This is a genomic window from Yersinia sp. 2466 StPb PI (assembly GCF_041538325.1).
GTDB lineage: Bacteria > Pseudomonadota > Gammaproteobacteria > Enterobacterales > Enterobacteriaceae > Yersinia > Yersinia enterocolitica_E.
Map to the genome: position 1 here is coordinate 2479326 of NZ_JAULSL010000001.1, position 115343 is coordinate 2594668.

Sequence of the window (115343 nt, forward strand, 5' to 3'; positions counted from 1 at the left end):
AAGGCGCTGTGCCACATAAACCAGATTGGCTTGCAAATAACTGCGTAGCTCATCCAACCATGGTTGCGCCTGCTGGTAAGCCGCAATGTGCGCCACAATGGCCAGTACCGCCGGAGAGGATAGTCCATCACGGCCTTTCAACATTTGAGTGTAGATATCACGGGTTTCACTGTCACTGATAAAACCGTATGCACCGGTTAAGGCGGGGATATTGAATGTTTTGGAACCCGAGGTCAGCAGCGCCCACGGAGTCTGACCTACCTCACTCCAAGGGGTATGCACCTGATTGCCCCAGGTCATATCCATATGGATCTCATCGCTGATAACGCGGACCTGATGGCGTTCACACAGTTCGGCCATTTGCGCCAGCTCCTGTGGTGTCCAGACTTTCCCTGTTGGATTATGCGGACTACACAACAGCAGCACTTTCGTCTGTGGCCGCGCCAACAGTGCCTCCAGATGTGCCATATCACATTGCCACTGGTTATCTACTTTGTGCAGCGGGCAGCTAAGTAGCTGGCGCTGATTACCGAGAATGACTTTATAGAAGGCGTCATAGGCAGGGGTGTGGGTAACGACGAAATCACCGGGCGCAGACCAACAGCGGATTAGCTGAGCGACCATATAGATAACTGACGGGCCGTAGACCGCCATTGAGGTATCGATATGGCAATGAAACCGTTGCAGATACCAATGACGAATTGCACCAAGGAAATCTTCATGCTGCCAGCGGCTATAGCCCAACACACCGTGGGCTATCCGCTGATTCAGCGCTTGCAGAATCACCGGTGCGGTAGGGAAGTCCATATCAGAAATGGTAAAAGGCAACAGGTCAGCAGCACCAAAACGGTCGGCAATATAATCCCATTGGGTACACCAAGTGCCGTGACGATCGACAGGCGTGGAGAAATCAAACATCAGCATCTCGCTTATCAAATATACCCTTGGTCCTTGAAGTTGCGGGGAGTTTCGGCACCTGTTACTCGGCCCATCCCTGGACCTCAGGCGAGGCCGCTGCAAATCACGCTCAAATCGATTCCCGACCGATTTTTCATTTGCTGTGGCCTACCTGCAACGCCAATAACCTTGGGTATAATTTTTCATGTAACTGGTATTTAGGTAACGGCGCTTAGCGAATTACCGTCCTAAGGCGTCGCAAACTGAGTACTGCTTATCAGTGAGTCTAATTCATCTTTCACCGATTGCACTTGTGGACCAATAACAACTTGCAGATTATGGTCATTCAGTTGAATAACGCCAATGGCGCGGTTGGCTTTTAACGCCTCTTTATCCACCAAACTCATATCTTTAACTGACATCCGCAAACGGGTAATACAGTTATCCAGCGAGACAATGTTATCTGCACCACCCAGCGCATGAAGAATAGCAGGGGAGTTATAACCGGATTTACCGGTTGCAGCGCCATAAGTGGCTTTTTCTGCATTGCTGCTAGCGGTGGTTTCGCTTTCGCGGCCTGGTGTTTTGATATTGAAGTGCTGAATAGCAAAACGGAAAATCATGTAGTACGCCACGAACCAGATCCCGGCAACCACTGGCACCCAATACCATTTAGTCGCAGTGCCATGCAGAATACCAAATACCACGAAATCAATGATATTACCGTCGGTATTACCAATGGTGACACCCAGCAACGCCATCACAGTAAAGCCCAAACCGGTCAGGATCGCATGGATCAAATACAGGAACGGTGCTACAAACAGGAACAGGAATTCAATCGGTTCGGTGGTACCGCCAATCACACAAGCCACAACACCGGAAATCAACAACCCTTTAATTTTATGTCGGTTTTCAGGCTTGGCACAGTGATACATGGCTAGCGCAGCACCCGGCAGGCCACCGAGGAAGGCGGGCATTTTGCCTTGAGACAGGAAGCGAGTCGCACTTTCTGAGAAGCCGGTGGTGGTTGGACAAGATAACTGAGCCTGGAATATTGTCAGTGCACCACTCACGCTGTGACCACAAACATCCATGGTTCCGCCCGCTTCAGTAAAGCGGATCAATGCCACCAAAATATGGTGCAGGCCAAACGGCAGCAATAGACGTTCGCCACTGCCGAAAATCATCGGCCCGAACATGCCGGCACCGTTAATCAGGCGACCCAGACCGGTGATGCCGGCGGCGAAAAATGGCCAGATCAGCGGGATCAACAACCCCACCAGCCCGAGCACTACCGTCGTCACTATCGGCACAAAGCGAGTACCGCCAAAGAAGGCTAATGCATCAGGTAAGCGAATGGTGTTGAAGCGTTCATGCAGTAAATAAACAATGACCCCGACAATCACCGCCCCCAGAATCCCGGTGTCGATCGACTGAATACCTAAAATATTTTGAATATTATGGGTTTTCAGGACTAATGGATCGGTGGTTGGCAACACACCGCTGGTGGTGAGGTAAAAGTTGGTCGCCAGATTCAGCACGGCAAAGCCGACGAAACCAGAGAAGGCGGCTACACCCTTATTTTCGCGCGCCATACCCAGCGGGATAGCAATGGCAAACATTACGGGCAGGAAACTAAAGGCAAATGAACCCACCTTGCTCATCCAGGTAAATAGTAGCTGGAAGGCAGGATGACCAATTACCGGTAATAGGGTGATGACATCTTTACTGCTGAGTGAACTGCCGATACCCAGCATGATCCCACAGAAGGAGAGCAAGGCGACCGGCAGCATGAAGGTTTTCCCTAAACTCTGGAAAAACTCCCACAGCGTAATTTTTTGTTTTTTTACCGCTGACATAGTGACTCCTGTTTTTCAAAACGCCTGATGTTAAAAATGTCTGCTCTAACCACCGCGCTTCTTAATACGGTGTGTTTATCGATAAATGGCGACTATTTCGCCTCCCTGTCTGGAGGTTAAACAAGATAAAACGTTTAACCCAGATAATATGAGTGATATGTCACAATTACTGATCCTACTTCTGTATTAGAGTAAATCATTAGATTAAACGTTTAACTTGGCTTGTTTATCCGCGGGTATGACCATTAAAAAAATCACAATTACCGATGTGGCTAAGTTTGCCAGCGTCTCAGTGGCGACAGTTTCATTAGCTATAAGTGGCAAAGGGCGTATCTCTGGGGCAACCGCTGACCGGGTCAATCAGGCAATCGAACAGTTAGGTTATGTGCGTAACCGCCAGGCGGCACAATTACGCGGTGGTGAGTCCGGCGTGATTGGCTTGATTGTGCGCGATATCGGCGATCCGTTTTATGCCGCAATGACAGCGGGTTTGAGTGAGGCGATTGAGGCAGAGGGCAAATTGCTGTTTCTGACGCAAAGTGGTCGCGAGGGCAAAGGTCTATTGCGCTGCTTCGATACCCTTATCGCTCAGGGTGTTGACGGCTTGGTCCTCGGCGGGGGAGCCAAACGTGAGATGGGATTGCAGGAGAAGGCGGCAGAGCATGATATCCCATTGATTTGCGCGGCACGGTCGAATGTGTTGGAAGGTGTGGATGTCGTGCGCCCTGATAATATGCAGGCGGCTAAAATGGCCACTGAGTTTTTGATTGGCCGTGGTCACCGGCAAATTGCCTACCTTGGCGGGCACTCGCATTCATTGACGCGGGCAGAGCGCTTGGGAGGCTTCTGCGCCACGTTGGTTCAATATGGCCTGCCATTCCGTTCTGAATGGGTGGTTGAATGTGACGGGCAACAGCAGGCGGCGGCAGATGCGGCAGAAGAGCTGCTACGTTATCACCCCAATGTCAGTGCCATCATTTGTCATCAGGCATCAGTGGCATTGGGGGCTTACTTTGGTATCTTACGCACCGGTCGGACTATTGGTAGTGCTGGTGTAGACACCTATCTAGATCAACAAGTGGCACTGATTGGTTTTGGTGACGTGCCGGCAGCCGAATTAACCGAACCACCACTCACCTTTATCACCAGTTCCGCCAGAGAAATTGGTTACAGTGCCGGGCAGCGGTTACTCCAGCGTATTGCCGGTGTTGACCTGCAACTGCAAAATGTCATATTACCGCCGGTGTTGATCCGCCGAGGGTCTGCTTGATCATGCCTGATCTTGGGGGTTATTCATTAACGCCAAAGCATCGACATCGCCCGCGGTAATCAGATGCAGGTTGCGGCTGATATCTTCTATCGGCCAGTCCCACCAAGCAATAGCCTCGAGTTTAGCTATCGTTACTGGTGGGAAGCGGCTCTTAATCACGGTTGCCGGGTTGCCCCCCACAATGCTATAAGCCGGTACATCACGCGTCACTACCGCTCGTGATGAAATGATGGCACCATTGCCGATGGTCACACCTGGCATGATAAGTACGTCATAACCAATCCAAACATCATTTCCAACGCAGGTATCGCCTTTATAGGGCAGTTCATCCATTGATGGCGTGACGCGCTCCCAACCATTGCCAAAAATATTGAAAGGATAAGTCGAAATACCTGAAATTTTATGATTGGCGCCATTCATGATGAATTGAACCCCGCGTGCCAGCGCGCAGAATTTGCCAATAATCAGTTTGTCACCAATAAACGGGTAGTGATAGAGCACGTTGCGCTCGAAGTTTTCCGAATCTTGTGGATCGTCGTAATAGGTATAATCCCCGATAATAATATTCGGGTTGTTCGTTGTATTTTTGATAAAGCAAACCTGCGGAAAGCCTAGCATAGGGTGCTTGCCGTCGGGGTTGGGGCCGGTCATAAGTTTATCTGTCATTGCAACCTCCTGCGTACTGTTTGGATCCAGAGATAAAAAAACGGAGCCATCAGGCTCCGTTCTATGTGTTATTACTGCGACTTATTGCAACAACTATTGTGCCGGAACCGCAGGTTCTGCTGGGGTTGCTGGCATCTCTTCTGGTGCGCTGCCGGTGTCTTCTTCAGCAGGTGCCCCGCCAAACATACCAAACAGGCCAACAAACTCTTGCAGTGACATTTTCTGGCCATTCAAATTGACCTGATTATCAGCAAAATGGAAGCTGCTGCTGATAACATCATCTTTGGTGGTGGTCAGTTTAAACATCTGGCCCATAGCGGCAATGCCTTGAACCTGTTGTTGTGCCAGCTTCTGAGCTTCTTCCGGGCTGTAGCCTTGCAGGCGTGCGGCCTGGGTCGTCAACTCAGTTGCCATTGGCATCGGGATAGTCAGGGTTGCGTCAACTTTCTTCACTGACTGTGCTAACAGGGGTTCAGCACTTGCTTTAGTCTGCGCCGGATCAACCAAGTCGATATTCAGGGTAAAGGTACTTTCCCCTTTAGCGTTTTTCCAGCTCAGTGGCGCAATGCTCACGGTTGGATTGCCTTTTAACAGCCCTGGAAGATTGGCAATTAACATCTCAGTCATTTGCTCTTGATAGGCAACAGGATCGAGATTTTCACCAGCCTGAACGGCTTTCAGCACTTGTTGATTATACGCGCTGGTGAACTGCTTCAGGTTTTGGCCATCAAGCTTGTCAAAGGCAAAGGCTAATTTACCGGAACCGAAATCATTACCCTGAATTTTTAATGCATCGAGGGTGTAGCTCAGTTTGCCGTTCAGGTCTTTATCCGTTTCACCCAATTGGGTATTAAGGTTAAAGCCAACCAGTGTTGCCATCTCTTTGCCATCAAGACTGAAACCAATTTGCTTGATAGCGACTTGCTGATCACCAATGCTGAGATCAAATTTACCCATTTTGCTGTCACTTTTCAGCGTCAGGCCCTGCACGCTGAATTGTTCCAGTTGGTCCCACTGATTTTTGCTGGTGAAGACGATATTCTCGCTGCTACCACTCATCTTCACATTACGCATATCGCGCGAAACATCGGCATCAATGGTAGCACCAGAGAATTTCATGCTGGTGGTATTTTGCTGATAGTCGATAGGAATAAAGGTAATGGCGGAAGAGGTATCACCGCTGTATGAAATGCGTGAATCCGCAGTAAACGGTGATTGGCCCTTGGTAACATCAAATAGCTTTTTCAATGCAGGGGTATTGGCAAGTTCGGTATGTACCGATGCCATGCTCGGGATCAAATTGAATTTCTTCAACTGCGCGAACGGGAATGGGCCGTGATCGATAGTTTCGATAAAAGCGATTTCATCACCGTCTTTTAACGCTTTTTCACCCACGACACTGCTATCTGCTTGCAGCACATAGCGAACCTGGCTACGGAACAAACCACGTTGGTAATCTGTATAGGCGAGTTTGACACCGGCTTTAGGCAGCAATGTTCTGATCTGCCCGTTTGCGGTGTTAACCAGCTCGCCCATCCGTTGTTCAATCAGTTTGCCGGTATACCATGAGGCTCCAGTCCATGCTGCGCCAAGTACGACAATGACGCTGACAGCCACTAACGATTTTTTCATTGTTCTGTTCATCCTTTTCTAATACACCAAATTCACTATGTTGAACGCGGTAATGAGTTGCTGGTGAAAAACCACCCAAGAGAATGCCTGAAAAACAGTATTCACCAAATTAATATAGGCATAGATTAACCGGACACAAATATTATTGCGACGATAACTATCCTGAAACGGCAAGTGCGAGTTCTGCGTAATAACAAAACCCCGTCATTGCGACTATGGAATCTATCTATCACGACAGCAAAAAGCCAGTTATTGACAACAAAATGAGTGACTTCGTTCAGTCTGCGTTGTAAACACGCGCAATAGAGCCAATTCCTTGCACTGTAACCGGTGATTCATTCGCCGGGATAAAACAGGATTCGCCTGGTTGTAGTGTTATTTCCTGCTGCTGTTTTTTCAATACCGCCTGACCCTGAATACAAAACACAATTGCCGCACTAGGTTGTGCCAACACTTGAGTCTCGGCCGTTACTGTATGCAGTGAAAAAGCAAAATCCTCAACAGGGATAGGGAAGGCCAGTTCATTGCCTTGCTGTTTTGGCGTGGTCAGCAGAGTATCAGCCGGTTTGGGGATAAATTGCAGATTGGCCATCAGTTCGGGAATATCGATAAACTTGGGTGTCAGGCCCGCGCGTAATACGTTATCGGAGTTTGCCATCACCTCTAGTGCCACGCCGTTGAGGTAGGCGTGCGGTGTTTCAGCATACAGGAACATGGCTTCACCCGGTTGCAGGGTCACGACATTTAGCAATAAGGGGGAGAACAAGCCGCTGTCATCAGGGTAAAAACGCGAGATACTGCGGATGGTATCCCAAGGTTCACCTAACTGGTTATTTAAGGCTGCTTTCAAAATTCCCAGCGCGAGCGTTTTTGGGTCACCAGCCAAACTCAGCAAACTGGCAAACAGAGCCGCTAAGTGTTCAGTATCCGGTTCGCGCAGGAATGCGGCGATATCGGGATGCGCTGCCGCCAAGGGGTGGAGTAATGCCTGAATATCTTCCAGTGTACGGAAACCATTCATAGCCTGAAAGGGTGTTAGCGCATAGACCAGCTCCGGCTTATGGTTGGCATCTTTATAATTTCTTTCGCCGGCATCCAGTGGGATACCCGCCTGATTCTCTTTGGCAAAACCAATTTCGGCGGCGGTTTTACTGGGATGAACCTGAATCGATAACGGTTGTGCCGCACAAAGTACTTTGAACAGGAATGGTAGCTCACCAAAACGGTTGAAAACATCATGGCCCAGATTAGCATCGGGATCTTGTTCGATCACATCACGCAATGAATGCCACTGGCCGTTAGCATCTGCCACCTGTGAGCTGCTCTTCGGATGCGCGCCCATCCACAGTTCAGCCATCGGTTTCCCCTGTGGATTTGCTATGCCATAAAGCTGAGTGAGGGCGTCAGTACTGCCCCAAGCGTAGTTTTGCACTGCATTCTTCATCTTTTGCATATTTACATTCTGCCGTTTGTTAAGGGCCAAATTAAGGGTTACACACAAATCAGTTATTTTATATGACTAATCGCGCCTGGCCCTGCCGCCCAATAAAATTGTCCCTTAGTAAACAATGGCGCTACGGGGGTTGCAAGTAGTAATCGGAGGGTGGGGGGCCAATTGAACGAAAACGGGCACTACTGCCGTTTAATGTCGCGAAGAGGGCGTAACATCGACGCCCCTATTTAGGAAAGTGAGAAAACCGCTAAGGTAAATACGGCGAAAATCACCGAGCAAAAGATAGCGCTTGCCCTTGCCATCCAGTGGTACGCAGGAATTGTTCCCAGGTTAAACTGGCCGGATTTACTTGTCGGCTCCAAAGCAGATCTCGCTCTTTACGGAAGTAACCGTACTCTACCGTATACTCAGCCATACCGATTACCTCATCCACTAATCCCCCAATGCTGGAAAATGTGGGGAAGTGTTGACATAGCTCCTCACGTGTAAACGCCGAGCTGTAGCGGGCTTTTTTCCCCGTGACACGGCTAAACGTTTCAACCATCTCTTTGGGTGAAATGATCTCCCCGATAACAGGCAAAGATTGGCCCGCGTACAGGTCCTTATCATCAAAAATCGCTAACACCGCTGGGCCGGTCGCTGTCAATGGGTCGACAAAAGGTGCGCAAAAATCTTCAGGTAGATAGAGAGGAAAGACTAAAGTATCTCCTTCCATTCGTGGCTGATAGAACTCAAGTAGATTAGTGTAAAAAAACGCCATGTAGATAAATGAACTGGTGACGGGCAGTGTACGAATGTAGCTCTCAACCCGGCTCTTATCGGTAAAGTGTGGCACCCACTTTTTCCCTTCGGTAATCTTTTCTACGTTTTCCAGACTAGAGAATACAATATGTTTTACCCCCGCTTCGACGGCGGCATCTGCTATTTGTTTACCTAACGCTGTTTCGTGTGTTTCCGCGTGGCTTGCCTGCGGCGTGATAGCGGGCGTCATCAGAAACGCGCCATATGCCCCTTTAAATGCTTGAACAAACGTCTCTTTATGGCCCAACTCTAGCGGCACTGCCATGAGTTCTGCACCCTGAAGCGCCAGCTCTTGCGCTTCAGGGGAATCTACCCGCCGCGTTAACGCGCGTACTCGGTAGCGCTGACTCTCTAGTAGCGTGCGCACCACACTACGCCCTTGTTTACTCAATGCTCCCACCACTGTGATGAGTGGTTTGCTATTCGATAACATCAACTGTCTCCTGATCATCCCTACAACATGAACTTGCATTATGATGACGGCTGAGGGATAAGAGAAATCGATTGTTTTATATTAAGGAATCCACCAAATGGATACCACACGGATAGACCTAAACCTGTTGGTCACCCTGGAAGCTTTGCTTGCTGAACAGAATGTAACGAAGGCCGCAGCGCGACTTAATCTCAGCCAGCCCGCAGTTAGTGCGCAACTGAATCGCTTGAGAGAGGTATTTGACGACCCTTTGCTGGTTCCTGCGCGACGGGGGATGACGCCGACTGCAAAAGCGCTGGAGTTACTTACTCCGCTGCGTGCGTCTTTGGACCAACTGCGCCGCACGCTGCAATCGCACAAGGATTTTTATCCCGAGCGGGCTCAACTGACGGTCACCATTGCTGGTACTGACTACATACAGGCTGCGGTCGTCATGCCGCTGGTTTTGGCCTTACGGCAAAGATCTCCGGGGGTCCGCATTGCCGTTCGTCACTATAATCCGAGCCAGTTGGAACAACAGTTGGCCAGTGGCGAGGTTGATATAGCGGTTATTACACAAGGTGCCTATCATGCGCGTCTAAGAGCACGCCATTTGTTCGATGAAACTTATGTACTCATCGGGCGGAAGGACCACCCAGGGCTTAGAGACAAGTTAACAATGGCAGATTTTAGCCAACTAGAGCATGTCATTGTTTCACCTTCTGGGGGCAGCTTCACCACACCAATAGACGATGCTCTGGCGGCATTCGGATTTCAACGTAATGTTGTTATGTCGGCAGCGTCATTCCTTTTTGTTCCAGAGATAGTCGCCACTAGCGACCTTGTTGCTTTAATTCCACGGCGATTGTGGCAAGTGCAGGGGCAGTCGGATCGATTCACGATGGTTGAGGTTGGCTGGCTTGCGGAGCAATTTGATGTCAGCTTAGTTTGGCATGAGCGCAGTCATAGTCATGCTGGCCATGGTTGGATCCGAGATTTGATGGTTGAACTGAGTGGTCACAAGGATGAGTGTGCTAATTAGCGGTGTGTTTTAGCCGCCGGCTCGTTATGAGAATATTGATCACAAAATGATATAAATGCGAATCAATCGCATAAAGGTGACAGCAAATGTGCCATGATAGTTGTCATGTCGCCAGTGAGACTGGTATGACAATACCTCAACCGTTCAGTTCTACATGCTAAGGAGACCGTGATGGCGACCACCCGCAGTGAAAAAGACTCTATGGGGCCTATCGATGTACCAGCAAATCAATTATGGGGCGCACAAACCCAGCGTTCACTGGAACATTTCCGTATCTCGCAAGAAAAAATGCCGACGGCACTGATCCATGCTCTGGCACTGACCAAACGGGCAGCGGCGCAGGTCAACATGGATTTAGGGCTACTACCAGCCGAACGGGCAAAGGCCATCATGCGCGCCGCAGATGAAGTTCTGGAAGAGTGTCATCCGAGTGAGTTTCCACTGTCTATCTGGCAAACCGGGTCTGGTACCCAGACCAACATGAATATGAATGAGGTTTTGGCGAACCGTGCCAGTGAGTTGTTAGGTGGCGAGCGCGGAAACAATCGGTTAGTGCATCCTAATGATGATGTGAATAAAAGCCAAAGTTCAAATGATGTCTTCCCAACGGCGATGCATGTTGCTGCGGTTATCGGGTTGCGGCAACATCTGTTACCGGAACTCAAAACATTGCAGGAGACACTGGCACACAAAGCGGACGCCTTTCGCGATATCGTGAAGATTGGACGGACGCATTTGCAAGATGCTACGCCATTGACCTTAGGGCAGGAGATATCAGGCTGGGTGGCGATGCTATCCCACAGCGTGCAGCATATTGAAGCGACTATTCCTCATCTGTGTGAGTTGGCGTTAGGGGGGACGGCGGTAGGAACCGGGCTGAATACCCATCCAGAATATGCCGTGCGAGTAGCCAAAGAGATTGCGGCGCTTACCCATCAACCATTTATCACTGCGCCTAATAAGTTTGAGTCATTAGCGGCTTGTGATGCATTAGTTCATGGTCATGGGGCTTTAAAAGGACTTGCGGCTTCATTGATGAAAATTGCCAACGATGTGCGCTGGTTGTCCTCCGGCCCTCGCTGTGGCATTGGTGAAATCGCGATTCCTGAGAATGAACCGGGCAGTTCAATCATGCCTGGCAAAGTGAATCCGACACAGTGTGAAGCCATGACGATGTTATGCGCACAGGTTATGGGTAACGACGTGGCCATCAATATTGGTGGAGCATCCGGTAATTTTGAGTTGAACGTCTTCCGCCCGTTGGTGATTCATAACTTCCTGCAATCAATTCGTTTGCTGGCCGATGGTATGCGCGGTTTTAATGAACATTGCGCGGTGGGTATTGAGCCAAATCGTGACCGTATAACGCAGTTACTGAATGAGTCTTTGATGTTAGTTACCGCGTTGAATACCCATATTGGTTATGACAAAGCTGCCGAGATTGCCAAAAAGGCCCATAAAGAAGGGCTTACACTCAAAGCTGCCGCCTTGAAATTAGGCTATCTGACCGGAGAACAGTTTGATGAATGGGTCAAGCCGGAAGATATGGTTGGCAGTATGAAATAACGGCCAGCCAAACAAACGATTAACGCCGGTCCTTATGACTGGCGTTTTTTACGGATAAAAAACCGGTGTTATCAACCGTCAAACTCAGATCTCCGTTTTCTATACGGCAGCTACTATCAGCAATACAACTTGTCTAAAGGAAACATCGATGGATGAGAACCATAAAGAATTCAGCAGGGAAAGTTTTATCGTTACGACAGACAAATCTCGCTTCGATATTCATGCTATGCACGCATTTTTAACATGCTCTTCCTGGGCTCCAGGAATTGATCTGGAAACGGTCAGACTTTCCGTTAAAAATAGCCTTTGTTTTGGACTGTTTGATGAAAAAAGACAGATTGGGTTTGCCCGTCTGGTCACTGATTATGCCACTTTTGGCTATTTATGTGATGTGTATGTGCTTGAAGAGTACCAGGGATTAGGTTTAGCAAAGTGGCTGGTCGAATGCAGTCAGGCTCATCCGGTTACAACCAGCCTTAGACGGATTATGCTCGTTACGGACACTGCCGCTTTCCTTTATAAAAAGACTGGTTTTCAGGCGATCAATCGTCACGACTTTGTATGGCAGATAAACCGTCCAGATATCTATCTTAAAAAATGTATATGAATTCGTTATGGTTATTGCCCGTACTGGAATTGATCTTGGCAACGCATTATTTATTCAACGTCGATATACAGATGCAGTCTTGCCACCAGTAACCGCAGAGGTTTGGCATCCGGCTTATATTTATGCTTAATTTGGTTGATATCATAGTCTATTAACTCACCTAACTTAGGCAATTCCGCCGCTGATTGTGCCTGGCAAAAAGCAATTAACGGCATAGGGCAGGGGTGTTGCACTTGCTTTTGCTGTTCCTGATACCAGACTCGCGCGATAGGCTGCACTTTTACTGGCCGCTTAATCTTCAGGCGGGTATTTTCAGGTAAACGTTTTACATCATTAATTTCCAAGCTAATTAATTCCATCCACTGTTCGCGGCTAAAAGGCGGCACCGCGCGCCCGGCATTAAGGCTTTTATTCAGTTGAACTAAGATCTCTTCACGGGTGACATTCTTAATTATATGTTTGTTGGCCCAGCCGAAACGCACAGAACTAGGATTGATGAGTGGAGTAATGGTGCGGTAAGTATTTAAGGTAATCAGACCATGCAAATGGGTATGCACAAACTCGAAACGTTGCTCACTCGGTAAGCCAGACTCGACGGTTATGATATGTTCCAACTCATTTTTCAACTGATTAATCTGAGCAATAGTATTTTCACATTCCCCCTGTTGCCTATCACTCACGCTGAAACACAGTACCCCGGGTAAGCGCAGGGCCGCTTTACTGCTCGCATTTTGCCCCTGATGATGAATAAACAACCGCTGGTAATGTTGTAACCCCAGTTCTTTTGCTTCATTACCGACTTTTGCGGTAACGCTGATTTTCTCAATAGGTTGATGTTCGGTACCTTTTTCAATTTCAGGCAGCGAAAATACACGGGCTGCGAGTAGGGGGAGCGCATTAAGTTGCTGGTGGAGATGATCTAATGCAATTTCCAGTGCAGCAAAACTGCCATTCATTCGCTCAATCAAATCATACTTAGCCATTATCTTTTCCAATTAAGCTGATTTTAGTTACAACATACATTGTGTCATATCAGTAAAAACAGCACCATGAAAGCCTGTTGTTAACTTTAATAAAGGGGATATCTATACGTAATGGTAAAAGATTCGCTAGATAGTGGGGCATTAATTAATATAATGCCCATACTGATAATCAGGTTAAGTGCGCCAAGACAATTTTAGTGGCCGATGCTAATACATCCCGGCGTGGTTCTGCTTCTTTCTTAAGCTGCGTAAAGTAAACCACTAATACCAGTGGCGCGCCTTTCGCGGGCCATAACACCGCGACGTCATTTGTCGTACCATAATCACCACTGCCAGTTTTATCCCCGACAATCCAATCGGTAGGGACGCCCGCACGAATACTGGCCCCGCCGGTAGTATTGCCCTTAAGCCATTGTGTGAGTTGTTCCCGCTGTGGGGTTGCAAGCGCATCACCTAATACCAGTTTGTTTACACTGGCTGCCATAGCCGCAGGTGTTGTGGTATCTCGAGGATCATTTGGCAAAGCAGTATTTAACTCAGGTTCCCAACGATCCAGTCTGAATGTCTGATCACCAATACTACGGGCAAACTGGTTAACCGCCTCGAGTCCCCCCAACTGTTTGATTAACAAATTGGCTGCCGTGTTATCACTATACTGAATAGTCGCTGCGCACAGTTCTGCAACCGTCATCCCTTGTGCTAAATGTTTGCGCGTAATCGGTGCATAATCGAGTAAGTCACTTTCACGATAAATAATGTGTTTACTGAGTAGATTTGGCTGAGATTGGCTATGACCCAACACTGCGGCGGCCAACATTAATTTGAAGGTACTACAGAATGGAAAGCGCTGGCCGCCACGATAGTGAACTTTGGTGCCCTTGTCGGTATTGATTAACGCCAATCCTAAACGGCCATTTGACGATTTTTCAAGTTCAGCGAGTTGATTATCTAATGACATTTTAGCCCCAGCCGCCCAGGATGGTAGTGTAAAATTGAGCAATGGCACGGTGAGACCAGCTAATAATAGCGAACGCCGCAACGGTGAATGTTTCATTCCTGAATCTCGCAAGTGGGAAGAAAAATTTGCCTCTAAACACATGGCGCAGATAGGCAAATTGTTAAGAATTTTCATCAGGCAGTTTACAGTAAGTTATATCAAATAAGGGAAGGGAAAAATTTAAACAATGCCGCATATCGAGGAAATTGATGCCGTGTTACATGCCGCAGGCCGCGATAAACAAGGCTAAATGCCATTCAAAGTGACATATTAGCCTTGTTGGGGGCAGGTAGCTCAAATATTAAGCCAATGCTTTAGCTTTCAATTGCTGGTATTCGCTTTCAGTTATCGTGCCTTCATCCAATAATTTCTTGGCATCAGAAATCTGTTCTGCTGGTGATTTCCCCGCAACCTGGCGGATATAATCATTGGTATCAGATACCGACTTCTGTACCGTAGCGCGATAACGCTGCGCCATGCCTTTCCCTCGGGTAATGAGATACAAAAGAGACGTGAGGAGCGGGATGAAAAGCAGAAATACAATCCAGATTGCTTTATAAAAGCCGCCTAACTCATGATCACGGAAGAGGTCAGAAATGACTTGAAATAGAATCAGTAAGTAAGCAATAAAGAAGAAAATTGAAAACGTTGTTACCAGTATGTCCCAAAGCGTAAGAAAGTGACTTGCCATATGTTCTCCTGAAAAAATAAATTAAGGAAATATTTTTCGTAAAATCCCTAAATACGTTAGATACTTAATTTACACGCTAACTAGCAGTAATCCTGTATTAAGTTTCATATTAATAATAGATACATAGGCGACAGGACGTCAAATTATAGTTTGGCGCCCAATAGATCTTATCTCGATAATTAAAGATTAAATTCGTGCGGCTTCTGGCAATTTACGTAATCGCTGCCCGACATACAGTGCTAGCAGTAGCAGCGTCGCAATAAACCCCACCACCCCAGTCCAGCCTAAATTAAGCCAGAAAATGCCCCCCAATGTTCCCGCTACGCTAGAACCGGCATAATAGCAAAATAGGTAGAGTGATGAGGCTTGAGCTTTAGCGCGACGAGCGCGGCGCCCAATCCAACTACTGGCAACCGAGTGAGCAGCAAAGAAACCGGCTGTAAATATCATCATGCCGAAAAGAATCGTAATCACCGGGTGGAAACTGGTAATAATAACACCGGCCAGCATCATACTTATTGCGGCTAATAATACCGGCCCACGACCATATCGGCTGGTGAGCGAACCTGCTTTCGGTGAACTATAAGAACCCGTCAGATACACTATCGATAATAATCCCACCACTGCTTGACTCATATAATAAGGCTGAGCCAACAAGCGGTATCCAATGTAATTAAATAAGGTGACAAAGCTGCCCATTATCAGAAAACCTTCGGCAAACAGCAGTGGTAAGCCTGGGTCACGCCAGTGCAGCTTGAAATTAATCACCAGTGTTCTAGGGCGTAACGACGTTGGGCGGAAATGTTTAGACGGCGGGAGAATTCGCCAAAACATGCAAGCGGCAGCTAAAGCAAACAACCCAATAACCGCCAGTGCAATACGCCAGGAAAAGAAGTCACTCAACACCCCCGTCACCAGGCGGCCACTCATCCCTCCAATGGAATTGCCGCTGATATACAAGCCCATGGAGAGTGCGACAAAACTTGGATGAATCTCCTCACTGAGGTAGGTCATGGCCACAGCAGCAACGCCGCTTAAGGACAGACCAATCAATGCCCGCATCAACAAAATCCCTTGCCAACTGGTCATAAAGGCACAAATTAAAGTACAGATAGCCGCCAGCATTAGCGCAACGACCATGACCGACTTACGTCCAATGGCATCGGAAAGTGGGCCGGTAAACATCAGGCCAAACGCTAACATGCCGGTGGCGGCTGAAAGCGATAAGCTGCTGCCCGCAGGTGAGATATTAAAGTCTTGAGATAACAGTGGCAGGATGGGTTGTACACAATAGAGCAGGGCGAATGTAGCTAATCCTGCTGAAAAGAAAGCCAGTGTCACACGGATAAATTCTGGTGTACCACGTTGAATATATGGCCGTTTAGTTAAACGTGTAACCTCGGGGAGCGGAACTAACGAAGTTGCACCATCGTGTGCTGCGGATGTCGGCGCTACGGTGGTCGTAGTGCGCAAAGAGGTGGTCACGGTATTTCCTTATCAATAACCCAATTAAAGACTGTCTGTTTCGATTTAGCCACTATTTAGCTTAATGAGAAGAGCATAGAAATAGCTGAGTTTTTTGTCTAATATATTAATTATTATAAATGAGACTTTAAACATATCAATGGAGCACAATGAGTATTGAACTCAGACATTTACGTTATTTCATTGCCGTAGCAGAAGAATTGCACTTTGGTAGGGCGGCAGAGCGCTTGCGCATTTCTCAGCCACCACTCAGCCAGCAAATTCAGAGTTTGGAAGAGCAAATTGGTGCCCGACTCTTGGCGCGTAACAACCGTAATGTCAGCCTGACCCAAGCCGGCTCCTTGTTTTTAAAGGAGTCTTACCAAATTTTAGCCCAAGTGCATTCGGCAGCGGAAAAAGCGGGGCGTTTGCATCGCGGAGAATCCGGCGAACTGACTATCGGTTTTACTTCATCGGCACCTTTTATTAGCACGGTATCTAAAAATTTACAGGCATTCCGGCAACTGCATCCTCAAGTGCATATCAAAATGCGGGAAGTTAACAGTAGACAGCAAATTGAACCCTTACTGGATGGGCGGCTTGATCTTGGCGTAATGCGCAATACACGATTGCCGGAGGCACTGCAATATCGTCTGTTGTTACGTGAACCTTTGGTTGCCGTTGTCCACGAAAAAAGCCCCTTAGCGGCTTTACCTTCGGGGAGTGTTAAATTTAGCTCACTGGCAGAACAACCCTTTGTTTTCTTTTCGCGTGAAGTGGGTACTGCCCTGTATGATGAAATCCTCGCACTATTAACCCGCGCGGGTATCACGCCTTATATTACGCAAGAAGTAGGAGAGGCGATGACCATCGTCGGTTTGGTGTCCTCTGGTTTGGGCGTGTCGATACTGCCGGCCTCATTTACCCGAGTAAAAGTGGATGGGGTGAAATATTTACCTTTGGCTGAACCTGAAGCCACCACCGAAGTGTGGTTGGTTAATCATAAACATCGGCCAGTAACCGCCCCAGCAGAAGCGTTGATTCGCTTGATGGTTAAGGATACTCAAGCGACGCCCGCCAACTGACTCCGTATAAATAACCAGCAGTAAAGCCAGGAAAACCGGTGATTATGTGCAGTAAATCACATAACTAATCAAATAGTTGACGGCATATACTAAAAGCCCCAACATAGCCGATAATCTTTATTTAGAAGCGCGAAAAATACTCGGTTGGCAGAGAAGGAGCCGGTTCAGTGATAACGGATGGACAGCCTGGGCACATTGATCAAATCAAGCAGACCAATGCAGGAGCCGTTTATCGGCTGATTGATTTGTTCGGCCCAATATCCCGTATTGAACTGTCTAAACGGGCGCAACTGGCCCCGGCCAGTATCACGAAGATTGTGCGGGAACTGGTTGAGGCTCATCTGGTCAAAGAGACCGAATATCAAGATATTGGCAGCCGTGGGCGGCCTGCCATTGGTTTAGTTCTTGATACCGAAGCTTGGCATTATGTCTCTGGGCGTATCAGTCGCGGTTCTATTACTCTCGCCTTGCGTGATCTCAGCAGTAAACTGGTGGTTGAGGATCAAATTCCGTTACCGGATAGTCATCCTGAACCGCTACTTAATCGTATTCTCAATGAAGTTGATCAATTCTTTATTCGGCATCAAGACAAGCTTGAGCGGTTAACTGCGATTGCAATTACTATGCCTGGCATCATTGATGCCCCGGCGGGTATTGTGCATAAAATGCCGTTTTATGATGTTGATGAGATGCTGCTTGGCCCAGCACTGGAACAGCGCACGGGATTACCTGTCTATCTACAACACGATATTTGTGCCTGGACGATGGCCGAAGCACTGTATGGTGCTTCACGTGGCTGTCAGAATGTCATCCAGGTGGTGATTGATCATAACGTCGGTGCTGGTGTTATCACTGCCGGAAGGGTATTGCACGCAGGTAGTCGTAGCGTAGTGGAGATTGGTCATACTCAGGTGGATCCCTACGGCAAGCGCTGTTATTGCGGTAATCATGGCTGCCTTGAGACAGTTGCCAGTATCGAGAATATGTTGGAAATTGCCCAGCAACGATTAAATGGTTCAATGAGTTCGCTATTACACAGTTCTCCACTGAATGTTGAATCTTTATGTGATGCGGCGCTGGCGGGCGATCAGTTAGCTAAAGATATTATTCTGGGCGTTGGCCACAGTGTTGGCCGAATTATTGCCATTATGGTCAATTTATTTAACCCGGAAAAAATTCTGGTCGGTTCCCCATTAAATAAAGCCGCATCTATTCTACATCCGGCAATTGCGTCATGTATTCGTCAACAAGCACTACCTGCTTACAGTGAGAATATTCTGGTTGAACCTACAGCATTTTTTAATCAGGGCACAATGCCAGGAGCTGCATTAGTAAAAGAAGCGTTATATAACGGTTCATTATTGGTGAAGTTGCTGCAAGGGTAAGGTATTAACACTAATAATTATGGGTTAATTATTAGTGGGTATGTACGATGTATTCCTCCTATTATTTGGTGTTATCCGTTAAAAACCTCTCTCAGTTCGGCAAAACCTTGCGCTAACGCAAGCTGTCTGTTGTCGGCATCGCCTAGACTTTTATCCATGTTGCCAATTTCGCTAATGTTAGGCGGAAAGACTTGAGTCTAAGTGGCCAGATTGCGGAGTATTGTTATGTTAACGCGTGTATTTGTGACGGGTACCGACACTGCTGTCGGTAAAACCGTGGTGTCACGGGCCTTACTTCAGGCCTTAAGCCAAAATGGCAGAACAGCGGTAGGCTATAAGCCGGTAGCGACAGAAAGTAAAGAGACACCTGAAGGGTTGCGTAATCAGGATGCACTTATTTTGCAGGCTTCATCCTCTATAAAGTTGGATTATCAGGAAGTTAATCCATTCCCGCTGCAAGGGGATGTTATCCATGCCTGCACGGATACGCTGATTAATTACGGTGCAATGACCGAAGGATTACAACGTTTATCCGCCAAAGCCGATACGGTTGTGGTCGAAGGTTGTGGTGGCTGGAAAGTTATGATGAATGACCAGCGTTTCTATTCTGATTGGGTGATACAGGAACAATTGCCGGTTATTTTAGTCGTCGGAATTAAATTAGGTTGCATCAATCATGCATTATTAACAGCACAAGCCATTATCAACGATGGATTACCCTTATTGGGATGGGTCGCAAATCGAATTAATCCCGGATTAGCTCATTACGCCGAAACAATTGCTATGCTACGCGAACGGTTACCTGCGCCACAATTAGGGCAATTACCTTATCTTCCTCATCCAGAAGAGAAGCCGCTGGCGAAATATTTAGATTTGACGGCGATCGGCTGATCATCTATTTATCCCTTTGGGCTGATTAAATTAATAGTGGCTATCCACTATTGCATTAGTTGCCTATTTTAGCGTGAATGATATACCGAAATCGGACGCAACCATCGGGCTATTGTTGTTGAAATAACACAGGATAATAGTAATCCTGGGAGTAGGGTGTATTCGCCCGTCATTTCGCAAACCATTAATGCCGCCATGATAGGGGCATGAGTAGTCGCAGCCAATAGAGTCGCCATACCGGTCAGTGCCATCAACAACGCAATATTGTCACCAAGAGCTGGCCACCAGGCAAACATCTGCCCACATAACATGCCTAACGCGGCCCCAACAAACAAGGTCGGGGTGAATACCCCGCCCGGAGCACCTGAACCGCTACTGGCTAATACAGCCAACAATTTGCATATCAATATACCTGCAATCAATAAAACCCCTGGCGGAGCTGTCAACAGTGACTGCACCACACTGTAGCCATTGCCCCAGACCTCAGGGAAAATCAGCGATAATAGCCCGACAATTATCCCCCCCAGCGCAAGCTGTAATGGGGGAGAAAGATTCAGCGAGCGGAAAGCATCGCCACTGGCGGCCATCCCTTTTAAAAACAAGGGACCACAGAAGCCAGCCAGCAAGCCTAATAGTGCCATCAGTAAATATTGTATTGGCCACGGTGATGGTAGCGCTTGCACTTGATAAAGGGTTTCCTGGCCACCGTGCAGCAGGTTGGTGGTGAGCAATGCACTGACGGCAGCGATCACTACTGGCCCAAGTGAGGCCAGCATCAACGTACCAAACAGAATTTCCGCAATAAATAGACTGCCCGCCAGCGGCGCATGATAGGCGCTGGCCATCCCGGCGGCGGCACCACAGGCAACCCAAAGCTTCCATTCGTTAGGTTTGGCATAGCGCTGAGCAAAAACGGACGCAAACAAAGCGGCCAACAGCACCATTGCCCCTTCGCGACCAATCGCACTGCCGCTGGAGACCACGAGTAATGAAGCGAGAGACTTGACCAGACTGGCGGAAACATCTAACCGGCCATCACCGATCTCGATGGCCTCCATATAATCAGTTGGCGCACTGGGCTTTTGTTTTCGGTAACGCTGGTATCCCCATAAAAGAGCACCGGCGGCCAAACCACCTAATGCGGGGGTTAATGCGCGTCGCCAGCCAGTAATAGAAGAGGCAGCGGCTACCAGACTGCCATCAGTTCGGGCAAATAACAGCCACTCCAAGCCCAACATTGCTTGATGGAATAACCAAACAATCAAGGCTGCCATCATACCCAGCATGATCGAAATCAGTAGTCGACGCAGCATGGCGCGATAGTAATACAGGTGGGCAGGCCGTTTCATGCAACGCTACTGACTGACATAGTGAGGTAAACCCCATACTTTGGTGATTGATAGGTAAGTTGACGGAGAGTGTGTTACTTGTCATCGATTGTTACTTGCCATCAAATGAATGACCAGTAAAAATTGAGAAATGCAGAAATAAATTATTGATAAAACAAAAGGGTGCACCGAAAGGCACACCCAGACCGGTGACGGCGAAATTACTCGCTGTCGGTTATGCGGGTATAAACAATTTTCTGGCTATCATTTTCGCAATGTCCAACCACCTGACCGCCAGCTTGCTGAACTTGATCATTAGGAACGATATCCAGTTTAAAGCCGGACTCAGGCACCCCATTATTGATAATCTTCTGCGTGATATCTGCTTTCACACTTTCACAAGATGCCAGAGCAGCCAAAGGGGCCAGCGATAACAACAATGTACTGATAATAAGCGTTTTTTTCATCATAAAATCCTTATGTGGATGAATAGCTTGCCTAACATATTGATTCTTAAACCGTGCCTAAAGGATAGTCCAGATTCTCATAACCTCAAGTAAATCTGAGCCATAGCCACCCATTACGGATTAATCTGGCGACCTGATAGCCGATCCAGACAGCGCTGCGTGTTAGGCTCCCAATAGGCGTTCAAATTTTCACTGCGGTCGCAGTTGTCTTTCGCATCTTCAGCCCGATCAAACTTATCAAAGTTCTTTTCAACCCGGGTATTAACTTTATTGCGCAGGCGATGAGTATCATCCCATTGCTGTTGGCTTTGGCGAGCCTGTTCTTTGGACATCGAATCATTACTACCACCAACAGAAACACAAGTGCTGCCTTGGGTGCAATTGGTCGCCTGTGCCAGGGCCGGTGTTTGCCAGGCAAGCATAACCAAAGCTAGCGGTAGAAACGCACGCGTCAGGCGTGGCAGGCTAGTTATTTTCATCGTCTTAAGTCCTTTATTAGTCGGTGATGTTAAATCATCATGTGGTTTACTGGCACGCTATCAGCGGATAAAAAATTATATCATTGCTTTCGGTATATAAACCAGTCAGCGACAGGTTTGTCGGGAATATGTAGAGTAACCTAATGTTAATTTTAAACATTTGCCTCAGAGGTAAGATGTTGCTGGCAATATCAAGAGATCAGAACATGTTAAAGACGTCGTTACTGTTTTTTGTTACCGCACTGGCTGAGATAATTGGCTGTTTCTTGCCCTATTTGTGGTTACGTAAAGGAGGCCCTCTCTGGTTATTACTGCCCGCGGCGGCCAGTCTGGCAATGTTTGTCTGGTTATTGACACTGCATCCCGCTGCCAGTGGGCGTGTTTATGCGGCATACGGTGGGGTTTATGTCGCGACAGCGCTAATTTGGTTACGGGTAGTGGATGGCGTGAAACTTTCACTGTTCGATTGGGTCGGCGCAGGGGTCGCTCTGATTGGGATGCTGATTATTGTTGCGGGCTGGCGAGTAAATTAAGGGTGGGGCGGTGATAGCCCCCTCGTTTTCTTTATTGTACTAAATGTGATTATGATGATATTAATTAAAACTGACAAGCAGCCATTGAGATTATATATAATAAATTTTCGACTATATTTTTAGTTGATTTGTCTTTTGGTATGCATATGGATAAAATGCCTAAACGGAAAAATTTTTATTACAGTGATTTCGTTAAAACCATCACTTCAATATGATAGCATCCATCAAGCTTCATGCGGCAATGAATATTTAAATTTATTATAATGGGTTTATTTATAATTATTTTCCTAAATAACATTAGGGCAGGATTAATTCACTTAAGATTAATGAATAGTAGATAACTAAAGTGCCTTCGAGACCATCTTGATATCGCGGATTCTGTTGAGTATACTTTATAGGGTTGCACTCAATGGTCACATTCTTTTTTATTAAAAATAACTTGAGAGGCTGAACTGATCATGGATGAAAAAAATAAGCCATCGGATTCAAAAAATTTAGTCGTAAAATCCTTAAATTCACTGCCGCTGATTTCCATTATGGAACACAGCCATGAACCGTGGGTTGTGAGAGATTGCCAATCGCGTTACGTGTACGTAAATCAAGCCGGTCTGGATTTTTTAAATTTACCTGCTGGTTTTGATATCGAGGGACGGTTAGATAACGAATGTCCGGCTGATTGGGCGGAGTTTGCTGAACAATATCAAGCGAATGATAGAAAAGCGGAAAAAAGTGGAAAACGTGTGGCTATTATTTCAACCAATTTTTATGGCCGAGATAGAATACTAGAACCCTACTATTTACCCAGGTTTCCTATTTACAATAAAATCGGTGAATGTATAGGAACATTAACAAATGCCAGCAAATTAAATTTTATTTCTCTTTCTCAATATATAGACCGCCGTACACCTTCAGTATTAACACTTACCCCGCCAACAGATCTGTTTAGTGAAAAAGAACTTGAGATAATCTTTTTCATATTACAACCTATGACTACTAAGATGGTAGCGAAAAGGCTTTCTTTATCACACAGAACAATAGAAAATAGATTAGGTATAATGTACGAAAAATGCGGTGTTGGTTCTATAAATATGTTTAGAGAGTATTGTGGGAACTTAGGTTTTGATTTATATATCCCCCCTAAGTTTGTAAGACCCAATGTTCAAAATCAGAGTTAATTTTATATTAAAAACACCCAACGCCAAGCATGCTGATAATTGTTGCGGACTGGCGGATAAATTAAGGGTGGGGCGGTGATAGCCCCAGCCCAATTTTACCCAATAACGCCTGATATTAACCTTCGCGATGAATACTCAACCCAGCAAAAGATTGACTGACCGGCATCATCTCCAGTGAGTTAATATTGACCCGTGCTGGCAGCGTAGCAACCCAATAGACGGCTTCAGCGATATCCTCAGGTATCAGTGGATTAGCGCCATCGTAGGTTTTATTGACTTTATCGCCATCGCCTTTAAAGCGAACTGCTGAGAATTCAGTGCCACCGACCATACCAGGCTCAATATCCGTCACACGAATATGTGTACCGTGCAAGTCAGCACGCAGACCCAGACTAAATTGTTTCACAAACGCTTTCGTGGCTCCGTAAACATTACCACCGGCATACGGCCAGTTGGCGGCAGTAGAGCCGATGTTAATCACGTGACCAACATTACGTGCCACCATTGCGGGCAATAATGCTCGAGTCATATTCACCAAACCTTTGGTGTTGGTGTCAATCATCGTATCCCAGTCTTCAACATTAGCTTTATGTGCAGGTTCCAACCCCAATGCCAAACCGGCATTGTTAACTAACAGATCGATATCTTTTAGTTCGGTAGGTAGCTCATCGATAACTTGCTGAATAGCCGCCCGATTCCGTACATCTAAACGTACGATATGTAACTGCTCACCCAATTCGTCCTTCAATTCTTCCAAACGCTCCTGACGACGACCTGTCGCGATAACCTGATGACCGTGGCTAATAAACTTTCGAGCGATTGCCTCACCAAACCCTGAGGTTGCACCAGTGACGAAAACGATCATACACATTCCTTATTTTTAGTTGCTAAAAATATAATTGATATGATTAACATACTCTTAACTACAGAAGGAAGCTATTCCGGCATAGTCCACTACACATTTTAGCGTCGTGATGGTTTCTTACGTACTTCATCGCCCGCATCACCGCTAAGGGTTAATGTATCTACTAACGATAGTAATGCGACCAGCGCGATAACCACAAATGCTATCTGGAAATTCTCCAATGGGATCACACCTGCGCGATGGGGGTGAAACCACTCAGCTATCCGCAGCGCCAAGGCTCCGATGGCGATGCCGAGGCCAATTGCCATCTGTTGCGCCATATTAGATAGCGTATTGGCACCGGCCATTTTCGGACCAGGCACTTCAGAAAAAGCCAGCGTATTGAACGCAGTAAACTGCATTGAACGCGTCAATCCGCTGATAAATAACAACACAATAATCAGCGTTGTTGGTGTTTCTGGCGTGATAAACGCACAGGCAAAGATAGTCGCGGCATTGAGTAAACCATTAACCAATAGTGTAGGGCGGAAATGAAAGCGATAGAGGATAGCAGAGGTAAAAGGTTTCATTACCAGGTTACCAGCAAACACCGCCAACACTAACAAACCGGCATTAAAAGCGCTCAGGCCAAAACCTATCTGAAATAGCAACGGCAGCAAGAAGGGAACAGCACCAATAGCCATTCGGAATAAACCGCCACCCCAGATAGTGACGCTGTAACTTTTTATTTGCAAAGCCCACAAATCAACCAATGGGAATGCCTGATGTTTTGCATGATACACCGCCAGTGAACCTAGTATCAGGCTGCCTGCAATACAGAATAGTGGGATTAAACGTGACAAGTTTTGATGATTAAATAATTCCAGACCAAACATCAGGCTAAAACAAGCAGCGCCGGTTAACAGAAAACCAAGGGTATCAAAAGGCGTTTCTTTCTGTGGCGACTCCTGCGGTATTAACCGCCATGCAAGCCATAACCCAATGATCCCCAATGGAACATTTAATATAAATATCCAGTACCAAGAAGCATAGGTAGTAATAAAGCCCCCCACAGGAGGTCCGAGTATCGGGGCTACCAATCCGGGCCAGGTAATGGTGGCGATGGCTTTGATCAGATCAGGTTTGGCCGTATTACGTAATACAATGAGCCTACCGACCGGGACCATCATCGCACCGCCAAAACCCTGCAAAATTCTTGCGGCAGTAAATGTCATCAAATCAGTGCTTAATGCACACAGCACTGATGCTAATGTGAAAATAATCATTGCGGCAGCAAAGATATTACGAGCGCCACAGCGATTGGCAATCCAACCACTGGCAGGAATAAAAACCGTCAGTGTCAGAATGTAAGCAGAAATACCAATATTCATATCAATGGGATGTACTGCAAATGCCGTCGCCATCTGCGGCATGGCGGTGACAATAACTGTCCCATCGAGATTTTCCATAAAGAAAGCGCCAGCAACCAATAATGGCAGAGCGGAATTGCGCACTATCGATTGGCTCATCATTCGCACCAGTGGGATTTGTGGTAATTTACTGATTTATATTGGAATAGATAATTTAAGTTGGCTACTGGAATCACGTTTCAGATCCACAAGATTTTCTGACATATTTCGAGCATACCGGATCTAGATAGGATTAAAAAGGGGGGTTATTGGTGACGGTGTAACAAAAAAATAGGCAATCAGGGAGATTTGCCATCTAATAAAATGGGCTGTCACTTCACAGCCCATTCTGATATTACCGAGCAAACTATCATGGTTATTTTTTCTTATAAACATCAGCAGTAGCATGAATTTTTGTGTTGGTATTTGCTGATGTTACAACAAAATAATCCCCACCAAGCTCATCAGCCTTTTTAGACAATTCTTCCTTAGCATCACTCGGCGCTAACTCGCCAGCAGTAACAATATTGCCGATTTTTTCGTATTGACCTGGGCTTTTACTCAGTTCATCTTTAGTTAACAATTCGGCGGCGATGGCACCGGAAGAGAATGCCCCTAAAAGAACTAATGTTGTCATTGCTTTAAATAATTTCATAGTATCCTCTCATCAATAATATTTACGGTTATGTGAAGCCTTATTCCAGTGGAAAGGTAAGTATTGTTCTCATTGCGGGTTTTATCCAGTGGATCGGCTGCTTTTAGGATTTTTGCACATTCGGGCAAGGATCATCGCCCGATTGAACATATAAGATAATTTGCTTAAAATAGATAAAAAGGTGATCGTGATGAATATGAATTTTTACCTCTGTCCGCTGTTGCTCCATCCCCGAATAACTGAATGCAGTGATTATTTGAACGTGTAGTCACTGCCACGAAATTAAAATGTTCCGTGGCTTTCTTTTTGAAAGGGAAAAGTCATGAAAGAGAAACATTGGTCAAGAGTGGAATATCTCCATCTCACTGTTAAAAATCCAAATATTGAAATCAAAGGCCAACATAGCTACTACAGCGATAGCTGGGATCAGGGATTTGAAAGATCTGTCGTTCGATACCTGCATGGGGATACCATCAGTCAGGAATGGGAGCCGCTTGGGCATACAGACAGGCTTATCATCGGAGATTATGTCTGTATTGCGGCTGAAACAGTTATCTTGATGGGAGGTAATAACAATCATTGTACTGATTTTATTAGCCTTTATCCATTTATGAGCATGATAAAAAACTCATATCAGCACCGGGGGGACACAGTGCTGAACGATGGCTGTTGGCTCGGTATGCGTTGCATGATTATGCCTGGAATTACGGTCGGTGAGGGTGCCGTTATCGCGGCTGGGAGTGTTGTTACAAAAGACATTCCGCCATACGCTATTGTTGGTGGCAATCCGGCACGCGTTATTAAATTTCGTTTTACACAAGATGTCGTAACACGCATTCTAAATTTAAGTATTTACGACAAATCTGAAGACGAATTAGCCCGGTTAATTCCCATACTCAGCTCTGATGATATTTCCGCATTGGAAGTCGCGTTAGCAAAGTGAAGTGCCTTAATATCGTATTTGAACAATGATCCAACCACAGCACTGGAAGACGATTCCAGTGCTGTTTTTAGTAGAACGTAGATAACTCAAAAGGCCCAGCCAAGGATAGTTGAGTAATTAATGACGGACCGTAAAATATGAAGCGTGAACTACGCCAGCGCAATGGTACAAGATGTTCGTGAGTACGGAACAACTGCCAGGAGCTTGGCAAGTACACTGGATTGAAGATTGAATAGTACAACCTGAGCAGGCAAGTTTCCCCTGAGCTGGCGTACCAACGAAGAGATTTAAATAATCAACAACCACATACATGATAAAGCCTAAACCCTCAGATTCTACCTAACACCACCTTGGTGCGCATAATGTATATTATGTTAAATTGATTGGAGCAACCCATAACTTCATGGTTATCTGTGCCACCATCACAAATCCGTCAGTTACCTTTGATGATGCCCCTCTCTATTTTGTTATGATCTTCATTGTTCATTGCAGATTTTGATGAATGTTCGTTATGTTGTCAGGAGTGATTTCTCATGTATTCACTCCCCAACCTCTGTCGACATTATCAGTTTCAGGAAATAATTCTTTACTGCCTCATCACCATCTTTAATGGTTTGCGAACCTAAAATTATTTATGTCATTATCCCAAGGTTATTATTTATTAACTAACTCGCCATAATGCACCGCTAACCAGATAGTCGGTCCATTCGGATCGGTCCATGCAACCCGATGCCGGCACTGGGCTGGAATATTAACAAAATCCCCGGCGTGTAGTTCACGAACGCTCGATTCATCTGCAAAATGCAAACATGCGGATCCCTGAACAACCATCACCCACTCACTTTGTGGCTGACAATACCAGAAATCTGGCGGACTCGATTGCCCGGTTGATATTATGCGTTCAATACGGACATTTGGTTGAGATATCAACTCTTCAAAAGTTTCTGATGCCGCCTGTCTCGCCGCGTCTGGGAAGTTAGTAAATATATTTTCCGTCATATAAAATAATTCCTCTATTCGTTAGCTGAAGATCCGCGCAGGTCTGTGTGACTATGGGAACGATGTGCGAGTATCCACGCAATGAGTAAAATCAAATTTCATGTATTTGGATACAAGAATCGGATGATTTGAATATAATTCTGCTCGAAGGAATAATAAATAAGGCACCATTGAATACTGACTCAGATATTAAGTACAATCCCTGTTAGCGTTAGTTAAGGCTCAACTGGTCTGTTTAGCTCCGGTTTATGCCTTTTAACACCATTAACAGTAAGATAAAGAAGAAGTTATCAATAGAAGAATTAAATAAAACAATTGAAAACTTAAACAAACAGAGGACAAAAATGTCCGTATTGTCTATTTTTGCCACTGATGACCATAGCTGCTGCTTGCACTTTAGCAGAGGATAGTCGGTTTCTTTGCCAGGCAATTATCAAAAACTGGAGAGTATTATCGCCTGTTCTCATCGCTTTCACTCTGTAACTAAAGTTACACCGCGGGGTGCACTTCTCGCTTGTACTCTTTTACTTGCCAGTTGCTCCTCCGAACCGCCGAGGTCGCTCGTCACCCCGCTACCTTCGGTGGCTAAAGTTCAGCAGAGTCAGGAGCCGGTGCGCGGTGTCTGGCTGGCGACTGTTTCCCGCCTCGACTGGCCACCGGTAGCGTCAGTCAATGCCAGCAGCTCTGCTATCCGCATCAGCCAGCAGCAGCAAGCACTGACCGATAAGTTAGATAAGCTAAAAACTCTCGGTATCAACACCGTGTTCTTCCAGATTAAGCCTGATGGAACTGCACTGTGGGCATCAAAAATTTTGCCATGGTCAGATATGCTGACGGGCAATATTGGTGAGGATCCTGGATACGATCCCCTGCAGTTTATGCTGGATGAGGCGCACAAACGTGGCATGAAAGTCCATGCTTGGTTCAATCCCTATCGAGTATCTGTCAATACCAAGCCGGCTACTGTTACAGAACTGAACCGTACATTGTCGCTACATCCGGCCAGCGTATTTGTGCTACATCGCGACTGGGTCCGCACCGCAAACGAGCGTTTTGTCCTCGACCCAGGTATCCCTGAGGTACGGGACTGGATCACCAGTATCGTGGCCGAAGTCGTTGCACGTTATCCTATTGACGGTGTGCAATTTGATGATTATTTTTATGCCGAGTCAGCAGATTCAGCCCTGAACGACAGCCAGACATTCAAAAAGTATGGTCAATTATTTGAATCAAAAGCGGACTGGAGACGGCACAACACTCTGCAACTTATTCAACAAGTTTCACGCACTATCAAGCAATTGAAACCCAACGTTGAATTCGGCGTCAGCCCTTCTGGTGTCTGGCGTAACCGTTCACACGACCCAGCAGGTTCCGACACGCGAGGAGCGGCGGCATATGATGAAGCTTATGCAGATACCCGCCTCTGGGTACAACTGGGATTACTGGATTACATTGCTCCGCAGCTTTATTGGCCCTTCTCACGCCAAGTAGCCCGTTATGATGTGCTAGCCAAATGGTGGGTTAGCGTGGTGAAACCCACAAAAACACGGCTCTATATTGGTATTGCCCTGTACAAAGTGGGTGAACCTTCAAAAAATGAGCCTGAATGGTCGAATAATGGGGGCGTGCCAGAGCTGAAAAAGCAGCTCGATTGGAACGAGTCAGTACCACAAATCACCGGAACGATTCTGTTTAGAGAGAATAACCTCAACCAACCACAGACCCAAGAAGCAGTCAGTTACCTTCGAAGCCGCTGGGGTGGTTAACTAAACTCTTTAGGCAATTATTTGGCTCAGCCGCTGTATCCCTGCTACGATTTCCGCAGGTGAATGAGCGGCAAAACCTAATAAAATAGCCTGTTCTGGCGAATTTGTTTGGCAATAACGAGAAAGTGGTTGTGCCCCTAGCCCAATTTTACGACATTTATCGATAATATCTTGCTCTTTTAGATTGTCTAATAACCAGCAGACAATATGAATACCTGAATCAGCAGGTTCAATCTTAAAACTATTTGGCAGATATCGTTGTATGGCGTCTATTATTACTTTTTTACGTTCGTAGCAGGCTTTTCTGACCCGTCTCACGTGGCGGGCGTAATGACCATCAGAAATAAAAGTGGCCAGTGTAGCTTGTTCTAAATAAGATGTACGCGTATCTGCATAGTATTTAGCGAGCTTAAATGACTCAATGAGATTATTCGGTATCACCAGGAAACCTAAGCGAAATTCGGGGAACATCATTTTTGAAAAGGTTCCGGCATAAATTACTCGTTGTTGTTTATCCAACCCCTGAAGAGCTTGTATCGGCGGAGCGGTATAGCGGAATTCACTATTATAGTCATCCTCAAAAATCCACGTTTTATTTTCAGCCGCCCAGTCAAGTAAAGCCATCCTCCTCGATAAACTCAATGTTCCTCCCAGCGGAAATTGATGTGAAGGAGAAGTGAAAATCATTTTGGCATTTGGCCAGCCCCTGATGCCATAGGAAATATCCATACCGTCTTTATCACTGATTACAGGGCAAATTTTGGCACCCATGGCAGTAAATGCACCTAAAGCACCATCATATCCTGGCTCATCCAGCCAAACTTCATCGCCCCTTTGCAACAGAACTTGTGCCGCCAAATTCATCGCCTGTTGAGTCCCATTAACAATGAGTATTTGGTCTTCATTACAATTTAAACCACGTGTGGTTCGAACATAATCAGATATTGCCATCCTTAATGGCTGAAATCCTAAAGGTTCATTTAATTGCCCAATCTGTTGGCGAAACTGCCGCCACGCTCGCCCTAATAACCGCCCCCAAAGTTCATGGGGAAATAAATCTGTACACCCTATTCCAATACTAAAAATTCGATTTTGTCCGGTATAAGGTGAGGATTTATCCCAAATTGAGGACATTATTTTCATTTGCGGATTAATATTGAGTTCGATGTTTTTATCATCAGCACATTGGTGTTGGGAAGTAGCTTGTATATGAATCATTTCATCAGGAATAATGGATGAAACATAAGTACCCGCGCCCTTCTTGGTAATTAGATAACCTTCATCAATCAAGCGTTCGAAACCCGAAATAACCGAATTCCTGGAAATTGACATCATTTCAGAAAGCGTTCTGCTGGAAGGAAGTTTAGTTCCCGACCTTAATTGCCCATTGAGGATCAATTCTTTTAGCGCATGATGAAACTGCTCTTTAATTACGCCTTTCTTAAGCAATAAACTGGGGAAGTTGGCATCGTTCTTTTTCATTGTAAAGTGGATCCGTTAAAAATGAAGAAAGTGTACCTTATGTAAGACCACTATAAAAACTATGATTCAATCTCTAAAGGATTATATTTCTATTTATGAATACAAGAGGTTGATATGATTGATAATACGCATACTATTTCAGTGAGCCCAGTACAAGCAGATGATTACGCTAAATGGCTGCCCTATTGGTTGGACTACCAGCAATTTTATAACGTTGAGTTGCCGGAAGAGACAACGCTTGTAACATGGAAGCGTTTCTTTGACGCAGAGATCCCGATGTATTGTGCGGTTGCGCGAGAAGGTTCGAAAATTCTTGGCTTCGTTCACTATGTTTTTCACGGTTCAACTTGGGCTATCAATGATTTTTGTTACTTAGAAGACCTGTTTGTTGCTTCTGCGTCTCGAGGGAAACATATTGGTAAGCAGCTTATTGAATATGTGAAACAGCAAGCCGAGGGACGCCAATGTGCCCGATTATACTGGCATACTCAGGAGCGTAATTTGACGGCTCAAAAACTGTATAACTGGATTGCTGAGAAACCCGGCGTCATTGAATATAGAATGCCCGTTTAAATAGCGAATGCTGAACATTTCAACCTTATATAATTGATGCAATAACAGATAGTCAGGCGGAGTTTAAAGCATCGAGCAGGTTAATCGTCGATGCTTTTCTTTCTAATCGATAGGCTTTCGACCCCACTCACTCGGATGGTAATAGTAAAGAGTCATATGGCACAAATGAGCGAACATTATTTCATTTATTAAAAATGTGACTATATGGCTTAATTTATTTAACTTTTTTATTGTATTTAACTAGCGTCAGTGATTAATGGTTTTTTTATGGTGGTGCTGGACCCTCTCTATATGCCCTAAAGCATAATATGCCCGTAGAAGACCATGGTAGCAGTGACCTATAAACACTTTTCTAAACGGTACTATAGGGCGCGGTAAATCCTCAAATTAATAAATATACCAACCGTTTAACTTTCATTTATATTTAAAATGTTAAATATCGTAGTGACATTATCATTTAAAGTTCCGTGATATTTTGTCGTTTACTTCTTCATCTGAAGATCCTTATTGTTTACTTATAGCGTAAAGAAAATCATGTTTTCTAAAGAAGAAAGTATTAAGTTACGTAAGAGATTACACGGGATTAGCGGAGGGAGTGATATCATTCTCGCGAAGTTAGAGAGTATGGGTTACCACTCATTAAAACAGCTCTCCGACGTTAGTGTTACTGATATTGTCTCTATCGAATACATGCGTTCTGGAGCGCCAAATTGGACAGAAAAACCAGGATTCAGGACATTACTTCGCTCAATATTAGATATTGCAAAACAATCGAAATATCCTATATAAGCTATTTAGAAGGTCTGTTTGTTGCACAGAATCCCAAGATAAACAGCTTATTGAATATGTGAAGTAACAGGCTAATTTGCTCGATTATATTGGCATACTTAATCGAGCGAATTGACAGTTCAGACGCAATTAACGCGATTGCTGAGAAACCCAGCGTCATTCAATAGAGAATGCCCGCTGAATGCCTGATTATTCAGCTACACGTCTGCCCTGCTCATCTACCAACCGTTCACCATCTTCCTTGGTGAACGAACCACGTTGCGCATCGGGCAAAATCTCCAACACCACCTCAGAAGGTCGACACAGCCGGGTACCCAGTGGCGTGACAACAATCGGGCGGTTGATCAGGATGGGATGCTGCAGCATAAAATCAACCAGTTGGTCATCGCTGAAGGTGTTTTCTGCCAGATCTAATTGCTCATAAGGCTCGACGTTTTTACGTAATAACGCCCGAACCGTGATCCCCATATCGGCGATCAATTTTACCAACACCTCACGACTTGGTGGTGTCTCCAGATACCGAATAAGCGTGGGCTCAGTGCCACTGTTGCGAATTAACTCCAGCGTGTTACGCGATGTGCCGCAGGCCGGATTATGATAAATAGTCACATTGCTCATTTGGGTGATCTCTCATTGAAACCCCAGCCGGCATTGCCTTCTGGAGGGTAAATAATAGTTATTGCATCATTGATAATCGCAGCGCCAATGCTGCCAGCGTGACCAACAGCACCGGGATCGTCATGACAATGCCCACCCGGAAATAATAGCCCCAGGTAATGGTCATATTCTTTTGTGACAGTACATGCAGCCACAATAAGGTCGCCAGGCTACCTATCGGGGTGATTTTTGGCCCCAGATCACTGCCGATAACGTTGGCATAAATCATCGCTTCCTTGATCACGCCGGTGGCAGAGCTGCCATCAATCGATAGCGCCCCCACTAACACGGTCGGCATATTATTCATGATGGAAGACAGGAACGCCGTCAGGAACCCGGTACCGAGCGTAGCTACCCATAATCCCTGCTCCCCCAGTTGATTCAACAAGGCGGAAAGGTAATGAGTCAGTCCCGCATTCCGCAGGCCATAGACTACCAGGTACATACCCAGTGAGAATATAACGATTTGCCATGGCGCACCACGTAGCACCTTGCCGGTGTTGATGGCATGTCCTTTCTTCGCTACGGCAAACAATATCAGCGCCCCCACGGCGGCGACCAAACTGACGGGCACACCAAGTGGCTCCAGGCCAAAGAAACCCAACAGCAGCAGCACCAGCACCAACCACCCGGTTTTAAAGGTGTTGATATCGCGGATGGCCTCTTTTGGTGCCTTCAACAGCGACAGGTCGTAAACGGCAGGAATATCTTGGCGAAAAAACAGATGCAGCATGACCAGCGTCGCCGCAATGGCGGCCAGGTTAACCGGCACCATCACTGCCGCGTATTCAGTGAATCCAAGATTAAAGAAATCAGCTGAGACAATATTGACCAAATTCGAGACGATAAGTGGCAAGCTGGCTGTATCGGCAATGAATCCGGCTGCCATCACAAAAGCCAACGTAGCACCACGGCTGAAGCCCAGCGCCAACAGCATCGCAATCACAATCGGTGTCAGGATCAGCGCGGCACCATCATTAGCGAACAGTGCTGCCACTGCTGCACCTAATAAGATGATGTAAGTAAACAGCAAACGGCCACGGCCATTGCCCCAGCGGGCCACATGCAGTGCGGCCCATTCAAAGAAACCGGATTCATCCAACAGCAGACTGATGATGATCACGGCAATAAAAGTCGCGGTCGCATTCCAGACAATCTGCCACACCACAGCAATATCACCCATGTGAACCACACCGGTCAGTAACGCCAGTCCCGCACCGAGCAGCGCACTCCAGCCAATTCCCAACCCTCTGGGTTGCCAGATAACCAGCACAATAGTCAGGACAAAAATAGCACCTGCCAACAACATACCGCCCCCGAAAGGCAAGAGTTCTCTCCTGCCCGGTAAATTTTAATGGATTAAACATCAACGGCCAGATAAGCTAGACCATCCTTCCTGCTATCTGCTTTCTCTTCCAATCAAATATGTAAATTCATATATGATTAGGCAAATTTTTACTGTATTAGCGGCAAATTGCCTTACCGCCCGAGGCTACATTACCGCTCGCCAGCAAAACGATTTTATCTCGTTGGCTAAGATAGGCCTGCTCAATCACCGTGGCCGCCCAAGCTGGGATATGTGGTGACAGACGATAGTGAATCCACTTCCCTGCACGGCGATCGAGTAAAAGTCCAGATTCTCTCAGCATTGCTAAGTGTCTGGAGATCTTGGGTTGAGACTCATCCAATGTGTCACAAAGCTCGCAAACACATAGCTCGCCCGACTCTCGCAACAGCAGGATGATATTCAGACGTGTTTCGTCGGACAGATTTTTGAAAAGCTGTAATGGCGTGAGTGTAATCATGGGATCTCCAAGTCTGAATACTGAGGTTATCTTAGAAGTCTTGGCGTTAAAGTCAATTATATATTCGTTTTACCATATCTGTCTTCATCGTCACCGATTACAATTTTTGTGTTGAAAGTCATGTCCCCTGGCCGCTCATTGGGTCTGGATGATAAGAAAGTCACTTTTATGGCATGAAACGGGCCATTCTAATGAGAAAATTCTTATTAATCTGGAACAATTTGCACCTGTTGTTTAGTATGTCGCTATCCTGTCTACGCTATCAGCAAATCCAATATTTATGAAAAAACTCATTAAACGGCTGGAGATCATTAAAAGTGCTATTGAGCTTGAAGATGAGGATATTATCCGACAACAACTGCCTTATCTTAAAAGCGAATCCCAGGACGCGGTGCTGGCTTTTATTGCCATGGAAATTGAACAAGGGAAATTTACGCATGCGCTAGACGCAATTGCAGCCTGGCTGGCGAGTAAACAAGCGGTTACCCAGTGGCAAGACCTTGAATTGGCCGCCTGTAAAATGGAGCTAAAAGCACTGGAGGAACAGTTACGCGAGTTAATCGATAAACGTAACGAGCGGGTTCAGTTGCTGGATGACTTTAATGATCTCTATCTGGTGCGCCTTGGCCCATTGATGAATAAAATCCTCCAGTTACGTAAACAGTTGGCGGAATGTACTCTGCGTAAAGCAGAGGCCGAAGCCCGGCGCAGGGAACGCGATTATCGCAACTGCCAGCAGTATATATCTCAAGCCATTGATGAACTTGCCGCGTTAAAACAGCGCTGGTTAGCGCTCTCTGCTATGTCGAGTGAAACCATTGAGATACGACAACAGATTCAGCAGCAAACGGATTTAATCGCCGCACTGCTGGCGGAAATTAAAGAGCTGGAAAAGGGTTTTTGTACCCGCAATACTGAGTCAACCCGTAAAGCTCGGGAAGAAGCGAAAGAGAAGTACGAGAGCTATCAGGAGCAGCAAAAAGATGCCGAACAGCGGCAGAGTAATGAACAAAAACTCTCAGTTGATCAGCGCCAAGAGCTAAAACGCCTGTGGCGGCAAGCCAGTCGACTCTGCCATCCAGATTTAGTCGCCGATGAGTTTAAAGAGAAAGCACATCAACTGATGGTCCAGCTCAATCAAGCCCGCCAACGGGGAGATTTCCCCGCAATTAACGCGTTACTCGAGAGTTTAAAACGTGGGTTTGAACCGCTAATGGCAAGTGATTGTATTGACGATCTTGAACGGCTGCGCAGAAAAATTAAGCAGGTCAGAGATCAAATTGACGTGATGTTGCGTGAACTGGAAGCATTAGAGGATGAAGACTCTTGGCAGCTTGTCACCTCTTTGTCCGATAAAGATAACTGGTTCAAAGAACAAGAAAACGTATTATCAAAAACGCTAAAACTGCTGGAGCGGCAAGTTGAAGAAGCATCAAAGGTACTGTATGAAATTTGAGTGACCTCATGCTTACTGGTAATGCTCTTTTGGCCTACTGCCAACTGTGCCCGGTCCATGCCTGCCGCTTAACAACAAATATTATCCCTGTTATCTTTTATTATTGATGCATAATCACTATGCGTATTATTAAGTTCGTATTCATTCTGAAATAAGGTAATCAATGATGAAAGATAACGAATACCAGCCTCCAAAGGTCTGGACGGAAAATAACGAGAGTGGCGGTGTATGGTCCAAAATCAACCGCCCAACGGCAGGTGCACGTCATGAAGCGCTCCTGCCTGTTGGCAAACATCCGTTACAGCTTTACTCCATGGCGACACCCAACGGCCAGAAGGTCACTATTCTGCTGGAGGAGTTATTGGCGCTGGGCGAGAAAGGCGCAGAGTACGATGCCCACTTGATTCGAATAAGTGAAGGCGACCAGTTCTCAAGTGGTTTTGTCGCAGTGAATCCTAATTCAAAAATCCCCGCGCTGATGGATCACTCAACGCCGACTCCGGTGAGAGTTTTTGAGTCCGGTGCTATTTTGCTTTATCTGGCGGATAAGTTCGGCCATTTCCTGCCAAAAGATCACGCACAGAGAACGGAAGCACTGAACTGGTTATTCTGGCTACAGGGCGCGGCACCTTATTTAGGCGGGGGTTTTGGTCATTTTTATCATTACGCACCGGTAAAAATCGAATACGCAATTGACCGTTTTACCATGGAAGCTAAACGCCAGCTTGATTTGCTCAATACTCAGCTCAAAACACATGAGTATATTGCAGGGGATGAATATTCGATTGCCGATATCGCCATCTGGCCGTGGTATGGCAATTTGGTTTTAGGCTTGCAATATGAAGCCGGGGAATTCCTGGATGTTAAATCCTATACCCACTTGATACGTTGGACGGAGAATATTGCGAAACGACCAGCCGTGCAACGGGGGCGTATCGTCAATCGGACCTGGGGAGAACCAAATGAGCAGTTGCCTGAGCGCCACGACGCATCAGATTTCGTTCACTTATAGCTCATAAGCGATCAAGTCAATTCGACTAGAAAAAGGCGATAAACTCTGTTTACGCCTTTTTCTAACTCGAGTGACTACAGCTACTGTACCCCATCAAAATGGAGAAACAATAGAGCCAATACGCTGGCAGAAATCATCGTAAGCATCGCCCAGTTTTTCAAACAATTTACTGATGTCATTTAAGTGTTTCATTGGCTGTTCCTCTGAGAGCGTTGAGATTTATTTACGTGATCTACATCACTAAATAAAGCTTACCGTTTTTAAAACAGCATTTCAATATTTTTGTGATGTGCATCACAAAAACAGTAACTCTGCATAATGCTTATGATTATTGAGCGACACCTTCCCCGCCCGCAAGCCACAGAAACTCTTCTAGCGAGATTCAGATATAGATATTTATTCATAAAAAATGCGTTTTTTTTCATACAACCCACCAGATCGTGATCGTGATCTCATTTTAAACACAGCAAGAGGATTATAAAGAAACGCAAGATCGATAAATATGAAACATTGTTTCATTTAAATGAAGGGATGCAAATGGAAAAGAAAATAACCATCAGGCACACGGTTGCATACGGCAGTGCAAACCTGTTGGGCAGTGGTGCATTGGCGATCAGTGGCGCGTGGCTTATGTATTTCTATACCACGTTTTGTGGGCTTTCTGTCGTTGAGGCTGCCGCCATATTCTCTCTAGCCAGCATTCTTGATGCCATCAGTAACCCTATCATGGGCTACATCACCGATAATTTTTATAACACCCGCCTTGGCCGCATGTTTGGACGTCGTCGCTTCTTTATCCTCATCGGTATTCCGCTGGTCTTGTTCTATCCCCTACTTTGGGTGAGTGGTTTTGGCTTTTGGTACTACTTGATAACCTATGCCATGTTTGAATTGATCTACACCTCGATCATGGTGCCATACGAAACGCTAGCCACAGAGATGACAACCGATTTTGCTAAGCGCTCCAAGTTGACGGGATCAAAAGCGATATTCGGAAAAGTTGCCAACTTTATGGCGGCCTTTATTCCAGGGCAATTTATTGCGCTCTATGGCAAGGATTCTCCGGCCCCCTTCCTTTATACCGGCATCGCATATGGAGCTATCATGTGTTGTGCCATGATCTTCCTGTACGTTTCTTCTTGGGAGCGCCCGGCCAGTGAAGTGGTCAAAGAGACCACCAGTAGTTTGTTTCAGGCGCTGAAAAAAATGTGTATTGATATGGCGTCAACATTTCGGCTCCGTATTTTCCGTAAACATTTAGGGATGTATCTATTTGGATTTGGTGCCGAGTGGTTATTCGCTTCCTCATTCACCTACTTTATCATTTTCGGTTTACGCCAAAGTGCTGTTCTGGTGTCGCAACTCAATAGCTTCAGTTCGATTATGCAACTGATCTCGACCGCATTCTTTATCGGCATCTGTGTGAAAATGGGCTTTGCCCGTCCTTTCCGTATTGCATTGCAGGTGGTGATTGTCAGTGTTTTTGCCTATGCCGCGCTCTATTTTACCGGTTGGTCTGACACGACCACTGTCATTGTATTATTCGCAATCACCGTTGTTTTTGGTCTGAGTACCGGTGGTATTTATTATATTCCCTGGACCGTTTATACCTTCCTCGCTGATGTAGATGAAGTTCTCACGGGGCGTCGGCGTGAGGGTCTATATGCGGGTGCAATGACATTCGCTGGCAAAATGGTTCGTTCGGTTATTGTGTTTGCGATGGGCTGGACACTCAGCAGATTTGGCTTTGTCTCTGGTCAGTCGGTGCAGCCAGAAACCGCGGTTCAGGCGATTGTTGGCGTCTTTGCCATCGGCGTAACCGCGCTGGCATTAGTGGCAATTTTTTATACCACACAGATGAAACTCGACAGAAAGAGTCATATGGTTCTGTTGGCAGAGATTGCCCGGATTAAGGCCGGTGGTACGATAGCTGACATTGCTGCTGGCCCCCGCGCAACGATTGAAGAACTGACGGGTTGGAAATATGAACAATGTTGGGGTAATAACCCGCTTGGTCAAAAGAAACCGACAGAAAAATTGACTGAACTGACATCAGAGGACTGATGGCTACTGTAGATTCAGGGACCGTATCATGAAAACGCTCGTGGGGAAGTGGCAGGTATCGCTTCTGAGGAAGAGGGAATTGTCATATTTGAAGATGCATAATCACAAAAGGGGAAAAATCGTATTCTGGATATTCCACCAGAGTAATTACATCAACGAGTCCCCTTCTTTGTCGGCACCTATTCGATGGTTGAGGATGCCGAACGTTTCATTGCCGAAAATCCTGATTCCTTATCCGGTTAATGCTCATTTACCCAGGCACGTCACTAACCGTTGGATAAAATGGACTGTTGGTGACGGCGGCCTCCTATCGTTTTATGCCGAGCCGTTTGGCAAGACGATGGAGGTTGCCTGCGTCAAGGTTTAGCGCACGAGCAGATGCCGACCAATTCATCCCATGCTCCTGAAGAACCTGCATGATAACCTGCCGCTGAAAATCACGGGTCGCCGCTTGCAGGTCTACAGGCGCGCTACCTTGGTCCTCACTGACTGATATCGGTGAAATACCCGGTATAGTGGTGACTGTAATATTAAATAAGTCAGCATGCAGTTGCGCAGATTCTGTCGCCGGTTGTGAGGCACGCGCTAATACCGCAGCACGATAAATAGCATGTTCCAATTCACGCACATTTCCGGGCCAACTGTAATTCTCTAGCAAGGTTAGTGTGGTTGCCGGGATGCCCAACTGCTGAAGCCCCAGTTTCTTTCTTATCCGCTCCACAAAAAATCCTGCTAACAGGACAATATCCCCTTTCCGTTCCCGTAACGGTGGAACATGTAACGGGAATACACTCAAACGGTGAAACAGATCAACGCGAAAGTGCCCTTCGATAACTGCTTGTTTAAGATCACAATTGGTAGCAGCAATAATACGCACATTCACCCGCTTGGTACTGTCGTCACCGACGCGCTGTAAGTCGCCGTACTGAATAACACGGAGTAATTTGGCCTGAAGTACCAAAGAAAGCTCGCCTATCTCATCAAGAAATAGTGTGCCATTGTCGGCAATTTCGAACTTACCGGTTCGGTCATGTATTGCACCGGTGAAAGCCCCCTTCACATGGCCAAATAATTCGCTCTCCGCCACATTCTCGGGCAAGGCGGCACAGTTTAAATAGATTAATGCCTTCGCAGCTCTGGGTGATAAATGATGAATTGCCTGAGCAACCAACTCTTTACCTACCCCCGTCTCTCCGGTGATTAGCACATTCAGTTCTGAACCTGCTACCACCCCTATCTCATGTTTTAGTTGCAGTATCAACGGTGACAGGCCAATCATCTCGTCTTCCGAGCTTGGTGTGGCTTGTTTTTGGATGCTTAATGAACTAACCGTAGGGAGCGCTTGCTTCTCCAACACATCGACTAAAAGTGCATTATTCAATGCCGAGGCCGCTAATACGCCAATCAGTTTAAGCTCTTCATCACTGAATCCATCAAATTGCAGCGGGTTCATACTGTCGAAAGTTAATGCACCAATAAGTGTTTGATCAGCAAACAAGGGCAGACCAATACAGGCATGGACTTTTAGCTCATCATGGCCCGGGATCAGGCCGTCATAGGGATCAGGCAGATGGCTGTCAGTCGGGAAACGGACCACATTCCCTGCCCGGGCAATGGCCTCTAATCGCGGATGGGATGACAACGAAAAACGCCGCCCCAACACATCAGGCGATAAACCATCAATGGCCAAGGGGCGGAACAATTGATGTTCATAACGTAAAAGTGCCGAGGCATCGCATTGCAGTAATTGCCGCAAGCTACTGACTAACGTCTGAAAACGATCTTGCCCTGATAAGCCGCCCTGTAGCTCAATGGCTATTTTGGCCAGTGACTGAATGGATAAACTCATATTTTGTCATTCCGACATAGTGTTAGTCATTATGACAATGACACATCAATGTCATAATGACTAACTTTAATTTTTATATGATTAAAATCAATACTATAAATCATGGCACGCTATTTGCTCTCTAAGGTGAGGTAAATCATTTATTTTAGTTGAGGAACGGTTCATGGCGATTCAAGTTAAGAATAATATCAAATGGGTTGGGCAACGTGATTGGGAAGTGCGTGATTTCCATGGTACTGAGTACAAAACCCTGAAAGGGACCAGTTACAACAGCTATTTAATCTGCGAAGAAAAGAACATTCTGATCGATACAGTTGATCAGAAATTTGATCGAGATTTTGTTGCCAATTTAGCACGGGAGATCGACTTAAATGCGCTCGACTATATTGTTATCAATCATGCAGAAGAAGACCATGCCGGCGCATTAACCGAGTTAATGGCGCGTATCCCCAACACTCCGATTTATTGCACCGCCAATGCTATCGACTCAATCAACGGACATCATCATCATCCTGAATGGAATTTCATTACAGTTAAAACAGGCGATACCTTAGATATCGGCAACGGTAAGCAATTGATCTTTGTTGAAACGCCGATGCTGCACTGGCCTGACAGCATGATGACTTACATCACGGGTGATGCCGTGTTGTTCAGTAATGATGCTTTCGGTCAGCACTACTGTGATGAGCATCTGTTTAATGACGAGGTCGATCAGACCGAACTTTATGAACAGTGCGCTCGCTATTATGCCAACATTTTGACCCCTTTCAGCCGCTTGGTAACACCAAAAATCAATGAAATTCTTGGTTTCAATCTGCCAGTATCAATGATTGCCACCTCCCATGGCGTGGTATGGCGCGATAATCCAACCCAAATTGTCACGCAATATCTGGCTTGGGCGGCAGATTATCAGGAAGACCGGATAACCATTTTCTATGACACCATGTCAAATAATACCCGCATGATGGCCGATGCTATTGCTCAGGGTATTCACGATACCGACCCCGGTGTGGCAGTGAAGATCTACAACATTGCCCGCCATGACAAAAATGAAATCCTCACCCAGGTCTTCCGTTCTAAAGGCGTTTTAGTGGGTTCTTCCACCATGAACAACGTCATGATGCCAAAAATCGCCGGGATGCTCGAAGAACTGGCCGGATTACGTTTCCGTAACAAAAAAGCTGCGGCATTTGGCAGCTTTGGCTGGACTGGCGGTGCGGTTGACCGCATTCAAACTCGCCTGATGGATGCCGGGTTTGATATCTCCCTCTCCTTAAAAATGAAATGGCGGCCTGATACTGATGCTTTAGCAGAGTGCCGTGAACATGGGCGTAAAATTGCCCGTGAATGGGCACTTCATCCATTGGAGACCCCCCATTTATCTGAGGTTGACGACGTTATCGCCCTCACTCAAGAAAAGGTCCGCGCCGAGAAACAGAATCTGGGTATTTCAATGCAATGCAGTGTTTGCCAGTGGATATATGACCCAGCACTGGGTGAGCCTCTTCAAGAGGTTAAGCCAGGAACCTGTTGGGAAAATGTCCCCGATTTCTTCCTCTGCCCAGAGTGTGGCTTGGGCAAATCTGTGTTCGATCCACTGTAATGGAGCATGTTATGACAGATAACATTATTATTGTGGGTTCAGGTTTTGCCGCCCGCCAAGTGGTTAAAAACATCCGTAAACTTAACCCACAAGTGCCAATCCAGATGATCGCCGCTGACAGTGGCGTGGATTATAATAAACCTGATTTAAGTCATGTATTTAGTCTTCAGCAGAGCGCTGACGATCTCACCCGGTTGTCGGCCGAGAAGTTTGCAGAAGAAAATAATCTTACTTTGCATACAGCGATGTTGGTCACCGCCATTGAGCGGCACACTAAACGCGTTTTTTGTGGTGATCGGGGATTTAATTACCATAAATTAGTGCTGGCTACCGGGGCGTCTGCACTGGTTCCGACCGTGCCCGGTAGCGAGATGATCGTTACATTTAATAGCCAAAATGAATACCGGCAACATCAAGATAGGTTGCAAAAAGCATCGCGTGTTTTAGTGCTGGGCGGCGGGTTAATCGGGACGGAGTTGGCAATGGACCTACAGCGTTCTGGTAAGCAGGTGATTCTGGTGGATAAGGCACACAGTTTGCTAGCCTCTGTGATACCAGTGGAGATCAGTAGCCGCTTACAACAGCGCCTCAGCCAAAGTGGTGTTACTTTGGTGTTTAATAATGAATTGCTCAGTGTGACAAAAGTCACCAACGGCTTGCGAGTAGAACTTCGCGCGGGTCAAACGTATACCGTTGATGCTGTTATTGCCGCGATTGGTTTAATGCCGGAAACTGCCCTCGCCGCTGCCGCAGGTCTCGATATTGGGCGTGGTATTAAGGTCAATAATCAGTTGCAAACGGTTGATCCAGATATCTTTGCCGTGGGTGATTGTGCCGAGGTCGAGGGGAAAGTACTGCCATTTTTGCAGCCCATATTAGTGGGAGCCATGACACTGGCAAAAAATATTCTAGGAGGAGCCGCGTGTCTCACCCTGCCGCCGATGTTAGTTAAAGTCAAAACACCTGATCTACCGCTCTATTTCGCTGGCGAAACCAACCGCGAGGATCTCCACTGGGAAATATGCCTGACAGCGCAGGGGATAGTGGCGCGTGGCACTGATAACTCACAGCAATTACGCGCGTTCGTCGTCAGCGAACAACAGACCCAACAGGCTTTCCCCCTGTTACGTGAACTGAGTGTGTAACATTAATCGTGCTGCGCTATAACATCACAACGCTAACCCCCCGCCACCTGCGTAGGGGGTTTTGCCTGCAATTTTCATCACTTCTGCCCCCAACGTGACAAAAGGTGCCCGCCGACTGGCGTAGATAATGCCGCCAGCCTGAGCGCGAACCGCTTTTACCGTATCGGTGAGCGGATCAATAATTTCAGCTACCACTTCATCTTTCCCAACCCATTCACCCGGCTGGCGTAATAACAGCAGAATGCCACTGGCAGGTGCTGTCACTATCTCACCCGCCGTAAACGGCAACAGGGTGACTTCCCGCTGCGGAATAACCAAAGGTTGCCCTTTGACTGCGCCACGGTACTGCAAATAGTGATAAAGACGCTCGGCATCAGCACTGGCCAACGCGTGGCTAACATCCTGTTGACCCCGTAATTCTAGCGTCACCGCCATGCAGCCCGGTTCAAGCTTTAACGCCGGATAGTGCGCCGCTAACCGGTGCCATGGCAAGCCGCAAGCCTCATCAAAGGATCCACCACCGCTATCTTGCGACAGTAATACGGTGCCAATATCTAAGAACCGTGCCAAGGTTTCGGCGGGTTCACGCCAGGCAGGATCAGCGTACATGTGCAAAATAGCGTGATCATCACAATGCAGATCCAGCACCAGGTCCGCATCACAAGCCAGTCTTAATAAGTGTTGGCGCAGCGCTGCAACTTCACTGCTGGCAGGCAAATCCTGCAATGCCTCAACCATGGCAACTCGCACTTGTTGCTGTATACCAACACTATCAGTGAGCGGCCGCGATGCCAGCCGCGTTTGTACCCCTTGCGCCAGATCAGGGAAGTCACGGTTGAAATTGCGGCCACTGCCCAGATCAAAACGGCCGATACCACTATTAAGGAGCACTTGCGCAATACCTACCGGGTTGGCAAGCGGCACAATAATTATTTCGCTCTGAATTTCACCGCGCCGTTCCGCCTGACTCAGTAATCTTTTAAGATAATGTAATACCAGCATGCCGGGCAGTTCATCAGCATGCAGGCCAGCTTGTAGATAGATTTTCTCACCAAAACCTTGCTGGCCGAAATGAAAGCTGGTTAATTGACGCTGCCCACCCAGGGCATGTTCAGGTAACTTATGATTATTGATTTTCATTGGACGTCCTATCTGTGGAAAAGAAAGCCCGGCTTGACCGAATTGACAAAAAAATCCTTGAAATACTGAGCCAGGATGGTCGCATCTCTTATCAAAAGCTCTCTGAACAGGTAAACCTTACCGCTCGCCCTTGTCTGGAGCGCGTACGGCTACTGGAGCGTGCCGGTATTATCCGCGGTTACAGCGCGATTATTGAGTTGCCGGAACCTGCGCATGCTTTTGTTATACAAGCACAAATTGCACTGGCCGACCATGGGCACTCGCAGGCGGCATTCGAACAGGAAGTATGCAAAACGCCGGAGGTGCTGGACTGTTGGTTGGTCGGTGGCAGCTTCGACTTCCTGGTGCGCATTGGCTGTCGTAACATGGAACACTACCGGTTACTGGCTGATAGTTGGCTGACCAGTAAAAAATTCCGGGTCGATAAAATTGTCACCCTGACGGAATTACAAACCATCAAACGCACTTAAATCCGCAGTGCCCGCACGGAATACTTAATCGTGACGGGCAAAAGCCAGCCAGCGCCGTTCTGCACGTGAAAATAGGTAAATCAGCATAAAAGTGCATAACAGATAGAGCGCCGCCGCCATCAGGAACGGGATGAACGGGGAATAGGTTGCCGCATAGAACGAGCGCGCCACGCCGGTAATATCCAATAGCGTTACGGTACTGGCAAGTGAGGTGGCGTGTAGCAGGAATACCATCTCGTTATTCAGCGCTGGGATACCGCGCCGCAATGTTGCGGGCAGTACCAACCGGCGAATAATCTGCCACTGGCTCATGCCAAAAGCTTCGCCAGCCACCCACTCCTGACGTGGAAACGTCACCATCATTCCCGCCAATAATTCTGCCACATAAGCACTGGTATTCAGCACCAGCGCGAGCGTGGCACAGAAAGTGGCATCACGGAACAGCAGCCAGAACGGTTGGTCGTCCTGCCAACCCAACTGCACGATGTCAAACTGTGACAAACCGTAGTAGATCAGCATTAATTGCAGATAGAGCGGCGTGCTACGGAAAAAATAAGTTACGCTGCGGATGAACCAAGAGAGCGGCCGTGGGCCAAAAGCTTGCCCAACTGCCATCAGTAGTGCCAACAATAAACCCGGCACCACGGACAGTAAAAACAGCTTAGCGGTCATGGCCAACCCGGTAACATCCGACCCGTCGCTATACAAAAATGTCGGTGCAGCCTCCAGCATGGTTTGCAGATTCATCCTTGCCTCGCTGCACTAGAGGTTGACAGCGCATAGCGCCGTGAAAGCAGACTGAATCCCCAACTAGAAAGCGCGGTGATGACCATGTAAATCATCGCCACCAGAAAGTAAAACAAGAACGGTTTTTGTGTCGCCCGCCCTGCCTGTTCAGCCAGCCACACCATATCTTCCAACCCCAGAATGGATATCAACGCCGACGCTTTCATTAAACCAAGCCAGTTGTTATTGATCCCCGGAATGGCAAAACTGAGCATCTGTGGCAACATAATGCGCCGGAATACCTGAGCAGGACTCATACCGTAAGCTATTGCGGCCTCCAACTGACCACGATCAACGGTTTGAAATGCGCCCCGGAAGGTTTCAGTGTAGTAAGCGCCGAATACAATACCAATGGCCAACACGCCAGAGATAAAAGTGTTGAAGCGAACCGGCCCCACGCCCAATAAACTGAGGAACCCATTCACCAGCATTTCGCCACCGAAAAATAGCAGCAACATAATCACCAGTTCAGGAATACCTCGCACCAGCGTGGTGTATCCGGTTGATATCCAGCGCAACCAGCGCGGACCAAACAGTTTGATAACCGCATTGATCAACCCAAGTACCAGTGCCACCGCGAGTGACAGCAGCATCACACACAGTGACAACCCCGCCCCCTGTGCCAGTAAAGGCAAATATTCGGCTACCATTATTGGCCCCCTGTCGCTGAAAAACCGGTGCCGGGCGCGTTAGTCATCGGCCCGGCGGGTTTACATCACAAAAAATGGTGAAGCACTCAGTTGCCGTAAATATCGAAACTGAAATATTTTTTCTGAATGGCGTCATAAGTACCGTCAGCACGGATCGCCTTAATTGCTCCATTCAATGCATCGCGTAACGCTGGATTATCTTTACCGACGGCGATACCCACATCAGATGAGATAGTTTCGTCTTGGATAACTGGCCCGGCAAAAGCAAATTTCTGCCCACGCGGGGTATCAATAAAGCTACTGGCAGCCTGAATGTTATCTTGTAGCGAGGCGTTGATGCGCCCAGACAGCAGATCCAGATAGACATTGTCCTGATTAGCATAAGAGACGATTTTCACCCCTTGTCCACCCCAGTGTTTTTTCGCATAGGTCTCATGGATTGAGCCGGTTTGCACACCCACGGTTTTGCCTTTCAAGCTGGCGGTGTCCGGTAACAGCGGGCTGCCTTTGCGCGCCACCAATTGTGCGGCACTGCGATAGTATCGATCCGTGAAATCCACTTCTTTTTTGCGCTCTTCAGTAATGGTCAGCGACGCAATAATTGCATCGAACTTACGGGCATTAAGTGCCGCGATCATGCTTTCAAACGGTTGTTTAACGAATACACACTTCGCATGCAGGTTTTCACACAAGGCATTCGCGATATCGATATCAAAGCCGGTGATCTCGCCACTGGGAGAAAGAACATCAAAAGGTGGATAACCCCCGTCTACACCAAAGCTAATAGTGTCAATGGTCTGAGCCGCCACGGGCGCGGAAAGTATCAGGCCGGTCAATATTGCAGCTAATGTCTTTTTCATGGTTAAGATCCCAATGTTGGCAAGTAATAGAAACCGCAAAGATTAGAAACGAAGCGAGAGGCAGGTCAAGCCGCCATCCATTTTTTTAAATTCACTGGTATCAAGTTGAATAATTGGCATACCCAGCTTTTCAATTTGCGCCAACGTGTAAGGATACCCTTGCGGTGTAATCAACGTATCATTGATCCACAAAGTATTACCGGCGTAAGACTCATCTTCAGGAATAACAATGGTATTAAACCGAGAAAACGCAGGATGGTGCTGATAATCCTCGGTCAGCAACAAGGTGTTACGCCCAACATAGTTAACAATCGACTTCAGGTGTAACCCCGCACTCACTGCTATTGGCGTTACCCGATAGCCATAGCGCGCGACCGCGGCGGTAAACTCGCTGATCCCGACTTCATCAGTGCGTGAAGTCAGGCCGATAAAAAATTGTTTATCCACCAACAGCACATCACCCCCATCAAGATGGCCTTGCTCGCTCATTCGAAAGACCGGGCGGTCGGTAAATAGCGGCTCGATAGTCGCCACTTCGCCTTGGCGGCTGGGTGCCCCAGGGTGGGTTATCACCGCCAGTTCCGGCATGACGACGGCAGTATCCTCAACAAAGTGCGCATCAGGGAATGCCGGTGCTGCCGGTAAAATAGTCACTTTCAGGCCAAGACGGAGCAAGGTATCAACGTAGGCCAAAAATTGGTGACCCGTCACAGCAATATCTGGGGCGCCCAATTGGGACGTGGTCTGGCCGCTACCACAGGTAGCCGCCGGCAGTCTGGCAATGGCTTGAGTAAAGTGCATAGGCGAGTCTCTTGATTGAGTGTTGCAAAAGTGTTGATCTGATTATTAAACAGATACTGTTACCAATCAGGTTGAATCAGCTATCACTGCCATACATTTACGCTGTATATGACTCTCTCTGCGACCTATTCAGTTGTCAGATGAAAACCATAGACAACCCGCTTTAGCTATATACTATTTGATATAACTTATCGGGCAGTATCCGAGACAGGCAAGCTACCCTTCCTGTCTCTGCGCGCGTAGCGTGCTAGCGAACCTAAGGAAACCGAATGAAAAAGTTAATCATGGTGATGATTACACTATTGCTGATTGCCTGTGCAAATACCGGTCATGTCGGCGTGAGTGGGGGTTCGGGCGGAGTATCGAGTATCAGCATTGGCACCGGCATTCGCCGGTAATACAGGCAGGTGTTTTCAGTCCCTGCCTTACCAGTATTGACTGTAAAATTGGCTGTCAGCTATCTGTTTTTCAGGACTGGAGCATCCTCGGAAAAACGTGCTGAAATAGCATCCCGTTCATAACCTTGCCGCTCAGTCAAAATGGTATATAACTCAGGGCGACGACCATAGATCCAGCGCCGTCCAGTACTGAGTGGGATCAAGGAGAGATCCAGCTCAGCGCACACCATCATGTCGGCGGCCTCCCAGGTTTCATTGATGATGCGACCATACGGGTCCAGTATCATCGCATTACCGGTGCGCACTTCATCATCATCGGCCCCAATACCATTACTGAACAGAATAAATAAACCATTATCATGTGCCCGGGCTGGTAACCAGCGCATCAGCCATTCCCGGCCATTGATGCCACGAATTGCCGCGGTTATTTCTTCTTTTCGTTCAACACGTTGTTGCCACAGTTCGAGTGGAATGGGCTTCATGCCATAAGGGCTACGGGAGTGAGTTCCACCGGTTTGGTGTGGTGCCAATAATATATCCGCGCCCAGTAAGGTGGTAGCGCGAACATTCTCCACCAAATTGTTATCCCAGCAGATAAGTATGCCCACTTTGACCCCCCAAGGGGTGTCAAACACGGTGTAAGAATCGCCGCTGCTAATGGTTGGATGCTCAAAAGCATGCAATTTGCGATGAGTGTGCCAGGTGCCATCAGGCATGCAAGCAACATAGGCGTTATAGAGTCGCCCGTCATCTGCCCGCTCAATCAGACCCACACCAATAAGCATTTGATATTTAACTGCTAACGCAAGAACCAAGGCGATTGATGGACTGTTTCCTATCGATTCCGCCAGTGCATTGACTTGCACCGCAGTCAACTTAGGGACATGCCAGTATCCAGTGATACACATCTCTGGAAAGGCTAATATTTTGATGTTTTGCAGGGCTGCCTGCTCGATAAACTTCTCAATAACCAACAGATTATATTGTTTGTTATTGGCCTGATGCTGGAACTGCACTGTTGCTGCTGTTATCAATGGTAATTCAGTCACATTATCCTCCTAGGGCATCTACCGCTGATTTTTATCATTGGCATTACAGCAGCCGTATTGATAACTTTATAATGAATTATTTTCCTTTATCGATTACCAATTGGAATGAAACAGTGAATATTAAGTTGCTAAAAGCCTTTGTTATGCTGGCACAGAAAAGCAATTACAATGAAGCTGCACAGGCGCTTTGTATCACGCAACCGGCCCTGTCTAAGCAGATTAACTTATTGGAATCGATGCTAAATCTTCATCTGTTCTCACGCGGGCGTCATGGTGCGCTACTGACCCCTGGCGGCCAACAGTTGCTGGCAGAGGCGGAGAAAGTGATTAATCAGTCTAATTTTTTTCTACAACATGCCGCCAGAGTGGCCAAGGGCATTGAAGGGTTTATATCGATAGGTTTTGGATTGTCGACTTTCTATACTGCTCCGCACTGTATCGCCAAATTCAGAGAGCAGTTCCCTGGCATTGCCATTACGTTGGAGGATATCCCCTCGGCACAGCAATATGCATTATTAACTCACGGTGAACTGCAAATAGGATTTGTTCGAGTGCCGCCCAAGGCGCCGTTACATTATCATCCCTTATTTGACGATCGCCTGGTGCTGGTAACCCCGCAAGATAAGGCACTAACACTCGACGAATGGTTAAAACATCTGCCGTTACTGCGTTTATATACCGAGCGTGGGCGCGGGCTAAATGCACAAATTGACCTGTTCTTACAGTCAAATCAACTCTACGTGCCAGCGATGCAAGAAGTTGAGGATATTCAAACCATACTCGCACTGGTGATTGCCGGTCTCGGCGTGGCATTACTGCCGCAGAGTGTGGTGCATATCGCGCCCCCGACGATGAATATTATTGCGCTCAGCGGAGACACCCTCAGTTGGCAAGTGGGTATCGCTTGGAATAATACTATTCCTGATTTGGTGCGGGACAATTTTATTAAGATGGTCATCGAGCATAACCGGCAAAACATCGATTGATACTTTGCCGGTTTATGGCGTGATGAGATTAGCGGAACGGCGGTTCGTTAAAGGTGCGCAGTTTGCGTGAATGCAGTTGATCACCCTCCGCGCGCAATAAATCTATTGCCCGAATACCAATCTGCAAATGCTCAGAAATAGCACCTTCATAGAAATGGTTAGCTTGCCCCGGCAACTTGATTTCGCCATGTAACGGTTTATCTGAAACACAGAGCAATGTGCCATAAGGCACTCGGAAGCGATAACCTTGAGCTGCAATGGTGGCACTTTCCATATCGACGGCAACTGCGCGGCTTAAGCTAAAACGCAGTGCTGACGCAGAAAAACGCAACTCCCAGTTACGGTCATCAGAAGTGACTACCGTCCCGGTGCGCAACCGCTGTTTGACTTCAACGCCTGGCATGCCACTCACCGCTTTGGTGGCGTCGTACAATGCCCGCTGTACCTCAGCAATACTTGGGATCGGGATATCTGGCGGCAACACCGCATCCAACACATGATCATCACGCAGATAGGCATGAGCCAGCACATAATCGCCGATGGCCTGACTTTCACGCAATCCACCACAGTGCCCAATCATCAACCATGCATGAGGCCGCAGTACCGCCAGATGATCACAAATAGTTTTGGCATTGGATGGGCCGACGCCAATATTCACCAAAGTAATGCCATGACCCCCTTCTGCAATTAAGTGATAGGCCGGCATCTGATGTTTTTTCCATGCCAGATCAGAGGTGGTCTTTTCAGGATCAGCATTTTCAGCCGTTATGTAGCTGCCACCGGCACAGGATAAGGCTTTATAAGGGCTGGCGGGGTCGAGAATCTGCTCACAAGCCCAACTGACAAACTCATCAACATAGCGGCTGTAGTTAGTGAAAAGGATATAAGGCTGAATATGTTCTGCGGGGGTGCCGGTGTAATGTTTTAGCCGCGCCAGTGAAAAATCAGTCCGCAAGGCATCGAAATGCGATAAGGGAAAATCAGCGGTGGCAGTATCAATACCGTCCGTAATGCCATCACCGATTTTTGCCAAATCCGTGGTTGGGAAGTGCTGAGCAAGGCCCGCCGTCATCGACCGGTCGAGAATGAGGTCAGAACCGTCGATCACAAAAGGATATGGCATTTCCTGTTGTGACGGTGTCACTTCAAACACCGCGCCGTACTCACTTTCAAGCAAGGTGAGTTGCTCTGCCAGATAGTCCCGAAACAATGTCGGCCGAGTAACAGTAGTACTGTATTGCCCGGTCCGGGAGAAACGCCCATAAGCACGGGTACGCTGGTGGTCGCGGAATCTTCCGTCCCAACTGACGCTGAGCTGCGGATATGAAAACAAGCCCTTAGCCCTTTCACCAACATCCGGCAGAGCGCCATCGCGAATAAAAGCGCTAATGGCATCACGCAATGCCGCAAGTGCTGACTCGTATAGCGTCTCAAGCCTATCAATCGCTTCGCTGGCTGATAGGTGAATGGTATTTTGTGATTGATTCAAGATATCTCCTTTCAATACGCGTAAAGGCGGTGCTTAGCTTACTCAATTAACCGACGCAGAAACATAGTAAAAAACACGGTTTTACTGTCCATCGACGTAATGTGCCCTGTAATGAACATTTTGCCGTTACAGGTCAAATATCCAAACACGCGTTACACCAAAAACCTCCATTCATTGAAAACAAGAGGACATTTTGCCACTTATTCCGTCGTTTGATTCCCCTTCACCAACACTAAAGTATAGGTTGTCGCAGATAACACATTATTTTCTGCCTTGGGCAACACTATAAAGGTCTCTTTTGCGTGGCAAAATCATTTTTACGCAGTGGTAGTTTGGACGACATTCTGGCGTTAGGCGAAAACGGGCAACCGGTTTATGCCTCTGCACGGCAGATAAGAGAGGCATTACGCCTTAAAAAACAGCAACATATTGCTGACTGTCTGGCCATACCTCAACTTAATGAACGCGGCGACCGCATAGATTGGTATGCCCCCATTGAAGGCAAAGTGACCTCATGGCTGGCAGCCAGCAGTGTTGAGCGCAAGGCAGCGGTTAAGCAGTTGTCAGCCTGTCTGGCAAGTGCCAATGACTTGTGTCAGCGGGCGCAAAAATCAGATAACGCCGCACAGCAGCTATTTGGCGTACTGTTGGCCAAAACAATGCAATTCCCCGATCAAAATCACGTTTATTTAGTGGCAGGCAAGCCAGTACTGACCTTTTGGGGATTTGTCAGCCCGGATAAAAAAACACGCACTGACCCACTCGATTGTCTGCGCCAGACCACCGAAGTTTACGAGTCGATTGAACCTATTATCGCTACCATTACGGCCCCAATGCCCACGCCGCCTGCCGCTGCTGTCATTGAGTTAGCACCTCAGGCCGAAACTACGTTGCTGCCCCCCCTGCCGGAGCCTGTCGCAGAGGTCACCCCGCTATCAAAAGCAGTAAAAAAACCAACACGTTGGCTACGATTTAGCTGGATGTTACCGGTGTTGGCGCTAATCATCGCCTTGATAGTGCAATTCAGTGGTGGAATGCCGGAAAATGCCGCTGCCGCCCCGGATGTTAAGCCCACTGCCCTCGAAGATAAATCAGCCACTGAAGATAGAACCCTGTCAGTTAAAGACCTTGCACCGGTAACCACTGCACCTGTTGCTCAAATTATCCAGCCCACAATTGCATCACAACTGCCGTTGAATAATGCCACCGTCGTGCCTGCATCAGCTATCGCGGAACCAACCGCCGTCGCATTGCCGACCACCGTTGAGAGCAAAAGTGCGCTGATACTCCCTTCAGATGCCGTCAAAGTGGGATCGACTACATTCCTTAATGGAAACTGGCGTGTCAGCCCGGATATTAAAACCACCCAAACCGGTAAAGCACCCAGCCTGAAGTATCAAATTAAAAACGGTAAAGGTACGGTGAAAATCACCCACGGGGATAACGTGACTTGCCGCGCAAATATCACTGCTGGTGTAATGAAGTCAGGCAATTTGGTAATCAATAGCCGCTATAGGGCGCAGTGCAGTGATGGTTCAAAATATCAAATGCCTGAGATCGTCTGCAAACAAGGCGTGAGCGGGATTGCAGATTGCAAAGGCCGTTACGATGCCAATACGACCCTTCCAATGACGATGAAGCGTGAGACTAAATAATATTATGCTGGCAACGATCACGGATTTAAAACAGAAAATTACGCTTATTCAGGACAGCGGCATTCAGTTTCTGGACTTCGCTTTAAAGCCCCAATTAGATACTGAGCTGCCAAATAAATTCGTCCGCAAAAGCGCTAATGGCCCACTATTACGCCTGAATTACCATCCACATAACGGTAAATATTCGCTAATGGTACCCGGCTCAGCCCCAGAGATTGTTAAACCTGAATTTAGTATTCCATTGGAACAATCGCTAAAACTGCTGAACAATATTTGGTTGCCGCTGCCCTTCTTGCGTTTTAATCCGCCGCGCACCTTCGTTAATGGGCCTGATAACTGGGCCAGAGTACAGATTTTAGTGCTAGATTCGCCAGATCAAGATGGCAATACTTTACGTGTCACCATGGCATTTGATACCAAAGTCTATCCTGAAGGTGATGCTAATGAGTATTTGGCACCTAATGAAAATGATGTCAAAACCGGATTAAGTTTCGCCCTGGCCTACCACAATGAAGAATTGGCAGAATTCCTTGATTTAACCTGGGTTGACGGTTGGTTGCGGGAAGTTTTTGTTCAACAGGCATCAGAGCAGGAAGAACGCACCGAAAGGCATATCAGTGTGTCGCTGCGCGAATTCGAATATCAGGCGCACTATCTTAATTTGCTGGAGTTACTTGGCAGCCAAATTGGTGTGCCAGAAATAAAAATCAATACCAGCACCCTACAAGAACCTACCGTTAATGTTGATTTGATCCTCGATGTCGGCAACTCGCATACCTGCGGCATTTTGGTGGAAGACCATGCCGATGAAAGTAATGGCCTGAAACAGACTTACGAATTACAAATTCGTGATTTAAGCGAGCCACACTATCTGTATAACGAACTGTTTGAAAGCCGGATTGAATTTGCGCAAGCGAAGTTCGGCAAACAGAATTTTTCGGTGGAAAGTGGCCGTGACGATGCCTTTATCTGGCCTGCGATTACCCGTGTTGGTCGTGAAGCCAGCCGTATGGCACAGCACCGTTTAGGCACCGAAGGGTCTACCGGCATTTCCAGCCCCCGCCGCTATCTGTGGGATGAAGAGACCTATACTGCGGGCTGGCGCTTCAACGAGACCCAAACCACGCTAATACATGAACCGCTGGCGACGGCGTTGCCGCTGACCAATCTGGTCAATGATGACGGCCAACCGCTCTATACGATGCCAGTAGATGAACGGCTCCCGGTATTTTCACCACATTATAGCCGTAGTTCATTGATGACATTTATGTTGTCGGAACTATTGGCGCAAGCGCTGATGCAAATCAACAGCGCGGCACAACGTTTGAAAATGACCCATGCCAATGCGCCACGGCAATTACGCGCCATTATCTTAACGCTGCCGTCCGCCATGCCAAAACCGGAGCGCGAGATATTCCGCCGCCGGATGAATGAAGCCATTGCCTTAGTTTGGAAATCTATGGGTTGGCATCCGGCAGATGATAACTTTGCATCCACCCAAGGCCGCGCCAAAAGCCAGGTTCCAGTACCAGATGTACAGATGGAATGGGATGAAGCGACCTGCGGTCAGATGGTTTATCTGTATAACGAAACTCAAGTTAATTTCGGTGGCCGTACCGCAGCCTTTTTTGCCAGTATGGCACGACCCGATAAACAGCCGGAAGCTGGGGATGTTGCCGGGAAAACCTTACGTATCGCCTCTATCGATATTGGCGGTGGCACCACCGACCTGGCAATTACGCAATATTGGCTGGATGATGGTATTGGCAATAATGTCAAAATCAGCCCGCGCCTGTTATTCCGTGAAGGGTTTAAAGTGGCCGGTGATGATATTTTGCTGGATGTTATTCAGCTCTATCTTCTACCTGCCCTCCAAGCTCGCCTTAAGAAAGCTGGCGTCACCAATACTGATGCCTTGCTGGATAAATTATTCGGCAATGATGGCCGCATGGATGGGCAATCAGCCCTGCGTCAGCAAGCCACATTGCAGATATTTATGCCCGCAGGCCGGGCTATTCTGGAAGCCTACGAGAACTTTGATCCCCTGGATGCCAGTGCAGAAATAGACGCTAATTTTGGCGAGCTATTGCCCCAATTACCGACGCAGAAAGTCCTTGATTACATTAACAGCGAAGTTCAGCGTGAACTAGCAACAGATGCTGGCGGGTTTGATATTTTGCAGGTTCCGTTAGTATTAAAGCTAAGCAAGTTGCACGGTGAGTTTTTATCTAACCGAATGAGTATTACGCAAAACCTGCGTTCACTGTCTGAAGTGGTATCACTCTATTCTTGTGATGTGCTGTTATTGACTGGCCGCCCTTCACGCTTCCCCGGCATTCAGGCACTATTTCGCCATCTGCAACCTCTGCCCAACAATCGTATTCTCTCGCTTGATGGATATCACACCAGCGATTGGTATCCGTTTAACAAGCATGGTCGCATTGATAACCCAAAATCAACTGCCGCAGTAGGGGCAATGCTATGTTTACTGGCACTGGACTTACGGCTGGCCGGTTTTTACTTTAAAGCCGGTGATTTCCAACCTTATTCGACCATACGCTACCTCGGGATGTTAGACAGCAGCGACGCACTGACAGAAGAGAATGTCTACTATCGCGATATCGATCTGGATAGCAGCAATTTTGCCTTGCCATCCGACGCTCATTTTCAGGTTAGAGGGTCGTTGTGTCTTGGCTTTCGCCAGCTCGATAATGACCGTTGGCCTGCCTCGCCGCTTTATACCTTATCCATTGTTGATCAGGAACTGGCGCGCAAAGTTGCGGGTGACAGCGTATTGCATGTCAGACTGAGATTAGCAAAGGGCGACAAGCAGAATGACGATGGTCAGGAGCGCTTTGAGATAGCGGATGCCGTATTGCAAGATGGGAGCCGTGTGCCATCCCACCACCTGCGCCTCAAGCTCAACACATTAGCCAGCAACGGTTCAGGATCAACCCATTATTGGATTGATAGTGGGAGTGTATTTAGAAAATGAAATCATTAATCACCCAACAGCTCAATAACCAGCTTGAGCAAGTCACACAAGGTATTGATCAAACAATTAATTGGATTAACAATGTGCGCCAACACGCCATTCGATTGGATATTGAAGCCGATCTTCTCACCATCAAACTGCGTCGCCATCGCAATAAAGCACGTCAACTAACGGAAACATCCTTAACCGGCATGAGCATTGGCTTTTTTGGTCAGTCATCTGCCGGGAAACAGCACCTTATTTCAGCGCTGGCGGCGGATGAAAATGGCCGCTTGGAAACCACCCTTGGCGGGAAAACTCTCGACTTTTGGCAACAAATAAAACCGGGCTATCAGGCCAGCGGGCTGGCAACACGTTTTAGCCAGCAAGCCGTTAGTCATTCCGAAAGCCATCCGGTACGGCTTTCTCTTCTCAGTGAAGTGGATATTGCTAAAATAGTTGTGGGTGCTTTTCTACTGGATAACCCTCAAGGCCCCCGTCATCAGGATGGACGAGAGCATTCGCTGGATGAACAGCATATTACTGACCATCTGCAACAGCTCGTTATGCGCAGACAACCGATCGCCAACGCAGGTATCAGCAGTGATGATGTCATTGGGCTGTGGGATTATCTGGTTCGTCATGACGCCCCGCGCCAGAGAAAACTGGAAACTCATTTCTGGCCGGTGGCCATTGAACTGGCTCCTTATCTGAGCATTGATGATCGTGCCCTTTTGTTCTCATTACTGTGGACAGAATTACAGCCATTGACCGATGCTTACCGCCATTTTGCCTATACTTTGCAACATCTGGGCGGCGCGACTCAAGTACTGTCACCACTAAGCGTATTAGTGGACGATACCCTACTGCCCGCCAATGGCGTTATGAATGTTGCGACACTCTATTCTCTGAACACACCCGCGGATAGCCACATTCAAGTTATACCCTTAGTTGATGACAATGCGACTGATTTAGTGACGTTGTCACTTGCTGAGCTAACTTTTTTAGCTGCCGAGTTACATATCCCGCTGACCACATCTACCCGTAAAAATGTATTTGAATCCATTGACTTGCTAGATTTCCCTGATTTTACTGAGCCATTCGATACACCAGAATACCTTGAACATCCTCCTTATCCGCAGGCCGTTTTGCTATCTCAAGCTAAAAATGCCTATTTGCTTGACCGCTACACGGATAAACAGCAGATAAACCTGCTATTAGTCTGTAATGCGGCGGGTAAACGCTCAGAAGTCAAAACTGTCAGTAAGGCACTGGATTATTGGGTTAAGCAAACACAGGGGGAAAACGTGCAGGTGCATTCCCGTCGCAATCCTGGGTTAATCTGGGCATTAACACCTTTTGATCAACGGGTTACCGCGGACCCACAGTTGGCTGGTGCGAAAAATTATGACGAAGCGGTACAACGTCATGTGGGTAATCCTGGTGATAGCTGGGGCTCCATGCTGGCATTGGACACTCGTGGTGTTGAACGAATGGTCACTTATCTGACCCAAGAGATCCGTCGTGATATCAAAACAGAACGGATAACCGAACAACTTCATGAGTTACAACGAGAATTGACCGATAATCTGCTTGCAGGCTGGTATCAGCCAGCAAACAGCGAATTGCAACAGAAACAACGTATTGCTGAAACCTTACTCAAAGCCTTACAAACGCGAACCGGCTTACACGGCGAGTTATTAGAGCGACTGCTGCCCTCTCGTGATGAGTTACGCGATTTATATCTACAACAGCAAAACCGTGCGGCTGAATTGATCACCCCAGCGACCCATAGCGAACCTTTTAGTATCGGTATCGATATCGACTTATTCAGTGATCAGCCCGAATCCGCGGCATTTCAAACCACGGTAACACCTGCGATAAGCCATGATTATGAAACAGCCTATGCCGCAAGTGTGCAGCGTTATTGGATAAATCACCTGCGACAACTGCCCGATAACGGCCCATTGATTGAACTGCTCGGTATTGCCAAACCCACCATTGAATTGCTGGTTGCAGAACTGATTACCGCCAGTATCCGACTGGATATCGCCGGGCAGTTAATCACGATACTGGCAGACAGTGAGCAAGTTGGTCTGCACCGTGAAACCAAAGCCGATCGTCAGGTATCGCGTGCGTTGACGGTATTGGGCGATTTTGTTGCCTGGCTTGGTTTCTTACAAATAGAGGAAAACCAGCGCCCTGATAGCCGTATTAATCGGGGAAATAAGATTTTTGCCCAACCACCTAAATCAGTATCGCCGTTGGGGGCATCACAGCGATTGACCAAATTGGCATTGACCCCAACCAATAATACTGCATTTTATATTTATGATTGGCTGGTTGGCTTAGGTGAAATGATTATTCACAACCAGGGTTATTCTGCCAGCAGCGAAATAAACTTGCAGAATCGTGAACAATTAGCGGCAATATTCTTGCTGATTAATCCGCAATTCAGGCCGTAAACCATCAGTAATATATCCGTTATTCCCCGTTGAATCGGGGGAATAACGGATACCACCATACTGAACTCAACCCATTGGTTCTAAATCACTATCTCCGACCGGCAATGCCCTAAGTACCACAATACCTGGGGTTTTCTTCACATATTCCAAGAAAGGTGAGTCGACAACTTTATTGTTCCCTTTCATTGATGATGCATTACGGAACATCGCGCCTTTTGCTGTCCTGATAAATATTCCTGTATGGGTGACATCCAGACCTAAAATAGGGGTGTAAATGCCGATATAATCCCCATTTTTTAACTCCGCGACTACCGCATCATTAATAAACTCAGCCGGAATATAAACAATATTACGCTCAATAGCACTCAGCCCGGGGATAAACTCGCCACCCTCTTTTTTCTGATTCAGATTTTTGAGAACAGTGTGGGTATGAGTACTTATTTGTGCAGTAACATCTTGTGCGTTTAAAGGGGATCGCTGTGACCAGTCAGTAAAGAAATGTTTTCGGTGCAAGTAGCTGACATCAGCATCAACATATCTTGTTCTGATAACTTGCTGCACAAACTCCACCTTGCTTCCTGATTTTCGCAAGGCTTCAACATAATCCAGGTAGGTGAAGCAGTCCAATCCACGGAAATCGACCACTAACTGTTCCGGTTGCGTTAGCGAACCAATGAGTACATTTGCCTCATAAGGTGTACCTAAAAACTCAGCAGATATATTCGCAATAGCATCACCCTTATTGCTATAAGGTGCTGTTTCTAATTTAGCTTCTATAATACTGGTGATACGATTTGCGGTGTAATTATCAATGCTGACCGTTTCGGGAGGGGGTTGTTTCGCACCACATCCTGCGATAACAGCAATGAGAACCAAAGATAACGATTTATGCATAAGTCCCTTCTATGCCTTATCAAGCGGCTATTCCATACACTCCAAGAGTTTTACTTTAATGTTTAAATTTTAAACAAGGTATCAACAAGAGCAGATTAGCCTGTGTTGATAGGCTATCTGAGTGCTGACACCTCATGCTATATGATAAAAAACCTTATCTTGCTAAATCGCTAACCAAACATCTATTAATTACTTTAATTTTCAAATAATTAAACAAAAAAATATTTAACTACCGCGTCCAGCCACACCAGTAACGTTGTGATCCGCCTCAGATTTTTGCATTGTTATCATTCTGATTGCTTGTGCCTTTTGGCGAATCGTGTTTATCTTTTAAGGCTTATTACACTTATTGATGAGATACCTCGTGAACTATTCCACTGCCACCTTCAGTCTACAAAATACTGCGTATGTTAACGCAGTGGTAGTCGTACGCGTGCTAGTGGTGGTGGTCGGCAGCGCGCCGTAACGGGTACCGAATCCAGAAAGATTCCCAAACCCCGCCGGCGCCAGCCGAGCGGGGTTTCTTTTTAGCCCCACTCTGTTAACCGCCGGCCCTGATGAAGGATATAACCATGCGTTATACAGGCGCCCAATTAATAGTTCGCTTGCTCGAGCAGCAAGGTATTACCACGGTCGCAGGCATTCCCGGCGGCGCAGCGTTACCGTTGTATGATGCTCTAGGGCAAAGCCGTATTATTCGCCATGTGCTGGCACGACACGAACAAGGTGCTGGCTTTATGGCTCAAGGCATGGCCCGCGCCACCGGCCAAACCGCAGTCTGCTTAGCCTCCAGCGGCCCTGGGGCAACCAATCTGGTCACGGCAATTGCCGATGCCAAACTCGACTCTATTCCACTCGTGTGTATTACAGGTCAGGTTTCCTCCTCAATGATTGGCACCGATGCTTTTCAAGAGGTTGATACCTATGGCATATCGATACCTATCACCAAACATAATTATTTGGTTCGCGATATCAGCGAATTGCCCCGGGTGATCCCGGCGGCATTTCGCATTGCCCAGTCTGGGCGGCCCGGTCCAGTATGGATTGATATTCCCAAAGATGTGCAAACAGCAGAAATTGAGCTTGAGAGTTTGCCGCTACCAGGAGTTGCCGATGAACCTTGCCCAATAGACCCACAAGCTATCGCGCACGCCGCTCAAATGATCAACCGTGCGGCACGGCCTGTGCTCTATCTGGGGGGAGGAATCGTTAGTTCGCAGGCACACCAACAAGCAATACAACTGGCTGAACAGGCTGGACTGCCAACTACCATGACATTAATGGCACTGGGTACCATGCCCGTTGACCACCCATTATCCTTGGGAATGTTGGGAATGCATGCAGCACGCTCAACCAATCTGATCATGCAACAAGCTGATTTATTGATCGTACTTGGGGCGAGATTTGATGATCGTGCTATCGGAAAAGCAGAACAATTCTGCCCTGATGCCAGCATCATTCATATTGATATTGACCCAGCTGAATTAGGCAAAATCCGCCGACCACACCTGGCGATGAATGCCGACATTAAGCAGGTATTAACCCACCTGTTGCCTTTAGTTGAAACTCGTTCACGCAGCGAATGGCGCTCAACCGTCAGTGATATGCAGCGCGAATTTCCGTTCAATCAACCCAACAGCACCAACCCACTGTGCCACTATGGTTTGATTCGCGCGGCGGCCGAAGCGCTGGATGATGACACCATCATTACCACTGATGTGGGACAACACCAGATGTGGGTAGCGCAGGCTTATCCGTTGCATCGCCCGCGACAGTGGTTAACGTCTGGCGGACTGGGCACCATGGGATTTGGTCTGCCCGCTGCCATTGGTGCAGCACTGGCGAAACCAGAGGCAAAAGTAGTGTGTTTTTCTGGTGATGGTAGCCTGATGATGAATATTCAGGAAATGGCGACCGCCGCTGAAGAGCAGCTGAACGTTAAGATTATTTTGATGAATAACCAATCATTGGGTTTAGTCCATCAGCAACAGGAACTGTTCTTTGGTAAACGTATTTTTGCAGCCGATTACCCGTATCGCACAAACTTCATCCATATCGCAGAAGGGTTTGGTTTCTCCACATGTGACCTCAACACAGCCAGCGACCCTTATGCTGCCTTGCATGAAGCCTTAAACCGCCCAGGCCCAGTATTGATCCACGCACTGATTGATGTAGATGAAAAAGTGTATCCGATGGTGCCACCGGGTGCTGCAAATATCGATATGATTGGAGGGGAGTAATATGACGACTCAACAAATGGCAGGACAACCAGCACCAAACCTATCGACATCTGCGCAGGTGACACTGTTACTCACAGTACGCAACCACCCCGGGGTGATGTCTCATATTTGTGGGCTATTTGCCCGGCGCGCATTTAACGTCGAGGGAATTTTGTGTATGCCGTTGGCTGGCGGTGACGAAAGTCGCATTTGGCTGCAAGTCTTGGATGATCAGCGATTACTGCAAATGATAAGCCAGTTGGAGAAACTGGAAGATGTGCTCCAGGTGCGCCGCTTCGGGCCTGAAATGCCTATTTTTGACCAAGTAGAAGACTTAATTGCCAATCAACGGTGACGTTGTCACTAGCATTGAATTACGTTAGATGGCAGACCTTAGTTGTAAACCCGCACTTCCGCTTACTGGCGGCTGTGCGGGCTAGCTCAATTTTAGGCTGGATTAATAGCAAATAGCGTTTCTATCTCAATATTTATCTCAGGTGAGAATAAACCTTTAACTTCAACCAAAGAACTGGCTGGCAAGTTTGCACCATAAAATTTATACATAACATCACGCAAGGTACTTAGCTGCGAAATGTCCGTCACAAAAATCGTTATCTTAATAAGATCAGCAAAACTGCTATTTTCAGCCTGCACAATGCTAGCGATTTGATGAAAAATCTCTGTAGCTTGTTCGGCCATACTTCTCCCTTGTGCAATGGTACCGAACGCTGTCATACCTGAAATATAAAGCAATCCATTGTGCTTCACGCTATGAACGTAAGCCCCCGCAGGGTTAGCAAGATGAGGATAGTTTTTACGAAGTAACGTCATATTTAAAATTCCTCTTTAAATCTATTGAAAATAAAATCTTGCACTCACCCCGTGGCTACGGGCCTTCCTTCAGAATTAATATAGTCAAGCTTTGCAACTAATATACGAGCATAGATAACCGGCTGTTATCGATAATATACCGTTAACAGCCTTTTAAAATTAGATAGGAGGTTAATTAGGCCAAGAGTAATTTCTGTAACTCTGCCAGCGAACTGACTTGGTAACGAGGCGCAATATTATCATCCGGTACACTGCCGTGCATATTAAGCCAGCAAGTATCTATCCCTGCATTAATACCACCCTGAATATCAGAATGCAGATTATCGCCCACCATTAGAATATGCTCTTTGGCCGGATTATTCATTAAATTGAAAGCATGCTCAAATATAGCCACATCCGGTTTGGCCACCCCGACTTGTTCAGAAATGATCAGCGGAGAAAAGACATTTTTCAGACCAGTACGTTCCAAACGTATCGTTTGTAGCTCGGTAAAACCATTGGTAATAATACCCATATTCACTTTACCACTCAAGGCATCAACCAACTCACGGGCACCCGGTAGGAGTGAACAGATATCCGCCATGGCGACTAAAAACTCACTGTTCAACCGGGTAGCTGCCACCCCCAGTTTCTCTGCCCACATCTCAAAACGGGTGTTTTGTAATTCGCTGGCGGATATTTTCCCATCTTGATAATCAACCCACAGCGGTTTATTAACCAATTGATAATAATCGAAATCCTGCACGGAAAAATCCACATTAAAGCGAGAAAACATCAGCTTTAACCCTTGATATGCATCAAAGTGAAATAGTGTCTCATCCGCATCGAACAGTATCCATTGGTATTTCATCACGACTATCTCTCTGACATTATTAGGCGCGCTATGGTAGCGATTATTAGCATTCAGCTCAAGTTACACCGCGGCGATACCTGGCTAATCATATTAATAGTGCTGCCGATATATCACGGTTTATTGCGATAACTTCTTCACCGGTTACCAAGGGGGCATCAAACGCCGATAATACTTTGCGGTTGATTTCAATCAGCGCGTCGTCAATTTTGATTTCCATATCTAACGCGATATCTGCTAATTTTTCTCTTTCCCAAGAGTCGCGGGAAATCAATAATTTCAAGAAAGTCACGATGCTATCGGGCAAATTAGCACTAATTGCTGCTATTGATTGTGGATTAATATCTTCCTGAGTCGATACCTCAGTATTTTCAGTAACAAACAGACTCTCCAGCAACACCACTAATTCCTGGCTTTCATTTTTTAACAGATTAATACGGTCTGTATCATTAATAACTTCAGCGGCTTGAGACGGCAGACTCAGTGTCATCGGGGTTGCACGGCTATCAAGATCGCTATAAACCAATTTGCTGTCTAAGGCAAAACGCTTATATACCCGCTCAAGAAATTTCACTTCTGGTGGCGTAATGGTTCCCTCTACCTGAATCAAATGTGCCAAAAAGCGAGCAATGGCCCGACGGTTCTCCAGTGAGAGCGGCTCAAGATTATTTTTCAGGGCCAGCAGGGTATTATTTTTCCTGATACCGGGTTGGAGATAAGCTTTCAACCGCATACGCTGACCGGGGCTAAGATAACCCCAGGCATCAATATGTCGGGTCAATATCATAGATTCTGGCTCACCGATACGCCCATCGATCATCACCGCTGCGCAAGCCAACTCCACCGCAAGCATGGTCACGCGGTATGCGGCAAAGGTGGCAGATTCAGCCACCATTGACTCAATAGGGAACAGTGCCACAGTATCTTGCAAAACAGGTGTGCGGTTATCTGCTCTGACATCAGGTTCAATACCCACTTGCAGTGATGCTAATGCAAAGGTTAATGCCATAACCTGACTGCGGGATAAACGCTCTAATGGCTTGGTGTCGCACGCCGTACTGAGCCGAAGAAAAAGCTCATCCAGCGTTACCATCAACAAGCCATAACCCACTCTCGCTTTGATACTTTCTAACTCTGTTTTTAATGCTGCTGACCACAACGGCATCGGTAATAATAGTTGCCCTTCCAGTGACATTTTTTTCTTTGGATTAACACTGGCAAAACGGTTATAGATATCCAGGTCATGCTGGCAAGATTCAAATATTGGCCTCAGTTTATCCCTATGCGCTTTACACACAGCCACATTCGGCAGTTCCCCCATCTGCTGAAAGAACTCTTGCCCCATTAATCCCGCAGATGCAGGGCGATAAAATATCAGTAACTTGGTTTTATTTATGGGTAATAAAAATCCGTCTCCATACTGCTCACGATAACGCTGCTGAAAAAGTGAGGAGAAAATATCAGCACAATGTGCCATTGAGATATTCTGATTTATCGCCGGATCAGCCTCGCCCCAGGCGAGCGCCCAGGCGGCAGGCAAAGGTTGCTGGTCGACAGCCAACTGCCCTAAACCAACCAGTAGCGCCAACGGAAGTTCTGTTGATGCCTCGCGGGTTAATGGGGGTGGAGAGAGATAGAGTTTCTCTTCTATATTCACTCGAGATATATAAACCAACAAGTTCTGCGCATAATGATTAAATGCGTTATTTTTCCCATAAATATTTAGCAGGCGATTAATTTCTTCTTCAAGAACAGGAAGTTCTTTTTTCGCTACCGGATCAATCGCAGCATCGATTAAAATCCGATGTTCCAAACCATAGAAGAATAGGAAGACGTAACCAATATGCGCAGTAGGTGATTTACGCCCATCTGCAAGCCATTGTAAATAAGCTCTTCTCGCTTGCGGCGAACATGTCGAGTAATCAGGCGCATTATCAATCAGCGGCAAGGAGATATCTATTTCTTGTTCTGCCACATCCATCGATGGGTTAATAAATGCAGGTTCCGCACCAGTGCGATTACTTTTGTATTTATTACCAATGTAAATCATGCCATCGGGTAAATTTATTCCAGCCACAACCGCCAACTCTCCAGGACGTAACCAGGAAGCGCGGGCTAAAGATCCTCGCGAGGTCTCGGGTTTTTTAGTCGCTGGTTTCTTGATTTCATCAACTGATGGGGTCTGATTTGCGCTGCTACCTTCAATGCTATTTTCGGGTTCAAGCTGTGAAGGGGTAATAGGATAATCGCCAAGATCAGGTATCGCTGCAGTTTTCTGCATGTCCGCGCTAATAGATGAGGCGACAGACCGCTTAGTCCCTTTAAGATTTTGCCAGACAAAATACATGCATAAGATAGCCGCACTCAGTGCAATCCACACTTCTCTTGGGATACCTGTAATCAGCCCTAAAACGACTATTAGTAGGATAACCCAGCCGGTACCGGTAGATTTTCTCTTCGCCACGATGGTTTATATGCCCCTATCTTAAAATAGTAATTTTTATTCTGCCTTTAATGGCGATTTTTAATAAATAACTCTTTTCACACACGGTTTTTACACAAATAAACCACGGCAAAAAGCCGTAGAGAAAACCTGTAAATTTAACTTAAGTGCAATTTACAGGTTAAATAATAAATCAGTGTTTTAATTTAATGCATCTGCCCACCATAACAACAGGCCAGAATGCACAATAAATCAATTATGCCAGTTGATTATGCATTCAGCTAGCAAAGACTATGCAACCATTGGATAAACTCCACCGCTCTTGGTTTGTCCAGGGTTCGCTTGGGGTAAATTAGATAATAAGGTTTTGTAACGGGTAATTTATGTTCAGACAACTGAATTAAACACCCTTCATCTAATTCTTTTTTAATCAAATGTTGTTGGCCCAGTAAAATACCGTTCCCCGCCACGGCCGAATCAATTGCCATGGAGGTTAAGTTGTAGATTGGCCCTCGGTTGGGAACACACTCATCTAGTTTTGCTGACAGCAGCCATTCATGCCAATCAGGTAAGAACTGCCCTTCTTTGCCCCAATCAACATGTATCATCGGGTAGATAATGTTGTGTTTGCCATCAAGCCAAGGGGTAGTTAATAGCAGTGGGCTTGCAACCGGAAAAACCCAATCCTGAAATAGCATTTCTTTCTCTTGTTGGGGATAATGTTCATCACCAAAAGCCAGGTAAAAATCTGCCGCAGTACGGTTGAAATCAACCACCCCGTGAGTAGCATGAATCCGAATATCCACATCGGGATATTGGGCTAACCACTGTTTGAGATGCGGATTAAGCCATCGACTCGCCAGGGCGGGCAGTGCTGAGATATTTAATGATATATTGCCTTTATCCCGCGCCATACTCTGTTGGGCCATCCGTAATGTTTCAAATGCCTGCTGTACATAAGCTAAATAGGCACTGCCCTGCGAGGTCAGTTCAACGCCTGATTTCGAACGGGCAAATAATTGAATCCCCAGATGTTGCTCTAACTGACGTATTTGCTGGCTAACCGCCGCTGGCGTTAATGATAACCGGGCCGCCGCACTGGCCAGACTGCCGGTATTAGCGGCTGTCTCGAATGCTAAAATGGCGGTTAACTTTGGCAAACGAACAGCCTTCAAACTATTCATAACAGCCCCCCTTATCCATAACGCATTATATTGATACCGATAGCCAAACTTAACCTAACAGTAACGTTTTATTGTTATTCCAGTTACAACTAATCCTATACAGTTAGGAACAGAAACCAAGCAACATTTAGCATTACTGGGAGGATATATGCAGCAGCTCAGCGAAATTATTAATATGGAAGCCAACCCAATCAACGATGTCATGTTCATCACTCAGTGCAAGAACACGTTAGAAACATACGGTGCCTTGGTACTATCAGGCTTCTTGCAGCCCCGCGCACTGAGTAGTATTAAACAAGAAGGCGTCAGTCATAAGCATCGAGCTTACTATGCCGCTAATCAGCATAATGTTTATCTGACCAAAACCGATCCCGCCTTCCCTGCTGGTCATCCCCGTAATCGGTTGGTTACTTCATCAAAAGGCTGTATTACTGACGAAGAAATCCCTACCGATTCCGCATTACGAACGCTGTACAATGCGCAAGATTTCCAAGACTTCTTGTGTGCCGTATTAGATGAAAAACAACTCTACCCTTACGCCGATTCACTTTCTTCAATTAACTTGCACTACGCCAGTCAAGGCCAAGAGTTAGGTTGGCATTTTGACAATTCATCATTCGCCATCACCTTATTAGTACAAAAACCGCAAGCGGGTGGCGTCTTTGAATATATTGAAGAGATGCGCGATGCCGATAAAGGAGAGATGAATTACTCAGGAGTGGAACAACTGTTAAACCAACAGGTCACACCTAAAACATTGCAAATTGAACCGGGGGACTTAGTGCTATTTCGTGGAAGAAATGCGATTCACCGGGTCACGCCGACCCAAGGGAATATCACACGAATGCTGGTAGTGTTAGCCTATAATGCTCAACCCGATATTGCGCTATCCGAGACAGCCAGAATGACTTTTTACGGTCGTATTTAGTTTTCAGTGGTTTGGCATTTACTTAACGGCTCTGCGGGCGTCCTTGCCCGCTAATAACATAGCTATTCTCTGCCAGCATACAACATTAAACCACTCCGGTGGTCACGCTGAAATGGCGGCTCTCTCCTGGGGATAACATTATTAACGTCCCCTTTTCTTTCGCCGCCATATACCCTTCCGGGCGACAGGTTGCAGGTAAAATAAATGCAGCCACTTTTTGATCGCCATTATGTAAAATCCAACGAGTAGCATAATTAAACTGCGCGGTGGAAAAACGAGTCACAAAACGATGCCCTTGCGGGGACAACATAAAGAATTCTGCATTATCAACATATTGTGCAAGATTATCGGCAAAAAATACAATTTCTGGATCGTAAAACTCCGATTCATTTAAATCGGTTAATCCCTGAGTTCTTTCCCGTAATTGTTGGGTGTAGTGCAACCATTGCGGGGTTGGGTGTACATGTGCCGGTACTGTCTCACGCAATTTCAGTGCTGAACCGGGTAAGTTTTGACGGAAAGTGGCCCCAGGAATATAGGTGTAATTCATATGACACATATATTGCAGAGGCATCGGCATACTGGATAAGTTAGTCACCTTCATCTCAATATCGAACTGCGCACTACCGGCCCTGAGCCTAACCAGCGGTTGCGCGCAATAATGATCACCGAACCCTTTCACATATTCCACACTGCCCATGACGGCAAGTGTGTCGCCGTCAATAAGGAGCCAAGCGTAGTCCATTTCAGCACAAGGCATCTCGCCGTGTAATACATGGTCGTCCTCAGGCGATGGACAACCATTACGGCGCAAACCCGAATGGAAAGCAAAACAACCGTAGGTATCAACAATGTTCTCTCCACGCTTAGGTCGAGAGAACATATTTTCCATTTTCAGGTTATGCCCATCAAATTCCGCATCCCAAATCATTTGGCCGTAATAAGGTAAAACGGTCAGGTACCCACGAGAATTAACAATCTTCAGAGCTTCAATACCTGAGGCATATTTAAAACTGATAACAGTAAAATCACTACTGCTATAGATCTCTTGCTCCTGAAGACTGAACTGTTCACGGATTAGCGTTATTTTGGCGGTCATTTATTGTTACTCCCGGTTCAATTAAGACTCATTATTTGCCAATGTTGCCGCACTTGTCCGTTGTTTATTGCGCAGTTCACCCCAAAAATAGAAACCAACATAGGCGAAACACAATAATGAGACAAAAAATGCATGTTGCATTGAACCAAGATGGTCAGAGACAAACCCTTGTAATGCTGGTACCACTGCAGCCCCCACTATCGACATCACAATAATGGCCCCGGCCACTTCGGTATATTTGTTGTCTACTGTATCCAGGGTGCCTGCATAGATAGTCGCCCAGCAGGGCCCAAACAAGACGCTAACAAATACGGCTGCATATACCGCCGTAAAGTTGGGTACGGTTACGACATAAAGCAGCGTTAATGCACCTAAAATAGAATAGGCAATTAACACTTTTTCGGCTTTAAATCGTGTCATCAGGAAGTTGGCCACAAACTTACCAATGAAGAAGCAAATAAAACTGTAAATCATAAAGTTCGAGGCATCTCGTTCATTAGATGCGCCCAGGTTTAAGGCCAGGCGAATCGTAAAGGACCATACTGCGACTTGCATACCCACATAGAGGAACTGCGCCGCAATGCCTTTTTTAAAACGACTGTTCCCAGCTAAATATTTCAAGGTTTCTTTTAATGACGGTGAAACCACTTTTTTACCGCTATCACCTTGTGGTTTGCAATGAGGATAACGAGTAATAACAAATAACAGCATAACCAGCAGTAGAACGAAAATCAGATATTTATAAGGCTCCAATGTATGTTCTAACATCGTAAGACGAAAAGCATGAATCTGATCTGGCGTCATCGCGGCCATTTGGTTGTGTAAACTATCACCTTCCTGAAATACCAGGTATTTACCGAGTACTATCCCCATCAATGCACCGATCGGGTAGAAAGTTTGGCTGATATTAAGCCGTAAAGTGGCATAGTCTTTATGACCAATCATGGAGCTGTAGGTATTAGCAGCAGTTTCAAGGAAACTTAAACCAATAGCGATGGCAAAAATAGCGGCCAGAAACATAGTATATGTTGCCATATGGGAAGCAGGATAAAACAACATACATCCGATAATATAAAGTGTTAACCCAGTTAATATAGCAACTTTGTAGCTGCTTTTTTTGATGACCAAAGAGGCAGGAATAGCAATCAGAAAATAACCGCCATAAAAGGCACTTTGTACCAGTGCACTGGCAAAATCACTGAGTGCAAATACGCTTTTAAATTGAGTAATTAAAATATCATTCAGACTGGCTGCACATCCCCAGAGCGGGAATAAACAGGAAAGCAAAATAAATTGGAATAACGGTGTTTTATTTAAATAGCCATCTGGCAGTTGAACGGTATTAAGGCGCATTTTATTTTCCTTGGTGTAGGGTCTTTAAAAAATCAATAAATTGCGACGCATCAGGATAAGAACGTTGGGTTCCCTTTCCTGTGACACTGTAGGCTGCAAAAGCAGAAGCCATTTCCATCGCTTTTAATATATTGCCGTGCTGGACATATTCATGAGCAAAACAACCAATAAAAGCATCACCTGCGCCGCTGGTGTCGATGGCGTGGACACTAACCGGTGGCACATGGTCAATGTGTTCACCGTGCATCCATAATGATCCGCGATGCCCCAAAGTAATGATCAGGTTATGTAACCCTTTATCCAATAAGCTGCGCCCTGCACGGTAAATGTTATCCAGACTATCAACTGGCATTCCGGTCAGAATCGCGAGCTCAGTTTCATTTGGCATAAAGAACTCGCACTGACATGCATAGCCGATATCCAATGCTTTAGATGCGGGGGCTGGATTAAGAATGACTTTAATCTGGTGCTGGCGGGCAAAGTCGATAGCGGCGTAGACCGTTTCCAGCGGAATTTCGAGTTGTAGAATAATCAATTGGCAAGCTTTGAGCGCATCAGCAGCAGCATCGACATCCGCGGGTAACAAATGATTGTTAGCGCCTTTGATAATCAAAATTCGATTTTGTGATGATTTATCGACGAAAATCGGAGCCACACCACTCGAGGCCCCTGTAACTGCTTTTACATACTGGGTATCAACCCCAGCTTTTTGTAGATTCCTTATGGTATTTTCCGCAAATAGATCATCACCAACCCGAGTGACCATCATCACATTGGCACCTAACTTGGCAGCGGCAACCGCCTGATTGGCCCCTTTACCGCCGCACCCAATTTCAAAATTTGGTGCCTCCAATGTTTCCCCGACTTGTGGCATTTCATCAATATAAGTGATCAGATCAACCATGTTGGAACCAATTACTGCAATATCCATTGTTAACCTCTTTATTCTAATTTTTACCACGTAATGTTATTGCAATAACATTATCAGCTGACAAATGTTATGTGTGTGACAAAGATCGCAGCAATTGAAGTACACAGCATGGGAAAGACAGGAGTTTGGCATGAATTAAAATGTTATTATTATAACAATTGGTAAGAAATGATAATGTAAATCAGTGATATTTAGAGGATGGATATAATCGTAGCTAACAGAAACTAAAAATCCCGGCCATTATTGCACCGGGATTATTCAGCGAATTGTGTTGTAACAGGTGTATCGTGACTTATTTAATCGCCATAGCATCACGCATGGTAAAGAACAGGTCGGTTTGGTCTGTTAGACCAACCACATTTGCCGCATGTGGTCCGTAAGCTGCTATGCGCAATTGGGTACCCGTGTGCCCTTGAGAATCATCTTCAGAGTTGCCATAGCTTATCGCCATAACTGCGCCATCTTTCGTGGTTAACGCTTGTGTTAAGCCAGGAGCTTTTGCATCTGCTTCAATAATTTGACTGGAATGCGCGTGATCTGCCGTCACAATAACCAAGGTATTACCTTCTGCACGCGCAAACTCCAGTGCTTTTTGTACTGCTTCATCCAAATCGACAGTTTCACCGAACTGACCACAAGGATTCGCCGCATGGTCTTGTTTATCAATGGATGCCCCTTCAACCTGTAAGAAGAATCCTTTTTCGTTATGTTTCAGCAGGTCAATTGCTTTTTCAGTCATCACTGCCAAGGTTGGAATATCTTTAGTACGCTCGGCATTGTTTTCACAAACTACCGGCGGCTTATCTAAATTGCCATGATAAGACGCTTTCGGCCCCTGCCAACGTACTGGCATGTTACCTGGGCTAAATAACCCTAATAGCGGTTTTTGTTGGTCTGCCTGCTTTATTGCATTCAGATCGTCAAGATTTTCGACAATAACATAACCTCGAGCCAAGGCTTGTTCACGCAGAGATTTATCTTTCCATTCACCGGCTTTAGCGACTTGGCTGAATGATTTAGCGCCACCACCCAATGTGACATCCGCGCGCCCGGCAATCATCTGCTCAGTAATTGAACCGCGCCCACCCTTTTCCAGCGCATTGCTACTGCACTTCTCGCTTGTTTCCTCCGGGCCATAGCATTTTCGCCCAGTTACGTGAGCAAACTGTGCCGCAGGAGTGGCATCTTGCAGTTCAGCAGTTGAAACGTTACCAGTTGCTTTACCGGCTTTCTTCGCTAACTCCAACAAGGTGACGTGATCTTTTCCGAACACATCAACACCCAGCGCGCCGTTATACGTTTTTACACCTGAGGACCAAGCTGTTGCGGAGGCAGCTGAGTCAGTCACGTAATCCGGTTTTTGCGTTTTCTTATCTAATGAGTAGTGCGTGTATTGCCCTGTCAGTGGTAACGCATCAATTCCTTTAAAGAAACCACCGGCCCCCATAGCATAGTTACGTGCTGAGGTGATTTCTGAATCGCCCATACCATCGCCAATCAGTAAAATGACATTCTTTACGGTTTTATTGGAAAGCGAATCACGAAGAGCCTGTGTCTGATCACCGGTCAAACGTCGTGCCCCGCCAAATTGAGTGACATCTCCCTTGGCGCTACGGTCATATAAGCCAGTGGCGGAAGCAACAGCATTCGGTGTAAACAATGAACTGGTGAGTATCAGAGTGGATAACGCTATGCCGGACAAAGTGGATACGCGGTTCTGCATCGGTATAATTCCTTGTTGTAAAACAGTAATACAATTTGTATTGATTGGTTACAACGGATACTAGAACAAGCGAATGACGCTTTTATGACAGTCGCGATTAATTGTTATCTCTGACAATGCAGGCTCCCCTGACCTTTCCACGCGTTCACCACGGGCTAAATCAGGCCACCGTTGGCGCGTAAAACTTGCCCATTAATCCAGCCACCGTCTTTTCCAACCAGAAAAGCCACGGCTGCTGCAATATCCTCTGGCGTTCCTAATCTTTCTAGTGGCGCCATTTTCGCCATTTTTTCAATTAATTCGGGTGATTTACCATCAAGGAAGAGCGAGGTTGCCGTCGGCCCAGGAGCCACAGCATTAACGGTGATATTACGCCCCCGCAACTCTTTCGCCAGAATAGCTGTCATGGTTTCAACCGCCGCTTTGGTTGCAGCATAAACACCGTATTTTTCCAGTTTCAGCCCGACAACACTGGTTGAAAAGTTTACGATGCGGCCGCCATCTTTCAAACGCTTTGCCGCTTCACGCATCCCGTTAAAGCTCCCTTTCAGGTTAATGGCGATCTGACGGTCAAAGTGTTCATCATCACTGTCTGCAATGGCACTGAGAGATAGAATTCCAGCATTGTTGACCAAGACATCAACCCCGCCAAACGCAGCTTCTGCTTGAGAAAATAACTGTGCAACCGCTGCGGCATCACTGATATCCCCCTTCGCACTCACTGCATTTCCGCCCGCTTGTTGAATTTTGCGCACCAGTGTTTCCGCCTCAATGTCACTCCGGGCATAATTGATCAGAACGGTATACCCCTCCTGAGCCAAACGCTCAGCAATTGCTGCGCCAATACCCCGTGATGCTCCGGTTACAATGGCAACCTGCCCGGTTGTATTCACCATGATTTTCTCCTCGATGTGTATTTTATCGTTTGTTGCTATCCAGCAAGTGGAGCATGCTATGTTTAACCGCCCGCAAACAGAGAATGCCACTTTTATCGTTTCGGATAATCATCTATTATTCGTTAACACTATCCGAATAAAGCGAACAATCACGTGGACCGAATTGATGCAATGCGGGTATTTATCAGGGTAGTGGAACAACGCAGTTTTACCCAAACCGCCCAAGATTTAAATCTACCGCGATCTACAGTGACAGATGCCATTAAACAGCTCGAAAAGCGTTTAAATGTGCGCTTATTGCAGCGAACTACCCGACATGTTAGCCCTACGCTGGATGGTGGAGCTTACTACCAGCGCTGTCTGCGTATTATTGCTGATATTGAAGATGCTGAAATGGCCTTTGCCAATGCCAAGCCACGAGGTTTGTTACGAATTGATGTACAGGGCACGTTAGCCCGCCATTTCGTCTTGCCACAATTACCTGATTTTATTGCTCAATATCCTGACATTGAGTTATTTATCAGTGAAGGTGACCGCTTGGTCGACCTTATTCGAGAAGGTATTGACGGGGTGCTACGTGTAGGTAATTTACAAGACAGCGATATGGTCGCCCGCCGAGTGGCGTTGTTGCCACAAGTCACCTGTGCTGCACCGCAATATTTACAACGACAGGGTACCCCACTCCGGTTGGACCAGTTATCAGGCCATCAGATGGTAGGTTTTCGCTCTAGCGCAACCGGTAGCCTGATGCCACTGGAATTTGGCACTGACAGCACCCTTAGCCCCGATAAAACAACAGGTTATAATAAATCAGCGTCCTCCAGGGTAATAACAGAAAGCGCATATCTACCCTCTGCTTCGTCATCATCTACTAAAACGCAGCAAGTAAAATTACCGACTGTTCTATCAGTCAGTGGTGCAGAAAGCTTTGTAGCAGCCGCACGTCTTGGATTGGGTATTATTCAAGTGCCTCGTTACCATATCGAATCTGACTTAATCGCTGGCACCTTGGTTGAGATACTACCAAAATACGCACCACCCCCGATGCCAGTCTCGTTCCTGTATCCTCACAACCGCCAGCTTTCCCCTCGAGTACGTATTTTCAGTGACTGGTTGAGCCAGTTATTTCTTGCCACCGAGATAAAGTGATAATACGCCGGTACGCCTATCCTGAATCAATGTTGCCACGATAGGCAGCCGCACCAACCGGCACAGCCGCCACTCATTATTGTGCTTTTTCAACCGATTGACAGATATCGATATCAAAATAACCATCAGTTATGCCGTCATTGAGGTAAACCTCATAACACGCACCTTCTACCGAACGATAACCACTTTGTGGCAGATGCTGGTTATACAACTCGCTCCAGGCTTTGGCATAATCATCATCCGTTACCCTGGTGTGATACACCGCATACAACCCCCCGGGAATCACTTGTAGTTGTAGTTGATCACTGAGTTCTGCGGGCAACACATAATCGTCAGCCACAGACAAGGATATGTCAGCCCGTAGCTCAGCAGGAGGATTAGTCTCAGGATTGTCCCAGTAAAGAGCCAACCACTCTTTCCCAGGGATTTGGTACTGAGTATAGAGTGAAGAAAGTTGGTTAAAGCCTTGCGGGATAGTCTCGTGATAAGGGCCGACCAGCCGAATACTGACTATTTGCTGCGGTTGCTTTTCTACTATCTTAAATGTCATATCGCTACCTCGACTTAATGGTTTCAAGAAAGATGAAGTGACCAAAAATGCGACTTTACGCCACAACTGTACATTCATACAGTATAGCGAGATTTTATGACACTCGGTTAATTTTCAACCTTGACTTGTGAAGAACTTCGCAAAAAATCATCCGCCTGTTTAAGCTGATGATGGCTGAAAACGGTTATTCCGTGGCGGCGCAATAACGCCGTGGTGACTCCCTGTCCTGTGCGCTGGGTGCCGCTAAAATGACCATCATAGATGCGGCTGCTCCCACAAGATGGACTCCCTTCGGTCAAAATTGCTACTGTGCAGCTGTGCTTTTGCGCCAACTCCAGAGCCTGATAAGCCCCTTGCAAAAACTCCCGGCTAACATCATTGCCCCACTGCTCGGTCACCCGCGCCAGCCCTTGCAACACCGCCTCGCCGTTACCTTGCTGAATTTCGGCAGGCGGACGCGGTACCGGCATACCTGCGGATAATTCAGGGCAAATAAGGACCAGTCGCCCCTCATCCTGCCAGCGTTGAATAATTTCATCGCTAACAGACAGGGCACTGCCGTTATAACGTACCGGTTTTCCCATTAAACAGGCACTGATCAGAATGCGCGCAGGTTTTGGTTCCACGTAATTATCAACCTTAATATTATGCAGCGAATAAAAAATGATGATTATGCTGATAATAACCAATTAATGGCTGTTGGTCATGAGCGTGCGTTGATAATTGTTGCAGAACAGATAATTTTCATGTCAATAAATGGCATTGTTGCTTATTTTGCATAATTCAATGCCGCTAACACCTGCGGCAACAGTCGCGCCAAACGGCTCGCCCAGAGCGCCTGACCTGCTTGATGCGTAATAAGATCCTGACGAATCTCAATACCCACATAAGGTAACTGCCGCTGTTCTGCGTGGAAGGGTAACGTGAAATCTGTTGCATCCGTCATGGCATAAGGTTCGTTAATCCCGACGTGCAGGTCACCTTCTTGCTGTAACAATGAAACCAGTTGCAAAGCAAACTCAGGATTACGATGAAACAAGGTACCAATCTGCCAGGGGCGCGCGATGTTTTTAAACGACGGTGTAAAACTGTGCATGGAGAGGATCACGCTCATCTGGCCGCTATCACGACGTTGATTCAGCGTTTGTGTAATCAAATCATGATAAGGCTGGAATACCTCAACCCGGCGCGCTTCAGCCTCTGCTACGGTGACACCAATATTGCGCGGGATCCGTGTGTGCTCGGAAATTTCAGGGATCGAACTGGCGATTCCCGGCGTGCGATTGCAATCAATCACCAATCGCGAATACTGCTGATGAATCAAGGTTGCATCCAGATACTGGCTAAGTAACCGCGCCATTGCCAATGAACCTATATCCCAACCGATGTGGCGGTCAATTTCTCCTGAGGGTAACCCCAAATCACCAAGTTGAACCGGTATCCGTTGACCGGCATGGTCGGCCAGTAAGATAAATGGTGATTGACTGTGCGGGCGCTCGATAACAGCTGACTGAGGATCGCCATCACGTAATAAAGGAGACAAAATGATATTTGACATGGAGTTAGTACCTGGCATGAAGTGGCAATCGTAAGTATCAGTCGTCACAACAGTTAATACTCACAAACAAGGGCTTTCGTAATCAATAAGCTATCATCCTAGCCGCTAATGTTGGGTTCGCCCACCCCGAATTTATACCTAAATTTTCTTGGTTATGCGATTATCGCCACAGTAGGTATCTTTTGATGCCATATTTCAGGCAATCATTATCGGCAAAACTGTCTACAACCAACAGCAGCATAGCGGAGACTTATGGAAACGTTTTTTATTGATCGGATGGCAACTCCACAAGGTGAACTGTTACTGATCGCAGACCAAGAAAACCGGCTACGTGCCATCGATTGGACTGACCACTACGAGCGTCTGATGAAGTTGCTAGGCAACCATTACGGCCAGGGCGCGTTTACATTGGTTGAAGAACGCAATCCCGGTGGGCTAAGTGACAGTATGCAACGCTATTTTGCTGGTGACCTGAGCATTATTGATAATTTACCAGTTAAAACCGCTGGGACTGATTTTCAGCGTCAAGTCTGGCAAGAGCTGCGAAAAATCCCCTGTGGCGAAACGATTACTTATGGCGAGTTAGCAAAACGAATCAACCGCCCTACCGCTTCGCGGGCTGTCGGGATGGCGAATGGATTGAACCCTATTTCAATTGTTGTCCCTTGTCATCGGGTCATTGGGCAACAAGGTGCATTGACAGGATATGCCGGTGGAGTGGAGAGAAAACGCTGGTTATTAATGCATGAGGGTTATCTTTTAGCACGCTAACTATTGTTGCTCTTATCAGACGCAAGAAAAGATGTTAAAATTGACGCATATCAATATTAATGGGAATACCCTATGATCCCGGAAAAACGCGTAATCCGACGTATCCAGTCTGGTGGTTGTGCAATTCACTGTCAGGATTGCAGTATTAGCCAGCTCTGTATTCCGTTTACCTTAAATGAAAACGAGCTGGATCAGCTCGACAATATCATTGAAAGGAAGAAACCTATTCAGAAAGGACAGGCGCTGTTTAAAGCGGGTGATGAACTCAAATCCCTGTATGCCATCCGTTCCGGGACCATTAAAAGCTACACCATTACCGAAGAAGGTGATGAGCAAATCACCGGTTTCCATCTGGCGGGTGATTTAGTCGGTTTTGACGCTATCAGCAATTTGCAGCATCCGAGCTTCGCACAAGCTCTGGAAACATCCATGGTTTGTGAAATCCCGTTTGATACGTTGGACGATTTATCCGGCAAAATGCCAAATCTGCGCCAGCAGATGATGCGCCTGATGAGTGGTGAGATCAAAGGTGACCAAGATATGATTTTGCTACTTTCCAAAAAGAATGCAGAAGAGCGTCTGGCGGCCTTTATCTATAATCTGTCTCGCCGTTTTGCTCAACGTGGTTTCTCTCCACGTGAGTTCCGCCTGACGATGACCCGTGGTGATATTGGTAACTATTTAGGTCTGACGGTAGAAACCATCAGCCGTTTACTGGGCCGTTTCCAGAAAAGCGATATTCTGAGTGTGAAAGGTAAGTACATTACTATCGAGAATACCGAAGCTCTGGCCAAACTGGCGGGTAATCCAAGACCAAGTCTGTAACCTGATCAAAACCAGAATAATAAATACCCGATAGATTTCAAGTTGCAGGAAGGCGGTAAGTAACGGCCTCGTAGAGAGCAGGTCTGAGGATCGACCGAGTAACACAAGCCGTCAGCAAATCTGCAACTTGAAAATTTATTGGTCTGCTTCCCCCAGCCACCTATCCTGTTTCCCTTTCATGGTTTACTCTTTAACTAACATACTGTTAATTCACGTTTGTAAGGAGACTCTATGGCAAAGTATCAGAATATTCTGGTTGCTATTGACCCCAATCAGGATGATCAACCTGCACTAAGACGTGCAGTTTACCTTGTGCAGCGCAATGGCGGCACAATCAAAGCATTTTTGGCTATTTATGATCTGTCATATGATATGACCACCCTGCTGTCGCCTGATGAGCGTACCGCAATGCGTAAAGGGGTTATCAGCCAACGTTCCGCATGGATAAGCGAGCAATGCCGCTTTTATCTTGATGCCGGTATTCCAATTGAAATCAAAGTGGTATGGCATAATCGGCCCTATGAGGCCATTATTCAGGAAATCCTGAACGCCAAGCACGATTTGTTGTTAAAAATGGCGCATCAACACGACCGCCTGGAGTCGATTATCTTTACCCCAACCGACTGGCATTTATTGCGTAAGTGCCCATGCCCAGTCTGGATGGTGAAAGACCAACCTTGGCCGGAAGGCGCCACAGCGCTGGTGGCTGTTAACCTCTCAAGTGAAGATCCACTCCATGACCCACTAAATCTCCGTTTGGTCAAAGAGACCAGAGAGTTAGCCGAACATGTCAATCAAACGCCAGTGCATCTGATCAGCGCCTACCCGGTAACCCCGATTAATATCGCCATTGAATTGCCTGATTTTGACCCGAGCGTCTATAACGATGCCATTCGTGGTCAGCATTTGGTTGCGATGAAAGCATTACGCCAGCAATTTGGCATTGATGAAAAATTCACCCATGTTGAAAAAGGTCTCCCTGAAGAGGTTATCCCTGATTTGGCTGAACACTTGCGGGCTGGGGTGGTTGTTCTGGGTACCTTGGGGCGTACTGGGCTATCTGCCGCCTTTATTGGGAATACTACCGAACATGTGATCGACCATCTTAAGTGTGACTTACTGGCAATTAAACCCGAAGGATTTACCTGTCCGATAGAAGGCCATGAAGATCTGGAAGAGATTGAATAACCCTTGTCTGACATCACCCATTGATTAAATCAAAAAGAAGGGCCACCGAATAGGTGGCCCTTGATCTGCGATTCGTAATAACGAATTACAATGCGCGTAAAATTGCTTCTACGCTGTCTTTAGCATCGCCAAACAACATTTGGGTATTTTCTTTAAAGAACAATGGGTTTTGCACGCCAGCATAACCGGTATTCATTGAACGTTTAAAGGCAATAACACTTTGCGCTTTCCATACTTCCAACACCGGCATGCCGGCAATCGGACTACGCGGGTCTTCAAGTGCTGCTGGGTTAACCGTATCGTTGGCACCAATCACCAACACGACATCAGTACTTGGGAAATCATCATTGATTTCATCCATTTCCAGCACTACGTCATAAGGGACCTTGGCTTCAGCCAATAACACGTTCATATGACCTGGCAAACGCCCAGCTACCGGGTGAATACCAAAGCGGACTTTGATGCCCCGCGCTTGTAGTTTTGCAGTAATCTCAGCGACGGGGTATTGTGCCTGTGCCACTGCCATGCCATAACCCGGAGTGATGATAACTGAGCTAGCATTTTTCAGCAGGTCAGCCACTTCTTCAGCCGTGGTTTCACGGTATTCACCCATTTCTTCAGCATTACCGGTTGAAGAACCATCAGTACCAAAGCCACCGGCGATCACACTGATAAATGAGCGATTCATCGCTTTACACATGATGTAAGACAGAATAGCACCGGAAGAACCGACCAAGGCACCCGTTACAATCAACAGGTCATTGCTCAACATGAAACCTGCCGCAGCCGCAGCCCAACCGGAGTAGGAGTTCAGCATTGAGACCACAACCGGCATGTCAGCACCACCGATAGATGCCACCAAGTGCCAGCCAAAGCCCAAAGCAATCACCGTCATCAATAACAACGCGACCACTTGTAAGCTAACGCTGTCGGTTTTGACGAACAGAATCATCAGCAGGAATGACACAACCAGTGCCACCAGATTCAACTTATGGCGTTGTGGCAACATCAGTGGTTTGGATGAGATAATCCCGCGTAACTTACCAAAGGCAACAATAGAACCGGTGAATGTTACTGCCCCGATAAAAATACCTAAGAAGACTTCAGTCAGATGGATATTAACCATCACCGCGTCCATCACCACCGGGCCGTGATCCAGATAGCTGTTAAAGCCAACCAGAACGGCTGCCAGACCGACGAAACTGTGCAAAATGGCAACCAGTTCTGGCATTTCAGTCATTTCGACTTTCTTCGCCAGATAGATACCAATTGCGCCACCAATCACCATGGCAATGATGATCCAGGCAACATTACCTGAATCCGGCCCAAGGATGGTGGCGATAAGCGCGATGGCCATACCGGTCACACCGAAAGTGTTACCTTGTTTGGATGTTTCGTGGCGCGACAGCCCAGCCAAACTGAAAATAAATAAAATCGCAGCAACTATGTACGCAGCTGTAACGAGACCACTAGACATCAGTTACCCCTATATTTTTGTGTGACATTATTTTTATACCCACCGAGTTTTATACCACTCAGTTTTTACGGAACATTTTCAGCATGCGCTGGGTGACCGTAAAGCCACCAAAAATGTTGATACTGGCAATCAGTACGGCAATAAAGGATAAGAAGCTTACCCAACCGCCATGGCCAATCTGCAATAATGCACCGACGACAATAATGCCTGAAATGGCGTTAGTGACTGACATTAAAGGTGTATGTAGTGCATGGCTGACGTTCCACACCACGTAATAACCCACTACGCACGCCAGTGCAAAGACCGTAAAGTGAGATAAAAACTCTTTCGGAGCAACATTTGCTAACCAGCCAAACAACACAACGACCAGTGCCATAATGATGTATTTCGGCCATGGCGAGCTAGGCTTGGCGTCTTCTTTCACAATAGGTTCAGCTTTAGCCGCCTGAGGCTGTGCTGATACCTGAATAGGCGGCGCTGGCCACGTTATTTCACCGGTTTTGACCACGGTTACACCGCGAATCACGGTATCTTCGAAATCAATATCTATCTCACCATTTTTCTCTTTACAGAGTAATTTCAGCAAGTTAACCAAGTTGGTTCCGTAAAGTTGCGATGACTGTGTGGGTAAACGGCTAGGTAGATCGGTATAGCCGATAATTTTTACGCCATTGTCTGTCACTGTCACTTTATCGGCGACGGTCAGTTCACAGTTACCACCGGTTTGCGCGGCCAGGTCAACAATCACACTGCCCGACTTCATGGATGCCACCATCTCTTTGGTGATCAACCGAGGAGCAGGTTTACCCGGAATCAGTGCAGTGGTAACAATGATGTCCACTTCAGCAGCTTGAGCGGCAAACAGTGCCATCTCGGCTTTGATAAAAGCGTCAGACATCACTTTGGCGTAACCATCACCACTGCCCGCTTCTTCCTCAAAGTCCAGCTCAAGGAATTCAGCACCCATACTCTGAACTTGTTCTTTTACTTCTGGGCGGGTGTCGAATGCACGCACGATAGCACCCATACTCCCTGCCGCCCCGATGGCTGCCAAACCTGCAACCCCAGCCCCGATAATTACCACTTTCGCCGGTGGAACTTTACCCGCGGCCGTAATTTGCCCAGTGAAGAAGCGACCAAATTCATGGGCAGCTTCAACAATGGCACGATAGCCGGCTATATTGGCCATTGAACTGAGCGCATCCATCGATTGCGCGCGAGATATGCGCGGCACTGAATCCATGGCCAATACGGTTACCTGACGCTCCGCTAACTTTTGCAGTAATTCCGGGTTTTGAGCTGGCCAGATAAAACTGGCTAACGTACTCCCAGCACGCATCAGGCTAATTTCTTCCTCAAGGGGCGCATTCACTTTGAGGATAAGGTCGGATTGCCACACATCGGTGGTATCCGTAATGGTGGCACCCGCTTCCTGGTACGCCGCATCGTCGAAGCTGGCTAAGTGACCAGCTCCACTTTCAATCGCCACGGTGAAGCCTAATTTCAGCAGTTGTTCCACCGTTTTCGGCGTTGCTGCAACACGGGCTTCATTGGCCAACCGCTCTTTTGGTACACCAATACGCATAATGTTCCCTTTTTACCTGTCTTTGATGATGAGTATTGCCATATCCATCTTACTCGGCGTTGCTGGGACGTTAGCGACTTACACTCACCCGAACCACTGACGTCGGATTCGTTTGCTTGCAGCCTACCGGCAACACCCACTAATTTGGGTATGCTTCAGTTCTATTTGGTTACTGATAAACCTGCTTTGCTACAGCTCCCTATAACCTACTGAAAATGTGACTGATGATCCATATCTGTGTGTGCTTCTGGTGCAGTTTTTGCACTAAAACTGGCAGGCGGAAAGAACTCTCTATAATTCACTACAAAAATAATATTTACTAGCGGCTTGTCCTGCAACTTTGCACCAAAATAACAAGCCGGACAATAATGAGGCAGCCCAGTAATGGCGCGGCATCAGGTTAGCAAAATGTAAATAATCAGCACTTATGACGTTAAAGCAATTATTCGTAAAGCTTATCCCTATTATTGCTGTAAAGTACCGGCGGGCTAATCTTCAGAATTGATATACTAAGTCATATAAATTGCTGAGACACCCGCCATTATTACATGTAATAATCATCTGCTATTCTGTTACACATCAATTGTTCCGCACGTATCAACGTTAATGCGCAAGGCGAAAGGATTTTTTATGAAGCTGAAATACACGATCATCGCATCGGCATTGCTATCACTCACCGCGCTTTCTGCTGCACAAGCGGCAAAAGAACTCGCGCCTGAGCAAGCAGCAGCCATTAAGCCATTTGATCGCATTACTATTACTGGCCGATTTAATGCAATAAATGAAGCAGCGGATGCGGTATCCCGCCGTGCTGACAAATTGGGTGCAGACTCCTTCTATATTCAGGATATCAACAGCAACAATAATGGCGGCAACTGGCGTGTAACGGCCGATGTTTATCATAACGATGCAGCGGAAGTGAGCAAAGAAACCCAGTATCGCGTCTTTAATGATGTGAAAGAATTGCCAAAAGCAGAAGCCTACGCGCTTCAGCCTTATGATACCGTTTCTGTTAGTGGCTTCTTCCGCAGCCAGCCTGATATCAACGATGCCATTTCAAAAGCGGCAAAAGAGAAAGGGGCTTACTCCTTCTTTATCGTACGTCAGGTTGATGCAAACCAAGGCGGCAACCAGTTTGTTACGGCATATGTTTATAAAGCAGATGCGGCAAAACGTGTTGTCCAGAGCCCGGATGTTATTCCTGCCGATTCTGATGCTGGTCGTGCGGCACTGGCTGCCGGTGGCGCAGCTGCTGCCAACGTTGAAATCCCAGGTGTTGCCTCTTCAGGTACGCCAAGTGCTGATGTGGGCCGTTTCTTCGAAACGCAATCATCAACCGGTAAACGTTACACTGTCACCCTGAATGATGGTACTCAAATTCAGGAGCTGAATAACACGACAGCCGCACAGATGGTGCCGTTTGATTCTATTACCTTTAGCGGTCACTACAACAGCATGACTGACGTATCTCATGAAGTGGCTAAACGTGCTGCGGCAAAAGGTGCGAAGTATTACCATGTGACTCGCCAGTGGCAGAACCAAAGTGGTGGTAACCTGAGTGTTAGCGCTGACTTGTTCAAATAAGTTTGCTTAAATCGTTACTGTAAGGGCAGCTCCGTGCTGCCTTTTTTATGTGTCTGCTGTTGTCCTGCTTCTTATTGGTACGGACTGAATAATTTTTTGCCCAAATCGCATAACCAATCATTGCATGATCGCGTTCCACTCCGTAAAATCTCCCAAAAAATTTGGGGCTATTATCTGTCAATTATCGATAATCTTTCCTCATATAATGCTGCTTACAAGTCAGTAACCATTCATTAATACTTTCAAAACCAGGATCCATAATTGGAAAAAAAACTCGGCCTGACTGCGTTAACCGCGCTGGTCCTTAGCTCAATGCTGGGAGCGGGTGTCTTCAGCTTACCGCAAAATATGGCAGAAGTTGCCAGCCCTGCGGCACTGCTTATCGGCTGGAGTATTACCGGCGTGGGGATCATCTTCCTGGCGTTTGCCATGCTGTTACTGACGCGTTTGCGCCCTGATCTCGATGGCGGAATATTCACCTATGCCAAAGAAGGCTTTGGTGATCTTATCGGTTTTTTCTCAGCCTGGGGTTACTGGCTATGCGCCGTTATTGCTAATGTCTCTTACTTAGTAATTGTTTTTGCTGCATTAAGCTTCTTTACTGATAAATCGGGTCACATTATCTTCGGTGAAGGGAATACTTGGCAGGCATTGCTGGGAGCCTCCTTCCTGCTATGGTTGGTGCATGCACTGGTTCTGCGCGGTGTCCAAACCGCCGCCAGTATTAACCTGGCCGCCACCTTGGCAAAACTGCTGCCTATCGGTGGTTTTATTGTGTTGGCGGGACTTGCATTCAGCCTTGATACTTTCAGTTTTGATTTTAGTGGTGTCGCGCTGCATACCCCGGTCTGGCAGCAGGTTAAGGACACCATGCTAATAACGCTCTGGGTCTTTATTGGTGTGGAAGGCGCAGTCGTTGTTTCGGCCCGCGCACGCAATAAAAAAGATGTGGGTCGGGCAACCATGTTAGCCGTACTTTCTGCCCTGTGCGTTTATTTGCTCATTACCCTATTGTCTCTTGGCGTAGTGCCGCGGGCTGAGTTAGCAGGCATGCGTAATCCGTCGATGGCTGGAATTATGGTCGAGATGATTGGCCCTTGGGGGGAAGTCATCATTGCCACTGGGCTCATTATTTCTGTGTGTGGCGCTTATCTTAGCTGGACCATTATGGCTGCTGAAGTGCCGATGGTTGCAGCTAAGCACGGGGCTTTTCCCAAAATGTTCCGCCATCAGAATAAAAACAATGCACCGGCACAATCTTTGTGGTTAACCAACTGCGCAGTACAGGTGGCTCTGATTCTGATTTGGCTGACGGGTAGCAACTACAATACCTTACTAACAATTGCGTCAGAAATGATTCTGGTACCCTATTTCCTCGTGGGAGCCTTCTTATTTAAAGTCGCCTTAAAGCGTCATGACTGGCGTTTGATTGTTGCTGCCAGTGGCGCGTGCTTGTATGGTTTGTGGTTAATTTATGCTGCCGGATTAGTGTACCTGCTGTTGTCCGTTCTGTTATATGCCCCAGGATTATTGGTATTTATTTATGCGCGCAAAGGGCATGAAGGGCTGAAATTACTCAATACCGTGGAGCGAGCGGCTATCTGCCTGGTGTTGATTGCAACTATTCCAGCAACCTGGCTCGCGATGCATTAAGCCCGAATAAAAGCGGCGAAAAATAAGATCTCAAATGGGCTGACCGCGTTACCTCAGTTTGCCCGTTTGAGTATCGTCTGTTAACTAATGATTAGCTGCTCCCGCCAAATCCACCGATAAACACTCCCCCTGCTGGTTTAATTTTATCGATTCCGGCAATTTTTGTTTAATCTCACCGAGTTGATCAGTATCCAAAGGGTAAGGCAACTGGATATCCAACACCGTAATGCCCTGTTGTTCGGCTAGCCGAATCAAGCGAACAATATTGGTTTGGTCATTAAGCTGGGTAGATAATACCTGTAAGGCCAATGCTTTAAGCCGCTCTTGCGGTGTTTTTTCCGATTCAGTCTGCGATTTTACTACCATGCCAAATATCGGCATAACACCATAAATCGCATCGATAAAACTCCACCGTTTTTTGCATGATGCGGCTAAAAATTCCGTGTAATTGAAACAAACCTTTTCACTGTGCGCTGGCGCACCAATGTGTTCGCCACTCATCCCTCAGTCCTCAGCTGATCGATACAGCTATTCATTAATCGTAAGTATTGATATATAAACGATAGGCGCAACAAAATAGAGATGACGATATAATCACTTTTATTAATATAATGAAATGATTTACCTGTTGTCTAGCAATCACTCATCAGCATTAATGATAAGCGGAATAAATAACATGCATAGTATTGCTGTCAACTGCGCGCTATGCTGAATTCTGGCACCTTTATAAACTGAAAAACATGACCAAAATTGTTTTTGTGGAAGACGACCCGGAAGTCGGAAAATTGATTGCTGCCTATCTGGGTAAGCATGACATTGATGTGTTTGTAGAACCCCGTGGCGATACGGCCCAGGCGGTGATTGAACAACAACAACCGGACTTGGTATTGCTTGATATCATGTTGCCAGGAAAAGATGGCATGACGCTGTGTCGTGATTTGCGGCCGGTTTATGAGGGGCCGATTGTACTACTGACCTCGCTTGACAGTGATATGAACCATATTCTGTCGCTTGAAATGGGCGCAAATGACTATATTCTCAAAACCACACCACCCGCAGTACTGCTAGCACGCCTACGGCTACATCTTCGCCAGCATAATCAGCAACAAAGCAAAGAGATCATTAGTCCGCCATTTACCGGTCATAATGCGATTCATTTCGGCTTACTCTGTATCGATCCGGTAAACCGCCAAGTTAATCTTAATGATGAAGAGATAACATTATCCACGTCTGATTTTGATTTGTTATGGGAGTTAGCTACCCATGCAGGAATAATAATGGACCGTGAAGCGCTACTGAAAAATTTACGCGGCGTCAGCTACGACGGCATGGACCGCAGTATAGACGTTGCCATCTCGCGTTTGCGGCGCAAACTCTATGACAATGCTTTCGAGCCATTTCGCATAAAAACCGTGCGCAATAAAGGCTATTTATTCGCCCCCAATGCCTGGGAGTCCGTGCAACAATGAGGAAGCTATTTATTCAGTTTTTCTTATTACTGTTCGTCTGTTTTATGGTGATGGCGATGCTGGTTGGCTTGGTTTACAAAGTCACCGCAGAGCGTGCTGGCAGGCAGTCATTAGATGACCTGATGAAAAGTTCACTTTCGTTGATGCGCAGTGAATTGCGGGAAATTCCCCTGAAGGATTGGAATAAAACCATTGCTACACTGGACTTAAATCTTTCCTTTCAGTTGCATATAGAACCTCTCGATAAACGGGATCTCGGCGAGCGTTTGAATAAACGCCTGCGCGCCGGTGAAATTATTGCGTTAGATGATGAATATACTTTCCTGCAACGTATCCCACGCAGTCACTACGTTCTTGCTGTCGGCCCAGTCCCCTATTTATTTTATTTGCATCAAATGCGCCTGCTCGACTTGGCCTTATTAATCCTGATTGGTATGTCCTTAGCGCTGCCAGTATTCTTGTGGATGCGCCCGCACTGGAAAGACCTACTGAAACTGGAGAATGCGGCTCAGCGACTGGGGGCTGGCTATCTTGACGAGCGAACCCATTTTGATCCTACGTCCAGTTTAAACCGCTTAGGCGTAGCGTTTAATCAAATGGCTGACAATATCAATACTCTGATTGTTAGCAAGAAATTACTCATTGATGGTATTGCTCATGAACTCCGCACACCGCTCGTGCGTTTACGCTATCGTTTAGCGATGAGTGACAACCTGACAGAAAGTGAACAATTGGCTTTAAATCATGATATTGGCCAGTTAGAAGCACTGATTGATGAGTTACTGACCTACGCTCGATTGGACCGCCCGCAGGTTTCCCTTAATCTGGAACCCATCGACCTACCCGCCTGGTTAACAGCAAAAGTCGTGGATATGCGCTTAATCCATAGTGATCGGGAAATCGAACTCGATATCCCCCATCGCGGTGACTTTGGTGCTGTTGACCTGCGTCTGATGGAGCGCGTATTAGATAATCTGGTTAATAACGCGCTACGCTATTCCACTCAACGACTGCGTATCGGATTATGGTTTGATGGTGACAACGCCTGCTTGCAAGTTGAAGATGATGGGCCTGGTATCCCTTTGGAAGAGCGCGCACGCGTTTTTGAGCCTTTTGTTCGCCTCGATCCCAGCCGCGACCGGGCAACGGGAGGCTGTGGCTTGGGCTTGGCGATTGTTCACTCCATCGCACTGGCTTATCAAGGCAGTATCTCCGTCGATGCCAGTTCATTAGGCGGTGCCAGTTTCCGTTTCTGTTGGCCGGTAAAAAGCCTTTACTCACTATCCGTTGCTCAAGATTAAGCACTAACTTTTACTTTGGAGTGTTTTATGACCACCGCTTACCACCACCTGCGTACAACCTTTACCCGGCTTGCACGTTTCGAACACCTGTCGGCTATTGCCGGATGGGATATGCAGACTATGATGCCAGTGAAAGGTAACCTTGCCCGCTCAGAAGCGATGGCGGAGCTGAATGTCTTACAACACCAGATATTAACGGCCAACCAGGTTGGTGAATGGTTAAAACAAGCTGAGCAAGAAACACTTGATGATATTGAGCAGGCAAATTTATGCGAAATGCGTCGCCATTATGACAATGCAGTCCTGCTGCCAGAAGCACTGGTAGAAGCTAAATCACTGGCAGGGGCGCGATGTGAGCATGCATGGCGGCAACAGCGTATCGCTAATGATTGGCATGGTTTTGCAAAGAACTTGCGGGAAGTGGTAAAACTCAGCCGTGAAGAAGCCTCGATACGTTCTCAGGCGGCTGGTATCTCGGGTTATGACGCATTACTTAATCTCTATGAACCAGGGACTAACAGTGCCGATTTAGACCGTATATTTGGTGATCTTAAGCAATGGCTACCTGACCTATTACAAAAAGTGACGGCTAAACAAGCCAATGAAAACTGCCTGATACCACAGGGCACTTTTGACGTGGAAAAACAGCGTCAGCTTGGGTTACAAGTGATGAAAGTACTCGGTTTTGACTTTGACGGCGGGCGGGTCGATGTCAGTGTACATCCGTTCTGCGGTGGTGTTCCTCAAGACGTACGCATTACAACTCGTTATAACGAACAAGAATTTCTCAGTTCATTAATGGGTATTGTGCATGAAACAGGCCATGCCCGTTATGAGCAAAATCTACCACGTGAATGGTTAGGGCAACCCATTTCCCATGCACGGTCAACCGCCATCCATGAGTCCCAAAGCTTACTGTTTGAGATGCAATTAGCACGCAGTAATGAATTCTTACAAGTGATCCGCCCACTGGTAGCAAACCAATTTGGGGATCAACCCGCTTTTGCGCAACAGAACTTCATAGCTCTCAATCAACGGGTTAAAACGGGTTTTATTCGAGTTGATGCCGATGAAGTGAGCTATCCTGCCCATGTTATATTGCGGTATGAAATCGAAAAAGCGTTGATCAGTGGTGAAATCGAAGTAGATGATATCCCTATGCTGTGGAATGAGAAAATGCAGCAATACCTCGGTATTAATACTGAGGGTAATTACCGTAACGGATGTATGCAAGATATCCATTGGACCGATGGTGCTTTTGGCTATTTCCCAACGTATACATTGGGTGCAATGTATGCAGCGCAACTGTTCCAAACTGCCCGTGATGCTATGCCGGGGCTGGATAAAAGTATCGCTAGTGGCGATCTCAGCGCCCTATTCACCTGGTTACAACAGAATATCTGGCAGCATGGCAGTCGTTACTCAACCGCAGAATTAATTACCAAGGCTACCGGTGAAACACTTAACCCTCGCTATTTCCGCCAACATTTAGAGCGGCGCTATTTGTAATTTATTGCGTGTTAGTCTGCGCCTAACCTCTCATTAGGGTTGGGCGCCTTCTCCCTGCATAACTCAAATTACATCCCCACTATCAAGCGACGTTGATGTTACATAAGACGATAAGTTTATTAAAAGGCTATATGTATGTTGTAACTAAAATAAGTGATTTAGTCGGTTATTTATCTGGTTTATTGCCGTTGTACAATCGGTTACAAGCCGAAACCAATGACTCACGGAAGCCAGTATATATTTCCTCTACTCTCTTTATAACGACCCAACGGGGCCGATATACAAACAGAACACTGAGGAATAAATTATGAAAACAGTATTAGCTCTGATTGTTGCTGCAACCTTGGGTGTATCATCTATAGCAATAGCCGCCGACACCGTTGCACCACCGGCAGCACCCGTTGTTACAGCACCTGTAGCTCATAGTGCACCGGCTAAAACCATGCACCACAAGAAAGCTAAAAAATCTGATTCGATGAAAAAAATGGATAAAGCAGCCCCGGTGCAAAAAGCACAGGCAGCCAAAAAACACCATAAAAAAGCGACACACAGTAAGTCAGCTCCAACCGCAGTGCCAGTGACCAAATAGCGGCAGCATTTAACTTGTGAAAGCTACAACAGGCTCTCACGATTGACCTGCAACAGCGATTCACTCGACACCCGGTTTACCGGGTGTTTTTTATTAGGAGTGCTGATAATGCTGCGCCATTATTTATTTGAAATCACTTTAGCCATATTAGTTATTTGCGGTCTGATCACATTATTCTTTTATTTATAGTACCAACGGCCGATAGCGCTCTAAAATTATCGAAAAATCAATTACTGACAACATATGACATAACTTATTATGTCTATAGTTAGCGCTAGTAGAGCCGTGATTGGTCGTCTAATCAGCAGGTCTCAGGTGTGTTAATGGATAACCTTTGGTCAGTAAATAAAGGCAAGGCTAATTATTTATGCGTTTATCTTCATTATTACTATTGAGTCTGTTGCCACTTTCCATCTCTATGGCTTTAGCCCTTCCCCCCACTGACAAGCCGGATGATGAAAGCAGCATTGCGGATCAAACCACGTTGTTCTTCGGGAAAGATGACCGTACAGCGATAACAAATAGTACGGAGTGGCCGTGGCAAGCCATTGGGCAAGTTGAAACAACCAGTGGCAACCTTTGCACAGCAACGTTAATCTCCCCTCGTCTGGCGCTCACCGCAGGCCATTGCGTTCTTACCCCACCGGGGAAAATTGATCGCGCTGTTGCCTTACGTTTTATTTCTCATGATGGTCATTGGAAGTACCAGATTACCCGACTGGAAACGCTGGTTGATGCCAAATTAGGTAAAAAACTTAAACCTGATGGCGATGGTTGGATAGTTCCACCCGCCGCCGCCGCTTATGATTTTGCACTTATTCGGTTAACTAACACAAAGCCTATCCCGATTAAGCCGTTACCGCTTTGGGATGGAACCTCAAGTGAGCTGACACAAGCGCTTAAATTGGTTAATCGTAAAATAACTCAAGCGGGTTATCCCCTTGATCATCTTGAAACTTTATACAGCCATGAAGACTGTCTGGTTACCGGGTGGGCACAACAGGGCGTACTTTCACACCAATGCGATACCTTGCCAGGTGACAGTGGTTCCCCACTATTACTAAAAAATGGCGACGCGTGGTCTTTAATTGCGATTCAAAGTTCTGCACCGGCCGCCAAAGACCGCTATCTTGCGGATAACCGCGCCCTAGCGGTAACGGCGATTAGAGAACGGTTAAAAACGCTCGCTAAAAATGCAGCAAAATGACCTCTTTATTCAGTGATACACAGAGTGAGGGATATCCCCTATTTCTTACTGACACAATGGGGCTTTTGGTTGAATTTGAAAACAAAAGTCCCACCTAATGCTGCTGCGTAACGGCTCAACGTGGTGAGGTTGGGAGAAATGATACCTTTCTCCATACGGCTGATATTTTGTTTTTTCAGCCCTGCTCGTTGCGCCACTTCCTCTTGTGTTAAATTACATTGCTGACGGGCAGCTTTCAGCTCAGTCATCATGGCGTCGCGAATCTGCAAGTCTGTGTAAGCTTCTTTGACCTGAGGATGATTTAAAGCATCTGTTTTAACCTCAGCAAAAGAAATAATGTCAAAGTCATCTTGTTTTTTCATGGTTGCAATCTCCGTTTGATTTCCTTCATCCGCTGATAAGCCAACATCAGTGTTCGCCTTGGGGTCTTTTGCGTCTTCTTTTGTAAGATATGAATGATGTAAACCTGCCAACCCAGGTGGTAAAAGAAAAAACCACGCCCGCCCCCCTCTCTAGCACTAACCCGCAATTCCTTTAGCCCGCGCCCAATATCCCGCACCTCTGGCTCCCGCAACTCATGACCATAAGCCTCTAACTCATCCATAGCTTTAATCAGAGCCGCCTGAATGCCTACAGGTAATTTAAACAACTCGCGCTGTGCCAACCTCAACAAACTAATTTGATACATAAGCAATCCCTGCACTGGAAAAACTCTATCAAACTCACCATAGGTAATCAAATATGGTGACCCTAAATCAGACAAACTTTAACCCAATGGTCTGATTTATCAGTACCCATATAGCGGGAGTTCAAGATAGGAGGCAATAATGCCGCGGCCATGCAGCCCAGTTAATTTACAATTCTCGAGAGGCTTCGCATCAACATCAGCAAGTTTCATCTATTACATAGTTGACATGCAGATAAAAATAGACGAATCATAAAGATAGTGAATTTTATAGCGGTATATTAGGAAGGAATTTAGTCAGTAAGAGACTCCGCGTCTAAATCAATGATACTTAGAACGCGGAGTGATATTAATCGCTAATCAGGCAGAAAGCTGTTCGATAGTTTGTAGAATACGCTTGTCAGAAATAGGGTAAGCTGTCCCCAATTGCTGGGCAAATAAGCTCACACGCAGTTCTTCAATCATCCAGCGAACTTCTTTAACATCTTCATCTTGCTGGCGTTTTGGCGGCAATTTATGCAGCCATTGCTGCCACATCTGTTGCACATGTTCTACGCGTAGCATTTGGGCACGATCACGATGAGGGTCCATAGCCAGCTTTTCCAATCGGCGCTCAATCGCTTGCAGATAACGCAGTGTATCCGGCAGACGTTTCCAACCATTATTGGTCACGAAACCACGATAAATAAGCCCCCCTAGCTGGGCTTTGATATCAGAGAGAGCCAATGCCATTGAGATATCTATCCGGCCTTTCAGTCGCTTATTAATACTGAATACCGTCGTCAGAATTTGTTCAACTTGCTTGGCAATCTCAACCACCGTGTCATTCAGTTCAGCACGAACCTTTTCCTGTAGTCGAGCGAACTCCGCCTCTTGCCATGCGGGGCCACCATGCTGCGCAACTAACTTATCCACACCACAAGCAATGCAGTCATCAATCAGGTCCAACACTTTGCCATAAGGATTAAAATAGAGCCCGAGCTTGGATTTGTTCGGCAATTTCTCATGTAAATACTTTATAGGGGATGGGATATTCAATAATAGTAAACGTCTTGTCCCCTGCCACATAGCTTGTTGTTGCTGAGATTCTGTATCAAACAAGCGAATAGCGACACTGTCTTTTTCATCCACCAGTGCCGGGTATGCCTTGACTTCATAGCCACCACGACGCTGCTCATAGCACAGCGGTACATCACCGAAACTCCAGATATGTAAGTCAGTTTGTTCAATACCATCGTCGGCAACGGCGGACAATGTTTCCTGCACTTTCTCTTGTAACTGTAGCTTCAAGGCAGCAAGGTCTTTACCTTCACGCAAAATACGATTTTTATCATCGAGCACACGGAAGGTTATTTTAAGATGATCTGGAACTTGGTCCCATTGCCAACTATCACGTGACACTGTCACACCCGTCATGCGCCGCAGTTCACGCTCTAATGCATCGAGCAGCCCCACCTCCATCGGGGTAACGCGGGCCAGAAACGCCTCAGCATAATTGGGTGCGGGGACAAAATTGCGCCGCACCGGTTTAGGCAAAGACTTGATCAGTGCAATCACTAATTCACGCCGAATCCCCGGTATCTGCCAATCAAAACCCTGCTCTTGGATCTGATTAAGGATGGGCAACGGAATATGTACGGTTACCCCATCAGCGTCAGTACCGGGTTCAAATTGGTAGGAAAGCCGTAACTTAAGCGACCCCTGATACCAAAAATTGGGATAGTCGAGCGGGTTAACTTTGTTCGCGCCATCTTTGATAAGCATGGTTTTTTCAAAGTTCAATAACTCTGGCTGTGTCTGGCTGGTTTTCTTCCACCAGCTATCAAAATGACGGGCTGAAATAACCTCGCGACCAATTCGCTGGTCATAGAAGTTAAACAGTGTCTCATCATCCACCAGAATATCGCGCCGACGTGATTTGTGTTCCAACTCTTCAACTTCAGCCAATAGTTTGAGATTGGCGCGGAAAAAAGCGTGACGCGTTTGCCAATCCCCCTCCACCAAGCCATGACGAATAAACAACTCACGGCATAGCGGTGGGTCAATCGGGCCGTAATTGATTTTGCGCTCAGCAACTATGGGTAAACCGAATAGGGTGACTTTCTCACTGGCCATCACTGCACCCTGTGCTTTCTCCCAATGCGGATCACTATAATGGTGTTTCACCAAATGCTGCGCCAAAGGTTCGATCCATTCCGGCTCGATGCGGGCAGCAATGCGGCCCCATAAGCGACTGGTTTCGACCAGCTCAGCCACCATGCTCCATTTCGGCGGTTTTTTAAATAAACCGGAACCGGGGAAGATAGCAAACCTTGCGTTACGAGCACCGGTATACTCTTGCTTTTCAACATCTTTTTGGCCGATATGAGATAACAAACCGGTCAATATCGCGGTATGCACGCTACGGTAGTCGGCTGCAACACTATTCACCGGAATACCCAGTTCTTTCACCACCTGGCGCAGTTGCGTGTAGATATCCTGCCATTCGCGCACCCGCAGATAGTTGAGAAAGTCACTACGGCACAGTTTACGGAACTGCGCTGATGACAACTCTTTTTGCTGCTCTTTCAGGTAATCCCATAAGTTAACAAACGCCAGGAAATCAGAATCCTTATCCGCAAAGCGACGATGTTTTTCATCAGAAGCCTGCTGCTTATCCATTGGCCGTTCACGCGGGTCCTGAATCGACAAAGCCGAGGTAATGATCATCAGTTCACGGACACTGCCACTTTTCTGTGCTTCCAGCACCATCCGTGCCAGACGAGGGTCGACGGGCAATTGCGCTAATTGTCGCCCCAGCGGGGTCAGTTGTTGATGACCATTATCAGCGGTTTGTATCGCACCCAGCTCTTCCAGTAACCGAACACCATCTTGGATATTGCGTTTATCGGGGGCTTCCACAAACGGGAATGCCGCAATATCACCCAGACCGAGTGACGTCATTTGCAAAATGACGGAGGCCAGGTTGGTTCGTAGAATTTCCGGGTCGGTAAACTCTGGGCGAGAGAGGAAGTCCTGCTCAGAATAAAGACGGATACAGATACCGTCTGACACACGGCCACAGCGGCCTTTACGCTGATTAGCTGACGCCTGAGACACCGGCTCGATAGGCAACCGCTGCACCTTAGTACGGAAGCTATAACGGCTGATGCGAGCTGTACCGGGGTCAATCACGTACTTAATCCCAGGTACGGTGAGCGAGGTTTCAGCCACGTTGGTCGCCAATACAATTCGCCGCCCATGATGCGACTGGAACACCCGATTCTGCTCACTGTTTGATAAGCGGGCATAGAGTGGTAGTACTTCCGTATGGGGCAGATTTTGCTTCATCAATGCATCAGCGGTATCACGAATCTCACGCTCACCACTCATAAAGATCAGAATATCGCCGGGACTTTCATGGCCTAACTCATCAACCGCATCAAAAATAGCCTGTAGTTGGTCACGTTCAACATCATCGGCATCATCCACAATGGGGCGATAACGTACTTCGACCGGATAGGTGCGGCCAGAAACCTCGATAATAGGGGCATTATTGAAATGCTGGGAGAAACGCTGCGGATCAATGGTCGCCGAAGTGATAATTACTTTTAGATCTGGGCGTTTGGGTAATAATTCACGCAAATAGCCCAAGATGAAATCAATGTTCAGGCTACGTTCATGGGCTTCATCGATAATCAACGTATCATATTGCATCAACAGACGATCTTGCTGAATTTCAGCCAACAAAATCCCGTCGGTCATCAACTTAACCAGCGTGTTTTCACCCACTTGATCGTTAAAACGCACTTTATAACCGACACAACCGCCAAGGGAGGTATCCAGTTCATCCGCAATACGGTTTGCGACGGTGCGCGCAGCCAGACGACGTGGTTGAGTATGGCCGATCACCCCTTGCACGCCCCGCCCCAATTCCAGGCAAATTTTCGGCAACTGGGTGGTTTTACCGGAACCGGTTTCACCGGCGACGATCACCACCTGATGGTCACGAATAGCATGGTAGATATCTTGCTTTTTCTGGCTGACCGGCAAGTTTTCAGGATAAGTTATCGCCGGACAAGCAGCTCGACGACGAATAACCCGCTGCATGGCGGTTGCTATATCAGCCTCAAGCTCGAGGGTAATCGCCTCTACGGCCTGTGGATTATTAATTTTTCGTGCGCCTTGCAGCCGACGCCGCAGGCGTTGTTGGTCACGGAGCATCAACTCACCGAGTTGGGTGGATAATGCTGCGAGCGAAGATTTCACGTTCTGTGTTCCTTGTTACGATGCGGCTGCAACCTACGGTATCAGCCCAATGATTTTATTCTATGAGTTTGATTGGCATATATTTTTTATTAATCGGTATCAATTTTTAACCTGCCAATACACCCATTTTCGACGCCAAATAGATGAGTGCCCCATAGCTTTTATTAGATAAACCCTTACCTGATATGGTAACACAGCCTCGGATTACGCTGTAACCCGACGGAGATTTCCTATCTGATTATCATCGTTCAATTAAATCGAACAAAGAACGCAAAATATTGCGCTATCACTAATAGAAAAATATTAATAAAGTGTATCTCATTGAAAGGGCGAACCGCCTAAGTCTCTGTTACCTGTTAAGGAATTACGATGAGCAAAGTACTGGTCCTGAAATCAAGCATTCTGGCAACTTATTCACAGTCCAACCAATTAGCTGACTTTTTTGTCGAACAATGGCAAGCAGCCCATGCTGACGACGAAATCACCGTACGTGACTTGGCCGCTCAACCGGTTCCGGTGTTAGATGGTGAACTGGTGGGTGCTCTGCGCCCTTCAGATGCCGCGCTAACACCGCGCCAACAAGAGGCTTTGGCACTGTCTGATGAGCTGATTGCGGAACTGCAAGCCAATGACGTGATAGTTATGGCAGCACCAATGTACAACTTCAATATCCCGACGCAGTTGAAAAACTATTTTGACCTGATTGCACGTGCTGGCGTGACTTTCCGCTACACAGAAAAAGGTCCAGAAGGTTTGGTAACCGGTAAACGTGCCATTATTCTGACCAGCCGTGGGGGCATTCATAAAGACACCCCAACTGATCTGGTGGTGCCTTACCTGCGTCTGTTCCTGGGCTTTATCGGCATTACCGATGTTGAATTTGTGTTTGCAGAAGGCATTGCTTATGGTCCTGAAGTGGCGACCAAAGCACAAGCTGATGCCAAACAGTTACTGGCTCAGGTTGTCAGTGCTTAATTGATAACTTTCGCGCAGAAGTGGGTGTCTCCGTCAATGCGCGACTGAAAATGACCTTGTATTACCCTAGTGTTACCCAGTAGTGTCATTGGTTAATTGCGCGCCTTTCGGCGCGCTTTTTTCTCTGTGATTATGCCAGTAACCGCCATCGCACTCTCTTCATCCGTAACCAAACCATTCACCCAATGCCCCCTGAGCGCCGCTTTAATAGCCTGATGTTTCTCCTTACCACCTGCGATAGCAATCACCGGTTTTTCTGGCTGAATACGTAAGCTGGCACTGGTTAAACGCTGATCCAATTCATAGGCGACGCGCTGACCATCGATATCAATGAAATTACCCAGCATTTCTGCCACAACATTCGCGGCCATGAGCACATCGACATCTTGTGTAGAAATAAAGCCATCTTTATGCAATGGACAATGATACCCCATTGAGCCAATACCGATAAACGTAACATCAGCCTGAGCTGCTTTCTCAGTGACAGTGCGGTAAATCCGGTGATTACACCACAGGTCACGATCCGCCGCGCTGTCAGCAAACAAAGGCGCGGGCAAAATAAAGTAGCGTCCTTGTGTTTTCTCGGCCATCCACAGCGGGACATCATAGCGTGTACAGGAACCATCAGCAGCAATAGCGCCGATAAGTGAGACACAACTGTGCTGAGGACGTTCGAAATCAGGTAACTCATCAATGGCGGCTTTCAAACTGCGACCAGAGCCGACACCAATGACCAGTGGCTGTTCTTGACGCAGAAATTGCGACATCACTTCAGCCCCCACCACAGCAATGGCTCGTTGGATACCCGCGCTGTCCATCCCCAAGCTGGGGACCACCTGACACTGATGCAAGCCATACTGCTTTTGCACCTGTTCGGCCAGCGCCATACAGCGGCCAACCGGGTGAGCAATGCTGACACTGACCAGCCCGTTATCAATAGCACACGCCACCAGCCGCTGGGCCACCTGACGCGAAACCCCCAGGGCATCAGCAATTTCATGTTGCGTCTGCCCGGCAACGTAATACATCCAGGCCGCTCTGGCCGCTTGATCCAGCTTCTTATCACTCTTCTGCATGAGTTATCTGCGCAATATTATTTGAAATAGAGATAGGGGGTGAAACCACAATGGTCATCATCTTACGCCTCTATTTGACAGATTTTTATCTCTACTTACGGTTATGTGAGCCAAAGCCCACATTTCGGGCAAAAGTTACACTACCCTAACGCCATTAGAGCAAATGCCCTACATTAGAGCAAATGCCCTACATTAGAGCTTATGCTCAAATTATAACGCCAACACTTACCGTGATTGTGGAGATAATTTATGAACAGTTTTCTGAATACCACCCATGCAGTGTGGTTGCACATTGGTGGAGGCTCCTTCCACCGTGCTCACCAAGCCTGGTATCTACACCGGTTACGGGCCATAGGCGATAATCGTTGGTCTATTGCTCTGGCTAATATTCGGGATGACGCGACCCCGTTGCTCAATGCATTACAAGCCCAAAACGGCGAATACACCTTGGAAACCGTGACACCAGGGGGGGAGCGTCAATATGAAAAAATCACATCAATCCGCAAAATTATCCCTTGGGATAAAGAACTGAGCCAATTGGTAGCACAAGGTAGTCTGCCAGAAACGCGCGTTATCTCCTTTACCGTGACCGAGGGCGGTTACTACCTGGATAACCAATTTAACCTGCAACAGGATAATGCGGATATCCAGGCTGACCTCAAAGGTGATTGCCGCACAATATACGGTGCTATCAGCCGTATCTTGCTGCAACGCCAACAGATGCAGAGCGGGCCAGTGACCTTGCTGAACTGCGATAATTTGCGTCATAACGGTGAGCGTTTCCGCCATTGCCTGCTTGAGTTCCTCGCACTTCGCGACCAGCAAAGCTTGCTCAGTTGGGTGACAAGTCAAACCCGTAGTCCCAATACCATGGTTGACCGCATTACCCCGCGCCCCGCTGATGACATCGCACCACGGGTGCTGGAACAAACCGGTTTCGCTGATCTGGCACCGGTTATGGGGGAATCATTCATCCAGTGGGTTATTGAGGACGATTTTATTGCCGGACGCCCAGCATTGGAGAATGTGGGTGTAGAGATGGTGGAATCAGTTCTGCCGTATGAAGAGGCAAAAATCCGCATCCTCAATGCCAGTCACAGTTGTATTGCCTGGGCTGGCACCTTGCTTGGGCGAAGTTACATTCATGAAAGTACCCAGACTGACGCTATTCGCCAGATGGCCTATGACTATGTGACTCAGGATGTCATCCCATCACTGTCGCCAAGCCCACTGGATCTTGCCAATTACCGTGATGTGGTGCTGGACCGTTTCAGTAATCCGTATATTCGTGACACCAACCAACGGGTGGCGGCAGATGGCTTTTCCAAAATTCCCGGATTTATTACACCCACATTGATGGAGTGCTACCAACGAGGTGATACCCCAGCAGCAACCGCGATACTACCCGCATTATTCTTCGTATTTATGGAAAGTTGGCATCAGGGCACCCTGCCGTATGAATACCAGGACGGAATACTGGACGCCGCGGCCGTCCATGCCATGTTCCAATCAACTGACCCGGTAGGTCTGTTCGCTCGCGACAGCAAGCTATTTGGGCCACTAGCCAGTGACAACCAGTTTGAACAGCTGCTGCGCCAATCGATTGACCGGGTAAATACCTGGCTCGTTGCTAACCGTTAATCATCGACAAGGAATTGCTATGTATCTTGGACTTGATTTAGGGACGTCAGAAATTAAAGCCGTGGTGATTGATGACCGGGGCCAGATTCTGGCCAGTGAAGGCGAACCCTTGACCGTGCAGCGCCCGCATCCTTTATGGTCGGAGCAAAATCCCACTGACTGGTGGCAGGCGACACAACGGGTTATTGGCCGCCTGCGCCATAAAATACCCCAGCGCTGGGGTGAGATCCTCGCGATTGGTCTTTCGGGTCAAATGCATGGCGCGGTGCTGTTGAGCCGCGAGGATCGTATCTTGCGACCGGCTATTTTGTGGAATGATGCGCGCTGTGCCGAAGAGTGTGATGAGTTGACCCGCAATGCCCCACAATTGCATCAGATTGCCGGAAATCTGGCGATGCCAGGCTTTACTGCACCGAAACTGCTGTGGGTTGCTCGCCATGAGCCGGAGGTGTTCGCACAACTGGCGACGGTACTGCTACCTAAAGATTATCTGCGCTGGATGATGAGTGGCGATAAGGTCAGTGATATGTCTGATGCCGCCGGAACGTTATGGTTGGATGTCGCCAGGCGCGACTGGTCGGACTCTCTCCTGGCTGCCTGCGGATTATCCCGCGATGTGATGCCGCGCTTGATTGAAGGTAATGAACCCAGTGGTTACCTGAAAGCAGATATTGCGCGCGAGTGGGGCTTAGCCGATAAAGTGATTATTGCTGGCGGTGGTGGCGATAACGCAGCCAGTGCTGTTGGGATTGGTGCCATCAATCCTGGTGATGGCTTCATCTCTCTGGGCACGTCCGGTGTATTGTTTGCCGTTAATGATTGCTACCGGCCCAATCCACAATCTGCCGTTCATGCCTTTTGCCATGCTTTGCCGCATCGCTGGCATCAGATGAGTGTCATGCTGACCGCAGCCAGCGCCCTGCGCTGGTTGTGCCAATTGCTGGGAACCAATGAAACCACCCTTCTATCCGAGGTTGCGCAACTCAGTCGCTCAGAGCAGCGGCTGGCACCAATTTTCCTGCCTTACCTTTCAGGCGAACGCACCCCCCATAACGATCCGCTGGCAACCGGTGCGTTTCATGGCATGACTCATGCGACAGACCGTGCGGCGCTGGGATATGCCGTGCTGGAGGGGGTGACTTTCGGTATTGCTGATGGCCTAGCGGTGTTACAGCAGGCCGGTACCCAACTGAGCCAATCATCGTTGATTGGTGGTGGTGCACGCAGTGTGTGGTGGGGGCAATTGATGGCTGACACCCTTAACCTGCCAATTGTCACCCACAGCGGTGGGGAGGCTGGTGGGGCTTTAGGTGCCGCACGTTTAGGGTGGCTTGCCAGCGGCGGTGATGAGCAGGAGGTGTGCAGCAAACCACAAATCGACCAACGCTTCATCCCCGATGTTAACCGGCAAGATGCCTTGTTTGCGCGCCTTGAACGCTATCGACTGCTCTATCAACAGCAGCGGCAGTTACGCCAACAACAGCCGCAATAACCATCTAAAAAATAAAGATATAACAAGCCCGGGCGAGCCTATCGCCCTTTTCTCTGTCCCTATAACCGTTGCTCCTACCAGCAACTCAACCAGCCGGCGCTCAAGCGCCAGAGGAACTTACTATGCAAAAAAAACCTACCCACTGGTTTGGTTTGCCAATGAATTTGTTCTGGGGTTACATTGCCATTGCCATTTTTATGAGCGGCGATGGATTTGAAATGGCTTTCTTATCCAAACATATTACTGATATGGGCTTTTCTCCGGCACAATCAGCCTTTGTGTTTACACTCTATGGCTTAGCTGCTGCCATTGCCGCCTGGAGCTCTGGTGTGGTTGCAGAGATCATCACGCCACAACGCGCCATGCGGATTGGTTTTGTGCTGTGGGTGGTCATGCACTGCTTATTTATGGTATTCGGTTTAGGCATTAAAAGTTATCCACTAATGTTGCTGTTCTATGGTATTCGTGGGTTGGCCTATCCGTTATTTATCTATTCATTTGTTATGTTAATTGTTCAAAATGTCCCTAAACAGCAACTCTCTTCTGCCATGGGTTGGTTTTGGGCGATGTATTCCGTCGGTATCGGTGTCATAGGGAGCTATTTGCCCAGTTTCACCATTCCGGTGATTGGTGAAACCGGTACGTTGTGGTTTGCCATTGTCTGGGTCATGGCCGGCGGTATGATGGCGTTGATATTACTGCGCAATGTTGGCACTGCCAGCCCTAAAGCATCACTCTCAAATAAAGAAAAAATCAAAGAGTTGTCACGGGCCGTCACTATTCTGTTTACCAATAAAAACATCTTCTTATCCTGTTTAATCCGCATCATCAACACCCTGTCATTATTTGGTTTTGCCGTTATTATGCCGCTCCTGTTCGTTGGCCGACTTGGTTTTACCATGTCTGAATGGCTGCAAATCTGGGCGGTGTTCTTCTTCGTGACAATTTTCACCAATATTATGTGGGGGATCTTGGGCGAAAAAATTGGTTGGATGCGGCAGGTGCGTTGGTTTGGCTGTATCGGTTGTGCCCTTTCTAGTCTGGCGTTCTACTATATTCCGGTTCATTTCGGCCATAATTTCTGGGCGGCCCTGATCCCGGCAGTAATGTTGGGGATAACCGTAGCCGCTTTCGTTCCGATGACCGCAGTATTCCCGGTATTGGAACCGGAACACAAAGGTGCAGCCATCTCGATTTATAACTTGTCTGCGGGTCTGAGTAACTTTGTTGCCCCGGCGATTGCCTCGCTGGTGTTACCTTTCTTCGATATTGTTGGCGTGGTGTGGGTTTATACTGCGCTGTATCTGATTGCTGCTGTGCTGACCCTGATTGTTAAAGTTGAGCAACCAGGGCATGCAGATACCTATTATCGCAAAGAATCACTCGATAGCCTCGCTGGGCATCCTGCTACGGCCAGTTTACACCCTGAGCGCTAGCGGGTTATTTTTTAAGCTAAGGCCAATACCGTCGAAATCAATATTTCAGCAACCCGAAGTTTAGACATAAAAAACGCCCGTGCTGAGACGGGCGTTTTCCATAGCGTCATTGATACCATCATCGCAACAATTAGCGCTGCATCCACTGGCCATTAATACCGCGCACATATTCACCGGCAGCCGCACGGTTAACTAACTTTTGCCCTGCCAGCTTGGCAACATCTTCAGTTGAAATATGGTTTTTCTGCGCCACTTCCTGATATTTCTCTGTTCTGGCAATATTGATTTGCTCTACCAACGCCAGTGTCTCAGGATCTTTTTTGACCGGAGCCAAATAACCACTCAGGGTTTCGCCAACCCGCCCTTGCTGCTTTGCCTGTTCCACGGTCAGGGCGAAAGCCATGGCGCTGAACAGCAAACTGCCACTCAATATCGTCCACCCCAACATCACTCGAATCAGCCTTAGCCTGCCACCAATCCAGCCTGAATTTTGCTTTTTCATTGTGGCTCCTTAAAATAGATTGGATTGATTTTTAAGCAAGTTTTCCACATCTTTATCAACTTTTATCTGGATTTCATGCTCAATCTTGACGTTCATATTGATAGTGATCGGTTTTTCCGGTGTCGCTACCTCAAGGCGTAAACAGCCACTGAGCATCAAAACACCCAAAGCTATTGCCACATGTTCCCCTGTCAAGATCTTCATTCCTTCGTCCTCGCCGGTATCACTGTTGGTTGTAAAGAAAGCGTCTGTTGTAGCCACTCTTGTAAATTGTCACCAAAACGCAGGCTACGCCAGAGTTGGAACACATTTTCCTGATGCTGATAATTCAATACTATCTCACGCTTTGAGTTTTTTTGCGTATTCACACCATGAATCTTCGAGCGTAATGTCAATTGCCCCAAATTATCCAGATCCACTTTGGCATAAGATTGATAAATCTCCATATAGCGTAACCAATCAATCGCAGCACCGGCGACAAAGTTACTATCACCGATTGAATTGGCCAGATCTTGATCGAGGCGCAATGTCACCCTGCCATCGTTAGCAATCCAACCATTACGCACCAACCACTGTGGGTTATTGAGATAAAGAGGCAATTCCCCGTTGACCTTCCCCGACATCGCAAACTGTTTCGGTTGTAGCACGGTAAATAGCTCACTCAAGTCAATGGCGGTTAATTTCAGCACGGCGGCGTCGTGTTGCGGTAAGCGTAACGCGGACAAACTCAGATGGCCGTTAAGAATGTCCATACCGACGTTACTCAAAGTTAACGGTGCATCATCAGAATAGGGATAAGTACCTTGTAAATCAGCAGTTATATTCTGCATTTCAAACAAGTTGCTTATTGAGGCGATACGCAACATCACCGGGTCTTTCGCGCCCAACTGCCAGTGGTGATTCTGCAAGCGATACGACATGACAAAATCTAACCCGCTCATTTCTCCGTCTTTCAGCCACATCCCGCCATTCTTCACCACCCAGTGACCACCGGCGGTAAAGCCTTGTTCTCGGGCTGCCGAAAAGGCCGCCTGAGCATACAGCTCTCCATCACGCAGTTTGATGCCTAACTCGGATGCGATAAGCGGCTGGAATACGGTTAACGATTGTTTCGGCCACCAGCCCTCACCCCGTAACCGCTCGCCATCCCAGCGGCCGCGCAGTGGGATCGGCCCGATAGGCTGCGCCTGCAATTGCCCCTGCCACAGAAAGCTGTTTGGTTCCCGACCATTGAGTTGCAAAGATAATTCAGCGGGAGGTAGATAACCGCCCCCGTCGCTGAACGACACTTTTTTCGCCCCTAACGCAAAACCGGCAATAAAGGCTGGGTGATGGTTATCGCGCTGCCAGGTGAGTGGTTTCACCAATGTCAGTCTTGGCGCCTCAACCTTAACCAGGCCATATTGCAACCGATCAAAACCGGTCGAGAGCTGGTCAACGGTGATTAATGTATCGCGCCAACTCCCCTTGCCCGCCATATCCCAGCGAGCAGCCAGTGGCGGCAGGTGACCATTGCCCCAGTAACGCCACTGCCAATAACCTTTATCCGGCCAAAACTCTTGCGCCTGACCATCCAAATGCAGGTTGAAATTACCCCAATAGCTGTCTTGTGCATCAACGATGGCTTGTAGACGCCCGCTAACCCCGGCAGCCGTGACCTTGACACCAGCCAATGGCCAGCGAGCATCTCTTATCCGCAATTCAGGCGTCACATTGCCATGCGCGCGCAGTAACGCCCCCGGGTGCAGCACCCACGTTGGGTTCAACACCGAACCACTGAGCAGCCCTGGAATGGTGGCATTAAGCACCATTTTCTCCAGATTAGCCTGACCACTGAGTTGGAATTTTAAATCGCTGTTTATCATGCTCAGATTACCCGGCCCGAGGGTCAATACGGCATTACCCTTACCACTCTGCCCAGAGGTAATCACATTAATTCGCGCGTCAACTGAGGTCTGATCCAACCCTTGGTCCCAGTCATGTAACGTCAGGTTAATACCGCCACTTAATGGTTGCTGCGCGTATGGCCATTGCCACTGTCCGTTAACTAGCTGAATTTGGTTTACCGCAACACGCCATGGCAACCGTGCGAGCGGCACATCATCGCCACGCTCAGTGAGCGTCAGCACACCTTGCTGCTGTTGCCAGCTCAAGTTTAGAAGCAGTGGTTTAGACAGATAACCGGTGGTTAGCATCCCCTGTAATTCACCCTGTTCCGGCCAATCATCCAGTGACAAAGGAATCTTTATTTTTCCACTGAGTTCGAAAGGCTGCGGGGTACCAGGAACCGCAATAGAGAATTGATGCAAACTCAGTTGTTGATCCTGATCAAGGGTCGCGGCAAAGCTCAGTTGCGGCCCCTGATAACGTAACTCTTGAATCAATTTAAGCTTATCGGGCGAGGTGAGGGTCAGTTTACCGGCATATTGCTGCCAGGGCGTAATCTGCAAATTGCTGATATCCAGATCCAATACCGATAACTGCTGTTGCCAGTAAGCTAAATTCAGTGGTGCGCTGTCGCCATTAGTCGGTAATTTACTCAAACAAGCAGTATCCAACGCAACATTACCGGCCGCAAGTTGCCAGCGCCCCTGATGGTAGCCGACACTCAATTGATTCATATTTGCGAGGGTGCAGTCTTGTATCGAATAGCGCAATTGCTTGATACGCAGTGCGCCGTCACGCCATACCGGTGGCGTAGCCAGCGTTATCTGACTCCCCACGGGTAACCAATAATGTGCCACTTTGGGTAACCACTGTGGCAGGGTTTTCCATAATGCCATCAGAGAAATTGCGCTGATTAATAACAACCAACCCACTATTTTTGCGCATTTAGCCATGACTCGCCTTGTTTTATCCCCAACCAGACTTACGGTGTGCTTTAATCAAATCACTGCAAGATACCATAATAGATAACGCTACCCTTGCAACTCAGACAAAACTGTTGCCATTGAAAGTTGGAATAAAAACCTTATCTCTTTGGCATGAAAAAGTTACAAGTGCTCTATTTAACTTATTATTGTGGCAAATTGTATGATTTATTCAAATCTGTTAGATTGATCACAATATTTTAGCGGAGATATCGCGATGAAATTAGCCGTTTACAGTACTAAACAGTATGACCGTAAATACCTCGAATTGGTCAACAAAGATTTTGGCTTTGAATTAGAGTTTTTCGATTTTCTGTTAACGCCAAAAACAGCAAAAATGGCTGCTGGCTGTGATGCGGTCTGTCTTTTCGTCAACGATGATGGTTGTCGTGCGACATTGGAAGAACTGAAAAGTGTCGGCGTCGAGATTCTAGCGTTGCGTTGCGCTGGTTTCAATAATGTGGATCTGGAAGCCGCGAAAGAACTGGGAATTCAGGTAGTTCGTGTCCCTGCCTATTCACCTGAGGCGGTCGCTGAACATGCTGTGGGTATGATGATGAGCCTTAACCGCCGAATTCATCGTGCTTATCAGCGCACCCGTGATGCCAACTTCTCGCTGGAAGGACTGATCGGCTTCAATATGCATAACCGCACTGCCGGGATTATCGGTACCGGTAAAATTGGTGTGGCAACCATGCGCATTCTGAAGGGTTTTGGTATGCGTCTGCTCGCTTTTGACCCCTATCCAAGTGCGCAAGCTCTGGAACTGGGTGCTGAATATGTCGATCTCAAAACGCTATATGCTGAATCTGATGTTATTTCCTTGCATTGCCCGATGACACCGGAAAACCATCATCTGCTTAATAAACAATCATTTGATCAAATGAAAAACGGTGTAATGATCATCAACACCAGTAGAGGTGGTCTGATTGACTCTACCGCAGCCATTGATGCCCTAAAACAGCAAAAAATAGGTTCGCTCGGCATGGATGTGTATGAAAATGAACGTGACCTGTTCTTTGAAGACAAATCCAACGATGTGATTCAGGATGATGTTTTCCGCCGTTTATCTTCTTGTCATAACGTGTTATTTACCGGGCATCAGGCGTTTCTGACCGAAGAGGCGCTGACCAGTATTTCGGCCACCACAATGCAGAATATTGCCCAGTTGAAAAAGGGTGAACCCTGCCCGAATATTATTACCGCCTGATTATTTATACGTTATAACAAGCGGCAGCATGGGATACCCAATAGATTTCGAGCACAGGCAGGCGGCAAACAGAAGTAGCCAATACACCTGAGACTTGAAAGATGGCGGGTATCAACGTGCCGGACAAGCGCCGCGCATTAACGCCCATTCTTCACAACGTTTACCATCGGGTAACTGACACATCCCTACGCTGCCACCATTGAGTTGTTTGGCAATGGTTAATACACCACCGGCATTGGCACAATTGACTGCCGCCGGATTGGCCATATTAATATTATGGTGGACACTGGCGCTGGTGGCTTGTTGCACGGGTTCATAGGCATCAACATTATTTAAAGCTGTATCCGTTGGGTCATTGCTGCTACAGGCGGCTAAAAAGAACACAGCGCCACCCACAAACATTGATAATACTTTCATTCTTCTGCTCCGGCATGAGAAAGGCATAAATCTATTGTTTAATGCAATTTCGTCTACGCTAATTGGCTTATATAATATCTGTTATAATTAAAACACAACATAAATAAGCGCAAATTCGATAATTAAACTTAACCTGTAACAAGGTGAATAGCCGAATTATCAAGGTAGTTTGCTGTTAAAAATTTGGCGAAATAACCAAACCGAGACTAATTAGATAGAGAATCAGTTACCTACGATTTGGATAAAAATAAAACGGGAATAACTATGATCACTGATTTACTGCTACGAATAGCCCTTGCCGGATTGCTGGGTGGGTTAATAGGTATTGAACGTCAATTGCGGTCAAAAGAAGCAGGATTGCGTACTCATATCCTGGTTGGCATCGGCAGTGCCATGTTTATGATTGTTTCAAAATACGGTTTCGAGGACTTACTGACACTGGAACACGTCAGTTTTGACCCTAGTCGAGTCGCAGCACAGGTTGTCAGCGGCATGGGGTTCCTGGGAGCCGGGACGATTATGATTCAAAAGCAGATGGTTAAAGGCCTAACAACCGCAGCCGGTATGTGGGTAACAGCGGCTATCGGCCTGGTGATTGGTAGCGGCCTGTATGAAATTGGCATCTATGGCACGCTAATGACACTGGTGGTACTGGAGATCTTCCGCCAATTGAGTAATCGCCTGCTTGGCCAGCACCATTATGTCTCGATCAAACTATTACCCGAAAGTGTGCCACTTATTCTGGTCGCATTGCAAAAACTGCGACTGCGGCCAATTAACCTGTCAGTGGTACAAAAACGTGAAGAGAAGGATACCGATTGTGAACTGACCATGGAAGTGACCTTGTCACCTAGAAAAAGTCTCGATCAGTTTTATGAGACGTTATTGTCTATTGATGGCATACATCAATTAGACATTAAATAGTTGAAAAGGACGTTGTCCTACGTTTCAGTGACACCGACCATCACTCATTAGCGTGTTATCCCGCCCCACCACGATAACGCGCTAATAGATGAGTTCCGCCTGTATCCTACAGGCGTGATTAATGCATGGGTGTCTTAGACAGCAGATTAATCACCATAACCCCCGCAATGATTAGCGTCATCCCGGCAATGGCTGCCCAATCAAGCTTTTGTTGGTACATAAAGGTAGCGGCGATCGACACCAAAACAATACCCAACCCTGACCAGATGGCATAAGCGATACCTAATGGCATGGTTTTAACCACCTGCGAAAGCCCCCAAAATGCAATGCCGTAGCCAATAACCACCACAATTGAGGGTACCAATCGGGTAAACCCATCAGATGCTTTCAGCATCGTAGTAGCCACCACTTCGGCAACAATTGCCATCATTAAATACATGAAACCGCTCATCATCATTTTCTCATTTCAGTATTGGGTCAACATTATGCCCGTCCCATATTAAATGTTCATTAAATCTAATTCAGTTTCACAATTATTTTACAAAAGCACCCATAGGTATTGCTTCACCAAGCGATATCTGAGCAGTGCAATAAATAGTTTTCTAATTGTAATAATTATTATCCGAATAACATCTATATAAGCTTTGCCTGCGCTACTGGCTTATTTTCTGCATTTTAACTGAAAGCATTTAGCCCCCCAGCCACACAAACTCGATAACTGACAAAAATGCACTCTGCTAGAATTTCAGTATTAGTTCAAATAATTCGTTAACCGTCAGAGGCACCCATTACTACTTTGGTCTCTGCGTGACAAGCAATGTGAAGGTATAAATTAATGATTACTACTGACGGTAACAGTGCAGTAGCTTCTGTGGCCTATCGCGCCAGCGAAGTTATTGCTATCTACCCTATTACACCCAGTTCTACCATGGCAGAGCTTGCTGATGCATGGTCAGGTGATGGTAAAGTCAATATTTGGGGAGACGTTCCCCGCGTGGTTGAAATGCAGTCAGAAGGCGGCGCCATTGCCACTGTGCATGGCGCACTACAAACTGGCGCGCTGTCGACCTCCTTTACCTCTTCGCAGGGATTGCTGTTGATGATCCCCACGTTGTATAAGTTAGCGGGTGAACTGACCCCTTTCGTACTGCATGTTGCAGCCCGAACCATTGCGACTCATGCCTTATCCATCTTTGGTGATCACTCCGATGTTATGGCCGTGCGCCAGACCGGTTGTGCCATGCTGTGCGCCAGCAGCGTGCAAGAAGCGCAGGATTTCGCCCTGATTTCACAGGTAGCGACGCTCAATAGTCGCATTCCATTTATTCATTTCTTTGATGGTTTCCGCACCTCACATGAAATCAATAAAATTGTGCCACTCGATGATGACACGCTACGCCAATTATTGCCGCAAAAAGGGATAGATGGCCACCGCAGCCGAGCGCTGTCACCGGAGAGTCCGGTTGTGCGCGGTACCTCTGCCAACCCTGATACCTATTTCCAGTCGCGTGAAGCGACCAACCCTTGGTATAACAACACCTATCAGCATGTTGCTGATGCCATGGCCGCTTTTGCCGAGGCCACTGGGCGCGAATATAAACCATTTGAATATTACGGCCACCCACAGGCAGAGCGTGTCATTATCTTAATGGGTTCCGCTATCGGCACCTGCGAAGAAGTGATCGATACTTTGTTGACGCGCGGCGAAAAAGTCGGCGTGCTTAAAGTGCGTCTATTCCGCCCTTTCTCTGCGGCGCAGCTGTTGAGTGTCTTACCCCAATCAGTAATAAAAGTGGCCGTGTTGGATCGCACCAAAGAACCGGGTGCACTGGCCGAGCCACTCTATCTTGATGTGATGACCGCATTGGCTGAAGCCTATAGCCGTGGCGAACGCGCCACATTACCGAAAGTGATTGGTGGTCGTTATGGTTTGTCTTCCAAGGAGTTTGGCCCTGATTGTGCTCTCGCCATTTTCAAAGAGTTGACATTGGATTTGCCTCGTCCACGTTTCACCGTAGGGATTTTTGATGATGTTACTGGTCTGTCATTGCCATTGACTGACGAAAAGATAGAACAACGCGCCACACTGGAGGCGCTGTTCTATGGCCTGGGCAGTGATGGTTCGGTCTCTGCCACTAAAAACAACATCAAGATAATCGGCAACAGTACCTCACTGTATGCACAGGGTTATTTTGTTTATGACTCGAAAAAAGCGGGTGGCCTGACGGTCTCGCACTTGCGCGTCAGTGAAACTCCGATCAATTCCGCCTATTTGGTCAGCCACGCCGATTTTGTCGGTTGCCACCAGTTGCAGTTTATTGATATCTACCAAATGGCCGAACGGCTGAAACCGGGTGGTATCTTCCTGATTAATACCCCATTCAGTGCAGACGAAATGTGGTCTCGCCTACCACAAGAAGTGCAGGCCGTATTGCACCAGCGCAATGCACGGCTGTTTGTGATCAATGCAGCCAAAATTGCCCGTGAATGCAAACTGGGCGCTCGTATTAATACCGTGATGCAGATGGCGTTCTTCCATCTGACACAGATTTTACCCACTGCGATGGCGCAACAGCAGTTGCGGGCCGCAATTGATCGTAGCTACAGTAATAAAGGGCCAGAAATTGTCACGCGCAACTGGCAGGCGCTGGATGCGACCCTTGATGCACTGATTGAAATCCCGCTACAACCGATTAATGAAAATAGCCCGATGTGGCCACCGATCGTCTCCGATCAAGCACCTGATTTCGTCAAAACAGTTACCGCAACCATGTTGGCTGGTTTGGGGGACGCACTGCCAGTATCAGCCTTCCCGCCTGATGGAACCTGGCCGGTGGGTACGACCCAGTGGGAAAAACGCAATATTGCAGAAAATATTCCTATCTGGCAGCCCGACCTCTGTACCCAGTGCAACCACTGCGTTGCCGCCTGCCCACACTCAGCAATCCGTGCCAAAGTGGTACCGCCAGAGGCTATGTCTGGTGCACCTGACAGCTTGCAGTCACTCGATGTCAAAGCCCGTGATATGCGTGGGCAGAAGTATGTGTTACAAGTTGCGCCGGAAGATTGCACCGGATGTAACCTGTGCTATGAAGTCTGTCCGGCCAAAGATCGCCAGAATCCTGAAATCAAAGCCATCAACATGCAACCACGGCTGGAGCACCTGGTGGAAGAAAAAACACACTATGACTTCTTCCTCAAATTGCCGGAAATCGATAAAACCCAAATTGAACGTATTGATATCCGTACGTCACAATTGATTTCCCCGCTGTTTGAATACTCTGGAGCCTGTTCGGGTTGTGGCGAAACACCGTATATTAAGCTGTTGACCCAGTTATATGGCGATCGTCTATTAATTGCCAACGCCACCGGTTGCTCATCAATCTATGGCGGCAATCTACCTACCACGCCTTATACCACCAACGCCGATGGTCGTGGTCCGGCATGGGCTAACTCACTGTTCGAAGATAATGCCGAGTTCGGTCTGGGCTTCCGCCTCACCGTCGATCAGCATCGTCAGCGGGTAACTCGCCTAATCAACCAACTGGCACCACAGTTACCGCAAGAGCTGGTCGATCAGTTAATTCTTCAGGATGCCACGCCAGAAGTACGCCGTGAGCAAGTCTCTCAATTGCGTCAGCTAT

Annotated in this window: 100 protein-coding genes and 1 pseudogene (2 of these 101 cut by a window edge); 47 read left to right on the forward strand and 54 right to left on the reverse strand. The window is 47.1% G+C overall.

Going from position 1 to position 115343, the window contains the following annotated elements; all coding sequences use genetic code 11:
• Positions 1–918, reverse strand: partial view of a MalY/PatB family protein gene (locus tag Q2T72_RS11195; protein WP_193784660.1) — the 5' portion only. Its footprint begins 270 nt before the window's first position; 918 of the gene's 1188 nt are visible here — the first part of the coding sequence; it begins with the start codon at positions 916–918; its stop codon lies off the left edge, out of view.
• A 227-nt stretch (positions 919–1145) separates the two neighbouring features.
• A complete protein-coding gene (malX, locus tag Q2T72_RS11200; protein ID WP_083158863.1) occupies positions 1146–2756 on the reverse strand; it encodes a maltose/glucose-specific PTS transporter subunit IIBC in 1611 nt (536 codons plus the stop codon).
• 238 nt (positions 2757–2994) lie between these two features.
• On the opposite strand from malX, the gene malI reads away from it, so the two are divergent.
• Complete coding sequence (malI, locus tag Q2T72_RS11205; protein ID WP_372569174.1) at positions 2995–4026, forward strand: Mal regulon transcriptional regulator MalI; 1032 nt, start codon at positions 2995–2997, stop codon at positions 4024–4026.
• On the opposite strand, the gene vat(F) is transcribed toward malI, so the two are convergent.
• The 4 genes from vat(F) to Q2T72_RS11225 form a co-directional block, all read right to left on the reverse strand.
• The gene (gene vat(F) / locus Q2T72_RS11210) at positions 4027–4692 is read right to left on the reverse strand and encodes a streptogramin A O-acetyltransferase Vat(F) (protein WP_372569175.1); all 666 of its coding nucleotides are present in this window, start codon (positions 4690–4692) and stop codon (positions 4027–4029) included.
• 93 nt (positions 4693–4785) lie between these two features.
• Positions 4786–6324, reverse strand: a complete 1539-nt coding sequence (locus tag Q2T72_RS11215; protein WP_083158860.1) for a YdgA family protein — start codon at positions 6322–6324, stop codon at positions 4786–4788.
• 277 nt (positions 6325–6601) lie between these two features.
• Positions 6602–7777 (reverse strand): mannose-6-phosphate isomerase, encoded by a 1176-nt coding sequence (manA, locus tag Q2T72_RS11220; RefSeq protein ID WP_372569176.1) that lies wholly within the window; start codon positions 7775–7777, stop codon positions 6602–6604.
• Between the two features lie 268 nt (positions 7778–8045).
• Positions 8046–9011, reverse strand: a complete 966-nt coding sequence (locus tag Q2T72_RS11225; protein ID WP_083158858.1) for an NmrA/HSCARG family protein — start codon at positions 9009–9011, stop codon at positions 8046–8048.
• 97 nt (positions 9012–9108) lie between these two features.
• Here Q2T72_RS11225 and Q2T72_RS11230 point away from each other — a divergent pair, with 97 nt between their 5' ends.
• The 3 genes from Q2T72_RS11230 to Q2T72_RS11240 all read left to right on the forward strand — a co-directional run bounded on the left by Q2T72_RS11230 (position 9109) and on the right by Q2T72_RS11240 (position 12205).
• The gene (locus tag Q2T72_RS11230; RefSeq protein ID WP_372569177.1) at positions 9109–10032 is read left to right on the forward strand and encodes a LysR family transcriptional regulator; all 924 of its coding nucleotides are present in this window, start codon (positions 9109–9111) and stop codon (positions 10030–10032) included.
• Between the two features lie 171 nt (positions 10033–10203).
• The gene (gene fumC / locus Q2T72_RS11235; RefSeq protein ID WP_372569178.1) at positions 10204–11598 is read left to right on the forward strand and encodes a class II fumarate hydratase; all 1395 of its coding nucleotides are present in this window, start codon (positions 10204–10206) and stop codon (positions 11596–11598) included.
• A 148-nt stretch (positions 11599–11746) separates the two neighbouring features.
• Positions 11747–12205: a GNAT family N-acetyltransferase gene (locus Q2T72_RS11240; RefSeq protein WP_372569179.1), complete on the forward strand. Its 459-nt coding sequence runs from the start codon at positions 11747–11749 to the stop codon at positions 12203–12205.
• 50 nt (positions 12206–12255) lie between these two features.
• Here the strand turns inward: Q2T72_RS11240 and tus are convergent, their stop codons facing one another.
• The 4 genes from tus to Q2T72_RS11260 form a co-directional block, all read right to left on the reverse strand.
• Positions 12256–13188 carry a DNA replication terminus site-binding protein gene (tus, locus tag Q2T72_RS11245; RefSeq protein WP_372569180.1) on the reverse strand — a complete coding sequence of 311 codons (933 nt, stop codon included), beginning with the start codon at positions 13186–13188 and terminating at the stop codon, positions 12256–12258.
• 169 nt (positions 13189–13357) lie between these two features.
• Positions 13358–14242: a class A beta-lactamase gene (gene bla, locus Q2T72_RS11250; protein ID WP_372569181.1), complete on the reverse strand. Its 885-nt coding sequence runs from the start codon at positions 14240–14242 to the stop codon at positions 13358–13360.
• Between the two features lie 244 nt (positions 14243–14486).
• On the reverse strand, positions 14487–14876 hold the full coding sequence (locus tag Q2T72_RS11255; RefSeq protein WP_083158851.1) for an SHOCT domain-containing protein: 390 nt from the start codon (positions 14874–14876) through the stop codon (positions 14487–14489).
• 186 nt (positions 14877–15062) lie between these two features.
• Positions 15063–16361, reverse strand: a complete 1299-nt coding sequence (locus Q2T72_RS11260; protein WP_372569182.1) for an MFS transporter — start codon at positions 16359–16361, stop codon at positions 15063–15065.
• Positions 16362–16510: 149 nt separating this feature from the next.
• Here Q2T72_RS11260 and Q2T72_RS11265 point away from each other — a divergent pair, with 149 nt between their 5' ends.
• From Q2T72_RS11265 to bioD, 3 genes are all read left to right on the forward strand, one after another.
• Positions 16511–17425, forward strand: coding sequence for a LysR substrate-binding domain-containing protein (locus Q2T72_RS11265; protein WP_372569183.1), 915 nt, complete (start codon positions 16511–16513; stop codon positions 17423–17425).
• Between the two features lie 167 nt (positions 17426–17592).
• The gene (mlc, locus tag Q2T72_RS11270; RefSeq protein ID WP_083158848.1) at positions 17593–18810 is read left to right on the forward strand and encodes an ROK family transcriptional regulator Mlc; all 1218 of its coding nucleotides are present in this window, start codon (positions 17593–17595) and stop codon (positions 18808–18810) included.
• Positions 18811–19035: 225 nt separating this feature from the next.
• Entirely contained in the window at positions 19036–19701 is a 666-nt protein-coding gene (gene bioD / locus Q2T72_RS11275) for a dethiobiotin synthase (RefSeq protein WP_372559022.1), read from the forward strand.
• A 68-nt stretch (positions 19702–19769) separates the two neighbouring features.
• On the opposite strand, the gene clcB is transcribed toward bioD, so the two are convergent.
• The 3 genes from clcB to Q2T72_RS11290 all read right to left on the reverse strand — a co-directional run bounded on the left by clcB (position 19770) and on the right by Q2T72_RS11290 (position 21975).
• A complete protein-coding gene (clcB, locus tag Q2T72_RS11280) occupies positions 19770–21050 on the reverse strand; it encodes a voltage-gated ClC-type chloride channel ClcB (protein WP_083158846.1) in 1281 nt (426 codons plus the stop codon).
• Between the two features lie 200 nt (positions 21051–21250).
• Positions 21251–21496 carry a DUF1161 domain-containing protein gene (locus Q2T72_RS11285; protein ID WP_083158845.1) on the reverse strand — a complete coding sequence of 82 codons (246 nt, stop codon included), beginning with the start codon at positions 21494–21496 and terminating at the stop codon, positions 21251–21253.
• A gap of 113 nt (positions 21497–21609) precedes the next feature.
• Complete coding sequence (locus Q2T72_RS11290; protein WP_083158844.1) at positions 21610–21975, reverse strand: DUF1283 family protein; 366 nt, start codon at positions 21973–21975, stop codon at positions 21610–21612.
• A 206-nt stretch (positions 21976–22181) separates the two neighbouring features.
• On the opposite strand from Q2T72_RS11290, the gene Q2T72_RS11295 reads away from it, so the two are divergent.
• Together Q2T72_RS11295 and Q2T72_RS11300 are read left to right on the forward strand one after the other, a co-directional pair.
• Positions 22182–22508, forward strand: coding sequence for a YnfA family protein (locus tag Q2T72_RS11295; RefSeq protein ID WP_083158843.1), 327 nt, complete (start codon positions 22182–22184; stop codon positions 22506–22508).
• Between the two features lie 458 nt (positions 22509–22966).
• Positions 22967–23683, forward strand: coding sequence for a helix-turn-helix transcriptional regulator (locus Q2T72_RS11300; RefSeq protein WP_372569184.1), 717 nt, complete (start codon positions 22967–22969; stop codon positions 23681–23683).
• Between the two features lie 115 nt (positions 23684–23798).
• Here Q2T72_RS11300 and ydfG read toward each other — a convergent pair whose 3' ends face one another.
• The 3 genes from ydfG to yahO all read right to left on the reverse strand — a co-directional run bounded on the left by ydfG (position 23799) and on the right by yahO (position 26591).
• Positions 23799–24548, reverse strand: a complete 750-nt coding sequence (ydfG, locus tag Q2T72_RS11305; RefSeq protein WP_050085366.1) for a bifunctional NADP-dependent 3-hydroxy acid dehydrogenase/3-hydroxypropionate dehydrogenase YdfG — start codon at positions 24546–24548, stop codon at positions 23799–23801.
• A gap of 98 nt (positions 24549–24646) precedes the next feature.
• Positions 24647–26056 carry an MFS transporter gene (locus tag Q2T72_RS11310; protein WP_372569185.1) on the reverse strand — a complete coding sequence of 470 codons (1410 nt, stop codon included), beginning with the start codon at positions 26054–26056 and terminating at the stop codon, positions 24647–24649.
• Between the two features lie 256 nt (positions 26057–26312).
• A complete protein-coding gene (gene yahO, locus Q2T72_RS11315; protein ID WP_083158840.1) occupies positions 26313–26591 on the reverse strand; it encodes a DUF1471 family periplasmic protein YahO in 279 nt (92 codons plus the stop codon).
• A gap of 322 nt (positions 26592–26913) precedes the next feature.
• Between yahO and Q2T72_RS11320 the strand changes: the two genes are divergently transcribed.
• Positions 26914–27534, forward strand: a complete 621-nt coding sequence (locus Q2T72_RS11320; protein WP_372569186.1) for a CatB-related O-acetyltransferase — start codon at positions 26914–26916, stop codon at positions 27532–27534.
• A gap of 654 nt (positions 27535–28188) precedes the next feature.
• Here the strand turns inward: Q2T72_RS11320 and Q2T72_RS11325 are convergent.
• Positions 28189–28533 carry a cupin domain-containing protein gene (locus Q2T72_RS11325; protein WP_083158838.1) on the reverse strand — a complete coding sequence of 115 codons (345 nt, stop codon included), beginning with the start codon at positions 28531–28533 and terminating at the stop codon, positions 28189–28191.
• A gap of 452 nt (positions 28534–28985) precedes the next feature.
• Between Q2T72_RS11325 and Q2T72_RS11330 the strand changes: the two genes are divergently transcribed.
• The gene (locus Q2T72_RS11330; protein ID WP_227746590.1) at positions 28986–30299 is read left to right on the forward strand and encodes a glycoside hydrolase family 10 protein; all 1314 of its coding nucleotides are present in this window, start codon (positions 28986–28988) and stop codon (positions 30297–30299) included.
• Between the two features lie 9 nt (positions 30300–30308).
• Here Q2T72_RS11330 and Q2T72_RS11335 read toward each other — a convergent pair whose 3' ends face one another.
• Complete coding sequence (locus Q2T72_RS11335) at positions 30309–31781, reverse strand: PLP-dependent aminotransferase family protein (protein WP_372569187.1); 1473 nt, start codon at positions 31779–31781, stop codon at positions 30309–30311.
• A gap of 114 nt (positions 31782–31895) precedes the next feature.
• Here Q2T72_RS11335 and Q2T72_RS11340 point away from each other — a divergent pair, with 114 nt between their 5' ends.
• Together Q2T72_RS11340 and Q2T72_RS11345 are read left to right on the forward strand one after the other, a co-directional pair.
• Positions 31896–32354: a GNAT family N-acetyltransferase gene (locus tag Q2T72_RS11340; protein WP_372569188.1), complete on the forward strand. Its 459-nt coding sequence runs from the start codon at positions 31896–31898 to the stop codon at positions 32352–32354.
• 534 nt (positions 32355–32888) lie between these two features.
• Entirely contained in the window at positions 32889–33143 is a 255-nt protein-coding gene (locus Q2T72_RS11345; protein WP_372569189.1) for a hypothetical protein, read from the forward strand.
• 189 nt (positions 33144–33332) lie between these two features.
• On the opposite strand, the gene arsC is transcribed toward Q2T72_RS11345, so the two are convergent.
• The 3 genes from arsC to Q2T72_RS11360 form a co-directional block, all read right to left on the reverse strand.
• The gene (arsC, locus tag Q2T72_RS11350) at positions 33333–33761 is read right to left on the reverse strand and encodes a glutaredoxin-dependent arsenate reductase (RefSeq protein ID WP_372569190.1); all 429 of its coding nucleotides are present in this window, start codon (positions 33759–33761) and stop codon (positions 33333–33335) included.
• A gap of 58 nt (positions 33762–33819) precedes the next feature.
• The gene (locus tag Q2T72_RS11355; protein ID WP_083163637.1) at positions 33820–35109 is read right to left on the reverse strand and encodes an arsenic transporter; all 1290 of its coding nucleotides are present in this window, start codon (positions 35107–35109) and stop codon (positions 33820–33822) included.
• Positions 35110–35263: 154 nt separating this feature from the next.
• On the reverse strand, positions 35264–35605 hold the full coding sequence (locus Q2T72_RS11360) for a metalloregulator ArsR/SmtB family transcription factor (protein ID WP_102970408.1): 342 nt from the start codon (positions 35603–35605) through the stop codon (positions 35264–35266).
• 280 nt (positions 35606–35885) lie between these two features.
• Between Q2T72_RS11360 and Q2T72_RS11365 the strand changes: the two genes are divergently transcribed.
• The 4 genes and pseudogenes from Q2T72_RS11365 to Q2T72_RS11380 form a co-directional block, all read left to right on the forward strand.
• Entirely contained in the window at positions 35886–37061 is a 1176-nt protein-coding gene (locus Q2T72_RS11365) for a DNA repair protein (RefSeq protein ID WP_372569191.1), read from the forward strand.
• A 166-nt stretch (positions 37062–37227) separates the two neighbouring features.
• Positions 37228–38073 carry a glutathione-dependent disulfide-bond oxidoreductase gene (yghU, locus tag Q2T72_RS11370; RefSeq protein WP_372569882.1) on the forward strand — a complete coding sequence of 282 codons (846 nt, stop codon included), beginning with the start codon at positions 37228–37230 and terminating at the stop codon, positions 38071–38073.
• 537 nt (positions 38074–38610) lie between these two features.
• Positions 38611–40137 (forward strand): MFS transporter, encoded by a 1527-nt coding sequence (locus Q2T72_RS11375; protein ID WP_372569192.1) that lies wholly within the window; start codon positions 38611–38613, stop codon positions 40135–40137.
• Positions 40138–40248: 111 nt separating this feature from the next.
• Positions 40249–40380: pseudogene (locus tag Q2T72_RS11380) on the forward strand (fructose-bisphosphatase class I); the annotation flags it as partial.
• Positions 40381–40444: 64 nt separating this feature from the next.
• Here Q2T72_RS11380 and norR read toward each other — a convergent pair.
• Complete coding sequence (gene norR, locus Q2T72_RS11385; RefSeq protein ID WP_372569193.1) at positions 40445–41986, reverse strand: nitric oxide reductase transcriptional regulator NorR; 1542 nt, start codon at positions 41984–41986, stop codon at positions 40445–40447.
• A 163-nt stretch (positions 41987–42149) separates the two neighbouring features.
• Here norR and norV point away from each other — a divergent pair, with 163 nt between their 5' ends.
• The gene (gene norV / locus Q2T72_RS11390; RefSeq protein ID WP_372569194.1) at positions 42150–43589 is read left to right on the forward strand and encodes an anaerobic nitric oxide reductase flavorubredoxin; all 1440 of its coding nucleotides are present in this window, start codon (positions 42150–42152) and stop codon (positions 43587–43589) included.
• 11 nt (positions 43590–43600) lie between these two features.
• Positions 43601–44734 carry an NADH:flavorubredoxin reductase NorW gene (gene norW / locus Q2T72_RS11395; RefSeq protein WP_083158827.1) on the forward strand — a complete coding sequence of 378 codons (1134 nt, stop codon included), beginning with the start codon at positions 43601–43603 and terminating at the stop codon, positions 44732–44734.
• Between the two features lie 24 nt (positions 44735–44758).
• Here the strand turns inward: norW and Q2T72_RS11400 are convergent, their stop codons facing one another.
• The gene (locus Q2T72_RS11400; RefSeq protein WP_372569195.1) at positions 44759–45874 is read right to left on the reverse strand and encodes a succinylglutamate desuccinylase/aspartoacylase family protein; all 1116 of its coding nucleotides are present in this window, start codon (positions 45872–45874) and stop codon (positions 44759–44761) included.
• 14 nt (positions 45875–45888) lie between these two features.
• Between Q2T72_RS11400 and Q2T72_RS11405 the strand changes: the two genes are divergently transcribed.
• Positions 45889–46344, forward strand: a complete 456-nt coding sequence (locus Q2T72_RS11405) for an Lrp/AsnC family transcriptional regulator (RefSeq protein WP_005184236.1) — start codon at positions 45889–45891, stop codon at positions 46342–46344.
• 24 nt (positions 46345–46368) lie between these two features.
• Here Q2T72_RS11405 and Q2T72_RS11410 read toward each other — a convergent pair whose 3' ends face one another.
• The 4 genes from Q2T72_RS11410 to Q2T72_RS11425 all read right to left on the reverse strand — a co-directional run bounded on the left by Q2T72_RS11410 (position 46369) and on the right by Q2T72_RS11425 (position 49441).
• On the reverse strand, positions 46369–47091 hold the full coding sequence (locus Q2T72_RS11410) for an ABC transporter permease (RefSeq protein WP_083158825.1): 723 nt from the start codon (positions 47089–47091) through the stop codon (positions 46369–46371).
• The gene (locus Q2T72_RS11415) at positions 47088–47780 is read right to left on the reverse strand and encodes an ABC transporter permease (RefSeq protein ID WP_005184240.1); all 693 of its coding nucleotides are present in this window, start codon (positions 47778–47780) and stop codon (positions 47088–47090) included. The genes Q2T72_RS11410 and Q2T72_RS11415 overlap by 4 nt, the downstream gene beginning before the upstream one ends.
• 86 nt (positions 47781–47866) lie before the next feature.
• Entirely contained in the window at positions 47867–48640 is a 774-nt protein-coding gene (locus Q2T72_RS11420) for an ABC transporter substrate-binding protein (RefSeq protein ID WP_083158824.1), read from the reverse strand.
• Positions 48641–48682: 42 nt separating this feature from the next.
• Complete coding sequence (locus Q2T72_RS11425) at positions 48683–49441, reverse strand: dimethylarginine dimethylaminohydrolase family protein (RefSeq protein WP_372569196.1); 759 nt, start codon at positions 49439–49441, stop codon at positions 48683–48685.
• A 269-nt stretch (positions 49442–49710) separates the two neighbouring features.
• Between Q2T72_RS11425 and Q2T72_RS11430 the strand changes: the two genes are divergently transcribed.
• Positions 49711–49839 (forward strand): hypothetical protein, encoded by a 129-nt coding sequence (locus Q2T72_RS11430; protein WP_265331623.1) that lies wholly within the window; start codon positions 49711–49713, stop codon positions 49837–49839.
• A 59-nt stretch (positions 49840–49898) separates the two neighbouring features.
• Here Q2T72_RS11430 and Q2T72_RS11435 read toward each other — a convergent pair whose 3' ends face one another.
• Positions 49899–50888, reverse strand: a complete 990-nt coding sequence (locus Q2T72_RS11435; RefSeq protein WP_372569197.1) for a nitrilase family protein — start codon at positions 50886–50888, stop codon at positions 49899–49901.
• Positions 50889–51001: 113 nt separating this feature from the next.
• Here Q2T72_RS11435 and Q2T72_RS11440 point away from each other — a divergent pair, with 113 nt between their 5' ends.
• Positions 51002–51874, forward strand: a complete 873-nt coding sequence (locus Q2T72_RS11440) for a LysR family transcriptional regulator (RefSeq protein ID WP_083163631.1) — start codon at positions 51002–51004, stop codon at positions 51872–51874.
• Positions 51875–51902: 28 nt separating this feature from the next.
• Here the strand turns inward: Q2T72_RS11440 and Q2T72_RS11445 are convergent, their stop codons facing one another.
• Positions 51903–53363: an AMP nucleosidase gene (locus Q2T72_RS11445; RefSeq protein ID WP_372569198.1), complete on the reverse strand. Its 1461-nt coding sequence runs from the start codon at positions 53361–53363 to the stop codon at positions 51903–51905.
• Positions 53364–53665: 302 nt separating this feature from the next.
• Here Q2T72_RS11445 and Q2T72_RS11450 point away from each other — a divergent pair, with 302 nt between their 5' ends.
• Genes Q2T72_RS11450 through Q2T72_RS11460 form a run of 3 tightly spaced genes read left to right on the forward strand, consistent with a single transcriptional unit; the run spans position 53666 to position 60457 of the window.
• Positions 53666–55018, forward strand: coding sequence for an SrfA family protein (locus Q2T72_RS11450; RefSeq protein WP_372569199.1), 1353 nt, complete (start codon positions 53666–53668; stop codon positions 55016–55018).
• Positions 55019–55022: 4 nt separating this feature from the next.
• A complete protein-coding gene (locus Q2T72_RS11455; protein ID WP_372569883.1) occupies positions 55023–58013 on the forward strand; it encodes a virulence factor SrfB in 2991 nt (996 codons plus the stop codon).
• Positions 58010–60457, forward strand: a complete 2448-nt coding sequence (locus Q2T72_RS11460) for a putative virulence factor (protein ID WP_372569200.1) — start codon at positions 58010–58012, stop codon at positions 60455–60457. The genes Q2T72_RS11455 and Q2T72_RS11460 overlap by 4 nt, the downstream gene beginning before the upstream one ends.
• 66 nt (positions 60458–60523) lie before the next feature.
• Here Q2T72_RS11460 and Q2T72_RS11465 read toward each other — a convergent pair whose 3' ends face one another.
• Positions 60524–61351: a DUF1460 domain-containing protein gene (locus tag Q2T72_RS11465; RefSeq protein WP_372569201.1), complete on the reverse strand. Its 828-nt coding sequence runs from the start codon at positions 61349–61351 to the stop codon at positions 60524–60526.
• A 364-nt stretch (positions 61352–61715) separates the two neighbouring features.
• Between Q2T72_RS11465 and Q2T72_RS11470 the strand changes: the two genes are divergently transcribed.
• The 3 genes from Q2T72_RS11470 to ilvN all read left to right on the forward strand — a co-directional run bounded on the left by Q2T72_RS11470 (position 61716) and on the right by ilvN (position 63925).
• The gene (locus Q2T72_RS11470; RefSeq protein ID WP_227746532.1) at positions 61716–61817 is read left to right on the forward strand and encodes an ilvB operon leader peptide IvbL; all 102 of its coding nucleotides are present in this window, start codon (positions 61716–61718) and stop codon (positions 61815–61817) included.
• 106 nt (positions 61818–61923) lie between these two features.
• On the forward strand, positions 61924–63591 hold the full coding sequence (ilvB, locus tag Q2T72_RS11475; protein ID WP_193784659.1) for an acetolactate synthase large subunit: 1668 nt from the start codon (positions 61924–61926) through the stop codon (positions 63589–63591).
• A 1-nt stretch (position 63592) separates the two neighbouring features.
• Positions 63593–63925 carry an acetolactate synthase small subunit gene (gene ilvN, locus Q2T72_RS11480; protein ID WP_193784658.1) on the forward strand — a complete coding sequence of 111 codons (333 nt, stop codon included), beginning with the start codon at positions 63593–63595 and terminating at the stop codon, positions 63923–63925.
• Between the two features lie 92 nt (positions 63926–64017).
• Here ilvN and Q2T72_RS11485 read toward each other — a convergent pair whose 3' ends face one another.
• The 4 genes from Q2T72_RS11485 to Q2T72_RS11500 all read right to left on the reverse strand — a co-directional run bounded on the left by Q2T72_RS11485 (position 64018) and on the right by Q2T72_RS11500 (position 68878).
• On the reverse strand, positions 64018–64401 hold the full coding sequence (locus Q2T72_RS11485) for a RidA family protein (protein ID WP_083158815.1): 384 nt from the start codon (positions 64399–64401) through the stop codon (positions 64018–64020).
• A gap of 175 nt (positions 64402–64576) precedes the next feature.
• Positions 64577–65251 (reverse strand): pyrimidine 5'-nucleotidase, encoded by a 675-nt coding sequence (yjjG, locus tag Q2T72_RS11490; protein ID WP_083158814.1) that lies wholly within the window; start codon positions 65249–65251, stop codon positions 64577–64579.
• Positions 65252–65339: 88 nt separating this feature from the next.
• Entirely contained in the window at positions 65340–67715 is a 2376-nt protein-coding gene (locus Q2T72_RS11495) for a TerB N-terminal domain-containing protein (protein WP_372569202.1), read from the reverse strand.
• 260 nt (positions 67716–67975) lie between these two features.
• Complete coding sequence (locus Q2T72_RS11500; RefSeq protein WP_372569203.1) at positions 67976–68878, reverse strand: LysR substrate-binding domain-containing protein; 903 nt, start codon at positions 68876–68878, stop codon at positions 67976–67978.
• A gap of 148 nt (positions 68879–69026) precedes the next feature.
• Between Q2T72_RS11500 and Q2T72_RS11505 the strand changes: the two genes are divergently transcribed.
• A complete protein-coding gene (locus Q2T72_RS11505; protein ID WP_083158811.1) occupies positions 69027–69806 on the forward strand; it encodes a 2OG-Fe(II) oxygenase in 780 nt (259 codons plus the stop codon).
• An 85-nt stretch (positions 69807–69891) separates the two neighbouring features.
• Here Q2T72_RS11505 and Q2T72_RS11510 read toward each other — a convergent pair whose 3' ends face one another.
• From Q2T72_RS11510 to Q2T72_RS11530, 5 genes are all read right to left on the reverse strand, one after another.
• Entirely contained in the window at positions 69892–70905 is a 1014-nt protein-coding gene (locus Q2T72_RS11510) for an aldose 1-epimerase family protein (RefSeq protein WP_372569204.1), read from the reverse strand.
• 21 nt (positions 70906–70926) lie between these two features.
• Positions 70927–72258, reverse strand: coding sequence for an L-fucose:H+ symporter permease (gene fucP / locus Q2T72_RS11515; RefSeq protein WP_372569205.1), 1332 nt, complete (start codon positions 72256–72258; stop codon positions 70927–70929).
• A 1-nt stretch (position 72259) separates the two neighbouring features.
• Positions 72260–73189: a ribokinase gene (gene rbsK, locus Q2T72_RS11520; RefSeq protein WP_372559057.1), complete on the reverse strand. Its 930-nt coding sequence runs from the start codon at positions 73187–73189 to the stop codon at positions 72260–72262.
• A gap of 292 nt (positions 73190–73481) precedes the next feature.
• The gene (phoA, locus tag Q2T72_RS11525; protein ID WP_372569206.1) at positions 73482–74912 is read right to left on the reverse strand and encodes an alkaline phosphatase; all 1431 of its coding nucleotides are present in this window, start codon (positions 74910–74912) and stop codon (positions 73482–73484) included.
• A 155-nt stretch (positions 74913–75067) separates the two neighbouring features.
• Entirely contained in the window at positions 75068–75808 is a 741-nt protein-coding gene (locus Q2T72_RS11530; protein ID WP_372559059.1) for an SDR family oxidoreductase, read from the reverse strand.
• Positions 75809–75961: 153 nt separating this feature from the next.
• Here Q2T72_RS11530 and Q2T72_RS11535 point away from each other — a divergent pair, with 153 nt between their 5' ends.
• On the forward strand, positions 75962–76957 hold the full coding sequence (locus Q2T72_RS11535; protein WP_372569207.1) for a LysR family transcriptional regulator: 996 nt from the start codon (positions 75962–75964) through the stop codon (positions 76955–76957).
• A gap of 76 nt (positions 76958–77033) precedes the next feature.
• Here the strand turns inward: Q2T72_RS11535 and sbmC are convergent, their stop codons facing one another.
• The 3 genes from sbmC to Q2T72_RS11550 all read right to left on the reverse strand — a co-directional run bounded on the left by sbmC (position 77034) and on the right by Q2T72_RS11550 (position 79065).
• The gene (sbmC, locus tag Q2T72_RS11540; RefSeq protein ID WP_102970405.1) at positions 77034–77507 is read right to left on the reverse strand and encodes a DNA gyrase inhibitor SbmC; all 474 of its coding nucleotides are present in this window, start codon (positions 77505–77507) and stop codon (positions 77034–77036) included.
• 107 nt (positions 77508–77614) lie between these two features.
• Positions 77615–78133: a DUF523 domain-containing protein gene (locus tag Q2T72_RS11545; protein ID WP_372569208.1), complete on the reverse strand. Its 519-nt coding sequence runs from the start codon at positions 78131–78133 to the stop codon at positions 77615–77617.
• Positions 78134–78276: 143 nt separating this feature from the next.
• Entirely contained in the window at positions 78277–79065 is a 789-nt protein-coding gene (locus Q2T72_RS11550; RefSeq protein ID WP_083158804.1) for an N-formylglutamate amidohydrolase, read from the reverse strand.
• A 252-nt stretch (positions 79066–79317) separates the two neighbouring features.
• Between Q2T72_RS11550 and ogt the strand changes: the two genes are divergently transcribed.
• The 3 genes from ogt to uspE all read left to right on the forward strand — a co-directional run bounded on the left by ogt (position 79318) and on the right by uspE (position 81849).
• On the forward strand, positions 79318–79836 hold the full coding sequence (ogt, locus tag Q2T72_RS11555; protein WP_083158803.1) for a methylated-DNA--[protein]-cysteine S-methyltransferase: 519 nt from the start codon (positions 79318–79320) through the stop codon (positions 79834–79836).
• A gap of 72 nt (positions 79837–79908) precedes the next feature.
• Complete coding sequence (locus tag Q2T72_RS11560) at positions 79909–80661, forward strand: FNR family transcription factor (protein WP_004390269.1); 753 nt, start codon at positions 79909–79911, stop codon at positions 80659–80661.
• A gap of 231 nt (positions 80662–80892) precedes the next feature.
• The gene (uspE, locus tag Q2T72_RS11565; protein WP_083158802.1) at positions 80893–81849 is read left to right on the forward strand and encodes a universal stress protein UspE; all 957 of its coding nucleotides are present in this window, start codon (positions 80893–80895) and stop codon (positions 81847–81849) included.
• Positions 81850–81934: 85 nt separating this feature from the next.
• On the opposite strand, the gene pntB is transcribed toward uspE, so the two are convergent.
• Both pntB and pntA read right to left on the reverse strand, forming a co-directional pair.
• Positions 81935–83326 (reverse strand): Re/Si-specific NAD(P)(+) transhydrogenase subunit beta, encoded by a 1392-nt coding sequence (gene pntB, locus Q2T72_RS11570; protein WP_083158801.1) that lies wholly within the window; start codon positions 83324–83326, stop codon positions 81935–81937.
• Positions 83327–83384: 58 nt separating this feature from the next.
• Positions 83385–84911 carry a Re/Si-specific NAD(P)(+) transhydrogenase subunit alpha gene (pntA, locus tag Q2T72_RS11575; RefSeq protein WP_083158800.1) on the reverse strand — a complete coding sequence of 509 codons (1527 nt, stop codon included), beginning with the start codon at positions 84909–84911 and terminating at the stop codon, positions 83385–83387.
• 630 nt (positions 84912–85541) lie between these two features.
• Between pntA and ydgH the strand changes: the two genes are divergently transcribed.
• Positions 85542–86495 carry a DUF1471 family protein YdgH gene (ydgH, locus tag Q2T72_RS11580; RefSeq protein ID WP_083158798.1) on the forward strand — a complete coding sequence of 318 codons (954 nt, stop codon included), beginning with the start codon at positions 85542–85544 and terminating at the stop codon, positions 86493–86495.
• A gap of 261 nt (positions 86496–86756) precedes the next feature.
• On the forward strand, positions 86757–88148 hold the full coding sequence (locus Q2T72_RS11585) for an amino acid permease (RefSeq protein WP_083158797.1): 1392 nt from the start codon (positions 86757–86759) through the stop codon (positions 88146–88148).
• Positions 88149–88232: 84 nt separating this feature from the next.
• Here the strand turns inward: Q2T72_RS11585 and Q2T72_RS11590 are convergent, their stop codons facing one another.
• Entirely contained in the window at positions 88233–88649 is a 417-nt protein-coding gene (locus Q2T72_RS11590; protein WP_083158796.1) for a hypothetical protein, read from the reverse strand.
• 239 nt (positions 88650–88888) lie between these two features.
• Here Q2T72_RS11590 and rstA point away from each other — a divergent pair, with 239 nt between their 5' ends.
• The 5 genes from rstA (at position 88889) to Q2T72_RS11615 (ending at position 94223) form a co-directional block, all read left to right on the forward strand.
• Positions 88889–89617, forward strand: a complete 729-nt coding sequence (gene rstA / locus Q2T72_RS11595) for a two-component system response regulator RstA (protein WP_083163624.1) — start codon at positions 88889–88891, stop codon at positions 89615–89617.
• Positions 89614–90918: a two-component system sensor histidine kinase RstB gene (gene rstB / locus Q2T72_RS11600; protein ID WP_083158795.1), complete on the forward strand. Its 1305-nt coding sequence runs from the start codon at positions 89614–89616 to the stop codon at positions 90916–90918. The genes rstA and rstB overlap by 4 nt, the downstream gene beginning before the upstream one ends.
• A gap of 27 nt (positions 90919–90945) precedes the next feature.
• Positions 90946–92427 carry a carboxypeptidase M32 gene (locus Q2T72_RS11605; protein WP_193784657.1) on the forward strand — a complete coding sequence of 494 codons (1482 nt, stop codon included), beginning with the start codon at positions 90946–90948 and terminating at the stop codon, positions 92425–92427.
• Positions 92428–92734: 307 nt separating this feature from the next.
• Positions 92735–93016 carry an acid resistance repetitive basic protein Asr gene (gene asr / locus Q2T72_RS11610; protein ID WP_083158793.1) on the forward strand — a complete coding sequence of 94 codons (282 nt, stop codon included), beginning with the start codon at positions 92735–92737 and terminating at the stop codon, positions 93014–93016.
• Between the two features lie 367 nt (positions 93017–93383).
• Positions 93384–94223, forward strand: a complete 840-nt coding sequence (locus Q2T72_RS11615; RefSeq protein WP_372569209.1) for a serine protease — start codon at positions 93384–93386, stop codon at positions 94221–94223.
• Between the two features lie 38 nt (positions 94224–94261).
• Here Q2T72_RS11615 and Q2T72_RS11620 read toward each other — a convergent pair whose 3' ends face one another.
• From Q2T72_RS11620 to hrpA, 3 genes are all read right to left on the reverse strand, one after another.
• On the reverse strand, positions 94262–94585 hold the full coding sequence (locus tag Q2T72_RS11620; protein ID WP_083158791.1) for a helix-turn-helix domain-containing protein: 324 nt from the start codon (positions 94583–94585) through the stop codon (positions 94262–94264).
• On the reverse strand, positions 94582–94911 hold the full coding sequence (locus tag Q2T72_RS11625; RefSeq protein ID WP_193784656.1) for a type II toxin-antitoxin system RelE/ParE family toxin: 330 nt from the start codon (positions 94909–94911) through the stop codon (positions 94582–94584). Before Q2T72_RS11625 ends, Q2T72_RS11620 begins: the two co-directional genes overlap by 4 nt.
• A gap of 357 nt (positions 94912–95268) precedes the next feature.
• Positions 95269–99156, reverse strand: a complete 3888-nt coding sequence (hrpA, locus tag Q2T72_RS11630; protein ID WP_372569210.1) for an ATP-dependent RNA helicase HrpA — start codon at positions 99154–99156, stop codon at positions 95269–95271.
• Positions 99157–99525: 369 nt separating this feature from the next.
• On the opposite strand from hrpA, the gene azoR reads away from it, so the two are divergent.
• Positions 99526–100131 carry an FMN-dependent NADH-azoreductase gene (azoR, locus tag Q2T72_RS11635; RefSeq protein ID WP_083158789.1) on the forward strand — a complete coding sequence of 202 codons (606 nt, stop codon included), beginning with the start codon at positions 99526–99528 and terminating at the stop codon, positions 100129–100131.
• 92 nt (positions 100132–100223) lie between these two features.
• Here azoR and Q2T72_RS11640 read toward each other — a convergent pair whose 3' ends face one another.
• Positions 100224–101207 (reverse strand): sugar-binding transcriptional regulator, encoded by a 984-nt coding sequence (locus tag Q2T72_RS11640; RefSeq protein ID WP_372569211.1) that lies wholly within the window; start codon positions 101205–101207, stop codon positions 100224–100226.
• Positions 101208–101456: 249 nt separating this feature from the next.
• Between Q2T72_RS11640 and dalD the strand changes: the two genes are divergently transcribed.
• From dalD to Q2T72_RS11655, 3 genes are all read left to right on the forward strand, one after another.
• The gene (gene dalD, locus Q2T72_RS11645) at positions 101457–102848 is read left to right on the forward strand and encodes a D-arabinitol 4-dehydrogenase (RefSeq protein WP_372569212.1); all 1392 of its coding nucleotides are present in this window, start codon (positions 101457–101459) and stop codon (positions 102846–102848) included.
• A 19-nt stretch (positions 102849–102867) separates the two neighbouring features.
• Complete coding sequence (xylB, locus tag Q2T72_RS11650; protein WP_372569213.1) at positions 102868–104340, forward strand: xylulokinase; 1473 nt, start codon at positions 102868–102870, stop codon at positions 104338–104340.
• Between the two features lie 122 nt (positions 104341–104462).
• Complete coding sequence (locus tag Q2T72_RS11655) at positions 104463–105776, forward strand: MFS transporter (RefSeq protein WP_050085290.1); 1314 nt, start codon at positions 104463–104465, stop codon at positions 105774–105776.
• Between the two features lie 130 nt (positions 105777–105906).
• Here the strand turns inward: Q2T72_RS11655 and Q2T72_RS11660 are convergent, their stop codons facing one another.
• The 3 genes from Q2T72_RS11660 to Q2T72_RS11670 are packed head-to-tail and all read right to left on the reverse strand — an operon-like array spanning position 105907 to position 109118.
• Positions 105907–106278: a YdbL family protein gene (locus tag Q2T72_RS11660; protein ID WP_083158786.1), complete on the reverse strand. Its 372-nt coding sequence runs from the start codon at positions 106276–106278 to the stop codon at positions 105907–105909.
• 9 nt (positions 106279–106287) lie between these two features.
• On the reverse strand, positions 106288–106482 hold the full coding sequence (locus Q2T72_RS11665) for a YnbE family lipoprotein (RefSeq protein WP_193784655.1): 195 nt from the start codon (positions 106480–106482) through the stop codon (positions 106288–106290).
• Positions 106479–109118, reverse strand: coding sequence for a YdbH family protein (locus Q2T72_RS11670; RefSeq protein ID WP_083158785.1), 2640 nt, complete (start codon positions 109116–109118; stop codon positions 106479–106481). The genes Q2T72_RS11665 and Q2T72_RS11670 overlap by 4 nt, the downstream gene beginning before the upstream one ends.
• A 247-nt stretch (positions 109119–109365) precedes the next feature.
• On the opposite strand from Q2T72_RS11670, the gene Q2T72_RS11675 reads away from it, so the two are divergent.
• Positions 109366–110358 carry a 2-hydroxyacid dehydrogenase gene (locus Q2T72_RS11675; RefSeq protein ID WP_083158784.1) on the forward strand — a complete coding sequence of 331 codons (993 nt, stop codon included), beginning with the start codon at positions 109366–109368 and terminating at the stop codon, positions 110356–110358.
• A 111-nt stretch (positions 110359–110469) separates the two neighbouring features.
• Here Q2T72_RS11675 and Q2T72_RS11680 read toward each other — a convergent pair whose 3' ends face one another.
• Entirely contained in the window at positions 110470–110775 is a 306-nt protein-coding gene (locus tag Q2T72_RS11680; RefSeq protein WP_083158783.1) for a DUF333 domain-containing protein, read from the reverse strand.
• Positions 110776–111039: 264 nt separating this feature from the next.
• Between Q2T72_RS11680 and Q2T72_RS11685 the strand changes: the two genes are divergently transcribed.
• The gene (locus tag Q2T72_RS11685) at positions 111040–111699 is read left to right on the forward strand and encodes an MgtC/SapB family protein (RefSeq protein WP_083158782.1); all 660 of its coding nucleotides are present in this window, start codon (positions 111040–111042) and stop codon (positions 111697–111699) included.
• Positions 111700–111817: 118 nt separating this feature from the next.
• On the opposite strand, the gene Q2T72_RS11690 is transcribed toward Q2T72_RS11685, so the two are convergent.
• The gene (locus Q2T72_RS11690; RefSeq protein WP_083163615.1) at positions 111818–112150 is read right to left on the reverse strand and encodes a multidrug efflux SMR transporter; all 333 of its coding nucleotides are present in this window, start codon (positions 112148–112150) and stop codon (positions 111818–111820) included.
• Between the two features lie 384 nt (positions 112151–112534).
• Between Q2T72_RS11690 and nifJ the strand changes: the two genes are divergently transcribed.
• Positions 112535–115343 carry the 5' portion of a pyruvate:ferredoxin (flavodoxin) oxidoreductase gene (gene nifJ / locus Q2T72_RS11695; RefSeq protein WP_372569214.1) on the forward strand. The gene runs 728 nt beyond the window's last position, so 2809 of the gene's 3537 nt are visible here — the first part of the coding sequence; it begins with the start codon at positions 112535–112537; its stop codon lies off the right edge, out of view.

Coding starts and splice junctions, on each gene's coding strand:
- malX (WP_083158863.1), bottom strand. CDS start 2,756: ATGTCAGCGGTAAAAAAACAAAAAATTACGCTGTGGGAGTTTTTCCAG.
- malI (WP_372569174.1), top strand. CDS start 2,995: ATGACCATTAAAAAAATCACAATTACCGATGTGGCTAAGTTTGCCAGC.
- Q2T72_RS11215 (WP_083158860.1), bottom strand. CDS start 6,324: ATGAAAAAATCGTTAGTGGCTGTCAGCGTCATTGTCGTACTTGGCGCA.
- manA (WP_372569176.1), bottom strand. CDS start 7,777: ATGCAAAAGATGAAGAATGCAGTGCAAAACTACGCTTGGGGCAGTACT.
- Q2T72_RS11225 (WP_083158858.1), bottom strand. CDS start 9,011: ATGTTATCGAATAGCAAACCACTCATCACAGTGGTGGGAGCATTGAGT.
- Q2T72_RS11230 (WP_372569177.1), top strand. CDS start 9,109: ATGGATACCACACGGATAGACCTAAACCTGTTGGTCACCCTGGAAGCT.
- fumC (WP_372569178.1), top strand. CDS start 10,204: ATGGCGACCACCCGCAGTGAAAAAGACTCTATGGGGCCTATCGATGTA.
- Q2T72_RS11240 (WP_372569179.1), top strand. CDS start 11,747: ATGGATGAGAACCATAAAGAATTCAGCAGGGAAAGTTTTATCGTTACG.
- tus (WP_372569180.1), bottom strand. CDS start 13,188: ATGGCTAAGTATGATTTGATTGAGCGAATGAATGGCAGTTTTGCTGCA.
- bla (WP_372569181.1), bottom strand. CDS start 14,242: ATGAAACATTCACCGTTGCGGCGTTCGCTATTATTAGCTGGTCTCACC.
- Q2T72_RS11255 (WP_083158851.1), bottom strand. CDS start 14,876: ATGGCAAGTCACTTTCTTACGCTTTGGGACATACTGGTAACAACGTTT.
- Q2T72_RS11265 (WP_372569183.1), top strand. CDS start 16,511: ATGAGTATTGAACTCAGACATTTACGTTATTTCATTGCCGTAGCAGAA.
- bioD (WP_372559022.1), top strand. CDS start 19,036: ATGTTAACGCGTGTATTTGTGACGGGTACCGACACTGCTGTCGGTAAA.
- clcB (WP_083158846.1), bottom strand. CDS start 21,050: ATGAAACGGCCTGCCCACCTGTATTACTATCGCGCCATGCTGCGTCGA.
- Q2T72_RS11285 (WP_083158845.1), bottom strand. CDS start 21,496: ATGAAAAAAACGCTTATTATCAGTACATTGTTGTTATCGCTGGCCCCT.
- Q2T72_RS11290 (WP_083158844.1), bottom strand. CDS start 21,975: ATGAAAATAACTAGCCTGCCACGCCTGACGCGTGCGTTTCTACCGCTA.
- Q2T72_RS11295 (WP_083158843.1), top strand. CDS start 22,182: ATGTTAAAGACGTCGTTACTGTTTTTTGTTACCGCACTGGCTGAGATA.
- Q2T72_RS11300 (WP_372569184.1), top strand. CDS start 22,967: ATGGATGAAAAAAATAAGCCATCGGATTCAAAAAATTTAGTCGTAAAA.
- ydfG (WP_050085366.1), bottom strand. CDS start 24,548: ATGATCGTTTTCGTCACTGGTGCAACCTCAGGGTTTGGTGAGGCAATC.
- Q2T72_RS11310 (WP_372569185.1), bottom strand. CDS start 26,056: ATGAGCCAATCGATAGTGCGCAATTCCGCTCTGCCATTATTGGTTGCT.
- yahO (WP_083158840.1), bottom strand. CDS start 26,591: ATGAAATTATTTAAAGCAATGACAACATTAGTTCTTTTAGGGGCATTC.
- Q2T72_RS11320 (WP_372569186.1), top strand. CDS start 26,914: ATGAAAGAGAAACATTGGTCAAGAGTGGAATATCTCCATCTCACTGTT.
- Q2T72_RS11325 (WP_083158838.1), bottom strand. CDS start 28,533: ATGACGGAAAATATATTTACTAACTTCCCAGACGCGGCGAGACAGGCG.
- Q2T72_RS11335 (WP_372569187.1), bottom strand. CDS start 31,781: ATGAAAAAGAACGATGCCAACTTCCCCAGTTTATTGCTTAAGAAAGGC.
- Q2T72_RS11340 (WP_372569188.1), top strand. CDS start 31,896: ATGATTGATAATACGCATACTATTTCAGTGAGCCCAGTACAAGCAGAT.
- Q2T72_RS11345 (WP_372569189.1), top strand. CDS start 32,889: ATGTTTTCTAAAGAAGAAAGTATTAAGTTACGTAAGAGATTACACGGG.
- arsC (WP_372569190.1), bottom strand. CDS start 33,761: ATGAGCAATGTGACTATTTATCATAATCCGGCCTGCGGCACATCGCGT.
- Q2T72_RS11355 (WP_083163637.1), bottom strand. CDS start 35,109: ATGTTGTTGGCAGGTGCTATTTTTGTCCTGACTATTGTGCTGGTTATC.
- Q2T72_RS11360 (WP_102970408.1), bottom strand. CDS start 35,605: ATGATTACACTCACGCCATTACAGCTTTTCAAAAATCTGTCCGACGAA.
- Q2T72_RS11365 (WP_372569191.1), top strand. CDS start 35,886: ATGAAAAAACTCATTAAACGGCTGGAGATCATTAAAAGTGCTATTGAG.
- yghU (WP_372569882.1), top strand. CDS start 37,228: ATGAAAGATAACGAATACCAGCCTCCAAAGGTCTGGACGGAAAATAAC.
- Q2T72_RS11375 (WP_372569192.1), top strand. CDS start 38,611: ATGGAAAAGAAAATAACCATCAGGCACACGGTTGCATACGGCAGTGCA.
- norR (WP_372569193.1), bottom strand. CDS start 41,986: ATGAGTTTATCCATTCAGTCACTGGCCAAAATAGCCATTGAGCTACAG.
- norV (WP_372569194.1), top strand. CDS start 42,150: ATGGCGATTCAAGTTAAGAATAATATCAAATGGGTTGGGCAACGTGAT.
- norW (WP_083158827.1), top strand. CDS start 43,601: ATGACAGATAACATTATTATTGTGGGTTCAGGTTTTGCCGCCCGCCAA.
- Q2T72_RS11400 (WP_372569195.1), bottom strand. CDS start 45,874: ATGAAAATCAATAATCATAAGTTACCTGAACATGCCCTGGGTGGGCAG.
- Q2T72_RS11410 (WP_083158825.1), bottom strand. CDS start 47,091: ATGAATCTGCAAACCATGCTGGAGGCTGCACCGACATTTTTGTATAGC.
- Q2T72_RS11415 (WP_005184240.1), bottom strand. CDS start 47,780: ATGGTAGCCGAATATTTGCCTTTACTGGCACAGGGGGCGGGGTTGTCA.
- Q2T72_RS11420 (WP_083158824.1), bottom strand. CDS start 48,640: ATGAAAAAGACATTAGCTGCAATATTGACCGGCCTGATACTTTCCGCG.
- Q2T72_RS11425 (WP_372569196.1), bottom strand. CDS start 49,441: ATGCACTTTACTCAAGCCATTGCCAGACTGCCGGCGGCTACCTGTGGT.
- Q2T72_RS11430 (WP_265331623.1), top strand. CDS start 49,711: ATGAAAAAGTTAATCATGGTGATGATTACACTATTGCTGATTGCCTGT.
- Q2T72_RS11455 (WP_372569883.1), top strand. CDS start 55,023: ATGCTGGCAACGATCACGGATTTAAAACAGAAAATTACGCTTATTCAG.
- Q2T72_RS11460 (WP_372569200.1), top strand. CDS start 58,010: ATGAAATCATTAATCACCCAACAGCTCAATAACCAGCTTGAGCAAGTC.
- Q2T72_RS11465 (WP_372569201.1), bottom strand. CDS start 61,351: ATGCATAAATCGTTATCTTTGGTTCTCATTGCTGTTATCGCAGGATGT.
- ilvB (WP_193784659.1), top strand. CDS start 61,924: ATGCGTTATACAGGCGCCCAATTAATAGTTCGCTTGCTCGAGCAGCAA.
- ilvN (WP_193784658.1), top strand. CDS start 63,593: ATGACGACTCAACAAATGGCAGGACAACCAGCACCAAACCTATCGACA.
- Q2T72_RS11485 (WP_083158815.1), bottom strand. CDS start 64,401: ATGACGTTACTTCGTAAAAACTATCCTCATCTTGCTAACCCTGCGGGG.
- yjjG (WP_083158814.1), bottom strand. CDS start 65,251: ATGAAATACCAATGGATACTGTTCGATGCGGATGAGACACTATTTCAC.
- Q2T72_RS11500 (WP_372569203.1), bottom strand. CDS start 68,878: ATGAATAGTTTGAAGGCTGTTCGTTTGCCAAAGTTAACCGCCATTTTA.
- Q2T72_RS11505 (WP_083158811.1), top strand. CDS start 69,027: ATGCAGCAGCTCAGCGAAATTATTAATATGGAAGCCAACCCAATCAAC.
- Q2T72_RS11510 (WP_372569204.1), bottom strand. CDS start 70,905: ATGACCGCCAAAATAACGCTAATCCGTGAACAGTTCAGTCTTCAGGAG.
- fucP (WP_372569205.1), bottom strand. CDS start 72,258: ATGCGCCTTAATACCGTTCAACTGCCAGATGGCTATTTAAATAAAACA.
- rbsK (WP_372559057.1), bottom strand. CDS start 73,189: ATGGATATTGCAGTAATTGGTTCCAACATGGTTGATCTGATCACTTAT.
- phoA (WP_372569206.1), bottom strand. CDS start 74,912: ATGCAGAACCGCGTATCCACTTTGTCCGGCATAGCGTTATCCACTCTG.
- Q2T72_RS11530 (WP_372559059.1), bottom strand. CDS start 75,808: ATGGTGAATACAACCGGGCAGGTTGCCATTGTAACCGGAGCATCACGG.
- sbmC (WP_102970405.1), bottom strand. CDS start 77,507: ATGACATTTAAGATAGTAGAAAAGCAACCGCAGCAAATAGTCAGTATT.
- Q2T72_RS11550 (WP_083158804.1), bottom strand. CDS start 79,065: ATGTCAAATATCATTTTGTCTCCTTTATTACGTGATGGCGATCCTCAG.
- ogt (WP_083158803.1), top strand. CDS start 79,318: ATGGAAACGTTTTTTATTGATCGGATGGCAACTCCACAAGGTGAACTG.
- Q2T72_RS11560 (WP_004390269.1), top strand. CDS start 79,909: ATGATCCCGGAAAAACGCGTAATCCGACGTATCCAGTCTGGTGGTTGT.
- uspE (WP_083158802.1), top strand. CDS start 80,893: ATGGCAAAGTATCAGAATATTCTGGTTGCTATTGACCCCAATCAGGAT.
- pntB (WP_083158801.1), bottom strand. CDS start 83,326: ATGTCTAGTGGTCTCGTTACAGCTGCGTACATAGTTGCTGCGATTTTA.
- pntA (WP_083158800.1), bottom strand. CDS start 84,911: ATGCGTATTGGTGTACCAAAAGAGCGGTTGGCCAATGAAGCCCGTGTT.
- ydgH (WP_083158798.1), top strand. CDS start 85,542: ATGAAGCTGAAATACACGATCATCGCATCGGCATTGCTATCACTCACC.
- Q2T72_RS11590 (WP_083158796.1), bottom strand. CDS start 88,649: ATGAGTGGCGAACACATTGGTGCGCCAGCGCACAGTGAAAAGGTTTGT.
- rstA (WP_083163624.1), top strand. CDS start 88,889: ATGACCAAAATTGTTTTTGTGGAAGACGACCCGGAAGTCGGAAAATTG.
- rstB (WP_083158795.1), top strand. CDS start 89,614: ATGAGGAAGCTATTTATTCAGTTTTTCTTATTACTGTTCGTCTGTTTT.
- Q2T72_RS11605 (WP_193784657.1), top strand. CDS start 90,946: ATGACCACCGCTTACCACCACCTGCGTACAACCTTTACCCGGCTTGCA.
- asr (WP_083158793.1), top strand. CDS start 92,735: ATGAAAACAGTATTAGCTCTGATTGTTGCTGCAACCTTGGGTGTATCA.
- Q2T72_RS11615 (WP_372569209.1), top strand. CDS start 93,384: ATGCGTTTATCTTCATTATTACTATTGAGTCTGTTGCCACTTTCCATC.
- Q2T72_RS11620 (WP_083158791.1), bottom strand. CDS start 94,585: ATGAAAAAACAAGATGACTTTGACATTATTTCTTTTGCTGAGGTTAAA.
- Q2T72_RS11625 (WP_193784656.1), bottom strand. CDS start 94,911: ATGTATCAAATTAGTTTGTTGAGGTTGGCACAGCGCGAGTTGTTTAAA.
- azoR (WP_083158789.1), top strand. CDS start 99,526: ATGAGCAAAGTACTGGTCCTGAAATCAAGCATTCTGGCAACTTATTCA.
- Q2T72_RS11640 (WP_372569211.1), bottom strand. CDS start 101,207: ATGCAGAAGAGTGATAAGAAGCTGGATCAAGCGGCCAGAGCGGCCTGG.
- dalD (WP_372569212.1), top strand. CDS start 101,457: ATGAACAGTTTTCTGAATACCACCCATGCAGTGTGGTTGCACATTGGT.
- xylB (WP_372569213.1), top strand. CDS start 102,868: ATGTATCTTGGACTTGATTTAGGGACGTCAGAAATTAAAGCCGTGGTG.
- Q2T72_RS11655 (WP_050085290.1), top strand. CDS start 104,463: ATGCAAAAAAAACCTACCCACTGGTTTGGTTTGCCAATGAATTTGTTC.
- Q2T72_RS11660 (WP_083158786.1), bottom strand. CDS start 106,278: ATGAAAAAGCAAAATTCAGGCTGGATTGGTGGCAGGCTAAGGCTGATT.
- Q2T72_RS11665 (WP_193784655.1), bottom strand. CDS start 106,482: ATGAAGATCTTGACAGGGGAACATGTGGCAATAGCTTTGGGTGTTTTG.
- Q2T72_RS11670 (WP_083158785.1), bottom strand. CDS start 109,118: ATGGCTAAATGCGCAAAAATAGTGGGTTGGTTGTTATTAATCAGCGCA.
- Q2T72_RS11675 (WP_083158784.1), top strand. CDS start 109,366: ATGAAATTAGCCGTTTACAGTACTAAACAGTATGACCGTAAATACCTC.
- Q2T72_RS11680 (WP_083158783.1), bottom strand. CDS start 110,775: ATGAAAGTATTATCAATGTTTGTGGGTGGCGCTGTGTTCTTTTTAGCC.
- Q2T72_RS11685 (WP_083158782.1), top strand. CDS start 111,040: ATGATCACTGATTTACTGCTACGAATAGCCCTTGCCGGATTGCTGGGT.
- Q2T72_RS11690 (WP_083163615.1), bottom strand. CDS start 112,150: ATGAGCGGTTTCATGTATTTAATGATGGCAATTGTTGCCGAAGTGGTG.